Origin of the sequence: Streptomyces sp. NPDC051976, from assembly GCF_040680795.1 — a bacterium.
Taxonomy (GTDB): domain Bacteria; phylum Actinomycetota; class Actinomycetes; order Streptomycetales; family Streptomycetaceae; genus Actinacidiphila.
Genome location: NZ_JBFAXL010000009.1, coordinates 1 through 114,498, shown reverse-complemented (window position 1 = coordinate 114,498; position 114,498 = coordinate 1). Strand labels below are relative to the sequence as shown.

The window sequence follows — 114,498 nt, the reverse complement described above, 5'->3', positions numbered from 1 at the left end:
CTGGTCTACCGCCCCGACGGCTCCCCGGTGAAGGGCCTCAACCCGCGCAACCAGTGGGTCCGCGTCGGGTCGCCGGTCGCGGGCGGCGAGCGGGTCGACCTGCACATCGAGGCGGCCTCCAACCCCGTCGTCCTGGACTACCACCCCTTCGTGCCCACCGAGTTGGGCGACCGCGAGACCGCGGGCAGCGAGCCGCAGTACAAGCTGACCCGGATGGACCTGGTGGTCTTCGAGCAGACGGTGTGGGACCTCGTCATCGACCTCGAAGTGCTCGGCGAGCTGATGCACGAACTGCCCGAGGACTCCGCCCGGCGGTACGAGATCCTGCGCGCGATCGACCGCGCGCTGGACGCCGTCGACCTGCAGGACGTGGCCGGTACGGCGGACGCGGCGCGCAAGCGGCTCGCGGACGTGCTGGCCGTACCTGCGCAGCCCTCCGCGCACCGGCTCAGCGCCGTCGGGCACGCCCATATCGACTCCGCGTGGCTGTGGCCGCTGCGCGAGACCGTCCGCAAGGTCGCCAGGACCACCGCGAACATGACCGCGCTGCTGGAGGACGAGCCGGAGTTCGTCTACACCATGTCGCAGGCGCAGCAGTTCGCCTGGATCAAGGAGCACCGGCCCGAGGTGTACGCGAAGGTGAAGGCCGCGGTGGCCGAGGGGCGGTTCGTGCCCGCGGGCGGGATGTGGGTCGAGTCCGACACCAACATGCCCGGCTCCGAGGCGATGGCCCGTCAGTTCGTGCACGGCAAGCGGTTCTTCCTGGAGGAGTTCGGCGTCGAGAACGACGAGGCGTGGCTGCCGGACACCTTCGGCTTCGCCGCGGGCCTGCCGCAGATCATCAAGGCCGCCGGGTCCAAGTGGCTGCTCACCCAGAAGATCTCCTGGAGCCAGATCAACAAGTTCCCGCACCACACCTTCTCCTGGGAGGGCATCGACGGCACCCGGATCTTCACCCACTTCCCGCCCGTCGACACCTACAACTGCTCGATGCAGGGCCGGGAGATCGCGCACGCCGCCCGCAACTTCAAGGACAAGGGCCGGGCGACCCACTCGCTGGCGCCCACCGGCTGGGGCGACGGCGGTGGCGGCACCACCCGGGAGATGATCGCCAAGGCCGCCCGGCTGCGCAGCCTGGAGGGCTCGGCGACGGTGGAGTGGGAGACCCCGGCGGAGTTCTTCGCCAAGGCGGAGGCGGAGTACCCGCAGCCGCCGGTGTGGGTGGGGGAGCTGTACCTCGAACTCCACCGGGCCACCCTCACCAGCCAGGCCAAGACCAAGCAGGGCAACCGCGCCAGCGAACACCTGCTGTACCAGGCGGAGTTGTGGGCGGCGACAGCGGCGGTACGCACAGGGGCCGGCTACCCGTACGCGCAGTTGGACCGGCTGTGGAAGACGGTGCTGCTGCACCAGTTCCACGACATCCTGCCGGGCTCCTCGATCGCCTGGGTGCACCGCGAGGCGGAGGCGACCTACGCGGCGGTCGCGGCGGAGTTGAACGCGATCATCGACGGGGCGCAGCGGGCGCTGGCGGGAGCCGCAGAGTCGTCCGGCACGGTGGTCTTCAACGCCGCCCCGCACGCCCGTGGCGGGGTCCCCGCGGGCGGTGGCAGCGCCGCCGTCCCGGCCGAGGGACGCACCACGGTCAGCAGCCGCGCGGACGGCGGCCACGTCCTCGACAACGGCCTGCTCCGGGTGGAGGTCGACGGCCGCGGCCTGGTCGTCTCGGTCGTGGACCTCGCCGCCGGACGGGAGACCGTCGCCCCCGGCCAGGCCGCCAACCTGCTGCAGATCCATCCCGACTTCCCCAACATGTGGGACGCGTGGGACGTCGACGCCTTCTACCGCAACGTCGTCACCGACCTCACCGACGCCGACGAGATCACCGTCGACGGCCACGGCCCGGCCACCGCGTCCGTGCGGGTGGTCCGCTCGTTCGGCGCGTCCCGGGTGACGCAGGTCCTCACCCTGGCCGCGGGCGCCAAGCGCCTCGACATCGACACCGAGGTCGACTGGCACGAGACGGAGAAGTTCCTCAAGGCCGCCTTCCCGCTCGACATCCACGCCGGGCGCTACGCCGCCGAGACCCAGTTCGGGCATCTGCACCGCCCCACCCACACCAACACCAGCTGGGAGGCGGCCAAGTTCGAGGCGTGCAACCACCGCTTCGTCCACCTCGACGAGCCGGGCTGGGGCGTCGCCCTCGTGACGGCCTCCACGTACGGCCACGACGTCACCCGTACGGTCAGGCCCGAGGACCACGGCACCACCACCACGGTCCGGGTGTCGCTGCTGCGGGCCCCGCGCTTCCCCGACCCGCGCACCGACCAGGGCCTGCACCGCTTCCGGCACGCCCTGGTGCCCGGCGCGACGATCGGCGACGCGGTCCGCGAGGGGTACGCGGTCAACCTCCCCGAGCGCCGGGTCCCCGGCGGCACCGCGGTCACCCCGCTCGTCGCGGTGGACAACGACGCCTTCGTGGTGACCGCCGTCAAGCTCGCCGACGACGCGAGCGGTGACGTGGTGGTCCGCGGCTACGAGTCGCACGGCGGCCGCGCCACCACCCGGCTGACCACCGGCTTCCCCCTCGCCGCGGCTGTCTCCTGCGACCTGCTGGAACGCCCGCTGGCCGACGCCGCCCCGATCCCGGTCGCGGCCGACGCCCTCACCCTCACCCTGCGCCCCTTCGAACTCCTCACCCTGCGCCTGACGCGCGGCACCGACTGACGCGGGTCGGCGAGGCGCGCGGAGAAATGTTCGGTCTTGGGGGTTGACTCAGGGAGCGGCGTGCAGTTTCCTCCCATTAAACAACGTTGGATGTTGTTGAGGTCCGATCTTTTCTGTTGATTTCGGCTACCTCTCAGCGACGAGTTCAGAGGACCCGCGCCATGACGGACATCGGCTCCCCGCAGCAGCGAAGCTCCACCGCGCTCATCGAGCGCGAGCGCGAGATCCGTGAAGTCCGCGCGGCCAGCGCTCTGCGCGCCCAGCAGCCGCCGTGGCGGTGGGTGGTCACCATCCCCACCGCCACGGCAGACGGCCTCGGCGGCTGCCAGTTCTTCGTCGTCACCGCGGAGAGCGAGAAGGACGCCCTGCGGGCCGCCCGGTTCGCGGCCCTCAGTGACTGCGCGGCCCGCCGCCGCCGTTACGCGGGCATCTCGTTGCGCGAGGCCAGCGCGGTGATCCACTCCTCCACCTGAGCGCGCCGCCACGCGGCAGGTCCACGGATGGCCGCGGCCCGCGGTTCCACGATCCATGACATCCCATTCCATTGAGTGTCATTGCGGGCGCGCCGCGGGCGGCGGCGTGGCGGCGGGCGAGACGGTTGCGGTGTTCGATCCATGCGGGCGCTTCGGGCGTCCGCTGTGAGAGGAGATCGCTATGCGTGTTTCCCGCTTCGCCGCTGCGCTGGGCGTGGCAGTGGCCGTGGTGCTGGGTGGTGCCGCCGCCGCGAGCGCGGCCACCCCGGCCGCCGCCACCTCCTACGCCTCGCATCACGACGGTGGCCGGGCGATGGACCACGACCACGGCCGCCACGACGGCGACCGGCGCGGTCACGACCGCGACCACGGCCGCGACCGTGACCGTGACCGTGACCACGGCCGTGACCACGACCGCGGCCGCCACCACCACCGCTCGCACGGCCACCACTCGCACGGCCACCACCACCACCACCGCCACGGCCGCTGACGGGAGCCTGAACTCCTGAGCTGACACCGGACAGACGGGCGCCCTCCCGGACGCGGGAGGGCGCCCGCGCGCGTGCCGATACGTACCGGTACGGGCCCGGACGTCAGTGCCCTGCCACGGTGATGTCCCGGCCCTGTCACGCCGGATCGCCGAGCCCCCCGACGGGGTCGGCGCGTTGCTACGTTTCCCGTCATCCAGTCAGCAGCGGGTGGCCAGGGGCCGCGCCGCGTATCGGGGGGAAGCACCAGATGAACGTCACAGCGCGCAGATCCGCGGCCGTCCTCACCGCCGTCGTCCTGGGCTCCGCGGCCCTCACCGCCTGCGGCCCCGAGGACAGTTCGGCGGACACCGGCGCGGCCAAGCCCACGGCGACGGTCTCGCACCCGCCGGCCGCGCCCAGCGCCCACCCCACGACGCCCGCCCCGGCGACCGGCACCGCGGCGCCCGTGCGCACCGGCGTCACCCCGGCCGCCAAGGTCAAGCTGCCGTCCATCCCGGTCAAGCCGGGCTGCAGCAACAAGCGCCCCACCCCCGAGCAGGTCGACCCGCACACCTTCGCGGTCTACCGCTACGAGACCATCCCCGGCGACTCGCACATCAACCTGGTGCTGGAGCACGGCCGTTGGGGCTGCCCCAGCGCCGACGCCGACGGCCTTCCGTACGTCACGACCGGCGAGCAGGCGCGCTGGGCGATGGACCAGGCCACGTACATCACCGCGACCACGCCGATCACCGACAGCCCGGTGAACAAGCGCATCGGCGTGCAGGAGTTCCTCAACTGGGTCAAGGCCCACCCGGACTCGGGCCTCGTCTTCCGCTACGAGACCGGTGACGACGGCGCCATCCACCGCCTCGACGAGGTCTACGCCCCCTGAGTGCGGGGCGCCGGGGGAGCCGGGTTCGTCATATTGACCGTCCAGGTTAGGTATGCCTAACCTAAGGCGCCCGCTCCCCTGACGTCCCCCTGAGGGTGGTCCGCCATGCCGTTTTCCGCTCATCCGCCCCATCTCGTGCCCCTCTCCGCGGCGGCGCCCTCCACCCCGCTCGGCCCCTTCGAGGACAGCGCCGTCGCGTGGACCACCTGGGTCACCCTCATGGGCTTCGTCGGCCTGGCCGCCCTGGCGCTGATCGCGGTCGGCCCCGTGGCCCGCGCGATCGGCTCCGACACCCTCGCCGCCGTGACGACCCGGCTCACCCGCGCCGCCGTCGTCCTCGGCGTGCTCGCCGTACCTGCCGTCCTCACCGACCTCGCCCACGACGCCTCGGAGAGCGGCGGCTACGACTACGGAGCCGCCTGGAACTCGCTCTACGACGGCAGCAACTCCGGCCGCCTGTCGGGCCTCGAAGTCACCCTGATCCTCGTCGGCGCCGCGCTGCTCGCCCCGCTGACCGTACGTACCCTGGCCGCGGGCCCCGCCCGTACCTGGCTGCTGGCGACCGGACTCGGAGCGGGCGCGGTCGCGCTCGGCACCACCAAGTTCCCCGACAAGGCGCCGGACGACTGGGGCCGCGGCACCTTCGACACCCTCATGTGGATGCTGCACCTGCTCGGCGGCGCCGTCTGGCTCGGCGGACTCGCCGGCCTGCTGCTGCTCGCCCTCCCCGGCGCCCTGGACCCGGCCGCCCGCGGCGCCTTCTGGGCCCGCTCGATCCGCCGCTTCTCCACCGCCGCCATGAGCTGCGTCGCCGCGATCTCGCTCTCCGGGCTCTTCCTGTACTGGGAGCACGTGGACGGCCTCGGCCAGCTCACCTCCACGATGTACGGCCGCGTCCTCGGCGTGAAGATCCTGATCTTCGGCGCCCTGCTCGCCCTCGGCATGTTCAACCAGTTCTGGCTGCACCCCCGGATCGAGGCGCTGCGGGCCGCGGGCGACGAGCGGCCGCTGCGTACGATCCTGGTCCGGCGGTTCCCGGCCACCGTCGCCGCCGAGGTCGTCCTCGCCATGACGGTGGTGTTCGTCGCGCCCTTCCTGCACGGTTCGGCCCGCAACCAGGCGTTCCAGGCCGCCGCGGCCGAGCACTCGGCGGTGCCGCTCGACCACCTCCCCAAGCTCCCCACCAAGCACGTCAGCGCGTCGACCTGGGTGTGGGGCACCGGCGAGACCCTGCTCGTGCTGGCCCTGATGATCGGCGCCTACCTGGCCTCCGGCACGCTCGCCCGCCGCCGTACCGCCGCCGCCACCCCGGCCGCCGTCACCACTACGGACCAGCTCGTCGAGGCCTGAAACCGCCCATCGGCCCTACGCTGGGCCGATGGCACGATACTTCGACGTACACCCCGCGAACCCCCAGCCGCGCATCATCAGCGGCGTGGCGGACAGCATCCGGTCGGGCGCGCTCATCGCCTACCCGACGGACTCCTGCTACGCCCTGGGCTGCCGGCTGGGCAACCGCGACGGCATCGAGCGCATCCGGACGATCCGGAACCTCGACGACCGCCACCACTTCACCCTGATCTGCCAGAACTTCGCGCAGCTCGGGCAGTTCGTCCAGATCGACAACGACGTCTTCCGGGCGATCAAGGCGGCCACCCCCGGCAGCTACACCTTCATCCTCCCCGCCACCCGCGAAGTACCGCGCCAGCTCCTGCACCCCAAGAAGAAGACGGTCGGCGTCCGCATCCCCGACCATGTGGTCACCCAGGCGCTGCTGGCCGAACTCGGCGAACCGCTGGTCTCCAGCACCCTCCTGCTCCCCGACGAGGCCGAGCCGCTGACCCAGGGCTGGGAGATCAAGGAGCGGCTCGACCACGTGGTGGACGCCGTCCTCGACTCCGGCGACTGCGGCACCGAGCCCACCACGGTCGTCGACTTCTCCGACGGCGCCGCCGAGATCCTGCGCCGCGGCGCGGGCGACCTCAGCCGCTTCGAGTAGCCCACGCGCGGGGGACGGGCCCGGTCAACTCGGCACGCGCGGAACCGAATTGACAACCTTAGGTATGCCTAACCTAGGCTCCGCCTGTGCAGATGTACCTGCTGGCCCTGAACCCGACGGACTCGGTCACCGACGGCTTCCTGCCCGCGGCGCTCCGCCTCGGCCTGACCGTCACCGTCCTCACCGACCAGCCCGCGGCGCACCGCGCGGTCGTGCCCGAGGGTGTCGAGGTCAGGCAGTGCCCGGTGCGGGACTTCCGTGCGGTCGTGGCCGCGATATCGGCCCACCGGGCACCCGGCTCGATCTTCAGCAACAGCGACCACCTCCAGGTCCAGACGGCCCTGGCCGCCGCGTACTTCGGTCTCCCGGGCAAGGACTGGCGCGTCGCGCTGCGGACCAAGGACAAGGCCGAGATGCGCCGGTGGCTGGCGGCGGCGCCCGGTCTCCCGGCCACGGCGGCGGTACGGGCCGCCGAACTGCCCGCGGGCCGCGACCTGGAGGACCTGCCGGACCTCGACGGCATCCCCTACCCCTGTGTGCTGAAACCCGCCGAGGGCGTGGCCAGCGAGGACGTGGTGCTCGTCAGGGACCGGGCCGAACTCGCCTCCCGCTGCGCGGAGATCCGCACCCGCCGCCCCGGCGCCGCCCTGGTGGCCGAGGAGTTCCTGCCGGGCGAGCTGCGCACCCTGGAGACGCTCGGCGACGGCCGCACCCGCCGCGTCCTGGGCGGCTTCCGCACCCGGCTCTCCCCGCCCCCGTACTTCATCGAGGAGCGGCTCACCTGGGACCCCGACCGGCCGCCGGCCGTCGAGGCGCAGGTGCTGGCCCAACTCGACGCCCTGGGCGTGGGGTTCGGCGCCTGCCACACCGAGTACGTGGTGGAGTCCGGCCGGGCCCGGGTCGTCGAGGTCAACTACCGTGCCATCGGCGACCAGTGCGATCTGCTGCTGGCCGAACTGCTCGGGGTGCCGCTGTTCGAGCTGGTCCTGCGCGTCCACCAGGGCGAGCCGCTGCCGCCCGCCCCGTGGCCCCAGCCGGGCGCCGCCGCCTGCCTCGCCTACCCGTACGCCCGGACCGCGGGCACCCTCACCGCCGCCCCCGGCCCCGAGGACCTCGACCTGGACGACGGAGTACGGCTCGCCTACCGCCCGCTGCGTGCCGTCGGCAGCCACCAGCCGGTGCACCACACCAACCGCGACCTGCTGGGCGTGGTCCGGGCCATCGGCCCCGACCTCCCGGCCGTCGACCGCGCCGCGGACGCGTATGTGGCGGCCAGGACCTGGGAGATCACCCCGTGACGCCGGACGGCGACGACCACCAGGTGGAACACGCCCTGCTGACACGGGTGCTGAGCACGCTGCTGCGCGAGGACGTCTGCGGGCTGCGCACCCGCACCACCGCGGAGGACCACCCCGACGGGCGCTGGCTCCGCCTCCCCGGCTCCGCCGCGACCGGGCAGGACGACCTCCTGCTGCCGGTCACGGACGACGGCTTCCAGTGCGAGTACGCCGCCCGGCTGCCGCTGCTGCGGACCGGGTCGGCGGCCGGCACCGTCGGCGAGATCACCGGCGGAGAGGAGATCCTGGCCGCGCTCGCCCGGTTCGCCGCGCCCGAGGACGCGGGCGGATTCACGGCGTTCGCCGCCGAGTACCGCAACGCGCTGGCCGTGTTGCGGCTCCAGGGCGCCACGCGTGAGCGGACGATGGCGGAGCTGGCCGCCCGCCACGGCCCCGATCCGGTGTCCTGGCGGGGCCTGCCCGGCTCCCTCGCCTTCGACACCCTCGCCGCCCGCCACGGGCACCCGCTCTACCCGACCTCCGCCGCCAGAACCGCGCTGTCGGCCGCACAAGTCCTGCCGTACGCACCGGAGTTCGCGACCTCCTTCGCCCTGCGCTGGCTTGCCGTGCCGCGATCCGCGCTCACCACGAGCGGCGTGCCGCAGGGCGACCCCCTCACCGCCTTCTGGCCCACGCCCTCCGACCTCGGGCTGACCGGACTCGACGGCAGCCATGTGGCCCTGCCCGTCCACCCGTTGACCGCCGGGCGCCCGCTGGAGGTGGCGCTGCGGGTGACCGGCCTGGACGCTACGGCACAGCTCGCCGAGGACCCGTATCTGACCGTGCGGCCCACCCTGTCGACCCGTACGGTGGCGCCCGTGGCGTACCCGGACGTCCACCTCAAACTGCCCCTGCCCACCGCCACGCTGGGCCTGCTCAACCGCCGCACCATCAAGCCCGGCACGCTCGTGGACGGGGCCGCCGCCCAGCGGCTGCTGGCCGAGGTGACCGCCCGCGAGCCGCGGTTCCAGGGCCGTGTGCTCCACTGCGACGAGACCCGTTGGGCGCACGCCGGGCACGAGTCGCTGGCGGTGCTGGTACGACGCCACCCCGCGGGTCTCGACGGCCGCACCGTCCTGCCGCTGGCGGCGCTGCCCGCCACCGCGCCCGACGGCCGCCTCGTCGCCGACCACCTCGCCGACCGGTGGACGGGCGGGGACCCGGTGGCGCTGCTGGACGCCGTCCTCACCCCGCTGCTCGACTGGCAGACCACCCTGTTCGGCTACGGCATCGCCCTGGAGTCCCACCAGCAGAACATCTCGCTGGTGCTGGACGATCCGGGGGACGTAGACCGCGGTGCCGGTGCCCCGCTCGTCCGGCTGCTCTTCCGGGACGACGACGGCCTGCGCGTCCACCGGGGCCGGCTCGCCGCGGCACTCGGGACGACCACCCCGGGACCGGCCGACTTCGCCGACCCGCGGATCTTCGTGGACGACGACGGCCCGCTGGTGGACCTCTTCACCACCATCACCGTCCACCTGTGCGCGGGGGCGCTCGCCTTCGCGCTGTCCGGCCCCGGACGCGTTCCGGCGCCGGTGTTGCTGCGGCTGGTGCGTGACCGCCTGGCCCAGGCGGTGGCACGGCTCGACGGCGCCCCCGCGGCACCGGGGGCGGTGCTGCGGGCCGCGGTGCTCGACGCCGACCGGCTCCCGGTCAAGGCGATGGTGACCGCGGGCACGCTGCTGACCAAGCGCCGTTCAGGCGCCGCCGACATCAACAAGCACTACACGACCGGCCCCAACTACCTCCCGCGCGAGCACCCATGACCTCGACCCCCACCTCGACGCCCCGGTCGCACTCCACCTCGGCCTCGGCACCCGCCTCGACGCCCCCGTCGACCTCGACCTCCGCCTCGACATCCCGGTCGAACTCCGACTCAGGCTCGGCACCCGCCTCCACCTCCGCCTCGACGCCCCCGTCGACCTGCACCTCCGCCTCGACCTCCACCTCGGCGCCGACCCCGACCGCTACCCCGTCGGCGGCCACGGCCTCGACCACCGGCGCTGCCACCACCGGCGCTGCCTCCACCGGCGCACCCGCCGCTACCGGCGCCGTCCCGACCGGCGCCCCCGCGCTGCCCACGGCCGACGACGCGGTGGCCCACACCCTGCTCAACTGCCTGCTGCGTGAGATGACCGGCCTGCGGGACGCGGCCGTACGGATCCGCGGGCACCTGGTGATACGGCTGCCGCACGACGGGGTCCGGCTGCGGGTGGCGACCCGCCGCACCTCCGCCCTCGGCGCGCACCGCTTCACCGGCCCCGTCACGCGGTACGCGGACGGCCGGTGGTCGCCGATCGGCTGGCGGCAGCTCGCCGAGCACATCGGTGCCGAACTGGCCGCGCGCACCGGCCAGTCGAACGACGAGTTCGTCCCCCAGGTCGCCGCGAGCCACCAGGGCGTCACCGCCGCGCTCGCCCATCCCCGCCCGCGGCGCGGCGCCGACCCGCTCTCCTTCTACCTGGCCTCCGAGCGCTCCCTGACCTTCGGGCACCGCTTCCACCCCGCGCCCAAGGCCCGCGACACCCACCCCTCCGCCTGGCGGTCCTACGCCCCCGAGGCCGGCGCCGTCTTCCCCGTCCGCCTGCTCGCCGTACGGGACGGCCTCGTCGCCGAGGAACGCGCCGAGCCGGGCGCCGCCGCGCCGCTCGACCGGCTGGGGCAGGCGCCCACCGGGTACCGGCTGCTGCCCGTCCACCCCTGGCAGTACGACCTGCTGCGCCGCCACCCCGCGCTGGAGGCGGCCCTGCGCCGGGGCGACGTCCGCGACCTCGGGCCCGGCGGCCCCCGCTTCGCCGCCACCGCGTCGGTGCGCACCCTCTACGACGGTGAGACGTTCCTGAAGTTCAGCCTGAACGTACGGATCACCAACTGCCTGCGGAAGAACGCCCGTTACGAACTGTCCGGTGCGGTGGCCCTGACCCGGCTGCTCGCCCCGGCCGCCGCCGATCTCGCCGCGCGGTTCCCCGGCAGCGGTGTCCTGAGCGAACCCGCGTACCGCAGCCTGGCGTTGCCCGGCCCCGACGGGGAACCCGACGTCGACCTGCTGGAGGGCTTCGGGGTGATCGTCCGCGAGGGCCTGGCGGGGCGCGTGGCCCCGGGCGCCACCGCGCTGCTGGCCGCCGCCGTCGCCGACGAGTACCCGACCGGACCCGCGCACCTCACCCACCTGCTGCCGGAAGGCGCCGGGCCCGCGGCGGTCCTGCGCTGGTGGGAGAGGTATCTCGCGCTGCTCGTGCCGCCCGTCCTGGCCGCGTATCTGGACCACGGCGTCGTCCTCGAACCCCATCTGCAGAACGTGCTGGTGTGCGTCGGCGACGACGACGGGCTGCCCCGGCAGATCCTCTTCCGGGACCTGGAGGGCACCAAGCTGCTCCCCGCGCACCACGCCGCCACCCTGGCCACCCTCCCTCCCCACGTCGCGGGCCCGCTCACCTACGGCGCCGACCAGGGCTGGGACCGGCTCGTCTACTGCCTGTTCGTCAACAACATCGGTGACATGCTGGCCGCTCTCGCCGATGTGTGCCCGGGCGAGGAGGCGGCCCTGTGGTCCGCCGTCCGCCGCGTCCTGACCGGGTACGCCGCCCGGCACGGCGACCACCCCCGACTGGCCGCCCTGCTCGGCGGCGACCCGCTGCCCGCCAAGGCCAACCTCCTCGCCCGCTGGGCCCGCACCGCCGACCGGCAGGCAACCTACGTCCGGCTCCCGTCCCCGCTCGGCCCCCGACAGAACGCGGGCGGCGACCCGGGCCGCGCCGCGGAGCGCGCCACCACGACGCGGCCGCCGGGCGGGGCGCCGCGATGAGCGACTCGGCATTCGGCGGCGGACAGCCCGCCCCGGCACCCGGCGTCGCAGCGAGCGGCCCGCACTCGCCTGACGTGGCGACCGCCCCGGCACCCGGCGTCGCAGCGAGCGGCCCGCACTCGCCTGACGCGCTGGCTGACCCGGCGCCCGGACGCGCGGCGAGCGCCCTGCCCGCCCGGGTACGCGATCTCGCGCTGTCGCTGCCGACGGCCCAACTGCCCGCGTACGTCTACGATCTCGGCGCGCTGTCGGCCCACGCCGCCGCCGTGCGGGGGACGCTGCCGCCCCGCATCGAGCTGTACTACGCGGCCAAGGCCAACCCCGAGCCGCGGATTCTGGCGGCCCTGGCGCCGTACACCGATGGCTTCGAGGTGTCCTCCGGGGGCGAACTCGCGCATGTGGCCGAGGCGGTGCCCGGGCGTCCGCTCGCGTTCGGGGGGCCGGGCAAGACGCCCGCAGAGATCGTCGCGGCGCTCGACCGCGGGGTGCGGCGCTTCCACGTGGAGAGCACGCATGAACTCCGCGTCCTGGCCCACCTCGCCGGACAGCGCCCCGGCGCCGGGCGCGCTCCGGTGGCCGTGCTGCTGCGCGTCAACCTCGCTGTTCCGGGTGGGCTGTTGGCGTCCGGCGCGCTGGCGATGGGCGGCCGTCCGACACCGTTCGGTCTCGACCCGTCGGATGTCCCCGCCGCGTTGCGGATGCTCACCGACGGCTCCTGTCCCGGCGTGGAACTCACCGGTGTCCACGCCCATCTCGCCAGCGGTCTGGCCGCACCCGAACTGGCCGCCGTGGCGGGCTCGGTCGCCGACTGGGCGGACGGCCTCGCCCGGCGCCACGGAGTGCGGCTGCGCGAACTGAACCTCGGCGGCGGCATGGTGGTCGACTACACCCGTCCCGACACGCGCTTCGACTGGGCCGGATACGCGACGGCGCTGGCCCGTATCGCCGCGGCCCACCCCGAGTGGGTGCTGCGCGTCGAACCCGGCCGGGCGATGACCGCGTACTGCGGCTGGTACGTCACCGATGTGCTCGACGTGAAGCGCAGCCACGGCGAGGACTTCGCCGTCGTTCGCGGCGGCACCCACCACCTGCGGACCCCCGCCGCGCGCGGCCACGACCAGCCGTGCACCGTACTGCCCGTCGCCGACTGGCCCCACCCGTGGCCCCGGCCCACCGCCACCGCTCCCGGGCCCGTGACCTTCGCCGGTCAACTCTGCACGCCCAAAGACGTGTTGGCCCGCGCCGTCCCGACCGCCCAGCCCCTCCGCGCGGGCGACCGCGTCCTGTTCGGGCTGGCGGGCGCGTACGCCTGGAACATCTCCCACCACGACTTCCTGATGCACCCGCACCCGACCACCCACGTCCTCCCCGGATGACGAACCGCCTTACGGCTCGGGCGTGATGCCCAGGAGACCGAGGAAGGCGGCCGCCGCGGGGGAGCTTCCACCGCGGCTCCACGCGATGTGCTCCACGCGGGTGGGCGCGTCGGCGACGTCGAGGGTGGTCACCCCGGTGAGCTGCGGGACGAAGCGGGAGGGGAACAGCGCCACGCCCAGGCCCTGGCCCACCAGCCGGGCGATGAAGTCGGCGTTGGTGACCTCGTAGGCGACCTCCCGCGTGAGACCGGCGGCCGCGAACGCCTGGTCCGTCTGCGCCCGCCCGGCCGTCCTGGCGGGCAGGTCCACGAACACCTCCGCGGACAGCTCGCGCAGGCTGACGGACTCCCGCCGTGCGAGCGGATGACCGGGCGCCACCACCGCGACCAGCCGGTCGCGGGCCAGCTCACGGGAGTCGACACCCTGCGGCCGCGCCGAGTTGGGCAGCCCGAGCAGCGCGATGTCGAGTACCTCCTGCCTGACCTGCTCGACCAGTTCGTCGCTCGCGCCCACCCGCAGGCTGATCCGCACGTGCGGGTACCGCTCGTGGAACTCCCGTAGCGCACCCGGCACATCGACGGCCGCGACGGTCGGGATCACCCCCACGGCCAGCCGCCCCCGGATCACCCCGACGGTCGCGGCGGCCTCGGCGGCGGCGCGTTCCGCCGCCTCCAGGCACTGCCGGGCGCCGGGCAGGAACGCCGCACCGGCCGGGGTGATCCGCACCCGGCGGCTGGTGCGCTCGAAGAGCCGTACGTCCAACTCCTTCTCCAGCCGGGCGATCTGGTGGCTGAGCGCGGACTGCACCACCAGGCAGCGCTCGGCGGCCCGGGTGAAGCTGTGCGTCTCGGCGACGGCCACGACGTAGCGCAACTGCTGGAGCTCCATCGATCCATCGTAAATCGCGATAGATGCGATGACAAACATGTGTTGGACTCATTGATCGGCACCGACTGAGAATTCCCGGGTGAACGCATCCGTCGAAAACCCGAGCTCCACCCCACCCTCCACCCTGCGGCCCTGGCTGGGCGTGGCCGTCATCACCGCCAGCCTCTTCACCTTCGTCACCACCGAACTGATGCCGGTCGGTCTTCTCACCCCGATCAGCGGCAGCCTCGGCATCCCGGTCGGCATCGCCGGGCTGATGGTGACGCTTTACGGTGTCTCCGCCGGTCTGGGCGTGCCGTTCATCGTGGCCTGGACCCGGCGCGTGAACCGCCGCACCCTGCTCGGCGCCCTGCTGGCGGTGCTCGCGCTCGGCAACCTCGTCACGGCCATCGCCCCCAACTACGCGCTGGTGCTCACCGCGCGCCTCGTCATGGGCTTCGCCAACGGCGTCTTCTGGGCCATCGGCGTCAGCATGGCGATGCGCCTGGTCCCGCCAACGCACGCCAACAAGGCCGCCGCTGTCGCCCTGTCAGGGATCTCCATCGCCACCGTCGTCGGCATTCCCCTGGGCACCTTCCTGGGCAGCCTCACCAGTTGGCGCACCACGTTCCTGATCTGGAGCGGCCTCAGCGCCACCGTGCTCGTCGCGGTCGTCGCCACGATTCCCGCGCTGGCCTCGGAGAACACGGTCACCGTCCGCGAGGTGTTCGCCCTCCCCGTCAGGAACGCCGCCCTGCGGCTGATCATGCTCACCGTGGTCCTCTACGTACTCGGCCACTTCGCCGCGTACACCTTCGTCCGCCCCTTCATGGAGCAACGCACCTCCGCCGGCGCCACGTTCATCGCCGGACTGCTGATCATCTACGGAACCGGGGGAGCGATCGGCAACTTCGTCGCGGGCTACACCGTCACCCGCAACCTCACCGCCACCTTCCTCACCGCCCGCGCCGGAATCGCCGCCGCCCTCCTCCTGCTCCTCACCACGGGCCACTCGAAGCCCGGCGCGATCGCCGCCCTCGCCCTCTGGGGCCTCTCCTTCGGCGCCGCCAACCTCTGCCAGGTCAACATGACCCTCGCCGCCGCCCCCGACACCTTCGAAGCCGCCATGTCCCTCAACACCCTCGCCTACAACACCTCCATCGCCCTGGGCGCCCTGGCCGGCGGCCTCCTCGCCGACGCCAGCGGCATCACCAGCACCGTCCTCCTCGGCCTCTCCCTGACCACCGCCTCCCTCCTCCCCGCCCTGGCCTCCACCCGCCGCCGCCCCGCGCCGACCACGGCGTCAGCCTCGGACTCGGCCTCGGCTTCGGTGGTGGAGCAGAAGACGCCCTGACGCGGCACCGGAGCCGGTGCGGCTCAGATCTTGATGACCGTCGCGCGCGACGCGCAGAGCGTGGTGAGGTCGTCCGGATCGGACGTGAGGACGGTGACGGGCCCTGGCGCGGCGAGGGCGGTCGCGCTCAGCATGGCGTCGATCGCGTACTTGTGTCCGTGCAGACCGGCATCGGCCAGGAGGGCAGCGGCGTGCCGGGCGATCGGTTCGGTGACGGGTTCCACGACGAGGCGAGAAAGGGTCCATTCCAGCGCGGGGCGGTTTATCCGCGGGTGGACCACTTCCACCAAGGTGGCCGCGGACGTGATCACCCGCAGGTCGTCAGCGCGCGCGAGGGCGAGCCAGGCGGTGACCGTGCGGTCACGCAGTACGGCTTTGGCCAGCCCTTCGCTGTCGAGTACGAGCGTGCCACCGGGGGTGGCCGCGGACGGCGTCACGCCGCGCTCTTCCCGCCGTCGGCCTGCCGCACACGCGCCTGGTGCAGCTGCTCCCGCAGGGCCTGCACGTCATCCTCGGTGATCGGGCCGTGCTCCGCCTCCGCGACCTGGATGAGTTCGTTGAGGTTGTCCCGCTCGATCTGCCGGGCGACGGCGGCGGCGACATAGGCGGACAGCCCGGAGGGTCCGCTGCGGGCTCGGGCGGCGTCAGCGATGTCTCGCGGCATCGTGATCGAGTACTTCTGGGTAGGCTCGCTCATGCCCCTTATGCTACCGCTCATGCCACCACAGTGGAGCCCGCGCCGGAGTGGTCGAGTGACGGAGTGGGGGAGCGCGTCAGAGAGGGCGGATCAGTTCGGTCGCGAAGTCGGCGGGGGAGAGGTCGCGGATGCCGGGGGCGGTCCAGGTCCAGCCCTTGTTGATGTCGTAGGCGAGTTCCACGGGGGTCTGTGCCGGGTCGATCAGGACGGCGGGGCCGAGGGCGGCGGTGGTGTGGGTGGGCAGGGGGACCGGGAGGGTGGCGAAGAGGAGGGCCACAGCCGGGAGCGGGGTGATGAGGTCGATGTGCTTGCCGTAGAGGGGGAAGGCGCAGACGGGGGCGATGCCGGAGGCCAGCGAGACGGACTGGGCGAGGCCGCAGGTGAACGGGGTGGTCGTGGTGTTGCGCACCGCGATGGTCCCGGCGTAGCCCTGGGAGGGGTCGACGCTCGTCACCGCGTTCGGGCCGACGTCCAGGGTCTGCCCGGCGCGGACGGGCTTCGCGTCCACGCCGCCGGGCGGAGGCGGCCCGGAGCCGGGCGGGGCCGTGGTGGCGTACGCGTACTGCTGTTCCGTCCACTCGATCGAGGTGTTCGTCGAGTACTGCCCGGTGGACGCCCAGGGGACGGGGAAACCGCCGGTCAGGCTGGACCGTACGGCCTTGTACACGTACAGCCGGAAGCCGCCCCGCGCGAGGGGGACCAGGGACTGCTCGCCGAGGCGGACGACCACCGTCGACGGGCTCATCCCAGCCACCCGGCGGGCGCGCGCAGCGCCTCGGGCGGGGCCTCCCGCAGCTTCTCGAAGGCGTGCGCGACGCTGGGCGCCGGCGCGGGCACACAGCGGACCTGCCACATGCGCGGCCGGTGGCAGCAGTCCAGGTAGGTCGCGAGATACCTCCCGCCCTCGACCGGCGGAAGGCCGCCGGGCCCGAAGGGGGCGGCCGAGGTGAGGCGGCGGTACCCCTCGGTGCCGGCCGCGCCGCTCGCCACCAGATCGCCCGGCGCCCAGGGGTCGTGCGGTGCCGCCGTCCACAGGGCGAGGCTGGTGACCGGGTCGTCGCAGGCCCCCGCCGGGTCGGAGCGGCGGACGAGGGCCTCGGCGAAGGACCCGGCGGGCAGCCACGAGGCCGCGTCGCCGTCCCAGGACCAGCCGCCGTCGAGTGCGTACGCCAGCTCCGCGAACCGGCCGCGGGTGAGGTCCACCAGTACGACCGGCCCGTGCACGGGCCCGGGCACCGCACCCACCCGGGCCGGTGTGGTGGAGAACGCGAGCGCCACCTCCTGCAGCGGTGTGATCACGTCGACGTTCTGCCCGTGCAGGGGGAGCGCGCAGACCGGCGCCGGTCCGCACCCCAGCGGACTCGGCTGGGCGAGGCCGCAGGTCAGCGCGCGGCGGGTGGCGTTGCGCAGCACGATACGGCCCGGCTCGCCCTGGTCGTCCGCGCCCGCCAGATGCTCGCCCTGACCGACCGTCAGCACCTCGCCCAACTCCACCGGCCGGGTCGCCTCCTCCAGGAAGCACGACTCCGCCGTGATCGGCCGCCCCGTGGCGAACGCCCTATAGTCCTCACGCCAGTTCAGGCTGACCGTCCGCTCGAAGCGGCTGCCCGACGCCCAGACGAGGGGGCTGCCGCCGCCCTGGTCGCAGGCGACGGCCTTGTACGCGTAGAGCCGGAAGCCGCCGCGCCGCAGCCCGTCGGCGGTGGCGCCGCCCAGGCGGATGTCGATCGTGTAGCGGCTGCCCTGCTGGTTGAGGTGGAAGCCGTCCATGGCCCTTCCCCTCCTTCCCGGTGGGTCGCGGTGCGGCGGTTGGGCGGTGCGCTGCGATGCGCTGGGGCGCGCTGCGGTGGGGTGCGCCGCCCGGCGGGACGGCGCACCGTCTGGACCCGATGCCTCAGAGCCGGCTGATCTTGTCGAACTTCAGGTAACCGCCGTCAGGCGCCCCGAGCTCCCCGATGCTCGTGCACTTCACCTTCCACTTCGACTCGCCCATCTCGTCGTTCCGCATCCGGATCTCGTAGGTGGACCCGACCACCAGGGGCACTCCGTGGACCGCGTACCTGAACGGCCCCTCGATGGTGGTGTTGGTCTCGGAGCCTCCGCCGACACCCGAGATCAGCTCCGCGACCTTGTCCTTGGGGAAGGTGTCCTTGTAGACGGCCGCCGAGAAGATGTCGCCCAGCGCCGCGACCGGGCGACTGATCAGGGCGGGAATGAACTCGTTGCTCCGGAGGATCGTGGCGGCGTTGCCCGACCACCCCCAGCCGCTGTTGAGTTCGTAGGTCAGGTTCATGAACGTGGTCCCCGTCAGGTCGACGAGCAGGCACTGCCCGAACGCCTGCTCCACGACCGAGCCGGTGGCCAGCGGCTGGGACGCGAACATCAGCGCCACCTTCTGCAGCGGCGTGATCACGTCGGTGTTGTGCCCGTACAGCGGGAAAGCGCACACCGGCGACGGCCCGGCGCCCAGCGGACTGGGCTGGGCAAGGCCGCAACTGAACTGGTGCGACGTGGTGTTGTGGACGCAGACCGAGCCGTCGATGCCGACATGGGGATCGACCGTGCCGATGGCGTTCGCGGACACCATCAGGGTCTGGCCGAGATCGATCTGCTTGGTGTCGCTGGCACCGAACGTCACGCCGTTCTGGACCTCCTTGGTCGAGGCGTACGCGTAGTAGTTCTCGACCCAGTCGATCGTGGTGTTCGTGGAGTACTTCGCCGTCGAGGCCCACACCGTCGGCCGACCGCCGCCGACCGCCGAACTCACCGCCTTGAAGGCGTAGAGGCTGAACCTGCCGCTGTTGAGCCCGTTGACGGTGGCCTCGTCCATCTTGATGGAGATCGAGTACGGCGTGCCGGCCATGTTCGGCCGCCAGCCGTCCGGTTCGTCGCCGTAGGTGCCGAGAGGAGGCTCACCCTGGCCGGTGGGCCACACGCTGCTGTTCATCGCTCACTCCCTCTGCCGATCGGGGCCGGGGCCTCCGACGAACGGGGCCCGGCCGCTGGGCCCTTGTCCGGGCCGCGCACTGACTCCAGTGGGCAGATTTCGCGCCTCCCGGCTCGGGCACGTGGCCGGGCCGCCTCGGGTGGGCACGGCCAACCGAGGCGGCCCACGCCGCCCGCCAGGGCGGATCCGCCTCACGGCCAGCCGCCGAGCCGGGCCAGGAGAGGGGCCGCGAACGGGGACAGCCGGCGGCACAGCCCGGCGCTGAAACACTCGTGCCCGAGCGCCGTCTCCGCCTCCCGGGACAGCGCAGGCGGCAGGTCCTCCGCGATCCAGCGCCGTACGCAACTCTGCGTCCAGGCGCGCAGCACGATCGCCTCGGGCGCACCGGCCGCCGCTATCGGCCCCAGGTCGGCCGGCTGGGCGTTCACCAGCAGCGCGCGTCCCATCATCACCGGCCGCACCTCCCCGTACGGGGCCAGCGCGCGGGCCAGCGCCAGCCGCTCGGCGTACGAGGGCAGCCTGCCGTTACGGTGCGTGAAGTCCTCCACGCCCGCCAAGTAGCCGCGCCGCGCCCTGCGCTGACCACGCGTCAGCACGTCGTCCGCCCGCGCGGCCGTGCTGTACGCGCCCCGTAGATGGGCCTTGACCAGCGCGGGCCACACCGCGTACCGGTTCCAGTCCAGCAGTTGGACCGCCTTGAACACCTCCCAGGCGACCTCGCTGCGCAGCCCGTCGCGGTCCGAGCCGGGCGGCAGACCGGCGGCCATCCGGTCCGCCGTGCGGACGATCCATGGCCAGATCTCGTCGAGCAGATCGCTGCGCAGCCGCTCCGGATCCGCGCCACCGCGCGCCCGACGGGCGTACCCGGCGAGCCGCAGGTCGACCCAGTCCCGGTCGAACGGGCTGGCCGCGGGGCGTGCGGCCGTATACGTGCTCATCTTCGTGCTCCACCTCTGCCCCCGGTGGATGTACGTCGCGCCGGTCGTGCGCGAGAGCCAGTAGCGTCTTTCCCGCCACCACGCGCCCCCACAGGCCCGCGTACTGGGCTTTCACCTGCTCCCGGCGACGGGAGTGACTGAAGTGACTGCTGGGTGTGAAGCGGTGCACGGGTCCTGAGTGCATACGACCGCGCCCTGCCCACCTGAGGGGGCGGAGCAAGTGCTCCGTGCCACGGGCATGTTCCCCGTCGCCGTGCCACCCGCTGACGCCCCCGGGGCGGGTGGCCCCGCCGGGGACCGCCCGTATGCGGAGCCCGGATTCCCCACGGAGAGTGATCTTTGGTAGTAAGCAGTTACAAAGTGGGCTGAATGGCAGGTTTCACGTGTGTGAATGCAACTGAGGAGCGCGGGAGCGCCGAGTCGCTGGACTCCCGGTGGTACGCGGCGCTGTTCGACAGGTCGTGGCTGCCGATGGCGCGGCTCGACCTGACGGGCCGAATCCTCGACAGCAACCCGGCGTTCAGCATGCTGACCGGCTGGCCGTCGCGTGAACTGCGCGGCCTGGCCGGCGGCGAGCTGCTGATCCCGGGGGAGAGCGGCGCGCGCTCCGACTCCTGGGCCGAGCTCTTCGCGGCCCGCCGCTCCCGCCACCAGGGCCGCGTCCTGGTCGTCCGCAAGGACCGCCGCCTGCTGTACGCCGAGGCCAACGCCTGGCTCGTACGCGACGGCCAGCACCCGCCCACCGAAGCGATCTGCTCCCTGCGGCCCGTACTGGCCGCAGAGGAGGCCGAGTTCCTGTCCTCCGCCGCCCCTCTCCACCTCTCGGTCCTCGAAGCGAGAACCCTCGAGGGCCTGGCCGAGGGCATGACCAACTCCGCCCTGGGCCGTGCCCTCTCCCTCAGCCGCCAGGGCCTCGACTACCACCTCGCCCAGCTCCGCCGGAAACTCCAGGCCCGCAGCCGCTGCGCCCTCGTCGCCCGCGCCTACGCCCTCGGCGTCGTCACCCCGGGCGTCTGGCCGCCCCGCGTCGACCCCTCGGCCGTCGACCACCCCCGTATCCCGCATCGCCGCCGCGGGCCGACGCCCTGAGGGCCGGCGGGGGAGGGGGCTCGCACGGTGGGCGGGGCACAGGGTAGCGGCGCGAGCGCGGTCCGGCAGCGGATGCTGATCCGGGCCGGTCGTGCTTCTCTGGAGGAGATTGCCGCGCTTCCAGCGGTGGGGCGCCCGCTGTCCGGCCGTCTACGCGGCCCTGGGGCCCATCCGCCACCGTCTCAGCCACACTCGCCGTACCACTTCCCCGTACCGCTTCCCCGTACCGCTTCCCGGTACCACTCTCCGTACCACTCTCGGCCGCCGTCGCGGAGCCCCGGAGCGGGCCCGGCCGACGCGTCAACGCCTCCCCCTTCCCTCGTACCGCCACGAGAGGAGCACCGCCATGCCCAAAAGCAACCGCTTCCGCCGTCTGATGACGGCCTCGACCGTCCTCGTCGCCGCGGGCGCCCTGCTCTGGCCCGATGCCGCGGCCGCGCGGTCGGGCACCCACAACGCCCCCGCGATCGCCTCGGGGGACTACCAACTCGTCAACGTGCAGACCGGCAAGTGCGCGACGGTCGCGGGCGGTGTCTCCACGGACAACAACGTCCCGCTCGTGCAGTTCACCTGCGACAGCCATCCCTCCCGCCACTGGTTCATTGCCGCCAACCCCGGCAGCGGCAGGCACTTCATCAACGGCGAGACCGACAAGTGCGCGACGGTCGCTGGCGGTGTCTCCACCGACAACAACGTGCCCCTCGTCCAGTTCACCTGCGACACCGACCTCTCCCGCCGCTGGTTCGTCACCAACTGGAACGGCAGCTCCTACCAGCTCCTCAACTCCGGTACCCGCAAGTGCATGACCGTCGCCGGCGGTCGCTCCACCGCGAACAACGTCCCGCTCGTCCAGTTCACCTGCGACACGGACCCCTCCCGCCGCTGGATCCTCCGCCGCGTCGGCGTCCCCATCGACTGAGCGGGACCTACTGAGCGGGACTACTGAGCGGGACCTACTGTGCGGGACCTACTGGGCGGGTGCCTCGGCCAGCGAAATGCTGTTCCCGTCGGGGTCCAGCACCACCACATGGCGCACCCCGTTGCCGTACGTCTCGACCGGCCCGTACCCGACCCCGCCCGCGGCGAGCCGCCCCAGGATCACGTCGAGGTCCGTCACCCCCAACGTGACCATGGCCCCGCCCACCCGCTCAGCCCGCACCTCCCGATCGTCCACCACCACCCACGCGTTCTCACCCACCCGCCACAACAACTCCTCCCCCACCACCTCATCCGCAGGCCGCCCAAAAAACACCTCGAACCACCCCCGCGCCCGCTCCCGATCCCGCACACCCATCACGCAGTACAGATCCACTCGTCCTACTCCTCACCGTCGCCCCAGACCGCAGACCACCTTCCCGCCTACAGGCGCGCAGCGACAGGCGGCACACCGCGACTTGAGGGCTGCCTCGTCCCGCCGGGGTGACTCTTCTCGGTTGCCGGGCACCGGAGTTGATGTCTGCCATGCTGGAGCGATGGTGAGTGAGGGCGACGCGGCCGCACGTGCGATACCGAGGGCTTTCAACCCGCTGTGGATAATTTCGCTGTTTCTCGGCCTGTCCGAGACGACAGTGGGCATCGTCGCCGCGTTGGCCAGCGGTTGGGTGCAGGGAGTGCTCGCAGTATTCGCGGTCACCTTTCCCGTCCTCGTGTCCGGGGCGTTCTTCGCTACCCTCTGGCGCAAGCCGGAAGTGCTTTATGCGCCAGGGGACTTTCCCACCCATGTTTCTGTCGGCACCTACGTCGACGGCATGCGGCGGGGATCGAGAGGGCAGGTCGAACTGCTTGAGGAAGTACTCCGAGACACCCTGGAGTCCGTACTGCCTTCGTTTCTCTCCAGCGCGGCCACGCCCGCACAGGTGACTCAACTGGTGAGCGAAGCCGTCGCCAGGGCGCACGAGGGCATCGCGAGCCGTGTCCTGACTGTCGACCTCAGCTCGGTGGACCCGTCCGTGGCGGACTTCCAGATGCAGTTTCCCCTGTTTGACGAGGCGACAGTCGCTGATTTCCTGGACCGGGTCTGGGTCATGCTTCGGGACTACGTCCAACCCTTCACATACGGCACGCGATGGATACTGGTCGACCGTAGGGCGGGCCGCACGTTCGCGGATATCGGCACCCGGTGGGCCAAGGTCAACCTTGGACTCGATGAAGACTGCCGACTGCTCAAAGATGTCGGGATCCACGCGAATTTGGATCTCGCGGCACGGATTCTGCGGTAGCCGTGGTTTTCTCCGCTGAACGTTCCTGAAAGAAGCAGTGCGCGGACCTGGAACGCCAACGGGCCCCCAGTACAGCGTCGGCGACGCCACTTACGCCCGCAGTAAGTTCGCGACCGGAGAGCACGGCGATCCGTGCCCGCCGCAGTTGGCTTCACCGCCCCGCGCTGCCCGCGCGGAGGACGTGGCGGCGGCTGTGAAGTGGCTGGAGCGTGCGTCGCTGCCGGTCGGGGAGCTGAACGAGCTGGCTCGTGTCCACGACCTGGTCGACGCTCTCGGGCGCACGTTGGACGGCAAACCTGCTGCCACGCAGACGTACCGGTGTCGCCGTGCGACCGTCTGCAACGCGTTGGAGTACGCGGTGCAACCCTCGGCAAGCCAATCCGTTGACGCGTGTCCAACGAAAGCGGGGCTAGCGGGGGTTTGCAGGAGGTCGACCGGCGCGGCCAGGGTCAATCCGCGGCGGGCACGCGAACTGCTGACCGCGGTCACGTACGTCGGCCGCTTCGGCCGTGCCAGAGGTCTCCGCCTTCGAGAATGCGAGTGAGGGTGACGGTTTCGATGCCCCATACTCCGCCCGTGTGCATATCCGATGGTGGACAGAACCTGGATCCGCAGTGGACCGATCTCAACAACAACCTTTGCGGTGTGGTGCAAGGCTGCCAGGACACTTCTACGGTCGCCGCTGCCTTCGTCCGCGCCGGCTGGTCGTCGCGCTCGTCGTCTTGGTACGGCTACGAGGTGGAGACCGTCTGGGGACAGATCGAGCTGGACCCGATCGAGGGTCGAGAGGTCCTGTTGAACGGCGTTGTCGACCCTCAGCGTATCGACGACCTCGCCGGTCTGCTCAGCCGCTTCGGCCTCCGGTTCAACCTGGAGCTGTACAGCAACACCGGCGAATTGGTGCGAGAGATACGAGCCTGAGCACCAAGGCGGGCGCGCGGCCCCTGGATCCGTCCGGGGGCCTTCGTCTGCGCATCAAGTGGCATACGCCCGCGCACATGCAAAGACCCCGCGCTCAGCGTCTGGGCTGATGGCGGGGTCTTTCGGCACCTCGTGCGAGGTGCCCCCGGCAGGATTCGAACCTGCGCACACGGCTCCGGAGGCCGTTGCTCTATCCCCTGAGCTACGGGGGCGTGTCGGCCGCTGTCGCGGTGACGGGTAGAACACTATCAGCTTGGAGAGGGTGGACGTGTACAGGGTTTTTGGGGGTCCGGGCGGGGTCGGGGCGGGGGGTGGGGTCACCCTTGGCGGGGAAGAAATGGGCAAAACGCGGACGCATCGAGAGGGGCGCGCCTACGCTTCGGGGTGTGGCGGGTGCGTCCGGCCGGGTGCTTGTTGTGGACGACAACAAGGTGATCCGGCAACTGATCAGGGTCAACCTGGAGCTGGAGGGCTTCGAGGTCGTGACCGCGGCTGATGGTGCCGAGTGCCTGGAGATCGTGCACAGCGTGCGGCCCGATGTGGTGACGCTGGATGTGGTGATGCCGCGGCTGGACGGGGTGCGGACGGCGGCGCGGTTGCGGGCGGATCCGCGGACGCGGCAGGTGCGGATCGTGATGGTCACCGCGGGGTCGCTGCCCGAGGCGGCGTGTGGGGTGGACGCGTATGTCGGCAAGCCGTTCGAGCCCGCGGATCTGGTGATGACGGTACGGGCGCTCATCGGCCGGGGCATGATCCCCGAGCAGGAGGGGTCGCCCCAGTCCGCCGACGCGCCGGAGGCCGAGCCGGAGCCCGAGCCCGAGCCCGAGGGGCAGACCACCGTCTCCCCGGGGTGACCGTCTTCCCCCGGGCCCGGCCCCTCGGGGCCTAGCGGGCCGGAAAACCCGGTCGCGGTCCCACCCCCGCTCTCGCCTACGCTTTGTGCGTGACCCCTGCTGAGCTGTCCCGCACCGTGCTGAGTACGGTGCGCCGTGCCGTCGCGGCGCAGGAGCTGCTGGTGGCGGTGCCGGAGCGGGTGGTGGTGCAGCGGCCGCCGCGGCCGGGGTGCGGGGACTACGCGACGAACGTCGCGCTGCAGCTCGCCGGGCCCGCCGGGTGCACACCGCGGCAGGTGGCCGAGATCCTGAGCCGCCGGCTGAGCGGTGAGCCGGGGATCGCACAGGTGGAGATCGCCGGACCCGGATTCCTGAACATCACGCTGGACGCGCGGGCGTACGGCGACGTGGTGCGCCAGGTGCGGTCGCAGGGCGCGGAGTACGGCCGGGGGGACGGGCTCGCGGGCGAGCCCGCGCGGGTCGTCGCCGACGAGGGCGCGGTACGCGGCCAGGTGGTCGCCGAGGTGGTGAACCGGCTGCTGCGCGCGACCGGCGCCGACCCGGGACCGCCCGAGGCACCCGAAGCGCCCCCCGAGGCGCCCTCCGGGGCACCACCCGCGGTACCACCCGAAAGAGTGGTCGTCGAGGAGGTCCCCGAGGAGTTCCGCGGCGCGCCCGAGCGGCTCTTCCGGCTGCTGGGGGCAGACGCCGCCCGCTGGGCCCTGCTGCGCCCACCCGCCGAGGACGTACCTCGCACCGACCCCGGCCCGCTCCTCGCCCAGCGCGAGAGCAACCCGCTGTTCCGTATCCGCTACGCCCACGCCCGCACCCGGGCCCTCCTCCGTAACGCCCACGACCTGGGCGTCGACGTCGAGACCGCGCACACCAGCGCCGCGCCCACCGGCGCCGCGCACTACGAGCCCGCACCCGCCGGCGCCGCGCCCACCCACCCCACCCCCCGCGCCCCCTACCACCACCCCGCCGAGACCGAACTCCTCGGGCTGATCGCCGACTTCCCCCGGGTCGTCGAGACGGCGGCCCGGCGGCGGGCGCCGGATCGGGTGGCGCGGCATCTGGAGCGGCTGGCCGACGCGTTCTCGCGGTTCCACGACGAGTGCCCGCCGCTGCCGAAGGGCGAGGAGAAACCCTCGGCCGTCCACGCCGCGCGTATCCGGCTCGCCGACGCGACGGGGATCGTGCTCGCGGACGGCCTGCACCTGCTGGGCATCAGCGCCCCCGACCGCCTCTGAGGCGCTCATGGCAACCCGGCGCGCCCACCCCATACACCTGACGACGTACGTACGCACGCAGAAAGAGACGACACCGTGAGCCGTTCCGCACACCCCGCCGGGCCCCGCCACGCCGATGTGCTGCCCGAGGGCCACTACGCCGCCCCGCCCGCCGACCTCAACCGGCTCGACCCGCGCGTCTGGTCGCGCACCGTCACCCGTAACGCGGACGGCGCCGCCGAGGTCGGCGGGCGGGACGTACGGGCGCTGGCCGAGGAGTTCGGCACGCCCGCGTACATCCTGGACGAGGAGGACTTCCGGGCCCGCTGCCGGGCGTGGCGGGCCGCGTTCGGGCACGGGGCGGACGTCTTCTACGCGGGCAAGGCGTTCCTGTCGCGTGCCGTGGTGCGCTGGCTGCACGAGGAGGGGCTCAACCTCGACGTCTGCTCGGGGACCGAGCTGGCGGTGGCGCTGGACGCGGGGATGCCCGCCGAGCGGATCGCGATGCACGGCAACAACAAGAGCGCCGCCGAGATCGAGCGGGCGGTGGCGGCCGGGGTCGGCCGGATCGTGCTGGACTCGTACCAGGAGATCGTGCGGGTCGCCGACATCGCGGCGAAGGCGGGCGTACGGCAGCGGGTGCAGATCCGGGTGACGGTCGGCGTGGAGGCGCACACCCACGAGTTCATCGCGACCGCGCACGAGGACCAGAAGTTCGGGCTGGCGCTGGCCGGGGGACAGGCGGCCGAGGCGGTCCGCCGGGTGCTGATGCTGGAGAGCCTCGAACTGGTCGGCATCCACAGCCACATCGGCTCGCAGATCTTCGACATGGCGGGCTTCGAGGTGGCCGCCCGCCGTGTGGTGTCGCTGCTGGCGGAGGTACGGGACGAGCACGGCGTGGAGCTGCCGGAGATCGACCTCGGCGGCGGCCTGGGCATCGCCTACACCTCCGACGACGACCCGCGCGAGCCGCAGGAGATCGCCAAGGCGCTCGGCGACATCGTCACCCGGGAGTGCGAGGCCGCGCGGCTCGCGGTGCCGCGGCTGTCGGTGGAGCCGGGCCGGGCGATCGTCGGGCCGACGGCGTTCACCCTGTACGAGGTGGGCACCGTCAAGCCGCTGGAGGGCCTGCGGACGTACGTCAGCGTGGACGGCGGGATGTCGGACAACATCCGTACCGCGCTCTACGACGCCGAGTACACGGTCGCGCTGGTCTCCCGGAAGAGTGACGCCGAGCCGATGCTGAGCCGGGTGGTCGGCAAGCACTGCGAGAGTGGTGACATCGTGGTGAAGGACGCGTTCCTGCCCGCCGACCTGGCACCGGGCGATCTGCTCGCGGTCCCCGCCACCGGCGCGTACTGCCGTGCCATGGCCAGCAACTACAACCACGCGCTGCGCCCGCCGGTGGTCGCGGTCGGCGACGGCGAGGCCCGGGTCATCGTCCGTCGTGAGACGGAGGAGGATCTCCTGCGGCTCGACATCGGGTGAGGCGATTTCACCCGGTGAGCGTCCGGTGACACACATCTCACCGGCCGTACCCGGCCGCCGACGGGAAATATCACCGGCGGAACAGCTGGTCTCGCGATCCGGACAGCACGTGGCATCTCCCGTCCGGTGAGTGAGACTGGTTCCCATCCAAGAGCGGCCGAGGGCCGCGGGGAGAAACGAGGTCGGATGATGCGTACGCGTCCGCTGAAGGTGGCGCTGCTGGGCTGTGGAGTGGTCGGCTCAGAGGTCACGCGCATCATCACGACGCAGGGGCAGGACCTCGCGGCCCGGATCGGCGCGCCGATCGAGCTGGCCGGGATCGCGGTGCGCCGCCCCAACCGGGTCCGCGAAGGCGTCCCGGCCGAGCTGCTCACCACGGACGCCACCGCCCTGGTCAAACGCGGCGACCTCGATGTCGTCATCGAGGTCATCGGCGGCATCGAGCCGGTCCGCACCCTCATCACCACCGCTTTCGAGCACGGCGCGTCCGTGGTCTCGGCGAACAAGGCGCTGCTCGCCGCCGACGGCGCGAACCTGCACGCCAAGGCCGTCGAGCACGGCGTCGACCTGTACTACGAGGCCGCCGTCGCCGGAGCGATCCCGCTGATCAGGCCGCTGCGCGAGTCGCTGGCCGGGGACAAGGTCAACCGGGTGCTGGGCATCGTCAACGGCACCACGAACTTCATCCTCGACAAGATGGACTCCAGCGGCGCCGGGTACAGCGAGGCCCTCGACGAGGCGACCGCGCTCGGTTACGCCGAGGCCGACCCGACCGCGGACGTCGAGGGCTTCGACGCGGCGGCGAAGGCCGCGATCCTGGCCGGGATCGCCTTCCACACCCGCGTCACCATGGACGACGTGCACCGCGAGGGCCTGACCGAGGTGACCGCCGCGGACATCGCCTCCGCGCGCAAGATGGGCTGCACCGTCAAGATGCTGGCCATCTGCGAGCGCAGCGCCGACGGCCGCTCGGTCACCGCCCGCGTCCACCCGGCGATGCTGCCGCTCACCCACCCGCTGGCCTCGGTGCGCGAGGCGTACAACGCGGTCTTCGTCGAGGCGGAGGCGGCCGGGCGGCTGATGTTCTACGGTCCTGGTGCGGGCGGTGCACCCACCGCCTCCGCCGTTCTCGGCGACCTGGTGGCCGCCTGCCGCAACAAGCTGGCGGAGACCACCGGCGCCGGCGAGTCCGCGTACACGCAACTGCCGGTGAGCCCGATGGGCGATGTGGTCACCCGCTACCACATCAGCCTGGACGTGGCGGACAAACCGGGCGTCCTCGCACAGGTCGCCACGGTGTTCGCCGAGCACGACGTGTCGATCGACACCGTGCGCCAGCAGGGCAAGGACGGTGAGGCGTCGCTCGTCGTCGTCACCCACCGCGCGCCGGACGCCGCGCTCTCGGCGACCGTGTCCAGCCTGCGGAAACTCGACACCGTACGCGGCGTCGCCAGCATCATGCGTGTGGAAGGGGAGTAGACCCGCTATGAACGGAACCATCGACCAGCCCCGAATGTCCGGCACCCACCAGTGGCGCGGCATCATCGAGGAGTACCGCGACCGGCTGCCGGTCGCCCCGGACTCCCCGGTGGTCACGCTGCTGGAGGGTGGCACTCCGCTGGTCCCGGCGCAGCTGCTGTCCGAGCGGACCGGCTGTGACGTCTACCTGAAGGTCGAGGGCGCCAACCCGACCGGGTCGTTCAAGGACCGCGGCATGACGATGGCCATCTCGAAGGCCAAGGAGGCGGGCGCCCAGGCCGTCATCTGCGCCTCGACCGGCAACACCTCGGCGTCGGCGGCGGCCTACGCCGTACGCGCCGGGATGGTCTGCGCGGTGCTGGTGCCGCAGGGCAAGATCGCGCTGGGCAAGATGGGGCAGGCGCTGGTGCACGGCAGCCGCATCCTCCAGGTCGACGGCAACTTCGACGACTGCCTCGACCTCGCGCGCGGCCTGAGCGAGAAGTACCCGGTGGCGCTGGTCAATTCGGTCAATCCGGCGCGGATCGAGGGCCAGAAGACGGCCGCCTTCGAGATCGTGGACGCGCTCGGCGACGCGCCCGACATCCATGTGCTCCCGGTGGGCAACGCGGGCAACATCACGGCCTACTGGAAGGGCTATCGCGAGTACGCCGCCGACGGTGTCGCCACCCGGCGGCCGCGGATGTGGGGCTTCCAGGCGTCCGGCTCTGCGCCGATCGTCAACGGCGCGCCGGTCCGTCAGCCGCAGACGATCGCCACCGCGATCCGGATCGGCAACCCGGCGTCCTGGCAGCAGGCCGAGGAGGCGCGGGACGACTCCGGCGGCCTCATCGAAGCGGTGACCGACCGTCAGATCCTGTCCGCCTACCGGCTGCTGGCCGCCAAGGAGGGCGTCTTCGTGGAGCCCGCCTCCGCCGCGTCGGTCGCCGGGCTGCTCAAGGCGGCCGAGGAGGGGCGGGTCGACCCCGGTCAGCGGATCGTCTGCACCGTCACCGGCAACGGCCTCAAGGACCCCGACTGGGCCGTCGCGGGAGCCCCGCAGCCGGTCACCGTACCGGTGGACGCCGACACCGCCGCCCGGAGCCTGGGTCTGGTCTGACCTGACCCGATCCCCCTGGTCAGAGGTGGGGGCGCACACACCGCGAGCGACACGCATCCTGCGCGGTGTGTGCGCCCTATGTCGCAGGAGAACCTTCCTTCGATAGGCTTACCTCAGTGGCACCGCGGTGCGCTCATCCATGAGTTCCGCAGTGTGCTCGGCATCCCGGGGATGCCAAACCGCCACTCCCGCTCAGCCGCGTCGGCAACGAAGCCGCGCCCGCAGGGCGAACCGCACAAGGAGATTCGTCGAACGATGGCCGGTCCCGCGTTCCGCGCTGCCGCAGTACGAGTGCGCGTCCCCGCGACCAGCGCCAATCTGGGCCCCGGTTTCGACGCCTTCGGCCTGGCGCTGGGGCTGTACGACGACGTGGTGGTCCGCGTCGCCGACTCCGGGCTGCACATCGACATCGCGGGCGAAGGCGCCGACACGCTGGCCCGGGACGAGAAACACCTGGTCGTACGCTCGCTGCGGACCGCCTTCGACCTGCTGGGCGGGCAGCCGCGCGGCCTCGAGGTGGTGTGCGCCAACCGCATCCCGCACGGCCGCGGCCTCGGCTCCTCCTCCGCCGCCATCTGCGCGGGCATCATCGCCGCCCGCGCGGTGACGATAGGCGGCCCGGCGGTGCTGGACGACACCGCGCTGCTGGAACTGGCCACCGAGATCGAGGGCCACCCCGACAACGTCGCCGCCTGTCTGCTCGGCGGCTTCACCCTGGCCTGGACCGAGGGCGGCGCCGCCCGCGCCATCCGGCTGGACCCGGCGCGCTCGCTGGCGCCCGTGGTGTTCGTGCCCGGCACCCCGGTGCTCACCGAGACCGCCCGCGGGCTGCTGCCGCGTACCGTCCCGCATGTGGACGCCGCGGCCAACGCGGGCCGGGCCGCACTGCTCGTGGAGGCGCTCACCCGCCGTCCCGACCTGCTGCTGCCCGCCACCGAGGACCGGCTGCACCAGGACTACCGGGCGCCCGCCATGCCCGAAAGCGTGGCGCTGGTGAACCGCCTGCGCTCCGACGGCGTCCCTGCAGTCATCTCCGGTGCGGGGCCGACGGTTCTGGCCCTCACGGAGGAAGGCGCCGCCGACAAGGTCTCCCGGCTGGCGGGCGAGGGCTGGGCCGCCCACCGCCTGGTGCTGGACACGGCCGGGGCCAGTGTGCTGCCGCTCGCCGGGGGGCAGTGACACGATTGCCGGGCATTGAGAGGGGGAATGTTTGTTGGATCCGGTAGTGTTAACCTCAAGCCTGCATTCGACGCCCATTGGGTGTCATGCACTGTGTCCCTTCCGTGGGACCGCTTATCTTCCGGGAGCCTCCCACACCGCATAGGCCATCAGCCTGCGCAGTGTCGAGCCCGCTCCGGAGTCGGTACGAGTTCTCACCGTACCGAGACCAGATATGTATTTCTGCCGCCATCAGGCGGACCACCGCCCCGGTTCACCAGCGGAAACGCCCAGAACCGGACAGCACGACCGGTCGCCGAGCCAGACAGGCCGACGTCCGCTCCAGGGAAGGACCCTTCGTGAGCGACACCACCGATCTGATGGGCGTGCGCGCAGACAACTCTGTTGCCGCGTCCGACGCCGACGCGCCTGCTGGCGGTGCTGCCACGGCCAGTACCTCACGGCGACGCCGGTCCGGGACCGGCCTGGACGGCATGGTCCTGGCCGAGTTGCAGCAGCTGGCCTCCGGCCTCGGTATCAAGGGCACCGCGCGGATGCGCAAGAGCCAGTTGATCGAGACCATCAAGGAGAAGCAGGCCGGCGGCGGGACCACCGCACCGCAGGCCGCCGGCGCCGCCGCCGACGCGCCCGCCGAGAAGCCCAAGCGCCGTGCGACCTCCCGGGCCCGCCTCGCGGAGGCCGGTGCCGAAGCGGAGAGCGAGGCTCCGGCCGCCGCCGCGAAGGCGACCGCCCCGTCGGAGCCCCAGCAGATCGAGATTCCCGGCCAGCCCGCCGGCGAGCAGGCCAAGGCCGCTCCCGCCACCCGGGGCGCCCGGGCCGGCCGCGCGGCCGAGGCCGCAGCCGACACCGCCGAGGGCAAGGCCGAGACCCGTACCGACGCCAAGGGCGACGGCCGGCAGCAGCAGGCCGGCGAGGACCGCCAGCGCGGCCAGCGCGGCGACCGCCGCGAGCGGCAGCGCGACCGCCGCAACCGCGAGGACGGCGGCGGCGAGGGCGGCGGCCAGCGTGACGGCGGCAACCGCCAGAACCGCGACCGCGGCAACCAGCAGGGCGGCGGTCAGGGCCAGCAGCAGGGCGGCGGCCAGGGCGCCGGAAGCCAGCAGGACGACGACGAGTTCGGCGACGGCCGCGGCCGGCGCCGCGGGCGCTACCGCGACCGCCGCGGGCGGGGCAACCGCCGCGACGAGTTCGCGGGCGCCGGCGAGGTCCAGGTCTCCGACGACGACGTCCTGATCCCCGTCGCGGGCATCCTCGACATCCTCGACAACTACGCGTTCATCCGTACCTCCGGCTACCTCCCGGGGCCGAACGACGTCTACGTCTCGCTCGCCCAGGTCCGTAAGAACGGCCTGCGCAAGGGTGACCACGTCACCGGCGCCGTGCGGCAGCCCAAGGACGGCGAGCGGCGCGAGAAGTTCAACGCGCTGGTGCGGCTGGACTCCGCGAACGGCATGGGGGCCGACTCCGGCCGCGGCCGCCCGGAGTTCAACAAGCTCACCCCGCTGTACCCGCAGGACCGGCTCCGCCTGGAGACCGACCCGGGCGTGCTGACCACCCGGATCATCGACCTGGTGGCGCCGATCGGCAAGGGCCAGCGTGGTCTGATCGTCTCGCCGCCGAAGGCCGGTAAGACGATGATCATGCAGTCGATCGCCAACGCGATCACCACGAACAACCCCGAGTGCCACCTGATGGTCGTCCTGGTCGACGAGCGTCCGGAAGAGGTCACCGACATGCAGCGGTCGGTCAAGGGCGAGGTCATCTCCTCGACCTTCGACCGTCCCGCCGAGGACCACACCACCGTCGCGGAACTCGCCATCGAGCGCGCCAAGCGGCTGGTGGAGCTGGGCCACGACGTCGTGGTGCTGCTGGACTCCATCACCCGCCTGGGCCGCGCGTACAACCTCGCGGCGCCCGCCTCCGGCCGCATCCTGTCCGGTGGTGTCGACTCGACCGCGCTCTACCCGCCGAAGCGCTTCTTCGGTGCGGCGCGCAACATCGAGGACGGCGGCTCGCTGACCATCCTGGCCACCGCGCTGGTCGAGACCGGCTCGCGGATGGACGAGGTGATCTTCGAGGAGTTCAAGGGCACCGGCAACATGGAGCTCAAGCTCGACCGCAAGCTCGCCGACAAGCGGATCTTCCCCGCGGTGGACGTCGACCCGTCCGGTACCCGCAAGGAGGAGATCCTGCTCGACCGCGACGAGCTGGCGATCGTCTGGAAGCTCCGCCGGGTGCTGCACGCGCTGGACTCGCAGCAGGCGATCGAGCTGCTGCTGGACAAGATGAAGCAGACCAAGTCCAACGCCGAGTTCCTCATGCAGATCGCGAAGACGACCCCCGGTCAGAACAACGACTGACCGTCGCTCTTAGCGCAATTCGGCCCCGTTCGCCGGTTTATCCGGCGGGCGGGGCCGTTTTCTTTGCCCAAAGATATGGCGCTGGAAACCTGTGAGTCAGCTAGGGCCGGGCCCCGTAGTCATATGATCGGGCAATCGCAGGTGGGGGGGACCATCTTCGAACCCCTGACCAGGGCGGCGATGACGCCTGCCCGGCGCCTGTCGACGCTCAGACGGCCGAGGTTCGATCCCTGGTTCGGCTCGCTCCTGTGTGCATCTTCCGTGCCGTCGCTGCCCGTTCGAGCCGGCGGCACTCCCTACGACAGGAGTTCTGAGTGTTCTCTGCCCACGAGGGCCGGGGGCGCAGACGGCGTCGCCGTCTCACGATCCCCGTGGCCGTGGTCGCCACTGGCGCAGGCGTGGCGAGCGCCGTGCTGCTGATGTCCCCGGCGCACGCCGGAAACACCTCGCAGCCGCCCGCCTTCCACACGGCCGCACAACCGTCCGCACCGGCCGCGTCGGTGCTGACCTTCCGCGTCTCGGGCGCACTGACGGCGGACAAGAACCCGTCGCGTACGACGCTGTCCGCCAGCCCGCAGGGGACGGCGCACACCGTCGACCCGAAGATCATCGGTGGCACGACCACAACGATCTCCGCGGCGCCGTGGATGGCCCAGCTCTGGTACTTCGACGACCGGAACACGGCCACCACCACGGACGACATCGGCTTCTTCTGCGGCGGCACCGTGGTGTCCCCGACGAAGATCCTCACGGCCTCGCACTGCGTCAAGGGCTACGACTGGTTCAACCACGGCACCGTCATCACCGGGACCGACCAGCTCCCCACCCAGGCCACCGGCCAGCCCGTGGACTACCACGGCGGCACCCCGCAGGGCGTCGCCCGCCAGTGGAACCACCCGTCGTACAACGCCGACACGATCGACAACGACGTGGCCGTGCTGACGCTGGACATCCCGGTGACCGCCAAGCCGCTGCCGATCACCTCGTCGACGGACAGCGCATCGTACGTGGCCGGTACGACGGCGACCGTCTACGGCTGGGGGCGTACCACCTCCACCACCGACGACATCTCGCAGACGCTGAAGAAGGCGTCGCTGCCGATCAACTCCAACTCCACCTGCACCACGGAGTTCGGATCCGGCTTCATCGCGGGCCACATGGTCTGCGCGGGCACCCCGGCCACCGGCTCCGACGCGGGCACCATCACCGCCTGCAACGGCGACTCGGGCGGTCCGCTGGTCGTCAATGGCAAGATCATCGGCGTGGTCTCCTGGGGCGTCCAGGACTGCGTGGAGAAGGGCGCCTACAGCGTCTTCAGCCGCACCAGCACCTACGCGGGGGCGATCGACCCGCGGCTGGACGACGCCAACATGACCGGTGACGACAAGGCCGACCTGTTCGCCAGGACCCCGGCCGGCGCGGCGTACGAGTACCGGTCCACCGGTACGGCGCTGGCCGCGCGCGAGTCGCTCGGCGACTTCAGCGGGCTCAACCTGGTCCGGCAGAACGACCTGAACCTGGACGGCCTCGACGACCTCGTCGTGCGCACCACCGGCGGTCAGCTGTACTGGCTGAGCGGCGACGGCAGCCAGCCGGTCCTGGTCGGCGGCGGCTGGAACGTGATGAGTTCGATCGTCACCCCCGGTGACATCACCGGTGACGGCCTGCCCGACCTGGTCGGCACCGACACCAGCGGCGCTTCGTGGACCTACCCCGGCAACGGCAAGGGCACCTTCGGCACCCGCGTCAAGATAGGCACCGGCTGGAACACCTACAGCGGCCAGATCTACGGCAAGGGCGACCTCTCCGGCGACGGCAGGCCCGACCTGGTGGCCCGGGACTCCGCAGGCTCCCTGTGGCTCTACAAGGGCACCGGCTCGGCCTCCGCCCCCTGGGCGCCCCGCACCCGGATCGGCGGCGGCTGGTCGTACAACGCGTACGCGGCCATCGGCGACATGACCGGTGACGGCCACGCCGACCTGCTCGCCCGGGACTCCGCGGGCACCCTGTGGCTCTACAAGGGCACCGGGTCCGCCTCGGCCCCCTACGCCGCCCGCGTCAAGATCGGCGGCGGCTGGCAGATCTACAACATCCTCGGCTGACCGGGAGGCTCGGCTGATCCGGGGCATTCTCCCGGACGGCTGAGACTCCCGCCACACCAAAGATGCGGCGAAAAAACGCCCGCGTATCCCCTGACCTGGGGATACGCGGGCGTCCGCGTTTTCCCCCGGATGCCGGAACGGCCGATCCGAGCGCACGATGGAAGCTCCGAACGGATTCGGACGCATGTGCCGGACCTGATCAGCGCCGCTGGGGGTAGCCGAAGAGAAGACCTGAACCCGGACAGGAAGCCGAGGGGCCGCATGTCGGACGACGAGCCGCGGGCGGGCGCGAGCGCCGCCACGGAGGGCAAGGACAGCAGACGCGAGCAGCGTGACAGACGCCGCCGCGTTCTGCGTATCGTCGCGTGGGTCTCCGCGGGACTGGTGCTGCTGGCGGGCGCGGGGGCCGGGTACCTCTACTTCAAGCTCAACGGCAACATCAAGAGCGTCAACATCGACGCCCAGCTCGGCACCGACCGGCCGCTGGCGCTGGACAACGGGTCCATGGACATCCTGGTGCTCGGCTCCGACTCGCGGTCGGGCAAGAACAGCGAGTACGGGCACGACGGCGGCAACGCCAGGTCGGACACCGCGATGATCGTGCACCTGGACAAGGGGCGCAAAAGCGCCAGCGTGGTGAGCATTCCGCGCGACACCCTGGTGAACCGCCCGGCGTGCGGCACGCCCAAGGGCGGGACGGCGCCCGCCGAGCGGCGGGCCATGTTCAACACCGCGTACGAGGTCGGCGGACCCGCGTGCGCGGTGAAGACGGTGGAGACCATGACCGGGCTGCGCATGGACCACTACATCGAGGTCGACTTCACCGGCTTCAAGAACCTGGTGAACGCGCTGGACGGGGTGCCGGTCACCACCTCGACGGCGATCCACGACACCAAGAGCCATCTGAACCTCGCCGCGGGCACCCACACCCTCAACGGCGAGCAGGCGCTCGGCCTGGTGCGCACCCGGCACGGGGTCGCCGACGGCAGCGACCTCGGCCGAATACAGCTCCAGCAGGCGTTCATGAAGGCGCTGATGGACCGGGTGAGCGGGCTCGGGCTGCTGTCCAGCCCGACGAAGCTCTTCAGCGTCGCCGACACCGCCACCAGCGCCATCACCACCGACTCGGGGCTGGCCTCGGTCACCAAGCTCATGAGCCTGGCGGAGAGCGTGCGCGGCCTGAAGTCGGGCGATGTCCACATGGTGACCCTCCCCGTCCAGTACTCGGTCAGCGACCCGAACCGGGTGGAGCCGATCGACCGGCAGGCCACCATGGTGTGGGCCGCGCTCCGGGCCGACCGGCCGATACCGGCCGCCGCCACCAAGGGCTCGGTGGCCGACGAGGTGGACGCCAGGAAGGTGGTCGGGGCTAGCCCGCGGCCCAGCAACAGCGGCAGTACGACCCCCTCCCCGTCGGCACCGCGCTGACCTGCGGGGATCCCCGGGGAATACTCAGGGCCCACCCCTCGTTTTGGGAGATACGGCCAGTCCTGGCAGACTGGTCCGCTGGCCCCGGTTCACGTACCGCAAACCCGTGGTGCGACCCGGCGCCCTCCCGAACCTAGGAGCATCCTTGAAGCGCGACATCCACCCCGAGTACGTCGAGACCCAGGTCACCTGTACCTGTGGCGCCTCGTTCACCACCCGGAGCACCGACACCAGCGGCCAGATCCGCGCTGAGGTCTGCTCCGCTTGCCACCCGTTCTACACGGGCAAGCAGAAGATCCTCGACACCGGTGGCCGTGTGGCCCGCTTCGAGGCCCGCTTCGGCAAGGCCGCAGGCTCCGCCAAGAAGTAGCGACCAGCAAGCGCCGGTTCCCGGTCGCCCAGTCCTGGGTGACCGGACCGGCGCTTTGTCGTCCCGGGCCAGCCAGGCCAGGCAGCCACTTCACCAGCGAGGGAACCCGAAGATGTTCGAGGCGGTCGAGGATCTGATCGGCGAGCACGCCGACCTCGAAAAGCAGCTTGCCGACCCCGCGGTCCACGCGGACCAGGCCAACGCCCGCAAGCTGAACAAGCGCTACGCGGAGCTGACCCCCATCGTCGGCACCTACCGCTCCTGGCGGCAGACGGGCGACGACATCGAGACCGCCAGGGAACTCGCCGCCGACGACCCGGACTTCGCCGCCGAGGTGAAGGACCTGGAGCGGGAGCGCGAGGAGCTGACCGAACGCCTCCGGCTGCTGCTGGTGCCGCGGGACCCCAACGACGACAAGGACGTCATCCTCGAGGTCAAGGCGGGCGAGGGCGGCGAGGAGTCCGCGCTGTTCGCCGGCGACCTGCTGCGGATGTACCTGCGGTACGCCGAGCGGATCGGCTGGAAGACCGAGATCCTCGACGCCAACGAGTCCGACCTCGGCGGCTACAAGGACGTCCAGGTCGCGGTGAAGGCCAAGGCGTCCCACGAGGCCGGCCAGGGCGTGTGGGCCCGGATGAAGTACGAGGGCGGTGTGCACCGCGTGCAGCGGGTGCCCGCCACCGAGTCGCAGGGCCGTATCCACACCTCCGCGGCCGGTGTGCTGGTCACGCCCGAGGCCGAGGAGGTCGAGGTCGAGATCGGCCCCAACGACCTGCGGATCGACGTCTACCGCTCGTCCGGCCCCGGAGGCCAGTCGGTCAACACCACCGACTCCGCGGTCCGCATCACCCACCTGCCCACCGGGCTGGTGGTGTCCTGCCAGAACGAGAAGAGCCAGCTCCAGAACAAGGAGTCGGCGATGCGCATCCTGCGCTCCCGGCTGCTGGCCGCCGCGCAGGAGGCCGCCGAGCAGGAGGCGTCCGACGCCCGCCGCAGCCAGGTCCGTACCGTGGACCGGTCGGAGCGGATCAGGACGTACAACTTCCCCGAGAACCGCATCTCCGACCACCGGGTCGGGTTCAAGGCGTACAACCTTGACCAGGTGCTGGACGGGGATCTGGACGCCATGATCCAGGCGTGTGTGGACGCCGACTCGGCCGCCAAGCTGGCCGCGGCCGGCGACGGCAGCTGAGAGGGGAGCGGAGTGAACCTGCTGCTCGCCGAGGTCGCCCAGGCGGCCCAGCGACTTGCCGACGCGGGCGTGCCGTCACCGCGCTTCGACGCCGAGGAACTGGCCGCGTACATCCACGGGGTCAAGCGCGGTGAGCTGCACGGCGTCGCCGACGCGGAGTTCGACGCGCGCTACTGGGAGGCGGTCGCCCGCCGCGAGGCCCGCGAACCGCTCCAGCACATCACCGGCCGTGCCTTCTTCCGCTACCTCGAACTCCAGGTGGGACCGGGGGTGTTCGTGCCCCGCCCGGAGACCGAGTCGGTCGTCGGCTGGGCCATAGACGCCGTGCGCGCCATGGATGTCGCCGAGCCGCTGATCGTCGACCTGTGCACCGGCTCCGGCGCCATCGCGCTGGCGCTGGCCCAGGAGGTGCCGCGCTCACGGGTGCACGCCGTGGAGCTGTCCGAGGACGCCCTGGCGTGGGCCCGCAAGAACGTCGAGGGCAGCAAGGTCGACCTGCGGCAGGGCAACGCGCTCACCGCGTTCCCCGACCTCAACGGCCATGTCGACCTGGTCATCTCCAACCCGCCGTACATTCCGCTCACCGAATGGGAGTACGTGGCGCCCGAAGCGCGTGACCACGACCCCGAACTGGCCCTCTTCTCCGGTGAGGACGGACTCGACACCATCCGCGGTATCGAACGCACCGCCCACCGCCTGCTCCGCCCCGGCGGCGTCGTCGTCATCGAGCACGCCGACTCCCAGGGCGGCCAGGTGCCGTGGATCTTCAAGGAGGACGCGGGCTGGGCGGACGCGGCCGACCACCCGGATCTCAACAACCGCCCGCGGTTCACCACTGCGCGCAAGGCGACGCCGTGACGACGCCGGGCGCCCGAGCAACGGCACGCGCCGCCGCGACACCGGCTGCGCGGCATCTTCTGGAGGTCAGCTAATGGCACGGCGATACGACTGCTCCGAAGCAACCGACCGGGCAACCGGCCTGCGCGAGGCCGCCTCGGCGGTCAAGCGCGGCGAACTCGTGGTGCTGCCCACCGACACCGTGTACGGCATCGGCGCGGACGCCTTCGACGCCGAGGCCGTCGGCGACCTGCTGGAGGCCAAGGGCCGCGGCCGCAACATGCCCTCGCCGGTGCTGGTCGGCTCGCCGAACACCCTGCACGGCATCGTCACCGACTTCTCCGAGCAGGCGTGGGAACTCGTCGACGCCTTCTGGCCCGGTGCGCTCACCCTCGTCACCAAGCACCAGCCGTCGCTCAACTGGGACCTCGGCGACGCCCGCGGCACCGTGGCGGTGCGGATGCCGCTGCACCCGGTCGCGATCGAGCTGCTCACCGAGACCGGCCCGATGGCCGTCTCCAGCGCCAACCTCACCGGACACCGGTCGCCGCAGGACTGCGACGCCGCCCAGGAGATGCTGGGCGACTCCGTCGCGGTCTACCTGGACGCCGGACCGACCCCCTCCGCCGTGGCGTCCTCGATCGTCGACGTCACCGGCCGCGTCCCGGTGCTGCTGCGGGCCGGGGCGATCAGCGCGGAGGAGCTGCGCAAGGTGGTACCCGACCTGGAGGAGCGCAGTTGACTGCGCCCGACGGGCGTGGCATACCGGGCCGCACCGGCCTGCCGGGAGTGATCCTCCCCGGACACGGCGGTGACGCCTTCCGCATCCTCCACGTCTGCACCGGCAACGTCTGCCGCTCGCCGATGGCCGAGCGGCTGACCCGCCATGGGCTGGCGCGGCGGCTCGGCGACGGCGCCAACGGCATCGTCGTGGAGTCCGCGGGCACCTGGGGCCACGAGGGCGCGCCGATGGAGGCGCACGCCGCCGCCGTACTGGCCGAACACGGGGCCGACGTGTCCGGGTTCACCGGCCGGGAGCTCCTCGACGACCATGTGATCGACGCCGACCTCGTCCTCACCGCGACCCGCGACCACCGCGCGCAGGTCATCTCCATGGGCCACGACGCGGGCCTGCGCACCTTCACGCTCAAGGAGTTCACCCGGCTGGTCCGGGCCATAGACCCCACCACCCTTCCCGACGGCACCGTCGCCGAGCGGGCCCGCGCCCTGGTCAGGGCCGCGGCGGCGCTGCGCGGCTGGCTGCTGGCGCCCAGCCTGGAGGCCGACGAGGTGCACGACCCGTACGGCGCCCCCATCGGGTACTTCCGCAGCATCGGCGACGAGATCCACACCGCGATCGACCCGGTGGTGACCGCGCTCACCGGGATCCCCGCCGCCGTCTGACCCTTCCGCCGCCGCTGGCCGGGCGGTCCGCGGTTCCCGCCCCTACAGTGGAAGCGAGATCTCCACGCCCCGCCGGGAGCCCCGCCATGCCGGTCGCCGGAAGAAGCGCTGCCGTCGCAGCCGCAGACGCGCACCACACATTCGTCGCGGCCGCCCGTGTGCAGGCCGCCGCCGAGGACCCCGCGCAGCCGGCCGAGGCCCCGGCCGACCCCGTATCCGCCACCTGGGCACCGGACTTCGGCGCGCTGCGCCGCGAGGACCCGGAGCTGGCCGGGGTGATCCTCGCCGAGATCGACCGGCAGAGCAGCCGCCTGCAGCTCATGGCGGGGGAGAACTTCACCTCGCGCGCGGTGCTCGCCGCGCTCGGCTCACCGCTGGCCAACAAGTACGCCGAGGGCTACCCGGGCCACCGCCACCACGCCGGGTGCGAGCTGGTCGACCTCGCCGAGCGGCTCGCCGTCGAACGCGCCACCGGGCTGTTCGGCGCCGAACACGCCAATGTGCAGCCGTACTCGGGCTCCTCCGCGGTGCTCGCCGCCTACGCCGCGCTGCTCGTCCCGGGCGACACGGTGCTCGCCACCGCGCTGCCGCACGGCGGGCATCTCACCCACGGCTCCCGGTCGAACTTCTCCGGCCGCTGGTTCCACTTCGTCGGCTACGGGGTGCGCCGTGACACCGGTCTCATCGACTACGACCAGGTCCGCGACCTGGCCCGCGAGCACCGCCCCAAGGCGATCGTCTGCGGTGACATCGCCCACCCCCGGCACCTGGACTACGCCGCCTTCCGGGAGATCGCCGACGAGGTCGACGCCTATCTGATCGCCGACGCCGCGCACACCCTCGGCCTGGTGGCGGGCGGTGCGGCGCCCAGCCCCGTGCCGTACGCGGATGTGGTGTGCGCCACCACCCACAAGACGCTGCGGGGACCGCGCGGCGGGCTGATCCTGTGCGGCGAGCACTTGGCGGAGCGCGTCGACCGGGCGGTCTTCCCGTTCTCGCAGGGCGGCCCGCACATGCACGCGGTGGCCGCCAAGGCCGCGGCCTTCGCGGAGGCCGCCACCCCGGCCTTCGCCGCCTACGCCCACCAGGTCGTCGGCAACGCGGCCCGGCTGGCCGCCGCACTGGCCACCGAGGGTGTCGACGTCCTCACCGGCGGTACCGACACCCATATGATCACCGCGGACGTCTCGCCGCTGGGCGTCACGGGTCTGCGGGCCCGCGGCCGGTGCGCGGCCGCCGGGATCGTCGTCGACAAGTACGCCCTGCCGTACGACCCCCAGCCCGCCGAGGAGTGCTCGGGGCTGCGGCTGGGCACCGCGGCGGTCACCACCCAGGGCATGGGGGAGACGCAGATGTCGCAGGTCGCGGCGCTGCTCGGGCGGGCGCTGCGCGAGGAACGCGGCACCGCGGCGCTCGTCGGCGAGCTGGTGCGCGGCTTCCCGCCGTACCCGCGGCAGCCCGCCGGATAACCCCGACACCTTCCCCTCCCGGCGGCTGTGCAACCGCGAACGCTCCCTGTGAGTCTTGAGAGGTGTTCGCCGTCTCGGCCCGGCCACCACTAGGGTGTGACGCTGTGAGGATCCCCCGGACGTGTGCGCAGCGGTGCTACGCCCCCGAATGTGTCGGAGGCCGCTCGTGCGCGAGTATCTGCTGACCCTGTGCGTCGCCGCTGCCGTCACGTACCTGCTGACCGGCCCGGTGCGGAAGTTCGCCATCGCCGCGGGGGCCATGCCGCCGATCCGGGACCGCGACGTGCACCGCGAGCCGACTCCGCGGCTCGGCGGTATCGCCATGTTCGGCGGACTGTGCGCGGGCCTGCTGGTCGCCGCGCACCTGAGCAACATCGGGGACGTCTTCTCGCAGTCCAACGAGCCCCGGGCGCTGCTGTCCGGCGCCGGCCTGATCTGGCTGCTCGGCGTACTGGACGACAAGTGGGGCGTCGACGCGCTGGTCAAGCTCGGCGTGCAGATGATCGCCGCGGGCGTGATGGTCATGCAGGGCCTCACCATCTTGTGGCTGCCGGTGCCCGGCGTCGGCCCGGTCGCCCTCACCCCGATCCAGTCGACGCTGCTGACCGTCGCGCTGGTCGTCATCACCATCAACGCGGTCAACTTCGTGGACGGCCTGGACGGCCTCGCCGCCGGTGTGGTCTGCATCGCGGCCATCGCGTTCTTCATGTACGCCTACCGCATGTGGTACGGCTACGGCGTCGAAGCGGCCGCACCCGCCACGCTGTTCAGCGCGATCCTCATCGGGATGTGCCTGGGCTTCCTGCCGCACAACCTGCACCCGGCGCGGATCTTCATGGGCGACTCGGGCTCGATGCTCATCGGCCTGGTGCTCGCCTCGTCCGCGATCTCCATCACCGGGCAGGTCGACCCGGACGCGATCACCGACTTCACCGGATCCACCCGCGAGACCGTGCACTTCATGGTGCCGGTCTACATGCCGCTGCTGCTGCCGCTGACCATGATCGCCCTCCCCGCCGCCGACCTGGTGCTCGCCGTGGTCCGCAGGACCTGGAAGGGACAGTCGCCGTTCGCCGCCGACCGCGGCCATCTGCACCACCGGCTGCTGGAGATCGGGCACTCGCACAGCCGGGCGGTGCTGATCATGTACTTCTGGTCGGCGCTGTTCGCCTTCGCCGCCGTCGCGTTCTCCGTCAACTCCTCCAGCCTGTGGATCGTGCTGGTGATCGTCTCGCTCAGCGCGCTCGGCCTCGTCGTGCTGCTGCTGCCGCGGTTCCGGCCGCGGGCGCCGCGCTGGGCCGAGTCGTTCGTGCCGCCGCGGTACCGGCGCCGCCGCCGTCGGCTGGCCGCCGCCGCTGCCGCGGCCGAGCGGGAGATGCGTTCCGCGGACCGGCCCGCGCTGCACGGATCGACGGCGATCGGCGACCGTGCGCGACTGCCCGAACGCCGTCCCGTCGACAGCCGCCGCTGACGAACTCCTGCAAACCGGACGGCGTGTCGTCTGCACACTCGTGTGACAGGCAGCACACTCGCATGGTAAAGGCCGCATCAAATACTTTGTGATACCGTTCACGAAGACAGAGGAAACGCCGAAAGACCAAGGAGAGCGGTCTTCCGGCGCGAGGTCACACCCTCGGTCTCTGACTACGCTCGTCTCCGACGACATCCGCTTTGCCCCAACTCCCGCCGGAGGAGCCGTCCCTATGCAGCCCAACGACGCCCGAATCCTCAGGGGTGCCGCGATCGTCGCCGCCCCCGTAGGAGTTGTCGCAACCGTTGTCAGTGCCCTCGTCGCAGGCGAAAAGGGCCTGATCGGTGGCCTGGTGGCCGTAGCCGTGGTGGCGGTCTTCTTCGGTCTCGGGTCCTACGCGCTGATGCGCATCACCGAGGACAAGCCCCAAGTGGCCATGGCCGCCGGGATGCTGGTCTACGCGGTGCAGATCCTGATGATCGGCGTGTTCATCGTCGCGTTCAACAACACCACCGCCTTCAACGCCCGTGCGTTCGGTCTCACCCTGCTGGTGACCGCGCTGTCGTGGGTCGGCGGGCAGGTCAAGCAGAGCCTCACCGCGCGGATGCTGTACGTGGACCCGGTTCCCTCCGTCCCTCCGGCCGAATGATGTGCGCTGCCAAGGGGCGGGTAAAGAGGCAGCAATTCCATCTGCTATCGTCCGGAATCGCATCTGGACGTGGAGGCCCCTCGTGTATGAGGAAGGTGCTGCCCCCGCGCCCATCGGTGTACTCGGATCCAGGGCCGCGGACGCGGCACGGAGCACGGGTTCCCGGTCTTCGATGCGGGCTCCCAGCGGACAGTGGTGACTTCGCCACGCCTCGTCCGCAGTGCCGACCAGCGGCCCCACCAGCCGCGCTGACACACAAGGTTGCCGTTACTTATGCGTCACGACGAAGGAGTCACGGGTGAGTGCCCACACGCTGCTCGCTGAGGCTGGATGCCACATCCAGCACGACTGCGCATTCCCCGCTCCGGGCCTCAACTCGTTCGACTTCAAGCCGATCTTCAGCATCGGCAGTTTCGACTTCACCAAGCCGATGTTGCTGGCGCTCATCTGCATGCTGCTGGTGGTGGGCTTCTTCTGGGCGGCGTTCAGCAAGCCCAAGCTCGTCCCCACCAAGCTGCAGCTCGTCGGTGAGATCGGCTACACGTTCGTGGCCCGCAGCATCGCCCGCGAGGTGATCGGCAAGAAGGGCGACAAGTTCGTCCCCTTCCTCACGTCGATCTTCTTCTTCGTGTGGATCATGAACGTGATGTCGGTCATCCCGCTCGCGCAGTTCCCGGCCACCTCGCGCTTCGCGTACCCGGTCGGACTCGCCGCGCTGGTCTACATCACGTACATGTACCTCACGTTCAAGACGCACGGTTTCCGCGGCGGCATGAAGAACCTGACCTGGATCGACGGTCTGCCCAAGCCGCTGGTGCCGCTGATCGTCGTTCTCGAGTTCTTCTCGAACGTGATCCTGCGCCCCTTCACCCTCGCGGTGCGGCTCTGGGCGAACATGTTCGCCGGGCACCTGCTGATCGTCATGTTCAGCATCGCGAGCTGGTACCTGCTGACCCCGTCGTTCCTCAGCGCGGTGGCCGGCGGATCCTTCGTGCTGACGATCGCCATGACCACCCTGGAAGTGCTGGTCCAGTTCCTCCAGGCGTACATCTTCACGCTGCTCGCCTCGATCTACATCCAGGGAGCGCTGGAAGAGGGTCACTGACCCGCCGCCGCCCCACCCGTACACCTCCCCCATCAGGCTTCCGCTGGGACCCCCCAACGGACCGCATCACACAGGAAGACAGGGAAATGTCTGCCGAGCTCGTTAACCTCGCCGCCACCACCACCGTTGCGGGCCGTCTTGGCGCCATTGCCTACGGTCTCGCCGCCATCGGCCCCGGCGTGGGTATCGGTCTGGTCTTCGGCCACTCCATCGAGGCCATGGCGCGTCAGCCCGAAGCCATGCCGATCATCCGCACCAACATGTTCCTCGGCTTCGCCCTTTGTGAGGTGCTCGCGCTCCTCGGCCTGGTCGTGCCGTTCATCTTCAAGGCCTGACCAGCACGGCCGGTAGCCACACTCGAAGAAAGGTTCAGACATGATGCTCTTCCTTGCGGAGGAGGGGGCGCAGAACCCGCTCATCCCCGACACCGCGGAACTGATTGTCGGCCTGCTCTGCTTCTTCATCGTCTTCGGCTTCCTCGGAAAGAAGCTCCTGCCGAACATCCAGAAGACCCTGGAGGAGCGGCACGACGCCATCGAGGGTGGCCTGGAGAGGGCGGCGGAAGCTCAGGCCGAAGCCACCCGGACGCTTGAGGAGTACAAGGCCCAGCTCGCCGAGGCGCGTCACGAGGCCGCCCGGATCACCGAGCAGGCCCGCGAGCAGGGTGCGGTGATCATCAAGGAGATGCGCGAGGAGGGCCAGCGTCAGCGCGAGGCCATCATCGCCGCCGGTCACGCGCAGATCGAGGCCGACCGCCGTCAGGTGACGGTCACCCTGCGCCAGGAGGTCGGCCGCATCGCCACCGACCTGGCGGGCAAGCTCGTCGGCGAGTCCCTCGAGGACAACGCCCGGCAGAGCCGCACCATCGACCGCTTCCTCGACGGCCTCGACGAGTCCGCCGCGACCGCCGAGGCGGCCCGGTGAACGGCGCAAGCCGCGAAGCACTGGCCGCAGCCCGTGAGCGACTCGACGCGCTGACCGACAACACGTCGGTCGACGCGGTGAAGCTCGGCGCGGAGCTGGCCTCCGTCACGGCGCTCCTCGACCGCGAGGGCACGCTGCGACGGGCCGTGACCGACCCGGCGAAGACCGGCGAGGCCAAGGCCGGACTGGTGACGGGACTGCTCGGCAGCCAGCTCGGCGGCGACAGCCTCGACCTGATCACCGGCATGGTCCGGTCCCGCTGGTCGCAGTCGCGCGACCTGGTGGACGCCCTGGAGGAGCTGGCCGACAGCGCCGACCTGATCGCCGCCCAGCGCGACGGCGGTCTGGACGACGTCGAGGACGAGCTGTTCCGCTTCGGCCGGATCGCGGAGAGCAGCAGCGAGCTGCGCGCCGCGCTCAGGGACCGCGTCGCCAGCGGCGAGGCCAAGGCCGGACTGCTGCACACGCTGCTCGGCGGGCGCGCCAATCCGGTCACGGAACGGCTGGTCACCCGGCTGGTCACCGCGCCGCGAGGACGTAGCCTGGAGAACGGGATCGAGTCCCTGTCCAAGCTGGCCGCCGCGCGCCGCGACCGCATGGTCGCGGAAGTGGTGTCGGCGACTCCGCTCAGTGACCAGCAGAAGGAGCGCCTCGGCGCTGCGCTGGCCAAGATCTACGGTCGTCGTGTGCACCTCAACCTGGACGTGGACCCCGCCATCCTCGGCGGTGTCCGGGTACGCGTCGGCGACGAGGTCATCAACGGCTCGATCGCGGACCGTCTCGACGAGGCGGCACGGCGGATGGCCGGCTGACGGCGTCAGCAACCACCAACTCAACAAGCACTGACGGCCCGAGTTGGGCCGACGAGTGACCTGGGGGCCCGCAGCGGGAGCTGCAACGGGCCACAGCCCCAGACCCCCAAGAAGACTTCGGGCCCAACAAGGAGAGCAGGGAACCCAGATGGCGGAGCTTACGATCCGGCCGGAGGAGATCCGGGACGCGCTGGAGACCTTTGTCCAGTCGTACAAGCCGGACGCCGCCTCGCGCGAGGAGGTCGGCACGGTCAGCGTTGCCGGAGACGGCATCGCGAAGGTCGAGGGCCTGCCCTCGGCCATGGCGAACGAGCTGCTGAGGTTCGAGGACGGCACCCTGGGTCTCGCCCTCAACCTTGAGGAGCGCGAGATCGGTGCGATCATCCTCGGCGAGTTCAGCGGCATCGAGGAGGGCCAGCCGGTGCAGCGCACCGGTGAGGTGCTCTCCGTCGCGGTCGGCGAGGGCTACCTGGGCCGGGTCGTCGACCCGCTCGGCCAGCCGATCGACGGCCTCGGCGAGATCGAGACCGACGGCCGCCGCGCCCTTGAGCTGCAGGCCCCCACGGTCATGCAGCGCAAGTCGGTGCACGAGCCGATGCAGACCGGCCTGAAGGCCGTCGACGCGATGACCCCGATCGGCCGCGGTCAGCGCCAGCTCATCATCGGCGACCGCCAGACCGGCAAGAGCGCGCTGGCGATCGACACGATCATCAACCAGCGTGACAACTGGCGCTCGGGCGACCCGAAGAAGCAGGTCCGCTGCATCTACGTCGCCATCGGCCAGAAGGGCTCCACCATCGCGGGCGTACGCGCCTCGCTGGAGGAGGCCGGCGCGCTGGAGTACACGACCATCGTCGCCGCCCCGGCGTCCGACCCGGCCGGCTTCAAGTACCTGGCGCCGTACACCGGCTCGGCCATCGGCCAGCACTGGATGTACCAGGGCAAGCACGTCCTGATCGTCTTCGACGACCTGAGCAAGCAGGCCGACGCCTACCGCGCGGTCTCCCTGCTGCTGCGCCGCCCGCCGGGCCGCGAGGCGTACCCCGGTGACGTCTTCTACCTGCACTCCCGTCTGCTGGAGCGCTGCGCGAAGCTCTCCGACGACCTGGGCGCCGGTTCGATGACGGGTCTGCCGATCGTCGAGACCAAGGCGAACGACGTGTCGGCGTTCATCCCGACCAACGTCATCTCCATCACCGACGGCCAGTGCTTCCTGGAGTCGGACCTCTTCAACGCCGGTCAGCGCCCCGCGCTGAACGTCGGTATCTCGGTCTCCCGAGTCGGTGGCTCGGCGCAGATCAAGGCCATGAAGGGTGTCGCCGGACGGCTCCGCGTGGACCTCGCCCAGTTCCGCGAGCTGGAGGCGTTCGCCGCCTTCGGTTCCGACCTGGACGCGGCCTCCAAGGCGCAGCTCGAGCGCGGCCAGCGCATGGTCGAGCTGCTCAAGCAGGGCCAGTACGCGCCGTACGCGATCGAGGACCAGGTCGTCTCCATCTGGGCCGGCACCACCGGCAAGCTGGACGACGTACCCGTCGAGGACGTGCGCCGCTTCGAGCGCGAGCTGCTCGACTACCTGCACCGCCAGCACAAGTCGCTGCTCACCGCGATCGTCGAGACCGGCAAGCTGCCGGACGAGACCGTCGAGGTGCTCACCGACGCCGTGGCCGCCTTCAAGAAGCAGTTCGAGACGTCCTCGGGCGCGCTGCTGGTCGAGGGCTGATCGCATGGGTGCTCAGATTCGGGTTTACAAGCGCCGGATCAAGACCATCACCGCCACCAAGAAGATCACCAAGGCGATGGAGATGATCGCCGCCTCGCGCATCGTCAAGGCACAGCGCCAGGTGGCAGCGTCCTCCCCGTACGCCAACGAACTGACCCGTGCGGTGACGGCGGTGGCGACCGGCTCCAACGCCAAGCACGCCCTGACCACCGAGGCCGACAACCCGACCCGCGCCGCGGTCCTGCTCATCACGAGCGACCGCGGTCTCGCGGGCGGCTACTCGTCCAACGCGATCAAGGCGGCGGACCGGCTCACCGAGCGGCTGCGCGCGGAGGGCAAGGAGGTCGACAGCTACCTGGTCGGCCGCAAGTCCGTCGCGTACTACCGCTTCCGTGAGCGCGCGGTCACCGGTTCGTGGACCGGTTTCAGCGACAGCCCCAGCTACGGCGACGCCAAGGAGGTCGCTGCCCCGCTCATCGAGGCGGTGCAGCGGGAGACCGCCGAGGGCGGCGTGGACGAGCTGCACATCGTCTTCACCGAGTTCAAGTCGATGATGACGCAGGTGCCGGTCGACAGCAGGCTGCTGCCGCTGACCCTGGACGCCTCGGACCAGTCCGGGGAGCCCGAGGCCAAGACCGAGGCGCGTCCGCTGTTCGAGTTCGAGCCTTCCGCGGAGGGCGTGCTCGACGCGCTCCTCCCGCGGTACGTCGAGAGCCGTATCTACAACGCCATGCTGCAGGCCGCCGCCTCCGAGCACGCGGCCCGCCGCCGGGCGATGAAGTCGGCCACCGACAACGCGGAAGACCTCATCAAGTCGCTCACGCGGCTTGCCAATGCGGCCCGACAGGCCGACATCACCCAGGAAATCAGCGAGATCGTCGGCGGCTCCAGCGCCCTGGCCGACGCGAACGCGGGGAGTGACTGACCACTATGACCACCACTGTTGAAACCACCACCGCCACCGGGCGTGTGGCCAGGGTCATCGGCCCGGTCGTCGACGTGGAGTTCCCCGTCGACGCCATGCCGGAGATCTACAACGCGCTGCACGTCGACGTCGCCGACCCGACCCAGGAGGGGCAGACCAAGACGCTGACCCTCGAGGTCGCGCAGCACCTCGGTGACGGCATCGTCCGTGCCATCTCCATGCAGCCCACCGACGGTCTGGTCCGCCAGTCCCCGGTCACCGACACCGGCAAGGGCATCACCGTGCCCGTCGGCGATGTCACCAAGGGCCGCGTGTTCAACACCCTCGGCCAGATCCTCAACGAGCCGGAGGCCGAGTCCGAGGTCACCGACCGCTGGGCGATCCACCGCAAGGCCCCGGCCTTCGACCAGCTCGAGTCCAAGACCGAGATGTTCGAGACCGGCCTGAAGGTCGTCGACCTGCTGACCCCGTACGTCAAGGGCGGCAAGATCGGTCTGTTCGGCGGCGCGGGTGTCGGCAAGACCGTCCTCATCCAGGAAATGATCATGCGTGTGGCCAAGCTGCACGAGGGCGTTTCCGTGTTCGCCGGTGTCGGCGAGCGCACCCGTGAGGGCAACGACCTGATCGCGGAGATGGCCGAGTCCGGCGTTCTCCCGCAGACCGCGCTGGTCTTCGGTCAGATGGACGAGCCCCCGGGCACCCGTCTCCGGGTCGCGCTGGCCGGTCTGACCATGGCGGAGTACTTCCGTGACGTGGCGAAGCAGGACGTGCTGTTCTTCATCGACAACATCTTCCGCTTCACCCAGGCCGGTTCCGAGGTCTCCACGCTGCTCGGCCGGATGCCCTCCGCGGTGGGTTACCAGCCGAACCTGGCGGACGAGATGGGTCTGCTCCAGGAGCGGATCACCTCGACCCGTGGTCACTCGATCACCTCGATGCAGGCGATCTACGTCCCCGCGGACGACCTGACCGACCCCGCCCCGGCGACCACCTTCGCCCACCTCGACGCGACGACCGTGCTTTCGCGGCCGATCTCGGAGAAGGGCATCTACCCCGCGGTGGACCCGCTGGACTCCACGTCCCGCATCCTGGACCCGCGCTACATCACGCAGGAGCACTACGACTGCGCCTCGCGCGTCAAGGGAATCCTGCAGAAGTACAAGGACCTCCAGGACATCATCTCCATCCTCGGCATCGACGAGCTGGGCGAGGAGGACAAGCTCACCGTCTTCCGTGCCCGTCGTATCGAGCGCTTCCTGTCGCAGAACACCCACGCGGCGAAGCAGTTCACCGGTGTCGACGGCTCGGACGTGTCGCTGGACGAGTCCATCTCGGCGTTCAACGCGATCGCCGACGGTGAGTACGACCACTTCCCGGAGCAGGCGTTCTTCATGTGCGGTGGCCTTGAGGACCTGAAGGCCAACGCCGCCAAGCTCGGCGTCAACTGACGCAGGGGCCTTGCGCACGCGGCAGGGGCGGTGAGGTTCCCCCGGGCACAGCCCCGGGGAACCCGCCCCCCTGTCGCACCCCTTATTCTTTGTCTTACGCATCCTCCGCAGACGGTGGGTGCCGACCCGAGGAGCCGTCTTGGCCGATCTTCACGTCGAGCTGGTCGCCGCGGACCGTAACGTCTGGTCCGGCGAGGCCACCATGGTCATCGCCCGTACCGCGTCGGGCGACATCGGCATCATGGCCGGACACCAGCCGCTGCTCGGTGTGCTGCAGTCCGGACCGGTGACGATCCGCACCAGTGACGGTGGCACCGTGGTCGCCGCCGTGCACGGCGGATTCATCTCGTTCGCGCGCAACGAACTGTCGATCCTCGCGGAGATCGCCGAGCTCGCCGACGAGATCGACGTCGCGCGCGCGGAGCGGGCACTGGAGCGGTCCAAGTCCGAGACCGACGCGGGCGCCGAGCGCCGCGCCGAGGTCCGGCTGGCTGCCGCGACCGGTGCACACTGAGCGGACCAATTTGATACACCAGGCGTAACCGAAGGACCATGGTGCCGCGGACTGCCCCTCGGGGCGGTCCGCGGCACCGGCACAGCAAGGGCGGCACCCATTCCCAGGCGAGGAGGTGGTGGACATGATCCTCGCCATTGAGGTGGGTGGCGCGGTCGTCGCTGCGCTGCTGCTCGGTCTCTTCGTCTTCGGGCTGCGCCGCCGGTTGATCCAGCGTCCCGGCGGCACCTTCGACTGCAGCCTGCGTCCGGCACCGCCCGAGGGCGCCGAGCCGGGGGGCAAGGGCTGGGTCTACGGGGTCGCCCGCTACAACAACGACCGTGTCGAGTGGTTCCGTGTCTTCTCGTACGCGCCCCGGCCGCGCCGGGTGCTGGAACGCCCCGCCATCGAGGTCCTCGGCCGGCGCGCCCCGCACGGCGACGAGGAGCTGGCGCTGCTCTCCGACGCGGTCGTGCTGCTCTGCTCCCACCGTGACGTACGCCTGGAACTGGCGATGAGCGACGACGCCCTGACCGGCTTCCTGGCCTGGCTGGAGGCCGCGCCCCCCGGCCAGCGGGTCAACGTGGCGTGAGGCGTGACGCCTCACGCGTGACACCTAGCGCGTGACACGTCACGCGTGACGCGGGACCGGAGGCCGACGGGCGGCGGTGTCGGCCCCCGGTCGTATGGGGGGATGCGTCTATGAGGCGCCCTGAGCGTAGAAAGGTCTGGACCACCGGTCAAGAGGTCTGGACCACATCCCTCGGCGCCCGCCGTCTCAGCGGTTCTCGCCGGGCACCCACAGCACGTCGCCGCGCTCCTTGTTGGCGGTCCTCGCCAGGATGAAGAGCAGGTCGGACAGCCGGTTCAGATAGGTGGCCGTCAGCGGGTTCATGGTGTCGCCGTGCTCCTCCAGCGCCGCCCAGGTGGAGCGCTCCGCGCGGCGGACGACCGTGCACGCCTGGTGCAGCAGCGCGGCGCCCGGGGTGCCGCCGGGCAGGATGAAACTGCGCAGCTTCTCCAGGTCGGCGAGGAAGCGGTCGCACTCCGCCTCCAGTCGGTCCACGTACCCCTGTTCGACGCGCAGCGGCGGGTACTTGGGGTCCGGCGCCACCGGTGTGGCCAGGTCGGCGCCCACGTCGAACAGGTCGTTCTGCACGCGGACCAGCACGGTCGCGACCTCCTCGGGCAGCTCGCCGAGCGCGAGCGCCACTCCGAGGACCGCGTTGGCCTCGTTGGCGTCGGCGTACGCCGAGATCCTGGAGTCGGTCTTGGCGGTACGGCTCATGTCGCCCAGCGCCGTCGTGCCGTCGTCGCCGGTGCGGGTGTAGATACGGGTGAGGTTGACCATGACGCCGAGCCTATTGCCTGTCCGGTCCGCGTCATGCGACCAAGGACACACGGTGACGCGGCTTACTTCTTGCTGCGCCCGCACCTGAACGAGCGTTAGTGTCCGGCCAGATACCCCAATGGAGAGGTGTGTGCCGTGGCGAAGAAGCTCGCCGTCGTGGGAGCCGGACTGATGGGTGCGGGCATCGCGCAGGTGTCGGCCCAGGCGGGCTACGAGGTGATCCTGCGAGACGTCACGGACGCGGCGCTCACGCGCGGCGTGGACGGGATCCGGGCGTCCTACGACAAGTTCGTCGCCAAGGGCAAGATGGCGGCCGACGACGCGGAGGCCGCGCTCGCCAGGATCAGCACCACCACCGACCTGGAGGCCGCCGCCGACGCGGACCTGGTGGTCGAGGCGGTCTTCGAGAAGATCGAGGTCAAGCAGGAGATCTTCAGCACCCTCGACGCGATCGTGCGCGACGACACCATCCTGGCCTCCAACACCTCGGCGATCCCGATCACCAAGATCGCGGCGGCCACCAAGCGCCCCGAACGCGTCGTCGGCACGCACTTCTTCTCGCCGGTGCCGCTGATGCAGCTGTGCGAACTCGTCCGCGGCTACAAGACCAGTGACGAAACGCTGGCGCGCGCCCGGGAGTTCGCCGAGGAGATCGGCAAGACCTGCATCGTCGTCAACCGCGACGTGGCGGGCTTCGTCACCACCCGGCTGATCTCGGCGCTGGTCGTCGAGGCGGTCAAGCTCTACGAGTCCGGGGTCGCCTCGGCCGAGGACATCGACGTCGCCTGCAAGTTGGGCTTCGGGCACGCGATGGGCCCGCTCGCCACCACCGACATGACCGGCGTGGACATCCTGCTGCACGCCACCGGCAACATCTACACCGAGTCGCAGGACGAGAAGTTCGCGCCGCCGGAGATCATGCGCCGCATGGTCGACGCGGGCGACCTCGGCCGCAAGAGCGGCAAGGGCTTCTACACGTACTAGCGGCGCCAGGGGCCCAACCGGCTTCACTCGCAGGAGTGAATTCGGTATCGGTTCGCTCACAGACGGCAACTTCTCCATGCGACGGGCCGTCAGTTGTGTGAAGACATACGGATGAACCGTGCCGTACGACGGCAGACATGCAGCACTCCCCGGGGAGCGACTATGCACATCAGGGGCGACCACGCCGAGCTGGTCGTCGGGGGCCGCCTCGACGTCCGGAGCGCGGCGGACGCCCGTACGGCCCTGCACACCGCGGTCGACTCGGGCCGCGGTGATCTCGTGCTCGATCTCACGGAGCTGGACTCGTGGGACGCCACCGGTCTCGGAGTCATCATGGGGGCGCACCGCAGGGCGGGCCGGGCCAACCGGCGGCTCGTGCTGCGCGGGGTGCCGCCGCAGATGCAGCGGCTGCTGGTCGCCACCCGGCTGCACCGAATCCTCGCGATCGAGGCCGAAAGGTGACGTAAGGGCAGGGTGGCGCCCCCGCACTTCATGGATACTGTGCGAGCCTTTAGAGTTTGGCTCAGCTTGTCAGCAGGCGTGCCACCCCGTACGCCGGGAAAAGGGGAACGGGCCGGTCCGGCAGCGGACACCACGGTCCGAGCAGGCCCCCGCACGTGACGCACCTGGGGGGCGTACGACATGGAACACCTCACCGGCGAACCGGGCGAGCGCCCGATACCGGAGTCCGACCCGACTGACGGGCTCGACCTGCCCGGCGCCGACGCGACCGACGGCACCGTCGCGCTGCCCCGCAGCGCCCGCCCGGCACGCGACCCGCTGGCACCCGACCTCAGCGGCGGCTCCAGCGGCGGCAGCGCCCGGGTGCTGCGCGTGGTCACCGCCGACTACCTGCTGACCGTCAACCCGGTCGACGGCACCGAGGTCACCGGCTGCCCGCCCGCCGAGCGGCCGGTGCCGCGGCGGCGCACCCGCGAGGAGCGCGTCGCGCACCTGGCCACCCGCCGCCCCTCCCCGCCGCCGGGCCCGCCCGCCCCCGAGCTGCCGCTGCTGGAGCGCGACGAGGAGCGCGAGCGGCTGATCCGGCTGCTCGCCCGCGGCCGTTCGATCCGCGTCACCGGCCCCTCCGGCGCGGGCCGCACCGCCCTGCTGGAGAGTGTCGCCAACGCCTGCGCCGACCTCGCGCCCGACGGTGTGCTGTGGATGTCGGGCTACCGGCGCACGGCCGCCGACCTGCTCCAGGACCTTTTCGCCACCGTCTACGAGGCCGACGGCTACCGGCCCGGCCGCGACGAGCTGCCGGGGCTGCTGCACGACACCGGCGCGGTCGTCGTCATCGACGACCTGGAGATCGGCGGCGCCGCGCTGGAGGAGCTGCTCGCGGCGGCCCCCGAGTGCGCCTTCCTGATGTCCGCGACCCCCGATGTGACCGCCCCGGCGGCCGACTCGATGGTCGAGGAGGTCTTCCTGTCAGGACTCACCCGCGTCGCCTGCGTCGACCTGCTGCAACTCGTCACCTCCCGGCCGCTGGCCGAGGACGAGACCGCGTGGGCGGCCGACCTGTGGTTCGAGTCCGAGGGCCTTCCGCTGCGCTTCGTCCAGGCCGGGGCACTGCTGCGGCAGCGCGACGCGCTGCGCCAGCCGCTCGAGCCGGACTGGGACGACTCGGTCTGGGAGAACGGCACGCCGACCTCTCCCGCCGACGCGATACCGCTGCCCGACCTCACCGGCTTCGAGACGACGACGGTGTCCTCCGCGCTCGACCTGCCCGGCGCGCGCGACGACCGGGAGGCGCTCGACGCGGCGCTCGGCGAGGAGCCGGTCGACGTCGTACCGCTGGAGATACCCGCGTCCGCGCCCGTGCTGCGCGGCGCCCCTGTCGAGGTGCCGCTGCCGTCGCTGGCGGAGAGCGCCGCCCCCGCGCACCTGCTCGCCTCGCGGCTGAGCGAGTCCGCCCGGGAGGCCCTCGCCTTCGCCGTCGCGCTGGACGGCGAGTGCCCGCACCCCTCGCACCTGCCCGCGCTGGTCGGCGACACCCATGGTGACGCGGCGCTCGGCGAACTCACCTCCGTCGGCCTGGCCGTACCGGTCTCGGCGCACTACCGGCTCGCCGCCGGCGTCGTCCAGCAGCTCGCCCCCGATCTCGCGTCGGACGGCGAACTCTCCGACATCCAGGCGCACACCGCCGCCCTGCACTACGCCTGGTGGACCGGCCACCCCTCCGTGACGCCGGAGCGGGCCGCCAGTGAGTCCGAGGCGATCCTCGCCGCCATGACGGCCTGCCGGGACGGCGGCCACCCCAGCGCGGCCGTGCTGCTGGCCCGTACCGTGGCCCCCTCCTTCGCCGCCGCCCTGCACTGGGGTGCGTGGGAGCGTGCGCTGCGGATCGGCCAGGAGGCCGCGCGAATGTCCGGTGAGGTCGCCGAAGAGGCGTACTTCCACCACGAGTTGGGCGTCCTCGCGCTCAGCAACGGCAACACCGACCGGGCCCGAGCCGAGCTGGAGGCGTCCATCGCCCTGCGCGGCGCCCTCGCGGACCGCCAGGGCACCGTCGTCGGCCGCCGTACGCTCGCCCTCGTCAACGACCGTGACGGCGGCGGGGCGCCCTCCGGGCTGGAACTGACGGCCGCGACGACGCCGCTGGCCCTCCCGCCGGGCGAGCAGCCGCCGGTCACCGTCATCAGCAAGCGCCTGGCGGCCACCCCGCCGCCGCACCACCACGGAGCCCGCCGCCTCGCCATCGTCGGCACCCGCCGCAACCTCGTCGCGGTCGCCACCGGCGTCGTCCTCGCCGCCGTCCTCGGCACCATCGTCACCCTGGGCGCCACCTCGGGCGCCAGCGACGACAACAGCACCCCCAACCAGGTCAAGCCCATAGAGTCCGCCCAACAGGACGATCCCTCTACGGACACCCCGACCGACGACGGCCCGTCCAACCCGACCCCGGGCACGACCACCCCCTCGGCATCGGGCACCACCTCCCCGACCCCGACCGCCCCCTTCTCGACGGCCCCGGGCGGCACCACGACCACGGCCCCGGGGGGCAGCACGACGACGGTCCCGGTGGAGACGTCTCAGCCTGGCGGAGGCCCGCACAGCACACCGCCGTCGCACCACCCGACGACGAAGCCGCCCACGACGCCGCCGACCACGCCGCCTACGACACCTCCGACCACGCCGCCTACGACGCCGCCGACAACTCCGCCCACCGGACCCACGTCCGCTCAGGCGACGCTCCCGGGCGGCGGCTCGTCCCCGACGAACACGGGCACCACCTCCGCGGACACGACGACCCCCTAGCCGGGTGCGGCGGGCCCGCCAGGGGCCCGACTTCCGTCAGAAAAGGCGCAGCTTGTCGTCTTCGATGCCGCGCATCGCGTCGTAGTCGAGCACGACGCAGTCGATCCCTCGGTCGTTGGCGAGGACGCGCGCCTGGGGCTTGATCTCCTGGGCGGCGAAGATGCCCTTGACCGGGGCGAGGTGGGGGTCGCGGTTGAGGAGTTCGAGGTAGCGGGTGAGCTGCTCGACGCCGTCGATGTCGCCGCGCCGCTTGAGCTCGACGGCGACCGTGGCGCCGGAGGCGTCGCGGCAGAGGATGTCGACCGGGCCGATGGCGGTGGGGTACTCGCGGCGGATCAGGGTCCAGCCCTCGCCGAGGACCTCCATGCGGTCGGCGAGGAGTTCCTGGAGGTGCGCCTCGACGCCGTCCTTGATCAGGCCCGGGTCGACACCGAGCTCGTGCGAGGAGTCGTGCAGTATCTCCTCGATGCTGATGATGAGTTGCTCACCGGCTTTGTTGACGACCGTCCAGACACCGTCGTCGCCCTCCTTGAGCGTGCACGGCGGCGACATCCAGTTCAGCGGCTTGTAGGCGCGGTCGTCGGCGTGCACCGACAGACTTCCGTCCGCCTTGATGAGCAGCAGCCGGGTGGCGGAGGGGAGATGGGCGGAGAGCCGGCCCGCGTAGTCCACGGAGCAGCGGGCGATGACGAGGCGCATGGTGCGCAACGCTACTGGACGGCCGGGCCCCCGCGCGATTCGCCCCCGTGCGTACGACTCCTGGCCGACTCGGAAACTTGGCCGGTTAAGGGCGCTACCTCCTGGTGGGTTCGCACGGCTGACCCTACGGTTGACGCGGAAGCCGACGTGCGGGAACCGCTGGTACGGCTTCCGCAACCCGTCCGTCTGGCTCCGTGGGACCACGGGGCCACGAGAGGAGTACCCATGTCGCTCGACGTCTCACCGGCCCTCCTCGAACAGGCCGAGCGAGGCGAGGTCGACGAAGCTGAATTCGTCGACTGCGTCCGGACCTCCCTTCCCTACGCGTGGGAGATGATCAGTTCGCTGGTGGCACAGCTCAAGGTCGACGGTGGCAGCTTCGCCGACAACCAGGTGCCGCCGCCGAGCGAGAGGGAACGCGGCCAGTTGCTCCGTGCGCTGGCGAGCGATGCGATACGCGGCGCGCTGCAGCGGCACTTCGGGGTGCGGCTCGCCTTCCAGAACTGCCACCGCGTGGCGGTCTTCCCCCTGGACCCGGCAGTGGAGGAGAGCTACGGCAAGTTCACCTCCATCCGGTCCCAAGTGCTCAACCAGTCACCGGAGTTCAGGGACTGCTGACGTACCGTTCACCGGGCGGACGCACAATGCGGCGTGCCCCCGCGACCGGCCCCTCGCACGTGATCAGGCCAGTTCCGGGAGTACGTCGCCGCCCAGCCGGGCGACATTCTCCAAGGTCGCGGCGAGGTCGCCGGAGCCCTCGACGAGGAGCGCGAAGCGGGTGATGCCGGTCGCCGCCGCGGTGGCGGCGAGCCGGTCGGCGCACAACCGCGGCGGGCCCACCGGATGCAGGGCGCAGAGCAGTTCGGTGTAGGCGTGCGGATCGCGCATCGTCCGCACGCTGCCGTCCACCGTGCGGTGCGCGCCCAGGCCCCGCTGCAGCCAGCCGGGCATCGCCTTGAGCAGGATCTCGGCGGCGTCGGCGGCCGTGTCGGCGATCTGCGCGACGCCCGCGGACACATGGGCCGCCGTCGCGACCGTCTCGGACGGGTGACCCGCCGCGCGCGCGGTGGACCTCCAGAGCGCCACCATGGCGGCCTTCTCGGCGTCGTCGCTGTGCATGCCCAGCAGCATCGGCAGTCCGCGCTCGGCGGCCAGCCGTACGGTGGCGGGGGAGGTGCAGGCGACCACCACGGGCGGGCCCGTGTCCGGCGCGTCCAACTCGTCGGGGCGCGGCACCACGGGCACCTCGCGGAAGGCGTACCGCGGGCCGTCGGCGCCGACGGCGGGCTCACGCAGCCAGCGCAGCAGCAGGTCGAGCGACTCGGGGAAGCCCTCCTCGAAGGCGGGCAGGCCCGCGCCGAAGACCTCCAGATCCACCCAGGGGCCGCCGCGGCCCACGCCGAGCGTGAAGCGGCCGCCGGAGGCCAGGTGCAGCAGCGCGGCCTGCTCGCCGAGCGCCACCGGGTGCGCGGTCGGCAGCACGCTCACCGCGGTGCCGACCCCGATCCGTTCGGTACGCCCCAGCAGCAGCCCCGCGAGGGTCACGGCCGACGGGCAGACGCCGTACGGCACGAAATGGTGTTCCGCCAGCCACACGGCGTCCAGCCCGGCCCGCTCCGCGGCCTCGGCGGACCGTATCGCCCGGTGCAGCGCCTCCCCATGCCCCTGGCCCGGGAACTGAGCCGCGAGAACGAAGGTCCCCACTCGCATCGTCCACTCCCTCCTCCACCGGTTCTAACGCTTGGCACGTGCCAAAGGCACGGCTTTGGGAGGCGTTTTCATGATTTTCGGCAGTCGTACCGCAGATGCGCTGTTCGGCTGCCCGCATGCCGGACTTGTACGCTGGAGAACAGGTCCGCGAGGACCGGCCCTGACCCCTGCGGAGTGCGAGGTGTGCCGTGTCGCCGCGACGAAACCGCCCGCCGGGCGCCGAGCGTTCAGCCGACCGTACCGAGGAGACCGGCTCGGGGCTGGGCTACGGAATGACCGAGGAATGGCAGGGCGAGGAGTGGGTGGTCCGCCCGATCGCGGGCAGCGCCTCCGCCAAGCACTACCGCTGCCCCGGCTGCGACCAGGAGATCCCGCCGGGCGTCGGCCATGTGGTGGCCTGGCGGGAGTACGACGGCGTGGACGACCGGCGGCACTGGCACCGCGCCTGCTGGAACGCCAGGGACCGCCGCACCAGCAGGGTGCAGCGGTCCCGTAACGCGCCCCGCTACTGAGCGGGAAGCCCTGTGCCTACACGTCGCGCGAGTTGAGCACCGCGTACGCCACGCCGAGCACCACGGCGGTCACCCCGGCGAGCAGCAGGAGCTGCGGGACGCCGTTCTGGTCGCCCTCGCCGATCATCGGGAAGTGGTAGAGCGAGGCGAGGGCGTTGGGGCAGGAGTACTTCACCAGCTTCTCGCGGGTCGACTCCAGGCTGCTGGGCAGGAAGAGCGCGACCAGCAGCGGCAGCAGGACGGCGCCCATCATGCCGGTGATCGCCCCGGCGGAGTGCCGCAGCAGCGCGCCGACGGCCAGCGCCAGCAGACCGAGCAGCGCCACGTAGAGCCCCACGCCGACGGTGGCGCCGAGCCACTCGGTGCCGCTGGCCGCGGTGACGCCGTCCTTGACGACGACGCCCGGGTGCACCTCGTCCCCGCCGGAGAGCGACTGGCCGTCCATGGCGCTCCAGCTGATCAGCGCGGTCATGGTGCAGGCGACCGTGGTGATGACGAAGGAGAGCAGGAAGAAGACGATCGCCTTCGCGGTGAGCACCCGCGAGCGCTGCGGGCAGGCGGTGAAGGTGGTGCGGATCATGCCGGTGCCGTACTCCGAGGTGATCACCAGCACGCCGAGCGTGATGATCGCCAACTGCCCGAGCAGCAGCCCGAAGACGCCGGGGGCGAGCACCGGGATGGTGGTGTCGTGGCTGTTGGAGATCGGGATGATCACCAGCAGGTTGATGCCGATCACCAGCAGCAGCATCACGCCGAGCGTCCACACCGTGGACCGCACGGTACGGATCTTCGTCCACTCCGAGCGCAGCGCGTGCGCCAGCGTGGTCCGCTCCACCGGCACCTGCGAGGCGAACGACGGCTGCTGCTGCTGGTAGCCGCCGTAGGGGGCGGAGGCCGGGAACTGTGCCGGGGCGGTCATCGGGCGTCCTCGCTGTCGGACTTGGTCAGGCTGGGGGCGGCGGGTGCGGCCGGCGCCGCGGGGGCGGCCACGGGGGCCGCCGGGGGAGTGGCGGGCGCGGACGGGGCCGCCGGGGGAGCGGGCACGGGCGCGTAGGGCTGCTGCGGGGCGCCGTATCCCGGCTGACCCGGCTGGCCCGGCTGTCCCCACGCCTGCTGGTACTGCGGCGGCTGGCCCCAACCCTGCTGCGGCGGCTGCCCGTACGGCTGCGGGTAGCCGAACGGCTGCGGCTGCTGGAGGCCCTGCCGCGGGTCCTGCGTCGAGCGGTAGTCGACCGCGCCGCTCGTCAGGCGCATGTACGCCTCCTCCAGCGACGCCTGGTGCGGCGACAGCTCCCAGAGCCTGACCTCCGCGTCGTAGGCGATGTCGCTGATCCTGGGCAGCTCCAGACCGGTGACCCGCAGCGCCCCGTCGTCCTCCTGCCGTACGCTCGCGCCCGCCTCGGTGAGCGCCTTGCCGAGCTTGTCGCGGTCCCCGCCCTCGGTGGGCGTGCGCACCAGCGCGTACCCCGTCGAGTGGTGCGCGATGAAGTCCTTCACGCTCATGTCGGCCAGCAACTGGCCGCGGCCGATGACGATCAGATGGTCGGCGGTCAGCGCCATCTCGCTCATCAGGTGGCTGGAGACGAAGACGGTACGGCCCTCGGCGGCGAGCTTGCGCATCAGGTTGCGCACCCAGTGGATGCCCTCGGGGTCGAGGCCGTTGACCGGCTCGTCGAAGAGCAGCACCTCGGGGTCGCCGAGCAGCGCGCCCGCGATACCGAGCCGCTGCCCCATACCGAGCGAGAAGCCCTTGGAGCGGCGGCCCGCCACGTCCTGCAGACCCACCACACCGAGCACCTCGTCGACCCGGCGGGCCGGGATGCCGGACAGCTGCGCGATGCACAGCAGGTGCTGGCGGGCGCTGCGCCCGCCGTGCACGGCCTTGGCGTCCAGCAGCGCGCCCACCCGGCGCGGGGCGTTGGGGAGCTGGCGGTACGGCAGCCCGCCGATGGTCACCTGCCCGGCCGTCGGAGCGTCCAGGCCCAGGATCATCCGCATCGTGGTGGACTTGCCGGAACCGTTCGGGCCGAGGAAGCCGGTGACGCTACCGGGCCGTACCTGGAACGACAGGTTGTACACGGCTGTCTTCGCGCCGTACTGCTTGGTCAGGCCGACTGCCTGGATCATGCTCCGCCCCTCGCACTCCTCACGGGGCACGTACCCCGTGAGGGAGGAGGATAGCGGCAAGGGGGAAAGGCTCAGGCGTCGCGCTTCTTGAGCACCACGTAGCCGCCGATCAGCGCGACCACGACCCACACCGCCATGATGGCCAGACCGGCCCAGGGGCCGTACGGGGTCTGGTTGTCCGAGGTCTGGACGGTCTCCATGATCTTGCGGCCCGCCTGGTCGGGGAAGTAGCGCGCCACCGTCTTCACCTTCGGCACCGCCGACAGGATCGGCGAGATCAGGAAGAAGAACGGCATCAGGATGCCCAGGCCCAGCATCGGGCTGCGCAGCATCGCGGCGGCGCCCACGCACAGCAGCACCAGCAGCGTCATGTACAGCCCGGCGCCCACCACCGCGCGCATCACGCCGGGGTCGCCGATCGACGCCTTGTGCGAGCCGAGCAGCGCGTTGCCGAGGAAGAAGGTGATGAAGCTGGTGGCCATGGCGACCACCAGCGCCAGGGCGCCGGCCACCGCGACCTTCGCGGTGTAGAAGGTGGCGCGCTGCGGTACGGCGGCCAGCGAGGTGCGGATCATCCCGGTGCTGTACTCGCTGGAGATCACCAGCACACCGAAGACGATCAGCGCGAGCTGGCCGAGCGTCATGCTGAAGAACGCGGCCTGCGTCGGGTCGAAGGTCGCCTGGTCCGACTGCGACTGGTTGTCGAAGGTGGCGTTGATCGTCGCGCAGATTACCGCGGAGAGCCCGACGGTCACCAGGAACGCCAGCGCCAGCGTCCAGATCGTGGACCGTACCGACCTGATCTTCGTCCACTCGGACTCGAGGACTGCGGATACCGATGTCATGTCAGTTCTTCTTCCCGGTGCCGGAGTTGCGCCACTGCTCGCCCCACTGCGGAGCCGGTGCCGCGGCCGGTGGCGGCGGCGCACCGCCTTCCAGGCCGGGCGGCGGACCGAGCACACCGCCCGCGTGGTACTCCACCGATTCGGCGGTGAGCTGCATGAACGCTTCTTCGAGGGATGCCCGCTGCTGGCTCAGCTCGTGCAGCACCAGCTGGTGCTGGGCGGCCAGCTCGCCGAGCCGGGCCGGGTCGCCGTCCTGGATCTCGAAGGCGCCGTCGCCGGTGCTCACCGGGGTGTACCCGGCGGTGGTCAGCACATCCTTGAAGCGCTCTTGCTGCGGGGTGCGGATCCGCACGAAGGACCGGGAGTTCTTCTCGATGAAGTCGGCCATCGAGGTGTCGGCGAGCAGCCGCCCCCGGCCGATGACGATCAGATGCTCGGCGGTCAGCGCCATCTCGCTCATCAGATGGCTGGAGACGAAGACGGTGCGTCCCTGCGAGGCCAGCCCCTTCATCAGGTTCCGGATCCAGTGGATGCCCTCGGGGTCGAGGCCGTTCACCGGCTCGTCGAACATCAGGATCTCGGGGTCGCCGAGCAGCGCGGCCGCGATGCCCAGGCGCTGGCCCATACCGAGCGAGAAGCCCTTGGAGCGCTTCTTCGCCACCGCGGTCAGCCCCACGATCTCCAGCACCTCGTCCACCCGGTGCCGGGGGATGCGGTTGGACTGGGCGAGGCAGAGCAGATGGTTGTACGCGGTCCGCCCGCCGTGGATCGCCTTGGCGTCCAGCAGCGCGCCGATGTACTTCAGCGGTTCGCTGAGCTGCGCGTAGTGCTTCCCGTCGATGTGCACATCGCCACCGGTCGGATTGTCCAACCCGAGCACCATGCGCATCGTCGTGGACTTGCCCGCGCCGTTGGGCCCGAGGAAGCCGGTCACCACGCCGGGGCGCACGGTGAAGGTCAGTTGGTCGACGGCGGTCTTGTCCCCGTACCGCTTGGTGAGCCCCTGCAACTCAATCATGGCAGCGAGGCTAGCAAGCATGGCGGAACCCCCGCCCGAGGAGGGACGGGGGTTCCGGAAATCCGGTGAAAACAGCGGGTGCCGGATCGGGCCCCGCGGGAGGGTCAGCGGGACTGCTGCGCCGGGACGCCGCGGGAGATCGGCTCGTCGTCGGCGGGGGCGCCCGCGGCGGCCACCGCGGCACCGGTCAGCGTGGCCAGCATCTCGCGGACGTTGGTCAGCTGGGCGTTGATGCTGTCGCGGCGGTTGGTGAGCGCCGCCAGCTCGCGCTCGGACTCGCTGCGGATCCGGTCGGCCTTGGCGTTCGCGTCGGCGACGATGTCCTCGGACTGGCGCTGCGCGGTCTCCACCGTCTGGCGGGCCCGGCGCTCCGCGTCCGTGCGCAGCTTCTCGGCCTCGAGACGCAGCTGCTCGGCGCGGTGCTCGATCTCCGCCAGCCGCTTCTCGGCCTTGGCCTGACGGCTCGCCAGGTCACGCTCGGACTGCTCGCGGCGCTTGGCCAGGTTGGTCTCGAAGTCCGCGGCGGCCTGGGCGGCCTTGGCGCGGGTCTCCTCGAAGAGGGCGTCCGCCTCCTCGCGCTTGTTCTGCGCGTCCTTGGTGGCGTCGGCGCGGAGCTGGGTGGCGTCGCCCTTCGCCTTCTCGACGATCCGCGCGCCCTCGTCCTCGGCCTTGGCCTTGCGGTCGGCCGCGAAGCTCTCCGCGTCACTGCGCACCTGGTTGGCGGCCGACTCGGCCAGCTCGCGGTGCTGCTCGGCGGCGCGGCGGGCCTCCTCGCGCAGGTCCTTCGCCTCCTCCTCGGCGAGGCGGAGGATCTTCTCGACACGGGCACCGAGACCCGCGTACGACGGCTCGGAGTCGTTCACCTGAGCCTGGGCGTTCTGGGTTTCGAGGTGCAGTTCCTCGATGCGCTTCTCCAGCGCGGTGATTCGGGTCAGTGCGCTGTCACGGTCGGCGACGAGCTTCGTGATGCGGTCGTCCACCTGTCCGCGGTCGTATCCGCGCCGCACGAGCTCGAAGCCGAAGGGGGAGGAAGTGTCGCTCATGGGGTTCCTGTCGATTCAGACCGGTGAGGTGATAGAGGGAATCCTAGGGGCCAGGACGGCGTGTCAACGAGCCAATGCCGTATAGGTATGGAGAATGTCCGCTCAATCGAGTGGCGCATCGTCGATACGCTTGCCACTCGTTCGGGTGGATCCCGCGCCGGCGCCCGCGGTGACCGGGTTCATCGGGTTCTTCGACCCGCCGCCGACGCCGGGCGCCTCGAACGACTCCAGTGCCTCCAGCACGTCCTGGACGCGGGAGATCTCCGCGTTGATGTCCTCGCGGCGGCGTACCAGGATCTCCAGCTCTCGCTTGCCCTCGGTCACGATGCGCTCCGCCTCGGCCCGCGCCTCGCTCGTGACGCGCTCCGCCTCGCGGTCGGCCGCGGCCTTCTTCAGGTCGGCCTCCTTGAGCAGGCCCTCGACCTTCTTCACCGCGGCGATACGGACCTTACTCGCTTCCGAGGTGGCCGTGGACTTGATCTCGGCGGCCTTCGCCTCCGCCTCGGCGAGCTGCTCGGTGGCGGCGGCGACCAGCTTGTCGACCCGCTCGCCGACGGTCTTCATCGCCTCGGCGGCCTCCTTGCGGGCCCGCTCGTGCAACTCCTCGACCTCGGACTCGACGCGCTGGCGCAGCTCCTCGGTGCGCTCCCTTATCGCGGTGGCGTCCCGCCGGGCCTCGCCGAGCAGGGTGTCGGCGTCGGTACGCGACCGCTCCACGATCCCGTTGCCCTCGGCGGTGGCTTCGTTGACCAGCCGCTCGGCCTCGCCGCGGGCCGCGCCGACCATGGTGTCGGCCTGCTCCTCGGCGGCGGCCGCGGTCTTGACCGCCTCCGCCTGCGCCTTGCCGATCAACTCGTCGGCCTGCTCGGCCGCTTCGCTGCGCCGCTTGTTGGCCGCCTCGCGGGCGTCGTCGAGTACGCGCTGCGACTGGGTGCGCGCCTCCTCGGCCTCCCGCTCCGCGGTGTCCAGCGCCTCCTTGGCGAGCGCGCCCAGCCGTTCGGCCTCCTCGCGTGCCTTGCTGACCAGCTGGTCGGCCTGGCCCGCGGCGTCGGCCCGCATCCGGTTGGCGTCCTCGCGGGCCTCGGTGCGCAGCCGGTCGGACTCCTCGATCGCCTCGCTGACCGTACGGTCGGCGAGCTGGCGGGCGGCCTCGGCCTCCTCCTGGCTCTCCCGGCGGATCCTGGCCGAGTCCTCCCCGGCACGCTCCCGCTCGGAGTTGGCGTCCGCGTGCAGCCGGTCGGCCTCGCCCTGCGCTTCGCCGCGCAGCCGCTCCGCGGCGTGCTCGGCCGCCGACCGCAGCCCGGCGATCTCCTCCTCGGCCTCCTGGTGCAGATGCGCGACCGCGTCCCGTACCTGCTGCGCGTGGGACTCCGCGGCCGCCACCATCTCGGTGGCCCGCTGGTCGGCCTCGGCGCCGAGCCGGTCGGCCTCCGCGGCCGCGTCCTCGACCCGCTTGCGGGCGGCGGCGAGCAGCTCGTCGCTCTCCCGGCGGGCCTGCGCCCGCTCCTGCTCGGCCTCGCCGCGGGCGGACGCCAGCAGCTCCTCGGCCTCGCGGCGGCGGCGGGCCGCCTCCTCCTGGGCGGCGGCCAGCGCCTCGGCGGCCTCCACCCCGAGCCGCTCGGCGGCCGTCGCGGCCTCCGCGCGCACCCGGTCGGCGCCTTCCTGCGCCTCCGCGCGCCGCTGCTCGGCCTCCGCCGCCGCGTCCGCCTGCAGCCGCAGGGCCACCGACTCGCCCTCGGCACGGCTCTGCGCCGCGTCCGCCGCGGCCTCGTCGCGCAGCCGTACGGCCTCGGCCTCGGCCTGCTCGTGCAGCGTACGGATCCGCTCGGCGGTCTCCTGCCGCAGCCGCTCGGCCTCCTCGCCCGCCTCCCGGCGCAGCCGGTCGGCCTCGGCGTTGGCGTCCCGCAGCGCCTGCTCGGCGGCGGCGACCCGGGTCTCGGCCTCCTCGCGGAGCCTGACCAGGTCGGCCTCGGCCTCCTCGCGCAGCCGGGCCACCACGGTGGCCGCCTCCGCGCGCTGCTCCTGCGCGGCCCGCTCGGCCTCGTCCTTGACCGCGGCGGCCTGCCGCTCCGCCTCGGCCCGCAGCTCCTCGGCCTCGGCGCGGGCCCGCTGCAGGGCCTCCTCGGCCTTGCCGTTCAGCGACGAGGCGCGCTCGACGGACTCGGTGCGCATCCGGTCGGCCTCGGCCGCGGCGCTCTGCCGTACCTCGTCGCCGCCCGCCTTGGCCTTCGCCAGCAGCTCCTCGGCCTTGCTGGCGGCCTCCTCGATCTGCTGGACGGCCTCACGGCGGGCCTCGCCGCGGATCCGCTCGCCCTCGGCGACCGCGTCGGCCCGCAGCTGCTCGGCCTCGCCGCGCAGCCGCCTGGCCTCCTCCTGCAGCTCGACCGTCCTGGCCCGGTACTCCTCGGTGTCGTCCTGTGCGGCGCCCCGCAGCTCCTGCGCGGACGCCTCGGCCTCGGTGCGCAGCCGCTCGGCCTCCGCCTCGGCCTCGCGGCGGATCCGCTCGGCCTCCTCGCCCGCGCTCTTCGTGGTGGAGCGGGCGTCCTCGGACGCCTTGGTGAGGATCTCCTCGGCGGATCTGGCGGCCTGGGCGAGCTGGGCGGCGGCGTCCTCGGACGCGGCGGCCCGGGCCGTCTCCTGGGCCTCGACCCGGATCCGCTCGGCCTCGGCGGTGGCGTCGGCGACCGTCTGCTCGGCCTCCGCCTGCGCGGTCTCGGTCTGCTTGGTCGCCTCCCCGACCAACCGCGCGATCTCCGCGCGGGCGGTACGGGTGCGCTGTTCGTTCTCCGTCTCGGCGGCCGCCAGCCGCTTCGCGGCGCCTGCGGCGGCCTCCTCGCGCAGCCGCTCGGCCTCGGCGCGGGCGGTACGCAGCGTCTCGTCCGCCTCCCGGATCCGCTCCTCGGCCAGCCGGGACAGCTCGATCGCCCGGGACCTGGCCTCGTCGGACTCGCCGCGGGTGGTGGTCCTGAGCTGCTCGGCCTCGCTGGTGGCCTCCTGGGCCTGCGCGGAGGCGGCGGTCAGCAGCCGCTCGGCGTCGGTACGGGCCCTGCGCAGCAGCTGCTCGGCCTCGGTGCGGGCGGCCTGGGCGTCGGCCGTCAGCCGCTCACGGGTCTGCTCGGCGACCCGGGTGGCCTCGGCGCGGGCGGCGGCCAGCGCCGCCTCGGACTCCGCCCGGGTCTCCTCCAGCAGCCGCCGGGCCTGCGACTCGCTGCGGGCCCGCAGCTGCTCGGCCCACGCCACGTTCTCGTTGACATGGGTCTCGACGGTGGCGCGGCGCTCGCCGAGCTCCTCGTCGAGCTGGCGGCGCCTGGCGATCGCCTCGGCGTGCCACTCGGCCTCGAACCGGGACTGGTGCTCGGCCTGCTCCTGGAGCAGCCGCTGGGTCTGCGCGCGGGCCTCGCGCAGCTCGCGCTCGGCGTCGGCGCGGAGCTGGTCGGCCTGGATCTGGGCGTTGCGCAGGAGCTGGTCGGCCTGGTGGCCGATGTTGTCGTAGGCAGGGCGGGACGCGAGATTGCGGCGCGCCTCGTGCAGCTTGGCGCGCAGCACCTCGACCTGGTATCCGAGGTCGTCGGCGTGGTCGACGGCCTTGCCCCGCTCGGTACGAAGCCGCTCCATCTCGGCTTCGAGCTGAGAGAGGTGGTCGTCAGCCTGGTAGCTGTCGTTGCCCCGCACTCCGCGGTCCCATCGGTCTCCTGGCGTCCTCACCCGCCAACCGGGTGAGATTCCTCTTCACTCCGTTCGCAGACGGAGCTGTACGAGGAATGGTGTCAGATCAACGTCGCGGAGCGGGAGCGTACCCAGTTGCCCACCCCGGTAGACCCGGTCACTCTACCGGGCAGGGCGGGCCTTGGGTCAGTGGTCGTGGGAGCCCTCGGCCGAGGTGACCAGCTCCGTGAGCACCCCGTGACAGTCCTTGGGGTGCAGGAACGTGATCCTGGAGCCCATCGTGCCGATCCGCGGCTCGTCGTACAGGACCCGTACGCCCTTGTCCCTGATGTCGGCGGAGACGCCGTCCACATCCGCGGTGCCGAAGGCGATGTGGTGCACGCCCTCGCCGTTCTTGGCGAGCCACTTGCCGACGGCGGAGTCCTCACGGGTGGGCTCCAGCAGTTGCAGGTAGCTGGCGCCGCCGTCGGAGGTGCCGTTCACCCTGAGCATCGCCTCGCGTACGCCCTGCTCCTCGTTCACCTCGCTGTGCGCCACTTCGAAGCCGTAGGTGGCACGGTAGAACTCGACGGTGGCGTCGAGGTCGAAGCAGGCGATACCGATGTGGTCGATCCGCGTGAGCCCTGAAGTCATGGACACAGTGGAGCGCACGCTCATGTGGTCACGCAACGTGCGCGCCATCACACGGTTCGCCGGGTGACCAGGCGGCTACCCCTCAGTACATTGACGGTAACCCTCGTTAACTCCTCTCTTCAGCCGAAGGGGCCGCACCATGACCAGCCAGGCACGTACCTCCGTGATCGTCGCAGGTGCCCGAACCCCGATGGGCCGGCTGCTCGGCAGCCTGCGCACCTTCTCCGGGGCCGACCTCGGCGGGTTCGCGATCAAGGCAGCGCTCGACCGGGCCGGGATCGGCGGCGACCAGGTGCAGTACGTGATCATGGGCCAGGTGCTGACCGCCGGCGCCGGCCAGATCCCCGCCCGCCAGGCCGCCGTCAAGGCGGGCATCCCGATGGGCGTGCCCGCACTCACCGTCAACAAGGTCTGCCTCTCCGGCCTCGACGCCATCGCGCTGGCCGACCAGCTCATCCGCGCCGGGGAGTTCGACATCGTGGTCGCCGGCGGCCAGGAGTCGATGACCAACGCCCCGCACCTGCTGCCCAAGTCCCGTGAGGGCCACAAGTACGGCGCGATCGAGATGCTCGACGCGATGGCGCACGACGGCCTCACCGACCCGTTCGAGCACATCGCGATGGGCGAGTCCACCGAGGCGCACAACACCAGGCTGGGCATCGAGCGGGGCGCGCAGGACGAGATCGGCGCGCTGTCCCACCAGCGGGCCGCCGCCGCGCAGAAGAACGGGCTGTTCAAGGCCGAGATCACCCCGGTGGAGATCCCGCAGCGCAAGGGCGACCCGGTGGTCTTCAGCAAGGACGAGGGCATCCGCGCCGAGACCACCGTCGACACGCTCGGCAAGCTCCGCCCGGCCTTCGGCAAGGAGGGCACCATCACCGCGGGCACCGCCTCGCAGATCTCCGACGGCGCCGCCGCGGTCGTCGTCATGAGCAAGGCGAAGGCGCAGGAGCTGGGCCTGGAGTGGATCGCCGAGATCGGCGCCCACGGCAATGTCGCGGGCCCGGACAACTCGCTGCAGTCGCAGCCGTCCAACGCGATCAACCACGCGCTGGGCAAGGAGGGCCTGACCGTCGACGACCTCGACCTCATCGAGATCAACGAGGCGTTCGCGGCCGTCGCCGTCCAGTCGATGAAGGACCTGGGCGTGACCCCGGACAAGGTCAACGTCAACGGCGGCGCGATCGCCCTGGGCCACCCGATCGGCATGTCCGGGGCCCGTATCGTGCTGCACCTGGCGCTGGAGCTGAAGCGCCGCGGCGGCGGCACCGGCGCCGCGGCCCTGTGCGGCGGCGGCGGTCAGGGCGACGCGCTGATCATCCACGTCCCGGGTAACTGAACCCCGCGGGGCGGTACGGCAAGGGGGCCGGACGGCCCCGGATGACTCATGCCGAGGCGAGCGGGTCTCACACAGGAGGAAACACGGTGGACGTCTCCACATTGGTCGAGCAGGCGCGGCAGGGCAGGCCGCGGGCCGTGGCCCGGCTGATCTCGCTCGTGGAGGGGGCGTCCCCGCAGCTGCGTGAGGTGATGGCCGCGCTCGCCCCGCTGACCGGCGGGGCGTACGTGGTCGGTCTGACCGGCTCGCCCGGCGTGGGCAAGTCGACGTCCACCTCGGCGCTGGTCACCGCCTACCGCAAGGCGGGCCGCCGGGTCGGGGTGCTCGCCGTCGACCCGTCCTCGCCGTTCTCCGGCGGGGCGCTGCTGGGCGACCGGGTACGGATGTCGGAGCACGCCTCCGACCCGGGCGTCTACATCCGCTCGATGGCCACCCGCGGCCACCTCGGCGGTCTGGCCTGGGCCGCTCCGCAGGCGATCCGGGTGCTGGACGCCGCGGGCTGCGAGGTGATCCTGGTGGAGACCGTCGGCGTCGGCCAGTCCGAGGTGGAGATCGCCGCCCAGGCCGACACCTCGGTGGTGCTGCTCGCGCCCGGCATGGGCGACGGCATCCAGGCGGCGAAGGCCGGAATCCTGGAGATCGGCGACGTCTACGTGGTCAACAAGGCCGACCGGGACGGCGCCGACGCCACCGCCCGCGAGCTGAACCACATGCTGGGCCTGGGCGAGTCCCGGGCGGCGGGCGACTGGCGGCCGCCGATCGTCAAGACGGTCGCCGCGCGGAGCGAGGGCATCGACGAGGTCGTCGAGGCGCTGGAGAAGCACCGTGCCTGGATGGAGGAGCACGGCGTGCTCGACGTCCGGCGCCGGGCCCGCGCCGCGGGCGAGGTGGAGAACATCGCCCTCACCACGCTGCGCGGCCGGATCGGCGACCTCCGCGGCGACCAGCACCTCGACGCCCTGGCCGAGCGGGTCGCCACCGGCACCCTGGACGCCTACGCGGCCGCGGACGAACTGATCGCGGGCCTGACGTCGTCGTGACGCGCGAACGCCGCCGGGGCGCGGACACCCCGGCGGCGGCCGGACGCGGTGCGGCTACCGGCCGCGCTGCGCCCGCAGATGGTCGGCGACCGGGGTCAGCGCCTTGTGGTAGGCGGTCAGGTCGTCGTCCGGGATGAGGTCGATGAAGTGGGCGCGCACCGAGGCGACATGGCGCGGCGCGACCTCGCGCATGGTGTCCCAGCCCTGCTCGGTGAGGACCGCGTACAGGCCGCGCCGGTCGGACTCGCAGTTCTCCCGCCGGACCAGGCCCGCACTCTCCATCCGGGTGATCTGGTGCGACAGCCTGCTCTTGGACTGGAGCGTCGACTTCGCCAGGTCGCTCATCCGCAGCCGGTGGTCATCGGCCTCGGAGAGGTTGACGAGGATCTCGTAGTCGTTGTTCGTCAGGCCGAAGGGCTGCAGATCGCGTTCCAGCTGGTACATGAGCAGACGGCTGACGTCCAGGTGAATGCGCCAGGCCCGCTGCTGCTCGTCGGTGAGCCAGTTTGCGGTGCCTTCAGCGGTCTCGGTCTCCATACCCGGAATTCTACCGGCTGTTGAATCCCGGATGATCGCGAGGGTAGCCATCCGGTCACCGTCCGAAGCGGCGCAGGTCCGGACCCTGGCCGGGCACCCCGGGGCCGGCGCTCGCCGGCACCCCGCCGGTGGCCTGCTCGGCCATCAGCGTCTCGGTGGACTGCAGCAGCACCTGCCCGGCGCCGACGAACTCGAACTGGTGCTCCTCGCCGGACGCACCGCCTATCCCGGTCATCGCCCTGATGCCGCCCAGCACCCCGCGCAGGTAGGCGTGGTCGTAGTGGTGGCAGGGGGAGGGGCAGTCCGCCCAGCCGACCAGCGCCTGCGGGTCGACCCGGATCGGCGGCTCCACGAAGTGCACCGCGCCGTTGGAGGCGGCCACGAACTTCCCGGTGCCGATCAGCGTCAGGAAGCCCGGGATGATCGACTGCTTGAGCGCCAGACCCGGCTCGAAGGCCAGCAGGTTTCCCGACCTGATCGTCAGGTTGCCGTCGTCGAGGTCGTAGGAGTTGATGTCGTACGACCGGTCGGCGAGCAGCATCTTGCCGCGGCCCTGGGCGACCACCCAGTCGGCGGCGTGCAGCGGGGAGTGGAAGTTGGCGGCCACCAGCCGGTCCAGCGGGCCGTGGCCGATGGCGAGGAAGTCGACCTGCCCGTAGTAGGCGATCATCTTCCCCTTCTGCAGGAACCACTGGCCGTCCAGCTCGACGGAGAAGGCGTACGGATTGACGTTGTCGTTGACCGGCAGCGTGTAGGGGTCGAAGATCACCGGGCCGCCGTCGCCACTCGTGCCGGTCACAGCTTCTCCTCCGACGCCTGTACGTAGACCATGCCCTGGCCCGACAGTTCGAGCTGGAACGCCTCGCCCGAGCCGCGGCCCACCATCTCGCGCCAGCCGAGCGCGGCGGACAGCTTGTTGCGTACGTCGCCGCGGTGGGCGACATACGCCTGCGGGTCGACATGGATCGGGCGCTGCGGGGTGATGGGGAGTTCGATGACGCCGCCGTGGGCCATCACCGCGACCGAGCCCTTGCCCTGGAGCGTGGTGGTGAACAGCCCCTGCCCGGTGACCTGACCGCGTATCACGCCCATGACGCCGCCCTGCGAGCCCATGAACATGGTGCCCTGCTGCAGTGAGCCGTCGAAGGCCAGCAGCCGGTCGGCCTCCACGTACAGCGTCTCGCCCGCGAGGTCGACGCAGTGGATGTGGTGGCCGCCGTGCCCGAACATCACCGAGCCGTCGCCCTCGACGGTCATCAGCGGGGTCGCCTCGTTCGCCACCCGGCGGCCGATCATCGACATCACGCCGCCCTGGCCGCCGGTGATGCTCGGGGTGAACGCCACCGCGCCGCGGTAGGCCAGCATCGCGCCGCGCTGGCTGAACATCCGCTGCCCGGGGACGATCCGGGCCTCCACCATCTTGGAGTTGATCCTGGTGAACGGCATCAGAGCTGCCCCCCGATCGTGGTGCGCTCGCTGGGCTGCACATAGACCAGCCCGTCGCCCTCGAAGCGGATCTGGAAGCTCTCGCCCGAGCCCTCACCGATCAGGGTGCGCCAGCCGACCGCCGTCTGGAGCTGCTGGCGCAGGTTCCCGGTGTGCGCGATGTACGCGCCGGGGTCGACGGTCAGCGGGTAGGCGCCGGACACCCGCAGCACGATCGCCGGGCCGTCGGACATGATCGCCGCCTGGCCCACTCCCTCGACGGTGGTGGTGAACAGCCCGTTGCCCTGCGAGGCGCCGCGCAGCCCGGTGAAGGTGGTGCCGGTGCGCAGCGCGGTGTCGGTGGCCAGCAGGTTGCTGGCCTCGACGTACAGCTTCTCGCCGCCGAGGCGCACCAGGTTGATCTCGGTCGCCCGGTCCGCGAAGTAGCAGGTGCCGTGGCCCTTGACCTCCATCACGGCCATCGACTCGCCGGTGATCCGGCGGGTCACCAGGCCGCGCAGGCCCTCGCCGCCGCCGGTCATCTTCTTGAAGGTCATCTCGCCGTCGTAGGCGACCATCGCACCGTTCTTGGCCTTGACCGCGTCACCGGCGAGGTCGACGGCGAGCACCCTGCTGCCCTGCAGCCGGAACTGTGCCACGGCCGTCAGCCGTTGTCCGCCGCGGACCGCGAACGTACCGGCAGCGGCGGGTGGGTCTCGCCCGCCGCCTCCTCGACCTCCAGCAGCGAGGTGCCGCGCCGCTCCGCCTCGAAGGCCGCCGCGCCGCCGCGCAGCCCGAACAGCCGCTTGGCCAGCATGATCCACAGCACCGCGAGGACGTTGAGGGTGAGGGTGGCGATCTTGAACCAGCTCACCTTCTCCGTCAGTTCGTACACCTCGAGCGGCAGGAACGCGGCCGTCGCCACCACCGTCAGATACTCCGCCCAACGTTTGCCCCACCACAGGCCGAAGCCCTCGATGATCTCGATCAGCGCGTACGCCAGCAGCAGCGCCGCCACGATCTGCAGCGTGGAGTGCTTGTAGTCGAAGGTCTTGCGGATGGAGTCGACGACCGGGGAGTGGTCCAGGTCGTAGTGGAAGTGCGTGGCGACCGGCTTGAGCGCCGTGAGGTCCTTCTCGAACAGGTCGTGCACCGCGTTCTGCGAGTTGCTGAACTTGTAGACCGCCCACGCGGCCACCGCGATCAGGATCCCGCGCAGCAGCCGCTCCACGGCCAGGAAACGCAGGATGAACAGGTCGCGCAGCGCCCGGCCGCGCGGCACCACCGGCGCCTGGTCGGCGGGCCCCGAGCCGTGCGGCTCACCCAGGACGAAGTCCCCGCAGCGCAGACAGCGCCACGCCGTGCCGACCGCGGTGCTGGTGTGCAGCTTGCGGTGCAGGCCGGGTTCGTCCGGCGCGTACGTGATGTGGCCCTTGCGGGCGCAGTGCCGGCGGTCCCAGTCGAAGCTCATCGGTGTTCGTTCCCCGTGGTGGTCGGCGTGCGGTACGTGGAAGGGGACGCTACCGCTCAACGGGCGGTTGCCGACCCCCGGGGCGGGCCATCGATACGGTCCGGTGATAATGGGAAGGCACCTTGTGATCACGTTCACAAGATGATCACCGCCAGCGATCACCACCCGTGATCGCCGTCCGTCGACAGTGAGGCCGAAGTTCCCGTGGACCTGAAGACCGCGAACGCCCTGCGCAGGCTCCGCCTGATCTCCGCCCCCGAGGCGGTCTCCTTCCTTCTCCTGCTGGTCTGCTCGGTCCTGAAGCGCACCACCGACTTCAACGCCGTCCCCGTCATGGGCATGATCCACGGCGTGCTCTTCCTCCTCTACGTGCTCTTCTGGGCCCTCGCCTGGCGCGGTGCCCGCTGGCCGCTGGGCCGCGGTGCCCTGTTCTTCGTGCTGTCCGTCCTGCCCACCGGCGGCTTCTTCGCCGAGCGGATGCTGCGCCGGGAGTCCGAGGAGAGCGTCGTGGCGGCCCGCGCCGCCGCCGAGCAGGCGGTGGGCGCGTGATCGTCGCCTTCTCGGTCACCCCGCTCGGCGTCGGCGAGGACGTGGGGGAGTACGTGGCCGACGCGGTCCGCGTGGTCCGCGAGTCCGGGCTGCCGAACCGTACCGACGCGATGTTCACCTCGATCGAGGGCGAGTGGGACGAGGTGATGGACGTCGTGCGGCGGGCCGTCGCCGCCGTCGAGGAGCGCTCCCCGCGGGTCTCCCTGGTACTCAAGGCCGACATCCGCCCCGGCGTCACGGACGGGCTGACCTCGAAGGTCGACACCGTCGAGCGGTATCTCGCCCCGCCGAAGGACGCGTAGGGCAGAGGTCCGCGGGACAGCCCTAGAGCAGCCCGCCCGCGGTGAGCGCCACCCCCAGCGGGGTGCGCTCGTAGATCACCTGGTGGCCGTAGCGCCGGGAGGCCAGCAGCCCGGCGTCGCGCAGCACGGCCAGATGCGCGGAGACCGACGACAGGGCCAGCGCGTGCCGGTGGGCCAGCGCGGTGGTGGTGGCGGGGGCGTCGAGGCCGGTGAGTATCGCCGCCCGGTTGGCGCCGAGCAGCCGCACCATCGCGTCCGACGCGGTGGGCCCCGACTCGCCCCACAGGCCGCCGATGCCGCGGGCCGGATAGACCACGATCGGCCGCCCCGGCGGGTCGAAGGCGCTGCCCGCCTCGGGCCAGAAGAAGACGCTGGGGACCAGCACCAGACCCTGGCCCGCGGGCTCGGGGTACACCCCCGAGGAACCCGTCGCGGTGAGCGCGCCCTCGGACCACGTCAGTTTGGGGTGCAGGCCGGTGAACAGCCGCTGCATCCCGCCGTCGGCCAGCCGCCGTGCGTGGAAGGCGACATCGGCCTCCAGCACCGCCCGCAGCCGCGGCCAGTGCGGGGCCAGCAGATCGCGCCACACATGTTCGTACAAACCGGCCAGTTCCCGTACGGTTCCGGCCGGATCCGCGAGCATCGCGCGGCCGCGGCGATTGCGTTGCGCGCCGGGAGTCTGCGCCAGTGCCTGGGCGAGCTGCGCCCTGGCCTCCTCGGGCGGTGTGGCGCGGATGAGGTCCAGTTCCTCCTCCAGCGTGGCCAGCGGAGTGTGCGGCACTGGGTGCAGGAAATCCGGGCTGTAGCCGTTGTCCGGCGACAGCAGCCACATGGGCGCCAGGTCGAGCCGGGCCGCGGCGCCTCTGACCTGGCGCAACCACGGCAGATGGTAGCCATGGCGGTCCGGCCGGGACAGCGTGCGGATGGCACCCTGTGTCTCCCGCAGCGGCGAGATGGCGAAGCGGCACCGTAGCAGCTCCTCTGCACCGAACCGCATGCGAAACGACATCACTGCCCCCAAGATTCGGCTGTGCCCGAAACACTACGATGTGCGGTGCTCATGCCACCAGGGTGATGTCATGACAACGGACAGCGAGCCCCCTCCACTTGGCGAAAACGCCGAGTCGCCGGCCGGATCCGCGCAGCACGCTCCCACCACCTCCGGGAGCGAAGAGGACACCACCACCGGTTACGGTGCCGTCTTCTCGGTCCGGGAGTACCGCCCCATCTTCGTCGCGCACGTGCTGTCCGTGCTCGGCAGCGTCTTCGCCGACGTCGCGCTCGCCGTTCTCGTGTTCCGGCAGACCGGGTCGGCGCTGCTGACCGCTCTCGTCTTCGCCTTCGGGATGCTGCCCTACGCCCTCAGCGGCGTCCTGCTCTCCGGGATCGCCGACCGCTACCCCGCGCGCCGCATCCTGTGCGTCTGCGACCTGCTGTGCGCCGCGTTCGTGGCGGTGATGGTGATCCCCGGGACCCCGATCGCGGTGCTGTTCATGATGCGGGTGTGCGTGGCCCTGGCCACACCGCTGTTCACCGGCACCCGCGCCGCCAGCCTGGTCGACATCCTCCAGGGCGACCTGTACGTGCTCGGCCGCTCGCTGGTGCGGATCGTGTCCCAGGGCGCGCAGATCGTCGGCAGCGGCATCGGCGGCCTGGTGCTGGTGTGGCTGTCGCCGCGCACCGCGCTGTGCCTGACGGTGGGCACCTTCCTCACGTCGGCGGCGCTGCTGCGCCTGGGCACCGTCAGCCGCCCGGCCCGGGTCTCCGGCGGCGGCGCCATGATGCGGCAGTCGATCGTGTCGGCGGGCCAGCTGCTGGGCAATCCGCGCACCCGCGCGCTGCTGCTGATGTGGTGGGTGCCGCCGATGTTCTTCGTCGCCGCCGAGGGGGTCGGCGCGCCCTTCGCCGCCGCCGCGGGGGCCGGGCCCGTCGGCTTCGGGCTCTTCCTGGCGGCGATGCCCGCGGGCACCGTGGCGGGCGAGGTCCTGGCGGGCACCCTGTTCAGCCCGCTCACCCGGGACAAGATCGCGCTGCCGCTGGCCGCGGTGTCGCTGCTGCCGATGGCCGCGTTCGTGGTGCATCCGGCGCTGCCGGTGGCCATCGCCCTGCTCCTGTTCACCGGCCTGTGCGCCGCCTACACCCTCGGCATGGACAAGTGGTTCGTCGACGAGGTGCCCGAGGACATGCGCGGCCGCGCCATGTCCCTCCTCGGCGCGGGCATCATGACCCTCCAGGGCCTCGGCGCGGCCGCCGGGGGCGCCATCGCCGAATGGGTCCCCCCCTACGTGGTCCTCTGCGGCGCCGGCACCCTGGGCACCTTCATGGTCCTCGGCGTCCTCCGCTCAGTCCACCGCACCCGCCCCCGCGTCATCACCGCCGCCTGACGCCCTCACGCTACGCGCGAAGCACCGCCGCTGCCGCTGGGGCTTGTCGTAAACGCGGCTCGGCCCCGGGCAGGGGTATCCGCACTGCGTGCGGCGGCTTGGCGGCGCTGGCTAGGGGCCCGGTTCCGGTCCTGCGCCGGGTGCGGCGGCTCCGCGCCGGGCTTCGCTGCCGCGGGCTTGTCGTGCGGGCGGCGCCTGCGGGCGCCGGGCAGGGCGCTTTTGCGGCGGCTTGGCGTCGGTCGCGCGCTTGGGTGACGGTCCCGCGCTGGGCGCGGCGGCTCACGGGGGCCTGCTGCCGCCGGGCAGGGGGTTTTCGCACTGCGTGCGGGGGCTTGGCGGCGCTGGCTAGGGACCCGGTGCCGGTTCCGCGCCGGGTGCGGCGGCTCCGCGCCGGGCTCCGCCGCCGCGGGCTCGGCTCAGCGCCGCCTGCTGTCGGCGGGCGCCGGGCAGGGGCTTTCGCGCCGCGCGGGGCGGCTTGGTGCCGGTGGCTACGGTCCCGCGCCGGTCCCGCGCCGGGCTTCGCTGCCGCGGGCTTGTCGTGTGGGCGGCTCACGGGCGGCTGCTGGTGCCGGGCAGGGCGCCTCCGCGCCGGAGGCGGTTAGCGGTGGGTGAGGTAGGCGTGCATGGCGCGGTGGAGGGTTTTGTTGACGGCGCCGTGGAGGGGGAGTTCCCATTCGCCGAGGGTTTCCACGGCGTCGCCGCCGGTGCCGAGCTTCCAGCGGAGCAGGCCGTGGGCGCGGGCGGCGGGGTCGAGGTCGTCGGTCACGCCGCGCATGTCGTAGACGGCGGCGCCCATGGATTGGGCGTCGCACAGCATCCGCCACTGCAGGGCGTTGCTCGGCCGCACCTCGCGGCGGTGGTCGGCGCTGGCACCGGTCTGGTACCAGACGCGGTTGCCGTCGGGCGCCGTGAGCAGGGTGTGCGCGGCCAGCATCTCGCCCTCGTGGCGGGCGGTGTACAGCCGCATCCGGCCCGGCGCCTCGGCGTTCAGCTCCGCGTACTGCCGCTGGTAGTACTCCAGCGAGCGGCCGAGGTCGAAGCCGTCGCGCCGCTCGGTGATCCGCAGCAGATTGTGGAAGGCGGGCAGCGCCTCCGGGCCCTCGATCCGGGTGTACACCCGGGACTTGGCGGCCTTCTTGATGTTGCGCCGCCACTCCTGGTTGAGGCCGGTCCACAGGTCGTCCAGGCTCCGCCCGGCCAGCGGCACCTCGAAGACCAGCCGCGGCTGCGCGTCCCCGCCCTGGCCGTCCTCGCCGCAACGCCGCCAGCCCGCGTCGCGCAGCCGGTCGGAGACCGCGGCGCCCAGCGGCTCCACCAGATCGGGCAGCACGTCGGCGACCCGGCGGCCCGGCCCCGCCGCGTCCTTCAGGGTCCGCGCGGTCCACCGCCGGTAGGCCAGCGGCGGCCCCATCCGTACCGCGAACGCCCCCGTACCGCGCAGGTGGTCGAGGAGCGGCTCCAGCCAGCGGTCGAGCTGCGGGTCGGCCCAGTCCACCAGCGGGCCCTCCGGCAGATAGGCGAACGAGCGGCGTACGCCCGGCAGTTGCCGGAAGAGCACCAGCGCGGAGCCCACCAGCCGCTCCCGCGCGTCCACCCAGCCCAGGCTCTGCGCCTGCCAGCCGGCCTTCACCCGCGCCCAGGCCGGGGTCTGCAGGAAACTCGCGGTGTACGGGCCCGGCGCGCGCAGCAGCGCCGCGTGCACCTCGGCGGGGAGGACGCGCAGCCGCAGGGCGCTCGGCCCGGTTCGCGTGGTGTGCTCCGAACGCTGGTGAGTGGTCATCGTCAAGGCGTCGTCCTCCGCGCTGCGGGGCGGGCCTGAGTGCCCGCTCACCTGTGACACGCCTGAGAGGGCCGTCGTGTGACAGAGACTTTTCCGACACCCCCCAGCAGGCTTTTTCACTTCCGTCCCGCGAGGGCGGCGCGGCAGACTGCGCGTCTGCGCACTTCACGGCGCCACGGCGCGCCAGCGCGCGGCAGGAGCACGACCAGGGGGAAGAACGGGTGAGTTCAGCAGTGGGCGGTGGCCACGCGGTCCGCAAGGGACGCCGGGCGCACGCCCGGCAGCGCTCCACCTCGCTGCGGCGCAGCGGCGGCCTGATGATGGCCGGTTCGCTGGTGTCGCGGGCCACCGGCTTCCTGCGGCTGGCGATGATCACCGCGGCGCTCGGCACCGCCACCTACGGCGACGCGTTCGGCGTCGCCAACACCGTGCCCAACATCATCTACGCGCTGATGATCGGCGGCGCCCTCCAGTCCGTCTTCGTACCGGAACTGGTCCGCGCCGCCCGTGAACACCCCGACGGCGGCCAGGCGTACACCGACCGGCTGCTCACGCTGTGCGCGGTCGCGCTGCTGGCCATCACCGCGGTCGCCGTACTGGCCGCACCCCTGCTGGTGAGCGCCTACGCGCCCGGCTTCACCGGCGCCCAGCGCGAGCTGACCGTGGCGCTGGCCCGCTACTGCCTGCCGCAGATCCTCTTCTACGGGCTGTTCACGCTGCTCGGCCAAGTGCTGGGCGCCCGCGACAGGTTCGGCGCCATGATGTGGACCCCGGTGCTCAACAACCTCGTGGTCATCGCGGTGTTCGGGCTCTACCTGGCGGTCGCGCACGGCGCCGCGGGCCGCGGCGGGATCGGGCACGGTGACGCGCTGCTGCTCGGCCTGGGCAGCACCGCGGGGATCGCCGTCCAGGCCCTGGGCCTGGTGCCCGCGCTGCGCGGCGCGGGCTTCCGCTGGCACCCGCGCTTCGACTGGCGCGGCGCCGGGCTGACCCAGCCGATGCGGGCCGCGGTGTGGACGCTGCTGCTGGTGCTGGTCAACCAGGTCGCGTACTGGGTCGTCACCCGGCTGTCGACCTCCGCGGGCCTGCACGCCCTGCGCGGCGGCCACACCACCGGCGCGGGCTATGCCGCGTACAGCAACGCGTACAGCCTGTGGGTGGTCCCGCAGGGCATCGTCACCGTCTCGCTGGCCACCGCGCTGCTGCCGCGGATGAGCCGGGCGGCGGCCGACGGCAACCGCGCCGCGATCGGTGCCGACCTCTCCCACGGCCTGAAGGTCTCCGGCACCGCGATCGTGCCCGCCGTGCTGGCCTTCCTGGTCCTCGCCCCGCAGATCACCGGCGTCGTCTTCCAGCACGGCGCCACCACGAACGCGGACGCGGGCGCCATCGCCTGGATGCTGGTCGCCTTCGCGCTGGGACTGCCCGCCTTCGCGGGCCAGTATCTGCTGGCCCGCGGCTTCTACGCGCTCGGCGACACCCGGACGCCGTTCTTCCTCAACGTGCTGATCGCCGCGGTCAACGCGAGCGCGGCCGTGGTGAGTTACCTCACCCTCCCGGCCCGCTGGGCGGTGACCGGCATGGCGGCCGGGTACGCGCTCGCGTGCAGCGTGGGCCTGCTGACCACCGCCCGGCTGCTGCGGCGCAGGCTGCGTTGGCGGCCCCGGGTCCTCGGCCACCACCTGCGGCTGGCGGCCGCCCTCCTGCCGGGCGCCGCCCTCGCCTTGGTGGCGGCGCGGCTGAGCACGAGCCACCTCGGCACCGGCCTGGCGGGCGATCTGACCGGTCTGCTGCTGGGCATCGCGGCCCTGGTGCTCCCGGCGGTGGCGCTGGCCAGGCCGCTGGGCCTGGCCGGGCTGCTGCCGGGCCGATGAGCGGATCGGGAGGGGCCGACTCGGGAGAGGCCGACCCAGGAGGGGCCGACCAAGATTCTTCGCGGTTTTACGCATTCACCTGTCACATCCCGCCGCCCCGGCGCGTGTACCTGTTCAGGGAGGGACGAACCACATGACCGCACAGCCAGCGCCGGCTGCGGACTTCGACCAGTTCTACGCTGCCACGGCCAGGCGGATGGTGGCCGTGGTCTACGCGGTCACCGGGGATCTCGGTGAGGCGGAGGACGCGGTGCAGGAGGCGTATGCCCGGGCGTGGCAGCGGTGGGACCGGCTCACCGAGGAGGGCGACCCCGCTCCTTGGGTGCGTACGGTCGCGCTGCGGCTGGCGGTCAGCACCTGGCGGAAGGCGCGCAACAGGATGCGCGCGCACTTCCGGCACGGTCCGCCGCCGGACGCCCCGGCGCTCGCGCCGGACCGGGTCGCGCTGGTCGCCGCGCTGCGCGCGCTCGGCGACGACCAGCGGACCGCTGTGGTGATGCACCATCTCCTCGACCTGCCGGTGGAGGAGATCGCCCGTGAGACAGGAGTGTCCAGCGCAGCAGTTCGGACCCGGCTGAGCCGGGGAAGGCGTGCGCTGGGAGCCTTGTTGAAGGACGACCCCGGCGAAAGCGACGAACCCCCCGACCGCGCAACAAGCACCGAGGAGGTGCCCCTTCATGGCTGACCCGTTCGGCCGCCCCGCCGATCCGGACGCGCCGCAGGACCGCGATCCGATCGACGAGCGCTTGCGGGGACTCGCCCGCGACACCGAGTCGCTGGTGGTCCTGGCCGGACCCGCCGCCGCGCGCAGACTCGGCGAGCGGCGCAGCGCCCGCAGCAGAACCGCGGTGCTGTCGGCCGCCGTGGCGCTGGCGCTCGCCGTCGGCTCCTGGCAGTTGCTGCCGCGGCTCGGCGCGGACCCGCCCGCCACCCCGGCGAGCGGCGGCGTCAGCCCCTCGGGAACCGCGAAGACCCTCGCCGCGAAGCTGGACGCCGAACTGCTGCCCGCCAGCGCCCTCCCGCTGTATCCGAAGTGGCCCTGGCAGGTGATCCCGGCCGACAGCGCGCCGAAGATCCGCGACCTGTGCCCGGTGGCCCCTCCCGGCGGGACGACCGCCACCGCCACCCGCGCCTATGTCACCAACACCGGCGTGAGCGCGGTCTACGACCTGTACGCGTTCGACAGCTCCGTCAGCGCCTATTCGGCCATGATGAAGATGGCCGAGAACCTGAAGGCGAAGTGCGAGCTGGTGCTGACCTCGGGCACCGACGCCAAGGACCCGGCGAGCCCCGGAAGCTTCCGCGGCCAGCGCGCGGGAGCCACCGCGCAGGTCTGGCTGGACCGCCAGGGCACCTACCTCGGCGTACTCTTCCTCTTCGGTCCCGGGAACCTTCCGGGCGATAAAAGCGACCTTGTGTACGGGACCGCCGGTCCGGAACAGTGCATCACCGGGTCGCTGAACCGGCTCGCGGCCGGTGCCGGCCCCCTCGGCCGGACCGCGACCGCGGACCCGGTCTCCGTCCCCCCCACGACTCCGACCCCGCCCGGGTCGTCCGGCTCCGGGGGGACGGCCGACTCCTTCGCCCCCGGCTCCTCGGTCACCATGACCCCGTCCCCGAACCCGTCCCGATGCTGACAAGGAATTCGACTGCCGTGTACCGCATACGTATCTCCCGACCGCGGGCGCTCGCCGTGCCCGCCGTGCTGCTGGCCGTCGCGATGGGTGCCACCGCGTGCGGCGGCCACGACTCCAAGTCCTCCGGCTCCGACAACGGCAAGGGCGGCGCGGGCAAGCCCGGTTCCGCCTCCTCCGCCTCGCAGATCAGCGTCACGCCCGGCAACAGCAAGTCGGGCGTCGACCCGGCCTCCCCGGTGAAGGTGACCCTGGCCGACGGCACCCTGGGGTCCGTGACCGTCACCGCGGCGGGCAAGTCGGCGGACGGGGTGACCCCGGTCGAGGTGACCGGCGCGCTGGACGCGGCCAAGCACACCTGGACCTCGAACCGCACGATGACGCCCGGCACCGGCTACACGGTGAAGGCCACCGGCACCGACTCCTCGGGCAAGCCGACCCAGGCCACCAGCACCTTCACGACGCTGACCCTGACCGCGGCCAAGGTCAACGGCGTCACCCCGACCCCGCTGAACAACGCGGTCGTCGGCGTCGGCCTCCCGGTCTCGCTGCAGTTCGACAAGCCGGTCACCAACAAGGCGGCCGTCGAGAAGGCGCTCAGCATCACCACCACCCCCGCGGTGAAGGGCAGCTGGGGCTGGGTGCGCACCGAGACCGGCTACGACCGGGTCGACTGGCGCCCGGACGAGTACTGGAAGCCGAACACCAAGATCACCCTGACCGCGAAGCTCTCCGGTATCGACACCGGTGACGGCCGCTACCTGCGCCGGGACGTCAACGACACCTTCAGCGTCGGCCCCTCCCGGATCAGCTACGTCGACCTCAAGGCGCACACCATGCGCGTCACCGAGAACGGCGCCACCGTGAAGACCTTCAAGATCTCCGGGGGCAAGCCGTCCTTCCCGACCTGGAACGGCCAGATGGTCGTGATCAGCAAGCAGTCGACGATCCGGATGACCTCGTCGTCGGTGGGCATCGCCACCTCCAAGGACTCCTCGGACTTCTACGACAAGGACGTCCACTGGGCGGTGAACATCACCCTTTCCGGCACGTTCACCCACGCCGCCCCGTGGAACGCGGCGAAGATGGGCGTGGAGAACGCCAGCCACGGCTGCATCGGCATGAACACCGACGACGCCAAGTGGTTCTTCGACCGGGCGGTCCGCGGCGACCTGGTGATCACCTCGGGCTCCACCCGGGCAACCGTCGACAAGGGCAACGGCTACGGCGACTGGAACCTCACCGCGGACCAGTGGCACGCGCTGAGCGCTCTCGCCTGACGAGACGCATGGGCCCAGTATGTGACCGACGGGTAGGCTCAGGCGCGTGCCAAAGCCCCTGAGCCTGCCCTTCGACCCGATCGCCCGAGCCGACGAACTCTGGACCCGGCACTGGGGCGGCGTCCCGTCGATGGGCGCCATCACCTCGATCATGCGTGCCCAGCAGATCCTGCTCAGCCAGGTGGACGCGGTGGTCAGACCGTACGGCCTGACCTTCGCGCGGTACGAGGCGCTGGTGCTGCTCACCTTCTCCAAGGCCGGTGAGCTGCCGATGTCCAAGATCGGCGAGCGGCTGATGGTGCACCCCACCTCGGTCACCAACACCGTCGACCGGCTGGTGTCGGCCGGGCTGGTGGACAAGCGCCCCAACCCCAACGACGGCCGCGGCACCCTCGCCTCGATCACCGACAAGGGCCGCGAGATCGTCGAGGCCGCCACCCGCGACCTGGTCGCCATGGACTTCGGCCTGGGCGTGTACGACGACGAGGAGTGCGCGGAGATCTTCGCGCTGCTCAGGCCGCTGCGCATAGCGGCGGGCGACTTCGAGGAGAGCTGACCCCCGGGCCCGGCCCGCGGCGGCGCCGGGCGGTCCCCGAGGCGGTCCCCGGGGCGGAATTCTGGGCCCGAATCGCACCGGTTAGGCTCTTCGCATGAAATCCAGCGTGCTGACCCGCTACCGGGTGATGGCCTATGTGACGGGTGTGCTGCTGATCGCGCTCACCCTCGGCGTGATCGCCAAATACGTGCTCGACGTCAACGGCGCGGGCTCCTTCACCACGGCCGTCGGCTTCGCGCACGGCTGGCTCTACGTGGTCTACCTGGTCTTCGCCTTCGACCTCAGCTCCAAGGCGAAGTGGCCGCTGGGCAAGATGGCCTGGGTGCTGCTGGCCGGGACCGTGCCGACCGCCGCGTTCTTCGTCGAGCGCCGCGTCACCCGCGAGCTGGCGCCCAAGGTGATCACCCCGGAGAGCCCCGAGGCCGTCAAGGCCTGAGCCTGGTGGCGCCGCTCACCCCCGCGGTGAGCCGCGTCGCATCGACATTTACTTGGACGTCCTAGTAAATTCGTAGGTATGGACTCCCAAGGCATCGAGACAGGCCGCCAGCGCTGGCAGGCACGCTACGACTCCGCCCGCAAGCGGGAGGCCGACTTCAGCACGCTCTCGGGCGATCAGGTCGACCCCGTGTACGGGCCCCCGGCCGGCGCGGACGTGCCCGGCTTCGAGCGGATCGGCTGGCCCGGTGAGTACCCCTTCACCCGCGGGCTGCACCCGACCGGGTACCGGGGCCGCACCTGGACGATCCGGCAGTTCGCCGGGTTCGGCAACGCGGAGCAGACCAACGAGCGCTACAAGATGATCCTGGCCGCCGGCGGCGGCGGTCTCTCGGTCGCGTTCGACATGCCGACCCTGATGGGCCGCGACTCCGACGACGGCCGCTCGCTGGGCGAGGTCGGCCACTGCGGAGTCGCCATCGACTCGGCCGCCGACATGGAGGTCCTGTTCAAGGACATCCCGCTCGGCGACGTCACCACCTCCATGACGATCTCCGGCCCCGCCGTCCCGGTCTTCTGCATGTACCTGGTCGCCGCCGAGCGCCAGGGCGTCGACCCGGGCGTGCTCAACGGCACGCTGCAGACCGACATCTTCAAGGAGTACATCGCGCAGAAGGAGTGGCTCTTCGAGCCCGCCCCGCACCTGCGCCTGATCGGCGACCTGATGGAGCACTGCGCCGCGAACATCCCGGCGTACAAGCCGCTCTCGGTCTCCGGCTACCACATCCGCGAGGCCGGGGCGACGGCCGCGCAGGAGCTGGCGTACACCCTCGCCGACGGCTTCGGCTACGTGGAGCTGGGCCTGTCCCGCGGCCTGGACGTCAACGCCTTCGCACCCGGCCTGTCCTTCTTCTTCGACGCGCACCTGGACTTCTTCGAGGAGATCGCCAAGTTCCGCGCCGCCCGCCGGATCTGGGCCCGCTGGATGCGCGACGTCTACGGCGCCACGTCCGACAAGGCCCAGTGGCTGCGCTTCCACACCCAGACCGCCGGGGTGTCGCTGACCGCGCAGCAGCCGTACAACAACGTGGTGCGCACCGCCGTGGAGGCGCTGTCCGCGGTGCTCGGCGGCACCAACTCGCTGCACACCAACGCCCTGGACGAGACCCTGGCGCTGCCCAGCGAGCAGGCCGCGGAGATCGCGCTGCGCACCCAGCAGGTGCTGATGGAGGAGACCGGCGTCGCCAACGTGGCCGACCCTCTGGGCGGCTCCTGGTACGTGGAGGCGCTCACCGACCGGATCGAGGCGGACGCCGAGCGGATCTTCGACCGGATCAAGGCGCTGGGCGCCAAGGCCGTGCCCAGCGGCGAGCACCCGATCGGCCCGATGACCTCCGGCATCCTGCGCGGTATCGAGGACGGCTACTTCACCGGCGAGATCGCCGAGTCCGCCTTCCAGTACCAGCGCTCCCTGGAGAAGGGCGACAAGCGGGTCGTCGGCGTCAACTGCCACCACGGCTCGGTCACCGGCGACCTGGAGATCCTGCGGGTCAGCCACGAGGTCGAGCGCGAGCAGGTGCGCGACCTCGGGCACCGCAAGGCGGGCCGGGACGACGCCGCGGTGCGCGCCGGGCTGGACGCCATGCTCGCCGCCGCCCGGGCGGGCACCAACATGATCGCGCCGATGCTGGACGCGGTACGGGCCGAGGCCACCCTCGGCGAGATCTGCGACGCGCTGCGCGCCGAGTGGGGGACGTACACCGAGCCCGCCAGGTTCTGATCTTCCACCCCCTGCCGGGCTCGGTAGCCTCTACCCACCCAACCGGCCCTCCAGGGGAGGACGTTCGTGTCCCTCGAAGCGACCGTCGGCGACGACGGTTTGATCTACATCCGTGAGACGGAGCAGCCGGAGATCGTGGCCGTGACCACCCCCGCCAAGTGGGAGGCGTTCGTGAAGGGCGTCAAGGCGGGGGAGTTCGACCACTTCGTCGCCGGGGTGGAGGCGGGCGCGGACAACCCGTAGGACTCCCCGGGAATCCCCAGGGCTCCCTACGGCCGCGCGCCGCCCAGGCCCACCACGAGGAGCAGCGCGAACCGGTCCGCCCACTCCCGGTCCACCGGCGCCGCGCTGACCATCACCCGGTGCACCACCGAGCCCGCGATCACATCGAAGATCAGGTCGGTGTCGTGCGCGGCGTCGGCGGTGTCCACGGGGTCGGGCGGGATCTCACCGCGCTCCTGGGCGCGCGCCCGGCCCAGCAGCACCAGGTGCTTCTGCCGGTCGACGATCGCCTCCCTGATCCGCAGCCGCAGCGCGTCGTCGTGGGTGGCCTCGGCGACCACCGCCATCAGACCGGTCCTGATCGCCGGGCGCTCCAGCAGCTCGGCGAAGCGCAGCACCACGCCCTGGATGTCGGCCTGCAGGCTGCCGAGGTCGGGCAGTTCGAGCTGCTCCTCGAAGAGCGCCGCTATGGCGTCGACGACCAGTTCGTTCTTCCCCGCCCAGCGCCGGTAGAGGGTGGTCTTGGCGACTCCCGCGCGGGCCGCCACGTCGACCATCGTCAGGCCGCCCCAGCCCAGTTCCACCAGTGCGGTGCGGGTCGCGTCGAGGATGGCGCGGTCGGCGTCGGCACTTCTCGGGCGTCCGGTGCGTTTGTGAGAGGCGGGGAGGTGCATAAGGCGGACCATACCGGCCGGTAGGTTACGTGACGAGTGATCGGTATCACAGCGTGTGGTGGGGCGGCCGGGCAGTCCGCCAAGTTACGCTACGACCCGTAGCGAAAGCCCGTGAACCTCCGGGCCGAACGCGACAACCACATGTACGGATGGGGATCCGTACCACCAGGACTTCAGCGCACCGCGGTGCGCGCACAGGGTGCGTGACCGGCCGACGGGCCCCGCGATCCGGCGGGGATCCCGGGTCTGTGCACGCTTTGGCCGACGAGGGGGGAGGATTGGCCTCATGCAGCCACGGAACATGTCCATGAGCGGCGTGGTCGACCTCGCCGCCCTGAAGGCGGCCGGAGAGGCCAAGGCGAAGGCCGAGCAGGCCAGGGCCCGGCGACAGGACCCGGAAAACGCCGACGCCCCCGCCGCCTCCCCGCTCGTCATCGAGGTGACCGAGGAGACCTTCGAGAGCGATGTCATCCAGCGCTCCGCCGAGGTCCCCGTCGTCATCACCTTCTGGGCCGACCAGGCCGAGCAGAGCAAGCAGCTCAACGCGGTGCTGGAGCGGCTGGCGGCCGAGTACCGGGGGCGCTTCGTCCTCGCCACCGCCGAGGTCTACGCCAACCAGATGCTCTTCCAGCAGTTCGGCGTCCAGGGCGTGCCCGCGGTCTTCGCCGTGGTGGCGGGCCAGGCCATGCCGCTCTTCCAGGGGATGGCGCCCGAGGACCAGGTCACCGAGGTGCTCGACCAGCTCATCGCGGTCGCCGAGCAGCGCTTCGGCATCGTCGGCCCCGAGGTCGACGCCGACGCGGCCGCCGTCCAGGCCCCCGTCGCCCCGCCGCGGCCCGCGACCCCGCAGGAGCTGGCCCTGTCCGCCGCGCACGACGCGCTGGACGCCGGTGACCTGGGCGGCGCCATCCAGGCGTACCGCAACGTCCTGGCCGACGAACCCGCCAACGCCGAGGCCAAGCTGGGCCTGGCCCAGGCCGAACTGCTGCGCCGGGTGGCCGAGGCCGACCAGGCGAGCGTGCGGCAGGCCGCCGCGAACGCGCCGGACGACGTGCAGGCGCAGCTCGCCGCCGCCGATCTGGACCTCGTGGGCGGTCATGTCGAGGACGCCTTCGGCCGGTTGGTCGACGCCGTGCGGCGTACCGCCGGTGACGACCGCGACACCGTACGGCTGCGGCTCCTGGAGCTGTTCGAGGTGATCGGTCCCGACGATCCGCGGGTGGCGGCCGCGCGTACCGCGCTGGCCAGGGTGCTGTTCTGACCTGACTCCGGAGTCACCTCCGAGCCTCGCCACTCAGAGATTTAGCGACATGGCGGCCGCACTTTATCAAACCGTGATAATGGGCGGCCGCTGTCACGTCCGGTGAGGATTCGTCACCAGTTCGGTAGGCGATGTTCACCTTTGCCGGATTTTCATCCCGGCCTCTCAACTACCCAGTGTGAGATTACTCCGCGTGGCGATCATGCCTGCGACACCCATCCGTTACTCGCTAGTAATGATGCCCCTTGTGCCCGGCCCCGGAATGGACCACGATCGGCCAAGCTCGGTCCGTTGCCACAGCCCGACCGCCAGTCGGCGCCACGGTGTACGGGTCCCCGCCGAGTGGGGGTGCGCGGCACCATGCCGCCGCCTCGGGACAGGGGGGTCTTCGCCTACCGGTGGAGCCTGTCCAGCAGGTTGCGCGAGAGCGTGGCCAGTGGTTGTCGCTCGGGGGTGATCGCCGAAGACTCGGACGCCGCCGTCCGCAATTCCCCCCAGGGGAGGACGGTTTCCCCGATCACGGCGCTCTCCTTCCCGAGGACGTAGCACTTCTCCCATCCCAGGCCCGGACCCGAACACCCCGGCCGGAGATGTACGTCCGAGAAGGAGGAAAGTCATGGAGTCGCTCGTTCGTGGCGGTACCAGATGGAGGCGGTTCGCCGTCGTCATGGTGCCGAGTGTCGCGGCTACGGCCGCGATAGGTGTCGCGCTCGCCCAGGGTGCGCTCGCCGCGTCCTTCAGCGTGTCCGGCCAGGAGTTCAAGGTCAGCGCGGAGACCCTGCACGGTGAGGGTTTCGTGCAGTACGGCGCGATCGACATTCAGCACGGCGGCAAGCCGATCCCGGTCGCGGTCTCGGCGTTCACCGACGCCACGATCACCGGCCTGTGCCAGTCCGTGGTCGTCCCGACGCCGATCGGTGACGTCACGCTGAAGCTGACCGCCGGCAACGGCGGCAAGAAGGTCACCGCGCACAACCTGTACATCGACCTCGATCAGCTGGACGCCGACGCGACGTTCAACGAGATCAACATCGGTGTCGCGGCCGGAGACAGCACCAAGGGTCCTGGAGTCAAGGACCTGGACAAGACCGACCCGGGTTCGTTCGCGCAGGAGGCCAAGTCGGCCGACCTGACGGGCGTGAAGCAGACCGCCTGGGCCACCAGCGCGGGCACCTTCAAGCTCGCGGGCCTGAGCCTCGGTGTGCACAAGGGCTCCGGCTCTGGGGTGGAGTGCTACTAAGCACCGCCTGAGTGGTCCGGGTGAGCCGCGCGGGACGCGGCTCACCCGGGGCCACGGATTTTCTCTCAGCAAAAAGCCAGTCCCAGGGAGCTGTTTTCTATGAGCGCCGAGTCAACAGGACTGCGTGCCCCGATCCGTCACTGGCGTCTGTCGTTCCGCCACTGGCGATGGGGACGGCCTTTCTGGGCGGGTCTGCTGACCCTCCTGGCGGGGCTGCCGATCGCGTACTTCCCGTACGCGAATCTCACGCTCGGCCAACTGACCGTCCGGATGGCGACGACCGCGGGCTCCGGCTCGCTGATCATCGGCGTCCTGCTGTTCGTGCTCGGCCTGACCATGTGGTTCCAGAACGCGGTACGGATCTTCGCCGGTGTTGCGACGATCCTGCTCGCGCTGGTCTCGCTCGTGGTCTCCAACTTCGGCGGCTTCCTGATCGGCTTCCTGCTGGCACTGCTCGGCGGCGCGCTCGCCGTGGCCTGGGCGCCCGGCGTCCCGGCGACGGACACCCCGGAGGAGAAGGCGGAGCTGCCCGACGGCGCCCCGCACTCCGACGGTGGCGAGGCCCTGCCCACCGTGCCCGCGCAGTCGTACGACCCGATGGAGCCGTACGGCCTGCCCGAGCCGGTCCACGCGGGCGGACAGCCCGACGAAGAGACCACCGAGGAGAACGGGAGGCACCGTGCTGGGTGACGAGGCTCAGCCGGCCGAGAGCGACGGGTCCCGTAACAGGGCGACCTCCGGACCGCGCCACGCGGCCCCGCGGAAGTCGCTGCTGACCAAACTGCACGTGCCTGCCGGGAAGGCGGTGGCTCTGGCCGCCATGCCCACGGCCGTGCTGATGGGTATGGGCTTCACCCCGCACCTCGCGCAGGCCGACGAGATGCCCAAGAACCCGTTCAAAGCCGGTCCCTGTGTGAGCCAGTCGGACACCCCGACGCCGTCCTCGACGGACAAGGCGACCACGGGCAAGTCCGCGGACAAGCCGGCGGACACGTCCGGCACGTCGACCGGGAAGACGGCGTCGCCCAAACCGACCGCCAGCCCGAGCCCTTCGGGGAGCACGGACACGCCGAAGCCGGACCCCAGCACCACCACGGCGCCGCAGCCGGACCCCAAGTCCGCGCCCACCACGGCTCCCAGCGCCACGCCCAGCCCCACCGCGAGCCCGAAGAAGAGCGTCAACCCGCTGGACCCGCTGGGTCTCGGCGACGTGCTCAAGGGTCTGCTGGGCGGCAACACCTCGACGCCCACCACCAAGGCGCCGGACCCGGCTCCGAGCACCGCGACGCCGAAGCCCAGTGCCTCGCCGTCCGCCGGCACGACCGCCAAGGCCCCGGCCGCCGATCCGCTGAGCACGGCGGGCAAGACGGTCAAGGACACCGTGGACGGCGTCACAGGAGCCGCCAAGAAGGCCGTCAAGGGCGCCCAGGACGCCACGGGAAGCACCGTGGCACCCAAGGCGACCACCACGGCCCCCAGCGGCTCCAGCGGCCCGCAGGCGTATCCGTGCCCGAGCTACGACGCGAAGGCGCTCGCCGCCGCGAAGACCGAGTCCGGTATCCCGCTGCTGCCCGACGCGCCCTGGACGCTGAAGAGTTCGATGCTCACGCTGCACGGCCTGGCGTACGACGGCATCGTCCAGGTCCGCACCTGGAACGGCACCGTGAAGGACGTCCTGAAGTTCACCGCCAGCGGCGTCGACATCAAGGACCTCTTCCAGAGCGTGGAGGGCCCGCAGGGCGGCCACACCTTCGTCAAGGCCCGCTCGGGATCGACCTCGACCATCCGCAACGGCACGGTGACCATGTACACCGAGTCGCTCAGCGGCAATCTGCTCGGCCTGATCCCGATCACCTTCACGCCGAAGGCGCCGCCGCCGCTGACGCTGCCCGAGCTGTTCTTCACCAACGTCACGGTGATCCAGGCCGGACAGTTCGGCGGGGACCTGCACGTGCCCGGGATGCAGGTGCTGCCCAACCAGCCCTGACCGGCACGGAACACGTACCAACGCCGCGCGGCCCGCGCCCCTTGAAGAAGGGGGACGGGCCGCGCGGCGTTTCAGGTCCTGGCGTCAGTTGCCCAGGTGGTGGACCCGGACCATGTTGGTGGTGCCGGGGATGCCGGGGGGCGAACCGGCGGTGATGATCACCGTGTCGCCCTTGCCGTACTCGGTGAGCTTGAGCATCTCGCGGTCCACCAGCTCGACCATGGCGTCGGTGTTGTCCACGTGCTCCACCACGAAGGATTCCACGCCCCAGGTCAGCGCGAGCTGGTTGCGGGTCGAGGGGTCGGTGGTGAAGGCCAGCACCGGCGCCGGGACGCGGTAGCGGGCCAGCCGGCGGGCGGTGTCACCGGACTTGGTGAACGCCACCAGCGCCTTGCCGTCGAGGAAGTCGCCCAGCTCGGCCGCGGCGCGGGCCACGGCGCCGCCCTGGGTACGCGGCTTCTTGCCGGGGGCCAGCGGCTGCAGGCCGCGGCAGAGCAGCTCCTCCTCGGCGGCCTCGACGATCTTCGACATCGTCTTGACCGTCTCGATCGGGTACTTGCCGACCGAGGACTCGGCGGACAGCATGACCGCGTCCGCGCCGTCCAGGATCGCGTTGGCCACGTCGGACGCCTCGGCGCGGGTCGGCCGGGAGTTGGTGATCATCGACTCCATCATCTGGGTCGCCACGATCACCGGCTTCGCGTTACGGCGGCACATCTCGACCAGCCGCTTCTGCACGACCGGCACCTTCTCCAGCGGGTACTCCACGGCGAGGTCGCCGCGGGCCACCATCACCGCGTCGAACGCCATGACGACGCTCTCCATGTTGTCGACCGCCTGCGGCTTCTCCACCTTGGCGATGACCGGGACGCGCACGCCCTCCTCGTCCATGACGCGGTGCACGTCGCGGACGTCCTTGGCGTCGCGCACGAAGGACAGCGCCACCATGTCGACACCCAGGTGCAGGGCGAACCTGAGGTCCTCGATGTCCTTCTCGGACAGCGCGGGCACGTTCACCGCGGCGCCCGGCAGGTTGATGCCCTTGTGGTCGGAGATGACCCCGCCCTCGACGACCAGCGAGCGGACCCGCGGGCCCTCGACCTCGATGACGCGCAGCGCCACGTTGCCGTCGTTGATCAGGATCGGGTCGCCCTTGGAGACGTCACCGGGCAGGCCCTTGTACGTGGTGCCGCAGATCGACTTGTCGCCCGGCACGTCCTCGGTGGTGATGGTGAACTCGTCGCCCGCCACCAGCTCGACCGGCCCGTCGGCGAACTTGGCGAGGCGGATCTTGGGGCCCTGGAGGTCGGCCAGCACGCCGATCGCCCGTCCGGTCTCGGCGGCGATCTTGCGGACGCGCTGGTAGCGCTCCTCGTGGTCGGCGTGGCTGCCGTGGCTGAAGTTCAGGCGTGCCACGTTCATGCCCGCCTCGACCAGTGACTTGAGCTGGTCATAGGAGTCGACGGCGGGACCCAGGGTACAGACGATCTTGGCTCGGCGCATGGGCGCTATCCTATCGGTTTGTTCCGCTCCGGAATATTCCAGGGGCGTCGTGGCTGTGGGACGGTCAACCGCGAGCCAGTGAGTAAGTATCGCGGGCAATCTCCAGCTCTTCGTCGGTGGGGACCACCGCGACGGCCACTCGGGACGAATCCGCCGAGATCAACCGTGCGCCAGAGCCCCGTACGGCATTGCGAACCGAGTCCATCCTGACACCCAGATTGTCCAGACCCAACAAAGCCGCTTCGCGAACAGCCGCCGAATTCTCGCCCACGCCCGCCGTGAAGGCGATCGCGTCCACCCGGCCCAGCACCGCCATGAAGGCGCCGATGTAGCGGCGCAGCCGGTGCGTGTAGACGTCGAAGGCGAGTTGGGCGGCACTGTCGCCCTCCGCCATCCGGCGGCCGATCTCCCGCATGTCGTTGTCGCCGCACAGCCCGAGCAGCCCGCTGCGCTTGTTCAGCAGGGTGTCGATCTCGTCGGTGCCCATGCCGCCGACCCGCTCCAGATGGAAGACCACCGCCGGGTCGACGTCGCCGGAGCGGGTGCCCATGACCAGGCCCTCCAGCGGGGTCAGCCCCATCGAGGTGTCCACGCACACCCCGCCGCGCACCGCCGACGCCGAGGCGCCGTTGCCCAGGTGCAGCACGATCACGTTGGTGTCGGCCGGTGTGCGGCCGAGCAGCGCGGCGGTCGCCCGGGAGACATAGGCGTGCGAGGTGCCGTGGAAGCCGTAGCGGCGGATGCCGTAGCGGTCGGCGGTCGCCAGGTCGATCGCGTACCGGGCCGCCGCCTCCGGGAGGGTGGCGTGGAAGGCGGTGTCGAAGACCGCCACCTGCGGCAGATCGGGCCGCAGTTCACGGGCCACCCGGATGCCGGTGATGTTCGCCGGATTGTGCAGAGGTGCCAGTGGCACCAGGTCCTCGATGGCGGCGACCACCTCGTCGGTGATCAGCGTCGGCGCCGTGAAGCGGGTGCCGCCGTGCACCACCCGGTGCCCCACCGCGGCCAGCCGCGGGGAGTCCAGGCCGAGACCCCGCCCGGCCAGCTCGCGGGAGACCTCGTCCAGGGCCGCCGTGTGGTCCGCCGCCCCGCCCGGCTCGCCGATCCGCTCCACCACACCGGACGCCAGGCGGGACCGGTCGGTCATGTCCAGGAGCTGGTACTTGACCGACGAGGAGCCGGAGTTGAGCACCAGCACCCAGGTGGCCGTGGCGTCCCCGCCTCGGGTGTCGGTGCCGGTCACGCGTGCTCCCCCTGGGCCTGGATCGCCGTGATGGCGACGGTGTTGACGATGTCCTGGACCAGCGCCCCGCGCGACAGGTCGTTGACCGGCTTGCGCAGGCCCTGCAGGACCGGGCCGACCGCGACGGCGCCCGCCGAGCGCTGGACCGCCTTGTAGGTGTTGTTGCCGGTGTTCAGATCGGGGAAGACCAGCACGGTCGCCTGCCCCGCCACCGCCGAGCCCGGCATCTTCGTGGCCGCCACCGACGGCGCCACGGCCGCGTCGTACTGGATCGGGCCCTCCACCAGCAGGTCGGGGCGGCGCTCGCGGACCAGGTCGGTCGCGGCCCGCACCTTGTCGACGTCCGCGCCCGAGCCCGAGGTGCCGGTGGAGTACGACAGCATGGCGATCCGCGGCCGCACGTCGAAGCGGGCCGCGGTGCCCGCCGCCTGGATCGCGATGTCGGCGAGCTGCTCGGCGTCCGGGTCCGGGTTGACCGCGCAGTCGCCGTAGACGAGCACCTTGTCGGCCAGGCACATGAAGAACACCGACGAGACGATCGCCGCGTCTGCGCGGGTCTTGATGATCTCGAACGCCGGGCGGATCGTCGCGGCCGTGGAGTGCACCGCGCCCGACACCATGCCGTCCGCGAGCCCCTCCTGGACCATCAGGGTGCCGAAGTACGACACGTCGGCGACCACGTCGTACGCCAGTTCGTAGCTGACGCCCTTGTGGGCGCGCAGCTTCGCGTACAGCTCGGCGAAGCGCTCGCGCAGCGGCGAGGTCTGCGGGTCGATGACGGTCACGCCCTCGTGGTCGAGGCTGATGCCGAGGTCGGCCGCCTTCTTGCGGATCGCGTCCTCCTCGCCGAGCAGCGTCAGATCGCAGACACCGCGGCGCAGCAGCACCTCGGCGGCCCGCAGGATCCGCTCCTCGCCGCCCTCCGGCAGCACGATCCGCCGCCGCACCGCCCGCGCCCGCTCCAGCAGCGCGTGCTCGAACATCATCGGGGTGACCCGCTCGGACCTGGCCACCGACAGCCGCTCGGTCAGCTCGGCGGTGTCCACATGGGTCTCGAACAGGCCGAGCGCGGTCTCCGCCTTGCGCGGGGTGCCCGCGCCCAGCTTGCCGTCCAGCGCGAAGAGCCCGGCGGCGGTCGGGAAGGAGCCGGTGGGCACCGCGAGCACCGGGGTGCCCGGGGCCAGCCGCCCGGCCAGCGCCAGGATGTCGGGGCCGGGGCGCTCGTCCAGCGTCAGCAGCAGCCCGGCGATCGGTGGCGAGCCCGCCGAGTGCGCGGCCAGCGCGCCGATGATCAGATCGGCCCGGTCGCCCGGGGTCACCACCACACAGCCGGTGGTCAGCTTCGGCAGGAACGTCGGCAGCATCGCCCCGCCGAAGACAAAGTCCAGCGCGTCCCTGGCCAGCCCCGCCTCGTCGCCCAGCAGCACCTCGGCGCCGAGCGTCTCCACGATCTGCGCCACCGTCGGCGCGGACAGCGCGGGCTCGTCGGGCAGCACGTACACCGGTACGTCCGGGGTGCGGACCAGCCGCTGCGCCGCCTCGGTGACCTCGGCCGGGTCCACCCGGTTGGCGATCATCGCGATCACGTCGCAGCCCAGGTTGGTGTACGCGTGGTGGGCGTTGCGCACCTCGGCCACCACGGACTCCGCCGACTGCTCCCGGCCGCCTATCACCGCGATGACGCCGGCTCCGCACTCGTTGGCCAGCCGCGCGTTCACCCCGAGCTCCGCCGGGAGGTTGGTGCCCGCGAAGTCCGAACCGAGGATCAGTACGGTGTCGTACTCCTCGGCGACCCGCAGATAGCCCTCCACCAGGCGGGCGGTCAGCGCCTCCTGGCCCTCGTCCGCCTGCAGCTCGGCGGCCTCCTCGTACCCCATCCCGTACACGCTCGCCGCGTCCTGCGTCAGGCGGTACCGGCTGCGCAGCAGCTCGAAAATACGGTCCGGTGTGTCATGGACCAGCGGCCGGTACACCCCCACGCGGTCGACCTGGCGGGTCAGCAGCTCCATGACCCCCAGCTCCACGACCTGGCGGCCGTCGCCGCGGCCGATCCCCGTCACATAGACGCTGCGCGTCACCCGCGTCCTCCCTTCAACCGTCCTCCCCAGACGCTAACGCCCTCCCGGCGGGTCTGCGCGGGGTGCCCCCGCGGAAGTCCAGGCACCGGAGGTGCCCCGTAGGGGCGCGGGGAACTGCGCGACCAGCCGTCGCGTGGCTGCAGGTCACCACCGGCCCCAATGGGGCAGACGCGTTGTCTTCGGGCCACCGGCCGGTGGGGGCGGGCCGCGCAGTTCCCCGCGCCCCTTCGGGGCACTCCGGTCGCGCCCCGAAGCGAAACCGCGCCCTGACGGGGCACCGTCGTCCGTGGGGGCGCCGTCGTAACCCGCGCCGGAGGCGGCGTGCACGTAGAGTGAGGGGGGACGACGGAGGAGGCTCGGGACGTGGAGATCCTGGCGACCGGGGTGCAGCGCGACGAGCGCCCCCTGCTGGAAGCAGCCTTTGCCGGGAGGCACGAGATCCGGTGCCTGGAGACGTTCCTGACGCCGGACACGCTGCCGCTGGCAGCAGGGTACGAAGCCGTGTCGACCAGCGTGAACGCAGTGCTGGACGCACCCGTGCTGGAAGCACTCGTGCGAGGCGGGACGAAACTGATCTCGCAGCGGTCGACGGGTTACAACAACATCGACCTGGCCCACGCGGAGCGCCTCGGGATGACGGTGGCGCGCGTCGCCCACTACTCACCGTATGCGGTGGCCGAGTTCGCCTGGACGCTGGCGATGGCGCTGAACCGCAGGATCGTGCGGGCGGCGAGCCGTACGAGGGACTTCGACTTCCGGCTGGACGGACTGCTGGGCCGGGACTTCCACGGCCGTACCGTCGGCGTGGTCGGCACCGGCCGCATCGGCACCGCGTTCACCGCGATCGCGGGCGGCTTCGGCATGCGGATGCTCGGCTGGGACATCAACCCCAACCCGGCCTGCGTCGAACTGGGCATGGAGTACGTGGAGTTGGACCGGCTGTTCCGCGAGGCCGACCTGATCAGCCTGCACGTGCCGCTGATGCCCTCCACCCACCACCTCATCGGCGAGCGCCGGCTGGCGCTGATGAAGGACGACGTGATCCTGGTCAACTCCAGCCGCGGCGGCCTGATCGACTCGGCCGCGCTGGTCGAGACGCTGCGCGAGGGCCGGCTCGGCGGGGTGGGCCTTGACGTGTACGAGGAGGAGGCCGGGGTCTTCTTCTACGACAAGTCGCTGGAGGTGATGACGGACGACACCCTCGCCCGGCTGCTGACCTTCACCAATGTGCTGATCACCTCCCACCAGGCGTACTTCACCGTCGACGCGCTCGACGAGATCATCGCGGCGACCGTGCGCAACGTCGACGACTACGTGGCGGGCCGGATCACCGAGTGCACGCTGATTCCCCGGCCCTGACCCCTTACGGAGACACACGCCCATGCGCATCGGAGTCCTCACCGCCGGCGGCGACTGCCCCGGGCTGAACGCCGTGATCCGGTCGGTCGTGCACCGGGCGCTCACCGGCTACGGCGACGAGGTCATCGGCTTCGAGGACGGCTTCCTCGGGCTGCTCGAAGGGCGCTTCCGGCCGCTGGACCTCAACTCGGTCAGCGGCATCCTGGCCCGCGGCGGCACCATCCTCGGCTCTGCCCGGCTGGAACGCGCCCGGCTGCGGGAGGCGGCGTACAACGCCGACGAGATGTGCGCCCGGTACGGCATCGACGTGCTGATCCCGATCGGCGGCGAGGGGACGCTGACCGCCGCCCGGATGCTGTCCGAGGCCGGGATGCCGGTGGTGGGCGTCCCCAAGACCATCGACAACGACATCAACGGCACCGACCGCACCTTCGGGTTCGACACCGCCGTCACCGTCGCCACCGAGGCGATCGACCGGCTCAAGACCACCGCGGAATCCCACCAGCGCGTCATGGTGGTGGAGGTGATGGGCCGTCACGCCGGGTGGATCGCGCTGGAGGCGGGCATGGCGGGCGGCGCGCACGGCATCTGCGTCCCCGAACGCCCCTTCGAGCCCGAGGACTTGGTGGCGATGGTCGGCAAACGCTTCTCGCGCGGCAAGAAGTTCGCCGTCGTCTGCGTCGCCGAGGGCGCGCACCCGGCCAAGGGCAGCATGGACTACGGCGTCGGCGAGATCGACAAGTTCGGTCACGAGCGGTTCACCGGCATCGGCACCACGCTCGCCGAGGAGCTGGAGGCGCGGCTCGGCAAGGAGGCCCGGCCGGTCATCCTCGGTCATGTCCAGCGCGGTGGTGTCCCGACCGCGTACGACAGGGTGCTGGCCACCCGCTTCGGCTGGCACGCGGTGGAGGCGGCCCACAAGGGAGAGTTCGGGCAGATGACCGCGCTGATCGGCACCACGGTCTCGATGGTGCCGCTGGCCGACGCGGTCACCCATCTCAAGACGGTGCCGGAGCACCGGATGGAGGAGGCCGAGTCGGTCTTCTGACCCCGGGCCGCGGGGCGTTGGGGCTGGAGCGCCCCCGGACCGGCTGCTCGCGGGACCGGTCCGGGGGCGGTGGGTGGGGCGGGCGCCTGGCGGGGCGCCGCTGCCGAGGTCAGCCGGTGTAGGCGGCCAGGGCCTTGGTGAAGTCGTACGTGTTCTGCGAGATGCCGCTGCAGGTGTCGCCCGCGGACTCGCCGGAACCGCACTTGCGGTCGCGGTTGACCGCCCAGAAGCTGACCCGGGCCAGGTGGTGGCTCGCGGCGTAGGACACGATCGACTTGAAGTTCGACAGTGAGACCGTCTCGCCGGAGCTGTCGGTCTTTCCGTTCATCGAGGACAGCCCGACCTTGCGGTAGGCGGCGTCCGAGGACAGCCCGTACGCACTGGCCACGGCGTTCTTCAGGCCGTCCACCGCGGACTTGGTGGTGGCCAGCATGTCGGTGGTGCCGCCCTGGTCGTAGTCGAACGGCATGACCGCCCAGGCGTCGATGTTCAGCCCGGCCGCGGCGCCCTTCTTGATCAGGTCCTTGCCCGCCGAGTCGGGGCCGGTGGGCGTGGTGCCGAAGGTGACGTAGATCTTCAGCCCGCTGTTGTTGGCGCGCACCGTCTTGAGCGCGTCGACCACCCGCTGCCGTACCGTCGAGCTGCTGAACTCGCCCGCCTCGATGTCGATGTCGATCGACTTGAGCGAGTAGGCGTTGATCACCTTCTGGTACGCACCGGCGAGCGCCGAGGCCGAACTGCACTTCTGGCCCAGCTTGTTGCCGCTGTAGCCGCCGAAGGAGACCGTGACGTCGCCGCCCGCGTTGCGTATCGCGTTGATCGTCGACTGGTCGGTGCCGCCGGTGAGCGCGCGGGTGCCGTCCCACTTGGGGTTGCAGCCGCCGTCGGACAGGACGAAGGCCATCGTGAACTGCTTGATGCCGGTCGCGGACATCACCGAGGTGGCCGACGGCGGGTTGCCCCAGCCGAGGTAGAGGTACGGGGCGGCGGCGCCGCTGGGCAGCGCGGTGGCGGCCGCGTGCGCGGAACCCGCGGTGGAGGTGACGCCGAGCGCGACCGCGGCGGCCAGCCCCGCGGCGGCGGCGACGGCGATCCTGCGGGTACGGGAGTCGAGGGAGGAACCGAGGGGACGGGACATGGGGGGAGTCCTTGCCGTGAGCGGGGGAGTGGTGCTCCAAGGGCGTTGCGGGAACGCTAGTGCGGCGGCGTGTCCCGGACAAGGACTTTGGTTAGGAAAGTTTCCTGTTCTGAAAAATCGGCCCCGGCGCCGGAGTTGGGGCCGGCTACCGCGGGGCGTCCCGCAGCGCCGCCCAGAAGCGTTCCACCACACCGTCGAGGAAGTCCCGGCCCTCGGCACCGTCCGACGCGCTCGCCCCGGGCGAACCCCAGTTGAGCGTGGCCACCATCAGCGACTGGTACTCCGCGTGCATCTGCCGCAGCGCGGCCGTCACCCGCTCACGGGGGACCGGCACCAGCGCCCCCACCGGGCGGACGTACGCCTGCCAGCGGGTGCCGAGCGCCTCGCGCAGCAGCTCGGCCAGCCGTGGCTCCTTGCCGGTGACCGTGAGCAGGGCCGGTGCGGTGAGCCCGAGGGCGACGGCGAGGGCCGCGGTCTGCCGGGCGTTGCCCGACCACTCGGCGCGCGCCTCCATCCGCTCGTAGTCGGCGCCGCTCATGCCGATCGCCCGCGCCAGGTCGCTCGGCGCCATACCGCGGGCCAGCCGGTGCTCCAGCAGGGTCCGCGGCACCGTCATCAGCTCGGCGGGGGAGCACCACAGCGCCCCGGCCAGCGCCCCGAGCTCTGCCCCGGTCGGCACCGCCTCACCACGCTCCCAGGCCGCGACCGTCTCCGGCCGCACCGGCAGTCCGTACGACACGCGCATGGCATGGGCGACATGGCCGTGGGCCATGCCGAGCTGGGCTCGCAGCCGCCGGATCGCCGTGCCGTCGAACGGCAGCGGGGGCGGCTGCCCTGAGGAGGGTCTTCGCACCAGCCCAGGCTAGGAGCGACCGCGGCCCGCCTCGTATGGTGCGGTCCGACGAAGCCGCGGCGCTCCGGGCATACGAACCTACGACGGCCGCAACCAGAGGGTCGCCAGGGGCGGCAGGGTCAGCGAGACACTGTGCGAGCGGCCGTGCGCCGCCACCGGCTCGCTCTTCACCGGTTCCGCCGCCACCACCCCGCTGCCCCCGTACCGTGCGTCGTCGGTGTTCAGCACCGGCCGCCACACGACGTCGGGGGAGCCCAGCCGGTAGTTCTCCCGGACCACCGGGGAGAAGTTGCTGACGCACAGCAGCGGGGAGCCGTCGGCGTCGAAGCGCAGGAAGGAGAAGGTGTTGTCCTCCGCCGCGCCGCCGTCGATCCAGGCGAAGCCGCCCGGGTCGGTGTCGCGCTGCCACAGCGCGGGCGTGTCCCGGTAGACCGCGTTCAGGTCGCGGACCAGGTCGCGCACCCCGCGGTGGTCGGCCGCCGCCGGATACGCCTCGTCCAGCAGCCACCAGTCCGGGCCGTGCTCGTGCGACCACTCGGCGCCCTGCGCGAACTCCTGCCCCATGAAGAGCAGTTGCTTGCCGGGGTGGGCCCACATGAAGCCCAGGTACGCCCGTTCGGTGGCGCGCTGCTGCCACCAGTCGCCGGGCATCTTGCTCACCAGCGCGCCCTTGCCGTGCACCACCTCGTCGTGCGAGATGGGCAGCACGTAGTTCTCGCTGTACGCGTACACCATCGAGAACGTCATCTCGTGGTGGTGGTACTTGCGGTGCACCGGCTCGTGCGCCGCGTAGCCCAGCGAGTCGTGCATCCAGCCCATGTTCCACTTCAGGCCGAAGCCGAGGCCGCCGAAGCCGGTGGGGCCCACGTGGTGGGTGGCGCGGGTGACGCCGTCCCAGGCGGTGGACTCCTCGGCGATCGTCACCACGCCCGGGCAGCGCCGGTAGACGGTGGCGTTCATCTCCTGCAGGAACGCCACCGCGTCCAGGTTCTCCCGGCCGCCGTGGATGTTGGGGGTCCACTCGCCGCCCTCGCGGGAGTAGTCGAGGTAGAGCATCGAGGCGACCGCGTCGACCCGCAGGCCGTCGATGTGGAACTCCTCGCACCAGTACACGGCGTTGGCCACCAGGAAGTTGCGCACCTCGGTACGGCCGAAGTCGAACTCCAGGGTGCCCCAGTCCGGGTGCTCGGCACGGTTGGGGTCCGCGTGCTCGTACAGCGGCGCCCCGTCGAAGCGGGCCAGCGCCCAGTCGTCCTTCGGGAAGTGCGCGGGCACCCAGTCCATGATCACGCCGATGCCCGCGCGGTGCAGCGCGTCCACCAGGAAGCGGAAGTCGTCCGGCGAGCCGAGGCGGGAGGTCGGCGCGTAGTACGAGGTGACCTGGTAGCCCCAGGAGCCGCCGAAGGGGTGCTCGGCGACCGGCATCAACTCCACGTGCGTGAAGCCGAGTTCCTTCACGTACGCGGGAAGCTGCTCGGCCAGCTCGCGGTAGGACAGCCCCGGGCGCCAGGAGGCGAGGTGCACCTCGTAGACGGAGAAGGGCGCGCGGTGCACCGGGGTCGCGCCGCGGCGCGCCAGCCACTCCTGGTCGGTCCATGTGTAGTGCGAGTCGGTGACGACGGAGGCGGTGGCCGGGGGGATCTCGGTGGCGCGGGCCATCGGGTCGGCCTTCATGCCGCGCGAGCCGTCGCCGCGGGTGATCTCGTACTTGTACGTGGTGCCCTCGGCGACGCCCGGCACGAACAGCTCCCACACGCCGGAGGAGCCCAGCGAGCGCATCGGGAAGCCGGTGCCGTCCCAGTAGTTGAAGTCACCGGCGATCCGCACCCCGCGGGCGTTGGGCGCCCACACCGCGAACCGGGTGCCGGTCACCCCGCCGTGCGTCATCGGGCGCGACCCGAGGGCCTTCCACAGCTCCTCGTGCCGGCCCTCGCCGATCAGGTGCAGGTCGAGTTCGCCGAGCGACGGCAGGAGGCGGTAGGGGTCGTCGACCGTGTGCTCGCCGTCGTCGTACGTCACCGCCAGCCGGTACGCCGGGATCTCCGTCAGCGGCAGCACCGCCGAGAAGAGGCCGTCGGCCTCGTCCTTCAACTCCGCCCGCAGGCCGTTCGCGACCACCGCGACCGCCGTCGCGTACGGGCGCAGCGCGGTGAAGCGGATGCCTCCCGGCTCGGGGTGCGCGCCCAGCAGGCTGTGCGGGTCATGGTGCGCGCCGTTCAGCAACCGCCACCTCTCGTCCGCCCCGAGGTGCCCCTTCGGGGCGGAGGACGACCGCCCCGAAGGGGCGCGGGGAACTGCGCGCTCGGCCACAGCGGCGGGTTGCTCGGGGACGGGCCCCGAGTGGCTCTCTCTGCCGGTGGTGGACGAAGGGGCCGCGGGGGCGCCGCGCCCGGGGGCTTCCGCCCCCAAGGGGGCGCTGGTGTTGTCGCCGGACCGTGCGGCGGTCGTGGGTTGCTCGCGCAGTTCCCCGCGCCCCTTCGGGGCACTCCCGGCTGGGGCGGGGGGTGCGACGTGCCCCGGGGCCGCACCTGCGGGGGCCTCTTCCCCGCGCCCCTTCGGGGCACTTACGGGGTGCCCGGGGGCGGTGGGGGAGGCAGAAGGGTGCGGGGTTGCGGCGTCGTAGCCGCGGGCGGCCGCTTCGGGGAGGGTGCCCGCCGGGGGGAGGGTGCCCGCGGGGGGACGGGGGGTCGGGTCGTCGGGGGGTGTCACGGAGTGATCTCCTCAGGGCGCGGGCGGAGCGGCGGTGGCGAGGCGGGCGAGGGCGGAGAGCGGGATGGGGAGCCAGGCAGGGCGGTGACGGGCTTCGTACCGCGCCTCGTACACCGCCTTGTCGGTCTCGAAAGCCCGTATCAGGACCGGTTGTTGCCGCGGGTCGATCCCGGCGACCTCCGCGTACCCGGAGCAGTACGCGTCGCGGTGCCGGGCCGCCCAGGGCCCGTTGCCGCTGTGGTGGGCCGCGTAGTCGAACGACCGCAGCATCCCGGCGACGTCCTGCACCGGTGGCGCGGGGCGCCGCCGGTCGGCCAGCGGCCGGGCCGGCTCCCCCTCGAAGTCGATCAGCACCCACTCCCCGTCGGGGCCGCGCAGCGCCTGCCCCAGGTGCAGGTCGCCGTGGATCCGCTGGGCGGTCACCGGCCCCGCCGTACCGCCGCCGGCGCCGAGCCGGGCCAGGTCGTCGAAGGCCGAGCGCAGCGCCCCGGCGTACGGCCGTACCGACGGCACCTCGGCCGCCGTCTCGTCCAGCCGTCGCGTCATCGCCGCGGCGATACGTTCCAGCGCGGGGCCGTCCAGCCGCTCCACGGGCAGCGCGTCCGCCAGCGCGGCGTGCACCTCGGCCGTGGCGCGGCCCAGCGCGGCCGCCTCGGCGCGGAAGTCGCCGTCCTCGGCCACCGAGGCCAGCGCCAGCGCCCAGCCGTCGGACGAGCCCGGCAGGAAGCGCTGGAGCACGCCGAGCGTGACCGGCTCGGCCGGGCCGTCCGCCGTCCCCTCCGCGTCCGCGGGCAGCGCGGGCAGCCCCTCGAACCAGGCCACCGGTTCCGCGACCCGCCGTGACCTCTTCCTGGCCAGCGCGAGCGACAGCTCCAGGTCCGGGTTGGTGCCCGGCGACACCCGGCGGAACAGCTTCAGGATGAACGCGTCGCCGTACACCACCGAGGTGTTGGACTGCTCGGCGGTGGAGACCCGCGGGGCGAGACCCGGCGGGAAGGACACCTCCGGCTCCGCGGTGAAGCGCAGCCGCCCGATCCGGCCCGGCAGCCGCAGCCGTTCCAGCAGCAGCGCGGCCAGCCGCGGGTCGTGCGGCGCGTCATAGAGCGTCAGCCCGTCGTACGGCCCGCCGACCGCGGGGCCGAGCGCGGCCCGCACCAGGGCGGAGGGCAGCAGCGGATGGGCGCCCAGCAGCAGTTGGTAGCAGTCCGCGGGCCTGCCCGGCTGTTCCACGTCGATCAGTACGTGCACCAGGCCGAGCGGGCCGAGCCGCCCGCCGGGCGGCACCAGCTCGGTGGCGGCGGCCAGCCGGAAGCCGCCGATCGGCAGGCCCTTCCCGGCGAACCAGCGCTGGCGTGGCAACCAGCCGCGCAGCAGCGGGTCGAGGGAGCGCAGCAGTCCGGGCGCGAGTTCGCGCCCGGCGGCGGTGTCCGCGGCCGACGCCACGGGTGGTGGCGCGGCCGAGCGCACCACCGTCACGGGCGGCGTGTCCGGCGGCGTGACGGGCACGGAAGGGACACGGGTCCAGGAGCGGTCCGACATGACGTCCTTTCCCCGGGGAGTCGCGCACCCTGCCGCTACGAGCGAGCGGCGGGGGCGCCAGCCTCCCGGATGTCGGGTTCGGGCTGTCCGGCGACACGGGGAGCCTGCCCCAGGCGGGTGACAGGAAACCGCCGTACGGGTCCGCCCGCGTGACGTTCGGGTGTCAAGACGCCGACTCCGCCCGGGGCGACGCTGCGACGGGGGGCGGTGCCATTCCGCTGGGTCCTTCCGGATACTGCCAGGGGCCGGCCGAACCCGCTACCGGAGAACGCCACTGGTGGTGCGGGGGCTGGGGGGCCGGACACGACGGCCCCCCGGCCGTCACGACGGGTCGCGGCGCAGCCGGAACCAGTAGAAGCCGTGGCCCGCAAGGGTGAGCAGGTACGGCAGTTGCCCGATCGCCGGGAAACGCACCCCGCCGATCAGCTCCACCGGGTGCCGCCCGGCGAAGGCCCGCAGGTCCAGCTCGGTGGGCTGGGCGAACCGCGAGAAGTTGTTCACGCACAGCACGAGGTCGTCGCCCGACTCCCGCAGGAACGCGAGCACCGCCGGGTTGCTGGACGGCAACTCGGTGAACGAGCCCAGGCCGAAGGCGTGGTTCTGCTTGCGGATCTCGATCATCCGCCGGGTCCAGTGCAGCAGCGAGCTGGGCGAGCTCATCTGCGCCTCGACATTGGTGACCTGGTAGCCGAAGACCGGGTCCATGATCGTCGGCAGGAACAGCCGCCCGGGGTCGGAGGAGGAGAACCCGGCGTTGCGGTCCGGGGTCCACTGCATGGGGGTGCGCACGCCGTCCCGGTCACCGAGCCAGATGTTGTCGCCCATGCCGATCTCGTCGCCGTAGTACAGCACCGGCGAGCCCGGCAGCGACAGCAGCAGAGCGGTGAACAGCTCGATCTGGTTGCGGTCGTTGTCCAGCAGCGGGGCGAGCCGGCGGCGGATGCCGATGTTGGCGCGCATCCGCGGGTCCTTGGCGTACTCCGCGTACATGTAGTCGCGTTCCTCGTCGGTCACCATTTCGAGGGTCAGCTCGTCGTGGTTCCGCAGGAAGATGCCCCACTGGCAGCCGGCCGGGATCGCCGGGGTCTTGGCCAGCACTTCGGAGACCGGGTAGCGCGACTCCCGCCGCACCGCCATGAAGATCCGGGGCATGACGGGGAAGTGGAACGCCATGTGGCACTCGTCGCCGCCCTTGCGGAAGTCGCCGAAGTAGTCGACGACGTCCTCCGGCCACTGGTTCGCCTCGGCCAGCAGCACGGTGTCCGGGTACTGGGTGTCGATCTCGGTACGGACCCGCTTGAGGAAGTCATGGGTGCGCGGCAGGTTCTCGCAGTTGGTGCCCTCCTCCTGGAACAGGTACGGCACCGCGTCCAGCCGGAAGCCGTCGATGCCCAGGTCCAGCCAGAAGCGCAGCGCCGCCAGGATCTCCTCCTGGACGCGCGGGTTCTCGTAGTTGAGGTCCGGCTGGTGGGAGAAGAAGCGGTGCCAGTAGTACTGCTTGCGCACCGGGTCGAACGTCCAGTTCGACGTCTCGGTGTCGACGAAGATGATCCGGGCGTCGCTGAACGCCTTGTCGTCGTCGGCCCAGGTGTAGAAGTCCCCGTACGGCCCCTCGGGGTCGCTGCGGGACGCCTGGAACCACGGGTGCTGGTCGCTCGTGTGGTTCATGACGAAGTCGATGATCACGCGCATGCCGCGCTGGTGCGCGGCGTCCACGAACTCCACGAAGTCGGCGAGGTCGCCGAACTCCGGCAGCACCGCCGTGTAGTCCGCCACGTCGTACCCGCCGTCCCGCAGCGGGGAGGCGAAGAACGGCGGCAGCCACAGGCAGTCCACGCCGAGCCATTGCAGATAGTCGAGTTTGGCGGTGATACCTTTCAGGTCGCCTACACCGTCGCCGTTGCTGTCCTGGAAGGACCGCACGAGGACTTCGTAGAACACCGCCCGTTTGAACCAGTCGGGATCACGGTCCTTGGCCGGTGTGTCCTCGAAGGTGTCAGGGACGGGTTCGTTGACGATCAACTGAGTGACCCTCCGATCGAAGGAGACGGTCGCAGCGACAGGACGTGCGCGGGCGCGTGGCCCGGCTCAAGGCGCACATAGTTGTCCCTGCCCCAGTGGTAGGTGGCCCCGGTGAGCTCGTCGCGCACCGGGAAGGACTCGTGCCAGGAGAGGCCGAGTGCTGTCATGTTCAACGACACGGTCGCCTCCTGGGTGTGGAACGGGTCCAGGTTGACGACCACCAGTACGACATCGTCGCCGCGGCGCTTGGAGTAGACGAGCACCGAATCGTTGTCCACCGGGTGAAAGGTGATGTCCCGCAACTGCTGGAGCGCCGGATGACGGCGGCGCAGCCGGTTGAGCGTGGTGATCAGCGGGGCCAGCGAGCGTCCACCGGCCTCCGCGGCGGCCCAGTCGCGCGGCCGAAGTTCGTACTTCTCCGAGTGCAGGTACTCCTCGCTGCCCGGCTTGGCCGGGGTGGCCTCGCACAGCTCGAAACCCGCGTAGACACCCCACGTCGGCGAGAGCGTGGCGGCGAGGACGGCCCGTACCTCGAAGGCCGGACGGCCGCCGTCCTGCAGATACCCCGGCAGGATGTCGGGGGTGTTCACAAAGAAGTTCGGCCGCATCCAGGAAGCCTTCTCACCGCTCAACTCCCGCATGTAGTCGGCCAGTTCATTCTTATCATTACGCCAGGTGAAGTACGTGTACGACTGCTGGAATCCGATCTGCCCGAGGGTGCTCATCATGGCCGGGCGGGTGAACGCCTCGGCCAGGAAGAGCACGTCGGGGTCGGTGCGGTTGATGTCCGCGATGACCTTCTCCCAGAACACCACCGGCTTGGTGTGCGGGTTGTCGACCCGGAAGATCCGCACCCCGTGGGCCATCCAGTGCCGCAGCACCCGCAGGGTCTCCCGGACGATGCCCGGGAAGTCCTCGTCGAAGGCGATCGGGTAGATGTCCTGGTACTTCTTCGGCGGGTTCTCGGCGTAGGCGATCGTGCCGTCCGGGCGGTGCGCGAACCACTCCGGGTGCTTGGCCACCCATGGATGGTCCGGCGAGCACTGCAACGCGAAGTCCAGCGCCACCTCCATCCGCAGCTCGCGGGCGCGCTCCACGAAGTGGTCGAAGTCCTCCAGGGTGCCCAGGTCCGGGTGGACCGCGTCGTGGCCGCCCGCCGGGGAGCCGATCGCCCACGGCGAGCCGACGTCGTCCGGGCCCGCCGACAGGCTGTTGTTGCGGCCCTTGCGGAACGCGGTGCCGATCGGGTGGATCGGCGGCAGGTACACCACGTCGAAGCCCATCGCGGCCACCGCGGGCAGCCGCTCGGCCGCCGTACGGAAGGTGCCCGAGCGCGGCGGCGCGCCGTCCTCCAGCACCGCCCCCTCCGAGCGCGGGAACAGCTCGTACCAGGACCCGAACAGCGCCCGCTCGCGCTCCACGTGCAGCGGCAGCGGCCGTACCGCGCTCACCAGCTCGCGCAGCGGATACCGGTCGAGCACCGCCACCACCTCGGGGGCCAGCGCCGCCGCGTGCCGGGCGGCGGGCTGCCGGTTCTTGTCGAGCAGCGCGTCCACCGCGGCCAGGACGACCGCCCGCCCGTCGTTCTTCGGTACCCCGGCCGCCGCGCGTTCGTGCAGCTGGGCGCCCTCGGCCAGCACCAGGTCGGTGTCGATCCCGGCCGGGATCTTGATGCCGGCGTGGTGCCGCCAGGTCGCGACCGGGTCCGACCACGCCTCCACCGTGTAGGTCCAGCGCCCTTCGGCCGTCGGGGTGATGTGCGCCCCCCAGCGGTCGGTGCCGGGTTCCAGCTCCCGCATCGGAGTCCACGGCCCCGACCGGCCCGCCGGATCGCGCAGCACCACATTGGCGGCGACGGCGTCGTGTCCCTCGCGGAACACCGTCGCCGTCACCTCGAACGTCTCGCCCACGACCGCCTTCGCGGGGCGGCGGCCGCAGTCGACGAGCGGACGGACATCGAGAACGGGAATGCGACCGATCATTGCCTCACCTGACAGCGCTGGATACGGGACGGACGGGGAGGTGCTGCCGGAGGAGCGCAGGCGGCGCCGAGCAGCCTCCCGCCGCCCGGCTTCCTCCCCGGCTCTTTGTAACTGTTCCCGGCGTTGCGGGCTTGCCTGCATGGCCGCTCCAGTCCGCGTTCACTCTTGTGGAGGTGTGTGGGGGGAGGGACGCCGTGTAGGGGTGTGAGGTGCAGTCTCGTGGCGCGAACGGGACCGCGCAATCGGGAGCCTGCCCAGGGGCCGCGCGGTGAAAGCTCCTTGTGGCCAGGGTTTCGGGAGTTCCGGGAGCGCGTCACGAACGCTCACACGCGCACCCCGCGCCCCAACAGGGGGCGGCTTCATGACGAAACCGGCCACGCGCCCTGATGTGCGCCCCCGCGCACGCCCCCAGGGCACGGGACGCCGCGGACGAGCCCGCGCGGGCCGCCGCCCGGCCGTACTGGGAGGCGGACGCGCCAGCGCCCGTCCCGGGGTCACGGTCGCCTCCGTGAGCCGCCGTTCGAGCGTTTGAACCACCGGATCGTGGAGAGCCCTCACGAGGCCACCGCCGTCCGGGCTACGGTCGAATACGTGAAGGCAATCCGTCGATTCACCGTGCGCACCGTCCTGCCGGAACCTCTGCGCCCGCTCGGGGAGCTGGCCCAGAACCTACGCTGGTCATGGCATCCGGAGACCCGGGAGCTGTTCCAGAGCGTCGACCCCGAGGGTTGGCGGGCCGCCGGGGGTGATCCCGTGCGGCTGCTCGGCGCCGTCTCCAAGGAACGCCTGGCCGCGCTCGCCGCGGACAGACGCTTCCGCCGCCGACTCGCGGCGGCCGCGGAGGACCTCGCCGACTACCTCGGCAACCCCCGCTGGTACCAGGAACAGAGCGACCTGCCCGCCGCCATCGCCTACTTCTCACCCGAGTTCGGCATCACCGCCGCCCTGCCGCAGTACAGCGGCGGCCTCGGCATCCTCGCCGGAGACCACCTCAAGGCCGCCAGCGACCTGGGCGCGCCGATAATCGGCGTCGGCCTGCTCTACCGGCACGGCTACTTCCGCCAGAGCCTGTCCCGCGAGGGCTGGCAGCAGGAGCACTACCCGGTGCTCGACCCCAACGAGCTGCCGGTCACGCTGCTGCGCGAGGAGGACGGCGGCGCCGCCGAGATCACCCTGGTGCTGCCCGGCGGCCGCTCCCTGCACGCCCGGATCTGGAAGGCCCAGGTCGGGCGGGTCCCGCTGCTGCTGCTCGACTCCGACGTGGAGGCCAACCAGCCCGCCGAACGCGACGTCACCGACCGGCTCTACGGCGGCGGCAGCGAGCACCGGCTGCTCCAGGAGATGCTGCTGGGCATCGGCGGGGTGCGGGCGGTCCGCGCCTACTGCCGTATCACCGGCCATCCCGACCCCGAGGTCTTCCACACCAACGAGGGCCACGCCGGCTTCCTCGGCCTGGAGCGCATCCGCGAACTCGCCCTCGAAGGGCTCGACTTCGACGCAGCCCTGGAAGCCGTACGCGCCGGGACGGTGTTCACCACCCACACGCCCGTCCCCGCCGGGATCGACCGCTTCGACCGCGAGCTGGTCGGCCGCCATCTGGGCGACGGCGGCGAGCTGCCGGGCGTCGACATAGGAGCCATCCTCGAACTGGGCATGGAGACCTACCGCGGCGGCGACCCCAACCTGTTCAACATGGCCGTCATGGGCCTGCGGCTCGCCCAGCGGGCCAACGGCGTCTCCACCCTGCACGGCGCCGTCAGCCGCGGGATGTTCGCCGGGCTGTGGCCGGGCTTCGACCCCGAGGACGTGCCGATCACGTCCATCACCAACGGGGTGCACGCCCCCACCTGGGTGGCGCCCGAGGTGCTGCGTCTCGGCGCCCGGCAGATCGGCGCCCAGCGCGCCGAGGACGCCCTCATGGTCGGCGGCGCCGACCGCTGGGAGGCGCTCGGCGAGATCCCCGACACCGCCGTCTGGGAGCTCCGCCGCGAACTGCGCGAACAGCTCGTCGACGACGTACGCCGCCGGGTGCGCGCCTCCTGGCGGCAGCGCGGCGCGGGCGAGGCGGAACTCGGCTGGACCGACAGCGTCCTCGACCCCGACGTCCTCACCATCGGCTTCGCCCGCCGGGTCCCGTCGTACAAGCGGCTCACCCTGATGCTGCGCGACCAGGACCGGCTGATGGAGCTGCTGCTGCACCCCGAGCGGCCGATCCAGATCGTGGTGGCGGGCAAGGCCCACCCGGCCGACGACAGCGGCAAGAAGCTGGTCCAGGAACTGGTCCGCTTCACCGACGACCCGCGGGTGCGGCACCGCATCGTCTTCCTGCCCGACTACGACATGCGGATGGCGCGGCTGCTCTACCCCGGCTGCGACGTCTGGCTGAACAACCCGCTGCGCCCGCTGGAGGCGTGCGGCACCTCGGGCATGAAGGCGGCGCTCAACGGCTGCCTCAACCTGTCGGTGCTCGACGGCTGGTGGGACGAGTGGTTCGACGGCGACAACGGCTGGGCGATCCCCACCGCCGACGGCGTCGTCGACGAGGACCGCCGCGACGAACTGGAGGCGGCCGCGCTGTACGACCTGCTGGAGAAGCAGGTCGCGCCGCGGTTCTACGACCAGGGCGCCCAGGGCGTACCCGAGCGCTGGATCGAGATGGTCCGCCACACCCTGGTCACCCTCGGCCCCAAGGTGCTGGCCGGACGGATGGTCAGGGACTACGTCCGCCTGCTGTACGCGCCCGCCGCCCGCTCGCACCGCGCCATACACGGTGCGGCGGCCGGGGAGCTGGCCGAGTGGAAGCGGAAGGTACGGCAGCGGTGGCCGCAGGTCTCCGTCGAGCACGTGGAGACCAGTTCGGTCGCGGGCACCGCGGAGCTGGGGTCCACCCTCACGCTGCGGGTGCAGGTCGCGCTCGGCGGTCTGGAGGCGGCCGACGTCGACGTCCAGCTGCTGTCCGGCCGGGTCGACTCCTCCGACCGGCTGGCCGAACCCACGGTGACCTCGCTCAAGCCGACGGCCCACCCGGATCTGTCCGGGCGCCACCAGTACGAGGGCCCGCTCACCCTGGACCGCACCGGCCCCTTCGGCTACACCATCCGCGTCCTCCCCGCCCACCCCCTCCTCGCCACCCCGGCCGAACTGGGCCTGGTGGCGGTCCCCCCGGAAACGGAAGGAATGACAGCGGGCGTCCTCCGCTGACGGCTCGCCGCGGGGAGCTTCGCCGCAGGGCCTGAACACACGACGGCGCCCCGTCGGACCGGAGTCCGACGGGG

At 71.7% G+C, this 114,498-nt stretch carries 102 protein-coding genes and 1 tRNA gene (1 of these 103 only partly in view); 66 read left to right on the top strand and 37 right to left on the bottom strand.

What is annotated here, in order from left to right:
* The 10 genes from AB0M29_RS12910 to AB0M29_RS12865 form a co-directional block, all read left to right on the top strand.
* A protein-coding gene (locus tag AB0M29_RS12910; RefSeq protein WP_365382267.1) for a glycoside hydrolase family 38 C-terminal domain-containing protein crosses the window boundary here: on the top strand, positions 1–2,727 show its 3' portion. Its footprint begins 315 nt before the window's first position; the window shows 2,727 of its 3,042 coding nt (coding positions 316–3,042); its start codon lies off the left edge, out of view; the stop codon is at positions 2,725–2,727.
* A gap of 161 nt (positions 2,728–2,888) precedes the next feature.
* Complete coding sequence (locus AB0M29_RS12905) at positions 2,889–3,200, top strand: hypothetical protein (RefSeq protein WP_365382266.1); 312 nt, start codon at positions 2,889–2,891, stop codon at positions 3,198–3,200.
* Positions 3,201–3,381: 181 nt separating this feature from the next.
* Complete coding sequence (locus AB0M29_RS12900; protein ID WP_365382265.1) at positions 3,382–3,690, top strand: hypothetical protein; 309 nt, start codon at positions 3,382–3,384, stop codon at positions 3,688–3,690.
* 248 nt (positions 3,691–3,938) lie between these two features.
* The gene (locus tag AB0M29_RS12895) at positions 3,939–4,565 is read left to right on the top strand and encodes a hypothetical protein (protein WP_365382264.1); all 627 of its coding nucleotides are present in this window, start codon (positions 3,939–3,941) and stop codon (positions 4,563–4,565) included.
* Positions 4,566–4,670: 105 nt separating this feature from the next.
* Positions 4,671–5,915 (top strand): CopD family protein, encoded by a 1,245-nt coding sequence (locus AB0M29_RS12890; RefSeq protein ID WP_365382263.1) that lies wholly within the window; start codon positions 4,671–4,673, stop codon positions 5,913–5,915.
* A 28-nt stretch (positions 5,916–5,943) separates the two neighbouring features.
* On the top strand, positions 5,944–6,564 hold the full coding sequence (locus AB0M29_RS12885; protein WP_365382262.1) for an L-threonylcarbamoyladenylate synthase: 621 nt from the start codon (positions 5,944–5,946) through the stop codon (positions 6,562–6,564).
* An 86-nt stretch (positions 6,565–6,650) separates the two neighbouring features.
* Positions 6,651–7,862 carry a siderophore biosynthesis protein gene (locus tag AB0M29_RS12880; protein WP_365382261.1) on the top strand — a complete coding sequence of 404 codons (1,212 nt, stop codon included), beginning with the start codon at positions 6,651–6,653 and terminating at the stop codon, positions 7,860–7,862.
* Positions 7,859–9,667 (top strand): IucA/IucC family protein, encoded by a 1,809-nt coding sequence (locus AB0M29_RS12875; protein WP_365382260.1) that lies wholly within the window; start codon positions 7,859–7,861, stop codon positions 9,665–9,667. Before AB0M29_RS12880 ends, AB0M29_RS12875 begins: the two co-directional genes overlap by 4 nt.
* Positions 9,664–11,706, top strand: a complete 2,043-nt coding sequence (locus AB0M29_RS12870) for an IucA/IucC family protein (protein WP_365382259.1) — start codon at positions 9,664–9,666, stop codon at positions 11,704–11,706. Before AB0M29_RS12875 ends, AB0M29_RS12870 begins: the two co-directional genes overlap by 4 nt.
* Positions 11,703–13,082, top strand: coding sequence for a type III PLP-dependent enzyme (locus tag AB0M29_RS12865; RefSeq protein WP_365382258.1), 1,380 nt, complete (start codon positions 11,703–11,705; stop codon positions 13,080–13,082). The genes AB0M29_RS12870 and AB0M29_RS12865 overlap by 4 nt, the downstream gene beginning before the upstream one ends.
* Positions 13,083–13,091: 9 nt before the next feature.
* Here AB0M29_RS12865 and AB0M29_RS12860 read toward each other — a convergent pair whose 3' ends face one another.
* Positions 13,092–13,970 (bottom strand): LysR family transcriptional regulator, encoded by an 879-nt coding sequence (locus AB0M29_RS12860; RefSeq protein WP_365382257.1) that lies wholly within the window; start codon positions 13,968–13,970, stop codon positions 13,092–13,094.
* A gap of 79 nt (positions 13,971–14,049) precedes the next feature.
* Between AB0M29_RS12860 and AB0M29_RS12855 the strand changes: the two genes are divergently transcribed.
* Complete coding sequence (locus AB0M29_RS12855; RefSeq protein ID WP_365382256.1) at positions 14,050–15,303, top strand: MFS transporter; 1,254 nt, start codon at positions 14,050–14,052, stop codon at positions 15,301–15,303.
* 23 nt (positions 15,304–15,326) lie between these two features.
* Here the strand turns inward: AB0M29_RS12855 and AB0M29_RS12850 are convergent, their stop codons facing one another.
* From AB0M29_RS12850 to AB0M29_RS12825, 6 genes are all read right to left on the bottom strand, one after another.
* A complete protein-coding gene (locus tag AB0M29_RS12850; protein WP_365382255.1) occupies positions 15,327–15,740 on the bottom strand; it encodes a PIN domain-containing protein in 414 nt (137 codons plus the stop codon).
* Positions 15,737–16,000: a CopG family transcriptional regulator gene (locus AB0M29_RS12845; protein ID WP_365382254.1), complete on the bottom strand. Its 264-nt coding sequence runs from the start codon at positions 15,998–16,000 to the stop codon at positions 15,737–15,739. The genes AB0M29_RS12850 and AB0M29_RS12845 overlap by 4 nt, the downstream gene beginning before the upstream one ends.
* Before the next feature lie 76 nt (positions 16,001–16,076).
* Positions 16,077–16,745: a hypothetical protein gene (locus AB0M29_RS12840; RefSeq protein WP_365382253.1), complete on the bottom strand. Its 669-nt coding sequence runs from the start codon at positions 16,743–16,745 to the stop codon at positions 16,077–16,079.
* A complete protein-coding gene (locus tag AB0M29_RS12835) occupies positions 16,742–17,770 on the bottom strand; it encodes a hypothetical protein (protein ID WP_365382252.1) in 1,029 nt (342 codons plus the stop codon). The genes AB0M29_RS12840 and AB0M29_RS12835 overlap by 4 nt, the downstream gene beginning before the upstream one ends.
* Positions 17,771–17,894: 124 nt before the next feature.
* The gene (locus tag AB0M29_RS12830; RefSeq protein WP_365382251.1) at positions 17,895–18,947 is read right to left on the bottom strand and encodes a hypothetical protein; all 1,053 of its coding nucleotides are present in this window, start codon (positions 18,945–18,947) and stop codon (positions 17,895–17,897) included.
* Between the two features lie 191 nt (positions 18,948–19,138).
* Positions 19,139–19,885 (bottom strand): hypothetical protein, encoded by a 747-nt coding sequence (locus AB0M29_RS12825; RefSeq protein WP_365382250.1) that lies wholly within the window; start codon positions 19,883–19,885, stop codon positions 19,139–19,141.
* A 387-nt stretch (positions 19,886–20,272) separates the two neighbouring features.
* On the opposite strand from AB0M29_RS12825, the gene AB0M29_RS12820 reads away from it, so the two are divergent.
* Both AB0M29_RS12820 and AB0M29_RS12815 read left to right on the top strand, forming a co-directional pair.
* On the top strand, positions 20,273–20,974 hold the full coding sequence (locus AB0M29_RS12820; RefSeq protein ID WP_365382249.1) for a PAS domain S-box protein: 702 nt from the start codon (positions 20,273–20,275) through the stop codon (positions 20,972–20,974).
* Between the two features lie 346 nt (positions 20,975–21,320).
* A complete protein-coding gene (locus tag AB0M29_RS12815; RefSeq protein WP_365382248.1) occupies positions 21,321–21,893 on the top strand; it encodes an RICIN domain-containing protein in 573 nt (190 codons plus the stop codon).
* Between the two features lie 48 nt (positions 21,894–21,941).
* On the opposite strand, the gene AB0M29_RS12810 is transcribed toward AB0M29_RS12815, so the two are convergent.
* The gene (locus AB0M29_RS12810; RefSeq protein ID WP_365382247.1) at positions 21,942–22,172 is read right to left on the bottom strand and encodes a hypothetical protein; all 231 of its coding nucleotides are present in this window, start codon (positions 22,170–22,172) and stop codon (positions 21,942–21,944) included.
* Positions 22,173–22,446: 274 nt separating this feature from the next.
* Here AB0M29_RS12810 and AB0M29_RS12805 point away from each other — a divergent pair, with 274 nt between their 5' ends.
* Positions 22,447–23,193 (top strand): hypothetical protein, encoded by a 747-nt coding sequence (locus tag AB0M29_RS12805; protein ID WP_365382246.1) that lies wholly within the window; start codon positions 22,447–22,449, stop codon positions 23,191–23,193.
* Between the two features lie 576 nt (positions 23,194–23,769).
* A complete protein-coding gene (locus AB0M29_RS12800) occupies positions 23,770–24,114 on the top strand; it encodes a hypothetical protein (RefSeq protein WP_365382245.1) in 345 nt (114 codons plus the stop codon).
* A 140-nt stretch (positions 24,115–24,254) separates the two neighbouring features.
* Here the strand turns inward: AB0M29_RS12800 and AB0M29_RS12795 are convergent.
* A tRNA-Arg gene (locus AB0M29_RS12795) sits at positions 24,255–24,326 on the bottom strand.
* 174 nt (positions 24,327–24,500) lie between these two features.
* Here AB0M29_RS12795 and AB0M29_RS12790 point away from each other — a divergent pair.
* The 26 genes from AB0M29_RS12790 (at position 24,501) to AB0M29_RS12665 (ending at position 52,722) form a co-directional block, all read left to right on the top strand.
* On the top strand, positions 24,501–24,968 hold the full coding sequence (locus AB0M29_RS12790; protein ID WP_365382244.1) for a response regulator: 468 nt from the start codon (positions 24,501–24,503) through the stop codon (positions 24,966–24,968).
* Positions 24,969–25,057: 89 nt separating this feature from the next.
* The gene (gene nrtL, locus AB0M29_RS12785) at positions 25,058–26,197 is read left to right on the top strand and encodes an ArgS-related anticodon-binding protein NrtL (RefSeq protein ID WP_365382243.1); all 1,140 of its coding nucleotides are present in this window, start codon (positions 25,058–25,060) and stop codon (positions 26,195–26,197) included.
* A gap of 75 nt (positions 26,198–26,272) precedes the next feature.
* On the top strand, positions 26,273–27,664 hold the full coding sequence (gene lysA, locus AB0M29_RS12780; RefSeq protein ID WP_365382242.1) for a diaminopimelate decarboxylase: 1,392 nt from the start codon (positions 26,273–26,275) through the stop codon (positions 27,662–27,664).
* A 186-nt stretch (positions 27,665–27,850) separates the two neighbouring features.
* Positions 27,851–29,143, top strand: coding sequence for a homoserine dehydrogenase (locus AB0M29_RS12775; protein ID WP_365382241.1), 1,293 nt, complete (start codon positions 27,851–27,853; stop codon positions 29,141–29,143).
* A gap of 7 nt (positions 29,144–29,150) precedes the next feature.
* Entirely contained in the window at positions 29,151–30,242 is a 1,092-nt protein-coding gene (gene thrC / locus AB0M29_RS12770) for a threonine synthase (RefSeq protein ID WP_365382240.1), read from the top strand.
* 255 nt (positions 30,243–30,497) lie between these two features.
* The gene (gene thrB, locus AB0M29_RS12765; protein WP_365382239.1) at positions 30,498–31,421 is read left to right on the top strand and encodes a homoserine kinase; all 924 of its coding nucleotides are present in this window, start codon (positions 30,498–30,500) and stop codon (positions 31,419–31,421) included.
* Positions 31,422–31,759: 338 nt separating this feature from the next.
* Complete coding sequence (gene rho, locus AB0M29_RS12760; protein ID WP_365382238.1) at positions 31,760–33,781, top strand: transcription termination factor Rho; 2,022 nt, start codon at positions 31,760–31,762, stop codon at positions 33,779–33,781.
* A gap of 377 nt (positions 33,782–34,158) precedes the next feature.
* The gene (locus tag AB0M29_RS12755; RefSeq protein WP_365382237.1) at positions 34,159–35,883 is read left to right on the top strand and encodes a trypsin-like serine protease; all 1,725 of its coding nucleotides are present in this window, start codon (positions 34,159–34,161) and stop codon (positions 35,881–35,883) included.
* Positions 35,884–36,144: 261 nt separating this feature from the next.
* Entirely contained in the window at positions 36,145–37,311 is a 1,167-nt protein-coding gene (locus AB0M29_RS12750) for an LCP family protein (protein ID WP_365382236.1), read from the top strand.
* A gap of 145 nt (positions 37,312–37,456) precedes the next feature.
* Positions 37,457–37,681, top strand: a complete 225-nt coding sequence (rpmE, locus tag AB0M29_RS12745; RefSeq protein ID WP_365382235.1) for a 50S ribosomal protein L31 — start codon at positions 37,457–37,459, stop codon at positions 37,679–37,681.
* A 112-nt stretch (positions 37,682–37,793) separates the two neighbouring features.
* A complete protein-coding gene (gene prfA / locus AB0M29_RS12740; RefSeq protein ID WP_365382234.1) occupies positions 37,794–38,873 on the top strand; it encodes a peptide chain release factor 1 in 1,080 nt (359 codons plus the stop codon).
* Positions 38,874–38,885: 12 nt separating this feature from the next.
* Positions 38,886–39,731, top strand: a complete 846-nt coding sequence (gene prmC / locus AB0M29_RS12735; protein WP_365382233.1) for a peptide chain release factor N(5)-glutamine methyltransferase — start codon at positions 38,886–38,888, stop codon at positions 39,729–39,731.
* 73 nt (positions 39,732–39,804) lie between these two features.
* A complete protein-coding gene (locus tag AB0M29_RS12730) occupies positions 39,805–40,452 on the top strand; it encodes an L-threonylcarbamoyladenylate synthase (RefSeq protein ID WP_365382232.1) in 648 nt (215 codons plus the stop codon).
* A gap of 38 nt (positions 40,453–40,490) precedes the next feature.
* Complete coding sequence (locus tag AB0M29_RS12725) at positions 40,491–41,114, top strand: protein-tyrosine-phosphatase (RefSeq protein WP_365382372.1); 624 nt, start codon at positions 40,491–40,493, stop codon at positions 41,112–41,114.
* 86 nt (positions 41,115–41,200) lie between these two features.
* The gene (glyA, locus tag AB0M29_RS12720) at positions 41,201–42,583 is read left to right on the top strand and encodes a serine hydroxymethyltransferase (protein WP_365382231.1); all 1,383 of its coding nucleotides are present in this window, start codon (positions 41,201–41,203) and stop codon (positions 42,581–42,583) included.
* 166 nt (positions 42,584–42,749) lie between these two features.
* Positions 42,750–44,054, top strand: coding sequence for an MraY family glycosyltransferase (locus AB0M29_RS12715; protein WP_365382230.1), 1,305 nt, complete (start codon positions 42,750–42,752; stop codon positions 44,052–44,054).
* Between the two features lie 232 nt (positions 44,055–44,286).
* Entirely contained in the window at positions 44,287–44,703 is a 417-nt protein-coding gene (locus AB0M29_RS12710; protein WP_365382229.1) for a hypothetical protein, read from the top strand.
* Between the two features lie 298 nt (positions 44,704–45,001).
* The gene (gene atpB / locus AB0M29_RS12705; protein ID WP_365382228.1) at positions 45,002–45,808 is read left to right on the top strand and encodes a F0F1 ATP synthase subunit A; all 807 of its coding nucleotides are present in this window, start codon (positions 45,002–45,004) and stop codon (positions 45,806–45,808) included.
* Positions 45,809–45,894: 86 nt separating this feature from the next.
* Positions 45,895–46,143 carry an ATP synthase F0 subunit C gene (gene atpE, locus AB0M29_RS12700; protein WP_365382227.1) on the top strand — a complete coding sequence of 83 codons (249 nt, stop codon included), beginning with the start codon at positions 45,895–45,897 and terminating at the stop codon, positions 46,141–46,143.
* A 40-nt stretch (positions 46,144–46,183) separates the two neighbouring features.
* On the top strand, positions 46,184–46,732 hold the full coding sequence (locus tag AB0M29_RS12695; RefSeq protein WP_365382226.1) for a F0F1 ATP synthase subunit B: 549 nt from the start codon (positions 46,184–46,186) through the stop codon (positions 46,730–46,732).
* Positions 46,729–47,544, top strand: a complete 816-nt coding sequence (locus AB0M29_RS12690; protein WP_365382225.1) for a F0F1 ATP synthase subunit delta — start codon at positions 46,729–46,731, stop codon at positions 47,542–47,544. Before AB0M29_RS12695 ends, AB0M29_RS12690 begins: the two co-directional genes overlap by 4 nt.
* A 148-nt stretch (positions 47,545–47,692) precedes the next feature.
* Complete coding sequence (atpA, locus tag AB0M29_RS12685) at positions 47,693–49,264, top strand: F0F1 ATP synthase subunit alpha (protein WP_365382224.1); 1,572 nt, start codon at positions 47,693–47,695, stop codon at positions 49,262–49,264.
* Positions 49,265–49,268: 4 nt separating this feature from the next.
* Positions 49,269–50,189 carry a F0F1 ATP synthase subunit gamma gene (locus AB0M29_RS12680; RefSeq protein ID WP_365382223.1) on the top strand — a complete coding sequence of 307 codons (921 nt, stop codon included), beginning with the start codon at positions 49,269–49,271 and terminating at the stop codon, positions 50,187–50,189.
* A 5-nt stretch (positions 50,190–50,194) separates the two neighbouring features.
* Positions 50,195–51,637, top strand: coding sequence for a F0F1 ATP synthase subunit beta (gene atpD, locus AB0M29_RS12675; protein WP_365382222.1), 1,443 nt, complete (start codon positions 50,195–50,197; stop codon positions 51,635–51,637).
* Between the two features lie 139 nt (positions 51,638–51,776).
* Positions 51,777–52,151: a F0F1 ATP synthase subunit epsilon gene (locus tag AB0M29_RS12670; protein WP_365382221.1), complete on the top strand. Its 375-nt coding sequence runs from the start codon at positions 51,777–51,779 to the stop codon at positions 52,149–52,151.
* A gap of 124 nt (positions 52,152–52,275) precedes the next feature.
* Positions 52,276–52,722, top strand: coding sequence for a DUF2550 domain-containing protein (locus AB0M29_RS12665; RefSeq protein ID WP_365382220.1), 447 nt, complete (start codon positions 52,276–52,278; stop codon positions 52,720–52,722).
* A 186-nt stretch (positions 52,723–52,908) separates the two neighbouring features.
* On the opposite strand, the gene AB0M29_RS12660 is transcribed toward AB0M29_RS12665, so the two are convergent.
* Positions 52,909–53,481: a cob(I)yrinic acid a,c-diamide adenosyltransferase gene (locus tag AB0M29_RS12660; RefSeq protein ID WP_365382219.1), complete on the bottom strand. Its 573-nt coding sequence runs from the start codon at positions 53,479–53,481 to the stop codon at positions 52,909–52,911.
* A 135-nt stretch (positions 53,482–53,616) separates the two neighbouring features.
* On the opposite strand from AB0M29_RS12660, the gene AB0M29_RS12655 reads away from it, so the two are divergent.
* From AB0M29_RS12655 to AB0M29_RS12645, 3 genes are all read left to right on the top strand, one after another.
* Entirely contained in the window at positions 53,617–54,465 is an 849-nt protein-coding gene (locus AB0M29_RS12655; RefSeq protein ID WP_365382218.1) for a 3-hydroxyacyl-CoA dehydrogenase family protein, read from the top strand.
* Positions 54,466–54,627: 162 nt separating this feature from the next.
* Positions 54,628–54,927 carry an STAS domain-containing protein gene (locus AB0M29_RS12650; protein ID WP_365382217.1) on the top strand — a complete coding sequence of 100 codons (300 nt, stop codon included), beginning with the start codon at positions 54,628–54,630 and terminating at the stop codon, positions 54,925–54,927.
* Between the two features lie 180 nt (positions 54,928–55,107).
* Complete coding sequence (locus AB0M29_RS12645; protein ID WP_365382216.1) at positions 55,108–57,726, top strand: ATP-binding protein; 2,619 nt, start codon at positions 55,108–55,110, stop codon at positions 57,724–57,726.
* Between the two features lie 36 nt (positions 57,727–57,762).
* Here AB0M29_RS12645 and nucS read toward each other — a convergent pair whose 3' ends face one another.
* A complete protein-coding gene (gene nucS / locus AB0M29_RS12640) occupies positions 57,763–58,425 on the bottom strand; it encodes an endonuclease NucS (protein ID WP_365382215.1) in 663 nt (220 codons plus the stop codon).
* Positions 58,426–58,650: 225 nt separating this feature from the next.
* Between nucS and AB0M29_RS12635 the strand changes: the two genes are divergently transcribed.
* Positions 58,651–59,043 (top strand): SCO5389 family protein, encoded by a 393-nt coding sequence (locus tag AB0M29_RS12635; RefSeq protein ID WP_365382214.1) that lies wholly within the window; start codon positions 58,651–58,653, stop codon positions 59,041–59,043.
* 63 nt (positions 59,044–59,106) lie between these two features.
* On the opposite strand, the gene AB0M29_RS12630 is transcribed toward AB0M29_RS12635, so the two are convergent.
* Positions 59,107–60,135 (bottom strand): LLM class flavin-dependent oxidoreductase, encoded by a 1,029-nt coding sequence (locus AB0M29_RS12630; RefSeq protein ID WP_365382213.1) that lies wholly within the window; start codon positions 60,133–60,135, stop codon positions 59,107–59,109.
* A gap of 188 nt (positions 60,136–60,323) precedes the next feature.
* On the opposite strand from AB0M29_RS12630, the gene AB0M29_RS12625 reads away from it, so the two are divergent.
* Positions 60,324–60,647, top strand: coding sequence for an ATP/GTP-binding protein (locus AB0M29_RS12625; protein WP_365382212.1), 324 nt, complete (start codon positions 60,324–60,326; stop codon positions 60,645–60,647).
* A 16-nt stretch (positions 60,648–60,663) separates the two neighbouring features.
* Here AB0M29_RS12625 and AB0M29_RS12620 read toward each other — a convergent pair whose 3' ends face one another.
* From AB0M29_RS12620 to mce, 7 genes are all read right to left on the bottom strand, one after another.
* Positions 60,664–61,566 (bottom strand): ABC transporter permease, encoded by a 903-nt coding sequence (locus AB0M29_RS12620; RefSeq protein ID WP_365382211.1) that lies wholly within the window; start codon positions 61,564–61,566, stop codon positions 60,664–60,666.
* Positions 61,563–62,774, bottom strand: a complete 1,212-nt coding sequence (locus tag AB0M29_RS12615; RefSeq protein ID WP_365382210.1) for an ABC transporter ATP-binding protein — start codon at positions 62,772–62,774, stop codon at positions 61,563–61,565. The genes AB0M29_RS12620 and AB0M29_RS12615 overlap by 4 nt, the downstream gene beginning before the upstream one ends.
* 71 nt (positions 62,775–62,845) lie before the next feature.
* Positions 62,846–63,619 (bottom strand): ABC transporter permease, encoded by a 774-nt coding sequence (locus tag AB0M29_RS12610; RefSeq protein WP_365382209.1) that lies wholly within the window; start codon positions 63,617–63,619, stop codon positions 62,846–62,848.
* A 1-nt stretch (position 63,620) separates the two neighbouring features.
* On the bottom strand, positions 63,621–64,637 hold the full coding sequence (locus AB0M29_RS12605) for an ATP-binding cassette domain-containing protein (RefSeq protein WP_365382208.1): 1,017 nt from the start codon (positions 64,635–64,637) through the stop codon (positions 63,621–63,623).
* A 104-nt stretch (positions 64,638–64,741) separates the two neighbouring features.
* Positions 64,742–65,680, bottom strand: a complete 939-nt coding sequence (locus AB0M29_RS12600; protein WP_365382207.1) for a cellulose-binding protein — start codon at positions 65,678–65,680, stop codon at positions 64,742–64,744.
* 102 nt (positions 65,681–65,782) lie between these two features.
* Complete coding sequence (scy, locus tag AB0M29_RS12595) at positions 65,783–69,295, bottom strand: polarized growth protein Scy (RefSeq protein ID WP_365382371.1); 3,513 nt, start codon at positions 69,293–69,295, stop codon at positions 65,783–65,785.
* 237 nt (positions 69,296–69,532) lie between these two features.
* Complete coding sequence (mce, locus tag AB0M29_RS12590) at positions 69,533–69,979, bottom strand: methylmalonyl-CoA epimerase (protein ID WP_365382206.1); 447 nt, start codon at positions 69,977–69,979, stop codon at positions 69,533–69,535.
* 163 nt (positions 69,980–70,142) lie between these two features.
* Between mce and AB0M29_RS12585 the strand changes: the two genes are divergently transcribed.
* The gene (locus AB0M29_RS12585; RefSeq protein WP_365382370.1) at positions 70,143–71,318 is read left to right on the top strand and encodes an acetyl-CoA C-acetyltransferase; all 1,176 of its coding nucleotides are present in this window, start codon (positions 70,143–70,145) and stop codon (positions 71,316–71,318) included.
* A 41-nt stretch (positions 71,319–71,359) separates the two neighbouring features.
* Complete coding sequence (meaB, locus tag AB0M29_RS12580; RefSeq protein ID WP_365382205.1) at positions 71,360–72,358, top strand: methylmalonyl Co-A mutase-associated GTPase MeaB; 999 nt, start codon at positions 71,360–71,362, stop codon at positions 72,356–72,358.
* A gap of 54 nt (positions 72,359–72,412) precedes the next feature.
* Here meaB and AB0M29_RS12575 read toward each other — a convergent pair whose 3' ends face one another.
* From AB0M29_RS12575 to AB0M29_RS12555, 5 genes are read right to left on the bottom strand one after another with little or no spacing between them, the layout of a single operon-like run.
* A complete protein-coding gene (locus AB0M29_RS12575) occupies positions 72,413–72,895 on the bottom strand; it encodes a MarR family transcriptional regulator (RefSeq protein WP_365382204.1) in 483 nt (160 codons plus the stop codon).
* Between the two features lie 55 nt (positions 72,896–72,950).
* Complete coding sequence (locus AB0M29_RS12570) at positions 72,951–73,694, bottom strand: AIM24 family protein (RefSeq protein WP_365382203.1); 744 nt, start codon at positions 73,692–73,694, stop codon at positions 72,951–72,953.
* Positions 73,691–74,341 carry an AIM24 family protein gene (locus tag AB0M29_RS12565; protein WP_365382202.1) on the bottom strand — a complete coding sequence of 217 codons (651 nt, stop codon included), beginning with the start codon at positions 74,339–74,341 and terminating at the stop codon, positions 73,691–73,693. The genes AB0M29_RS12570 and AB0M29_RS12565 overlap by 4 nt, the downstream gene beginning before the upstream one ends.
* Positions 74,341–74,979 (bottom strand): AIM24 family protein, encoded by a 639-nt coding sequence (locus AB0M29_RS12560; protein WP_365382201.1) that lies wholly within the window; start codon positions 74,977–74,979, stop codon positions 74,341–74,343. The genes AB0M29_RS12565 and AB0M29_RS12560 overlap by 1 nt, the downstream gene beginning before the upstream one ends.
* A 5-nt stretch (positions 74,980–74,984) precedes the next feature.
* Positions 74,985–75,791, bottom strand: a complete 807-nt coding sequence (locus AB0M29_RS12555; RefSeq protein WP_365382200.1) for a DUF2127 domain-containing protein — start codon at positions 75,789–75,791, stop codon at positions 74,985–74,987.
* A 204-nt stretch (positions 75,792–75,995) separates the two neighbouring features.
* On the opposite strand from AB0M29_RS12555, the gene AB0M29_RS12550 reads away from it, so the two are divergent.
* Positions 75,996–76,340, top strand: a complete 345-nt coding sequence (locus AB0M29_RS12550; RefSeq protein WP_365382199.1) for a DUF3817 domain-containing protein — start codon at positions 75,996–75,998, stop codon at positions 76,338–76,340.
* A complete protein-coding gene (locus AB0M29_RS12545) occupies positions 76,337–76,642 on the top strand; it encodes an MTH1187 family thiamine-binding protein (RefSeq protein ID WP_365382198.1) in 306 nt (101 codons plus the stop codon). The genes AB0M29_RS12550 and AB0M29_RS12545 overlap by 4 nt, the downstream gene beginning before the upstream one ends.
* A 22-nt stretch (positions 76,643–76,664) precedes the next feature.
* Here AB0M29_RS12545 and AB0M29_RS12540 read toward each other — a convergent pair whose 3' ends face one another.
* On the bottom strand, positions 76,665–77,651 hold the full coding sequence (locus tag AB0M29_RS12540) for a DUF5937 family protein (RefSeq protein ID WP_365382197.1): 987 nt from the start codon (positions 77,649–77,651) through the stop codon (positions 76,665–76,667).
* 70 nt (positions 77,652–77,721) lie between these two features.
* Here AB0M29_RS12540 and AB0M29_RS12535 point away from each other — a divergent pair, with 70 nt between their 5' ends.
* Complete coding sequence (locus AB0M29_RS12535) at positions 77,722–79,026, top strand: MFS transporter (protein ID WP_365382196.1); 1,305 nt, start codon at positions 77,722–77,724, stop codon at positions 79,024–79,026.
* Positions 79,027–79,624: 598 nt separating this feature from the next.
* On the opposite strand, the gene AB0M29_RS12530 is transcribed toward AB0M29_RS12535, so the two are convergent.
* On the bottom strand, positions 79,625–80,806 hold the full coding sequence (locus AB0M29_RS12530; protein WP_365382369.1) for a peptidoglycan bridge formation glycyltransferase FemA/FemB family protein: 1,182 nt from the start codon (positions 80,804–80,806) through the stop codon (positions 79,625–79,627).
* A gap of 233 nt (positions 80,807–81,039) precedes the next feature.
* Here AB0M29_RS12530 and murJ point away from each other — a divergent pair, with 233 nt between their 5' ends.
* The 8 genes from murJ to AB0M29_RS12490 all read left to right on the top strand — a co-directional run bounded on the left by murJ (position 81,040) and on the right by AB0M29_RS12490 (position 88,608).
* Positions 81,040–82,680 carry a murein biosynthesis integral membrane protein MurJ gene (gene murJ, locus AB0M29_RS12525; RefSeq protein ID WP_365382368.1) on the top strand — a complete coding sequence of 547 codons (1,641 nt, stop codon included), beginning with the start codon at positions 81,040–81,042 and terminating at the stop codon, positions 82,678–82,680.
* Between the two features lie 133 nt (positions 82,681–82,813).
* Entirely contained in the window at positions 82,814–83,365 is a 552-nt protein-coding gene (locus AB0M29_RS12520; protein WP_365382195.1) for a SigE family RNA polymerase sigma factor, read from the top strand.
* Entirely contained in the window at positions 83,358–84,317 is a 960-nt protein-coding gene (locus AB0M29_RS12515) for a hypothetical protein (protein ID WP_365382194.1), read from the top strand. The genes AB0M29_RS12520 and AB0M29_RS12515 overlap by 8 nt, the downstream gene beginning before the upstream one ends.
* Positions 84,318–84,334: 17 nt before the next feature.
* Positions 84,335–85,594, top strand: coding sequence for an Ig-like domain-containing protein (locus AB0M29_RS12510; protein WP_365382193.1), 1,260 nt, complete (start codon positions 84,335–84,337; stop codon positions 85,592–85,594).
* 46 nt (positions 85,595–85,640) lie between these two features.
* Positions 85,641–86,150, top strand: a complete 510-nt coding sequence (locus AB0M29_RS12505) for a MarR family transcriptional regulator (RefSeq protein WP_365382192.1) — start codon at positions 85,641–85,643, stop codon at positions 86,148–86,150.
* 94 nt (positions 86,151–86,244) lie between these two features.
* Positions 86,245–86,586, top strand: coding sequence for a DUF3817 domain-containing protein (locus AB0M29_RS12500; RefSeq protein WP_365382191.1), 342 nt, complete (start codon positions 86,245–86,247; stop codon positions 86,584–86,586).
* Between the two features lie 78 nt (positions 86,587–86,664).
* The gene (locus tag AB0M29_RS12495) at positions 86,665–88,365 is read left to right on the top strand and encodes a methylmalonyl-CoA mutase family protein (protein ID WP_365382190.1); all 1,701 of its coding nucleotides are present in this window, start codon (positions 86,665–86,667) and stop codon (positions 88,363–88,365) included.
* A gap of 66 nt (positions 88,366–88,431) precedes the next feature.
* Positions 88,432–88,608 (top strand): DUF397 domain-containing protein, encoded by a 177-nt coding sequence (locus AB0M29_RS12490; RefSeq protein ID WP_365382189.1) that lies wholly within the window; start codon positions 88,432–88,434, stop codon positions 88,606–88,608.
* A gap of 26 nt (positions 88,609–88,634) precedes the next feature.
* On the opposite strand, the gene AB0M29_RS12485 is transcribed toward AB0M29_RS12490, so the two are convergent.
* Positions 88,635–89,261, bottom strand: a complete 627-nt coding sequence (locus AB0M29_RS12485) for a TetR/AcrR family transcriptional regulator (RefSeq protein WP_365382188.1) — start codon at positions 89,259–89,261, stop codon at positions 88,635–88,637.
* A 286-nt stretch (positions 89,262–89,547) separates the two neighbouring features.
* Between AB0M29_RS12485 and AB0M29_RS12480 the strand changes: the two genes are divergently transcribed.
* Positions 89,548–90,522 (top strand): tetratricopeptide repeat protein, encoded by a 975-nt coding sequence (locus AB0M29_RS12480; protein WP_365382187.1) that lies wholly within the window; start codon positions 89,548–89,550, stop codon positions 90,520–90,522.
* A gap of 392 nt (positions 90,523–90,914) precedes the next feature.
* On the opposite strand, the gene AB0M29_RS12475 is transcribed toward AB0M29_RS12480, so the two are convergent.
* Positions 90,915–91,043, bottom strand: a complete 129-nt coding sequence (locus AB0M29_RS12475; protein WP_365382186.1) for a hypothetical protein — start codon at positions 91,041–91,043, stop codon at positions 90,915–90,917.
* A gap of 95 nt (positions 91,044–91,138) precedes the next feature.
* Here AB0M29_RS12475 and AB0M29_RS12470 point away from each other — a divergent pair, with 95 nt between their 5' ends.
* The 3 genes from AB0M29_RS12470 to AB0M29_RS12460 all read left to right on the top strand — a co-directional run bounded on the left by AB0M29_RS12470 (position 91,139) and on the right by AB0M29_RS12460 (position 93,749).
* Positions 91,139–91,762, top strand: coding sequence for a DUF6230 family protein (locus AB0M29_RS12470; protein WP_365382185.1), 624 nt, complete (start codon positions 91,139–91,141; stop codon positions 91,760–91,762).
* 99 nt (positions 91,763–91,861) lie between these two features.
* Positions 91,862–92,452 (top strand): DUF6114 domain-containing protein, encoded by a 591-nt coding sequence (locus tag AB0M29_RS12465; protein ID WP_365382184.1) that lies wholly within the window; start codon positions 91,862–91,864, stop codon positions 92,450–92,452.
* On the top strand, positions 92,442–93,749 hold the full coding sequence (locus AB0M29_RS12460; RefSeq protein ID WP_365382183.1) for a hydrogenase expression protein HypF: 1,308 nt from the start codon (positions 92,442–92,444) through the stop codon (positions 93,747–93,749). The genes AB0M29_RS12465 and AB0M29_RS12460 overlap by 11 nt, the downstream gene beginning before the upstream one ends.
* 84 nt (positions 93,750–93,833) lie before the next feature.
* On the opposite strand, the gene pyk is transcribed toward AB0M29_RS12460, so the two are convergent.
* The 3 genes from pyk to pta all read right to left on the bottom strand — a co-directional run bounded on the left by pyk (position 93,834) and on the right by pta (position 98,573).
* Positions 93,834–95,252 carry a pyruvate kinase gene (pyk, locus tag AB0M29_RS12455; RefSeq protein WP_365382182.1) on the bottom strand — a complete coding sequence of 473 codons (1,419 nt, stop codon included), beginning with the start codon at positions 95,250–95,252 and terminating at the stop codon, positions 93,834–93,836.
* Between the two features lie 64 nt (positions 95,253–95,316).
* A complete protein-coding gene (locus AB0M29_RS12450) occupies positions 95,317–96,495 on the bottom strand; it encodes an acetate kinase (protein WP_365382181.1) in 1,179 nt (392 codons plus the stop codon).
* Positions 96,492–98,573, bottom strand: a complete 2,082-nt coding sequence (gene pta, locus AB0M29_RS12445) for a phosphate acetyltransferase (RefSeq protein ID WP_365382180.1) — start codon at positions 98,571–98,573, stop codon at positions 96,492–96,494. The genes AB0M29_RS12450 and pta overlap by 4 nt, the downstream gene beginning before the upstream one ends.
* A 363-nt stretch (positions 98,574–98,936) precedes the next feature.
* Here pta and AB0M29_RS12440 point away from each other — a divergent pair, with 363 nt between their 5' ends.
* Entirely contained in the window at positions 98,937–99,932 is a 996-nt protein-coding gene (locus AB0M29_RS12440) for a 2-hydroxyacid dehydrogenase (protein ID WP_365382179.1), read from the top strand.
* A 22-nt stretch (positions 99,933–99,954) separates the two neighbouring features.
* Positions 99,955–100,980: an ATP-dependent 6-phosphofructokinase gene (locus tag AB0M29_RS12435; protein WP_365382178.1), complete on the top strand. Its 1,026-nt coding sequence runs from the start codon at positions 99,955–99,957 to the stop codon at positions 100,978–100,980.
* Positions 100,981–101,089: 109 nt separating this feature from the next.
* Here AB0M29_RS12435 and AB0M29_RS12430 read toward each other — a convergent pair whose 3' ends face one another.
* From AB0M29_RS12430 to AB0M29_RS12405, 6 genes are all read right to left on the bottom strand, one after another.
* Complete coding sequence (locus tag AB0M29_RS12430) at positions 101,090–102,118, bottom strand: chitinase (RefSeq protein ID WP_365382177.1); 1,029 nt, start codon at positions 102,116–102,118, stop codon at positions 101,090–101,092.
* Between the two features lie 145 nt (positions 102,119–102,263).
* On the bottom strand, positions 102,264–102,971 hold the full coding sequence (locus tag AB0M29_RS12425; RefSeq protein ID WP_365382176.1) for a helix-turn-helix transcriptional regulator: 708 nt from the start codon (positions 102,969–102,971) through the stop codon (positions 102,264–102,266).
* A 78-nt stretch (positions 102,972–103,049) separates the two neighbouring features.
* Positions 103,050–105,194, bottom strand: a complete 2,145-nt coding sequence (glgB, locus tag AB0M29_RS12420; protein WP_365382175.1) for a 1,4-alpha-glucan branching enzyme — start codon at positions 105,192–105,194, stop codon at positions 103,050–103,052.
* A 498-nt stretch (positions 105,195–105,692) separates the two neighbouring features.
* The gene (locus tag AB0M29_RS12415) at positions 105,693–107,219 is read right to left on the bottom strand and encodes a maltokinase (protein WP_365382174.1); all 1,527 of its coding nucleotides are present in this window, start codon (positions 107,217–107,219) and stop codon (positions 105,693–105,695) included.
* A 321-nt stretch (positions 107,220–107,540) separates the two neighbouring features.
* Positions 107,541–109,241, bottom strand: a complete 1,701-nt coding sequence (gene treS / locus AB0M29_RS12410; RefSeq protein ID WP_365382173.1) for a maltose alpha-D-glucosyltransferase — start codon at positions 109,239–109,241, stop codon at positions 107,541–107,543.
* Positions 109,238–111,223: an alpha-1,4-glucan--maltose-1-phosphate maltosyltransferase gene (locus tag AB0M29_RS12405; RefSeq protein WP_365382172.1), complete on the bottom strand. Its 1,986-nt coding sequence runs from the start codon at positions 111,221–111,223 to the stop codon at positions 109,238–109,240. The genes treS and AB0M29_RS12405 overlap by 4 nt, the downstream gene beginning before the upstream one ends.
* 591 nt (positions 111,224–111,814) lie before the next feature.
* Here AB0M29_RS12405 and glgP point away from each other — a divergent pair.
* Positions 111,815–114,424 (top strand): alpha-glucan family phosphorylase, encoded by a 2,610-nt coding sequence (gene glgP / locus AB0M29_RS12400; protein WP_365382171.1) that lies wholly within the window; start codon positions 111,815–111,817, stop codon positions 114,422–114,424.
* Positions 114,425–114,498: the final 74 nt, after the last annotated feature.

Excerpts from the sequence above, each read along its gene's own strand:
- AB0M29_RS12905 (WP_365382266.1), top strand. The coding sequence starts at position 2,889 with ATGACGGACATCGGCTCCCCGCAGCAGCGAAGCTCCACCGCGCTCATC.
- AB0M29_RS12900 (WP_365382265.1), top strand. The coding sequence starts at position 3,382 with ATGCGTGTTTCCCGCTTCGCCGCTGCGCTGGGCGTGGCAGTGGCCGTG.
- AB0M29_RS12895 (WP_365382264.1), top strand. The coding sequence starts at position 3,939 with ATGAACGTCACAGCGCGCAGATCCGCGGCCGTCCTCACCGCCGTCGTC.
- AB0M29_RS12890 (WP_365382263.1), top strand. The coding sequence starts at position 4,671 with ATGCCGTTTTCCGCTCATCCGCCCCATCTCGTGCCCCTCTCCGCGGCG.
- AB0M29_RS12885 (WP_365382262.1), top strand. The coding sequence starts at position 5,944 with ATGGCACGATACTTCGACGTACACCCCGCGAACCCCCAGCCGCGCATC.
- AB0M29_RS12870 (WP_365382259.1), top strand. The coding sequence starts at position 9,664 with ATGACCTCGACCCCCACCTCGACGCCCCGGTCGCACTCCACCTCGGCC.
- AB0M29_RS12865 (WP_365382258.1), top strand. The coding sequence starts at position 11,703 with ATGAGCGACTCGGCATTCGGCGGCGGACAGCCCGCCCCGGCACCCGGC.
- AB0M29_RS12860 (WP_365382257.1), bottom strand. The coding sequence starts at position 13,970 with ATGGAGCTCCAGCAGTTGCGCTACGTCGTGGCCGTCGCCGAGACGCAC.
- AB0M29_RS12845 (WP_365382254.1), bottom strand. The coding sequence starts at position 16,000 with ATGAGCGAGCCTACCCAGAAGTACTCGATCACGATGCCGCGAGACATC.
- AB0M29_RS12840 (WP_365382253.1), bottom strand. The coding sequence starts at position 16,745 with ATGAGCCCGTCGACGGTGGTCGTCCGCCTCGGCGAGCAGTCCCTGGTC.
- AB0M29_RS12835 (WP_365382252.1), bottom strand. The coding sequence starts at position 17,770 with ATGGACGGCTTCCACCTCAACCAGCAGGGCAGCCGCTACACGATCGAC.
- AB0M29_RS12830 (WP_365382251.1), bottom strand. The coding sequence starts at position 18,947 with ATGAACAGCAGCGTGTGGCCCACCGGCCAGGGTGAGCCTCCTCTCGGC.
- AB0M29_RS12825 (WP_365382250.1), bottom strand. The coding sequence starts at position 19,885 with ATGAGCACGTATACGGCCGCACGCCCCGCGGCCAGCCCGTTCGACCGG.
- AB0M29_RS12815 (WP_365382248.1), top strand. The coding sequence starts at position 21,321 with ATGCCCAAAAGCAACCGCTTCCGCCGTCTGATGACGGCCTCGACCGTC.
- AB0M29_RS12805 (WP_365382246.1), top strand. The coding sequence starts at position 22,447 with ATGGTGAGTGAGGGCGACGCGGCCGCACGTGCGATACCGAGGGCTTTC.
- AB0M29_RS12775 (WP_365382241.1), top strand. The coding sequence starts at position 27,851 with ATGATGCGTACGCGTCCGCTGAAGGTGGCGCTGCTGGGCTGTGGAGTG.
- thrC (WP_365382240.1), top strand. The coding sequence starts at position 29,151 with ATGAACGGAACCATCGACCAGCCCCGAATGTCCGGCACCCACCAGTGG.
- thrB (WP_365382239.1), top strand. The coding sequence starts at position 30,498 with ATGGCCGGTCCCGCGTTCCGCGCTGCCGCAGTACGAGTGCGCGTCCCC.
- AB0M29_RS12750 (WP_365382236.1), top strand. The coding sequence starts at position 36,145 with ATGTCGGACGACGAGCCGCGGGCGGGCGCGAGCGCCGCCACGGAGGGC.
- prfA (WP_365382234.1), top strand. The coding sequence starts at position 37,794 with ATGTTCGAGGCGGTCGAGGATCTGATCGGCGAGCACGCCGACCTCGAA.
- AB0M29_RS12730 (WP_365382232.1), top strand. The coding sequence starts at position 39,805 with ATGGCACGGCGATACGACTGCTCCGAAGCAACCGACCGGGCAACCGGC.
- glyA (WP_365382231.1), top strand. The coding sequence starts at position 41,201 with ATGCCGGTCGCCGGAAGAAGCGCTGCCGTCGCAGCCGCAGACGCGCAC.
- AB0M29_RS12710 (WP_365382229.1), top strand. The coding sequence starts at position 44,287 with ATGCAGCCCAACGACGCCCGAATCCTCAGGGGTGCCGCGATCGTCGCC.
- atpE (WP_365382227.1), top strand. The coding sequence starts at position 45,895 with ATGTCTGCCGAGCTCGTTAACCTCGCCGCCACCACCACCGTTGCGGGC.
- AB0M29_RS12695 (WP_365382226.1), top strand. The coding sequence starts at position 46,184 with ATGATGCTCTTCCTTGCGGAGGAGGGGGCGCAGAACCCGCTCATCCCC.
- atpA (WP_365382224.1), top strand. The coding sequence starts at position 47,693 with ATGGCGGAGCTTACGATCCGGCCGGAGGAGATCCGGGACGCGCTGGAG.
- AB0M29_RS12680 (WP_365382223.1), top strand. The coding sequence starts at position 49,269 with ATGGGTGCTCAGATTCGGGTTTACAAGCGCCGGATCAAGACCATCACC.
- atpD (WP_365382222.1), top strand. The coding sequence starts at position 50,195 with ATGACCACCACTGTTGAAACCACCACCGCCACCGGGCGTGTGGCCAGG.
- AB0M29_RS12665 (WP_365382220.1), top strand. The coding sequence starts at position 52,276 with ATGATCCTCGCCATTGAGGTGGGTGGCGCGGTCGTCGCTGCGCTGCTG.
- AB0M29_RS12660 (WP_365382219.1), bottom strand. The coding sequence starts at position 53,481 with ATGGTCAACCTCACCCGTATCTACACCCGCACCGGCGACGACGGCACG.
- AB0M29_RS12650 (WP_365382217.1), top strand. The coding sequence starts at position 54,628 with ATGCACATCAGGGGCGACCACGCCGAGCTGGTCGTCGGGGGCCGCCTC.
- AB0M29_RS12645 (WP_365382216.1), top strand. The coding sequence starts at position 55,108 with ATGGAACACCTCACCGGCGAACCGGGCGAGCGCCCGATACCGGAGTCC.
- nucS (WP_365382215.1), bottom strand. The coding sequence starts at position 58,425 with ATGCGCCTCGTCATCGCCCGCTGCTCCGTGGACTACGCGGGCCGGCTC.
- AB0M29_RS12635 (WP_365382214.1), top strand. The coding sequence starts at position 58,651 with ATGTCGCTCGACGTCTCACCGGCCCTCCTCGAACAGGCCGAGCGAGGC.
- AB0M29_RS12630 (WP_365382213.1), bottom strand. The coding sequence starts at position 60,135 with ATGCGAGTGGGGACCTTCGTTCTCGCGGCTCAGTTCCCGGGCCAGGGG.
- AB0M29_RS12620 (WP_365382211.1), bottom strand. The coding sequence starts at position 61,566 with ATGACCGCCCCGGCACAGTTCCCGGCCTCCGCCCCCTACGGCGGCTAC.
- AB0M29_RS12615 (WP_365382210.1), bottom strand. The coding sequence starts at position 62,774 with ATGATCCAGGCAGTCGGCCTGACCAAGCAGTACGGCGCGAAGACAGCC.
- AB0M29_RS12610 (WP_365382209.1), bottom strand. The coding sequence starts at position 63,619 with ATGACATCGGTATCCGCAGTCCTCGAGTCCGAGTGGACGAAGATCAGG.
- AB0M29_RS12605 (WP_365382208.1), bottom strand. The coding sequence starts at position 64,637 with ATGATTGAGTTGCAGGGGCTCACCAAGCGGTACGGGGACAAGACCGCC.
- AB0M29_RS12600 (WP_365382207.1), bottom strand. The coding sequence starts at position 65,680 with ATGAGCGACACTTCCTCCCCCTTCGGCTTCGAGCTCGTGCGGCGCGGA.
- scy (WP_365382371.1), bottom strand. The coding sequence starts at position 69,295 with ATGGAGCGGCTTCGTACCGAGCGGGGCAAGGCCGTCGACCACGCCGAC.
- mce (WP_365382206.1), bottom strand. The coding sequence starts at position 69,979 with ATGACTTCAGGGCTCACGCGGATCGACCACATCGGTATCGCCTGCTTC.
- meaB (WP_365382205.1), top strand. The coding sequence starts at position 71,360 with ATGACTCATGCCGAGGCGAGCGGGTCTCACACAGGAGGAAACACGGTG.
- AB0M29_RS12575 (WP_365382204.1), bottom strand. The coding sequence starts at position 72,895 with ATGGAGACCGAGACCGCTGAAGGCACCGCAAACTGGCTCACCGACGAG.
- AB0M29_RS12565 (WP_365382202.1), bottom strand. The coding sequence starts at position 74,341 with ATGCCGTTCACCAGGATCAACTCCAAGATGGTGGAGGCCCGGATCGTC.
- AB0M29_RS12555 (WP_365382200.1), bottom strand. The coding sequence starts at position 75,791 with ATGAGCTTCGACTGGGACCGCCGGCACTGCGCCCGCAAGGGCCACATC.
- AB0M29_RS12540 (WP_365382197.1), bottom strand. The coding sequence starts at position 77,651 with ATGTCGTTTCGCATGCGGTTCGGTGCAGAGGAGCTGCTACGGTGCCGC.
- AB0M29_RS12535 (WP_365382196.1), top strand. The coding sequence starts at position 77,722 with ATGACAACGGACAGCGAGCCCCCTCCACTTGGCGAAAACGCCGAGTCG.
- AB0M29_RS12530 (WP_365382369.1), bottom strand. The coding sequence starts at position 80,806 with ATGACCACTCACCAGCGTTCGGAGCACACCACGCGAACCGGGCCGAGC.
- AB0M29_RS12520 (WP_365382195.1), top strand. The coding sequence starts at position 82,814 with ATGACCGCACAGCCAGCGCCGGCTGCGGACTTCGACCAGTTCTACGCT.
- AB0M29_RS12515 (WP_365382194.1), top strand. The coding sequence starts at position 83,358 with ATGGCTGACCCGTTCGGCCGCCCCGCCGATCCGGACGCGCCGCAGGAC.
- AB0M29_RS12500 (WP_365382191.1), top strand. The coding sequence starts at position 86,245 with ATGAAATCCAGCGTGCTGACCCGCTACCGGGTGATGGCCTATGTGACG.
- AB0M29_RS12495 (WP_365382190.1), top strand. The coding sequence starts at position 86,665 with ATGGACTCCCAAGGCATCGAGACAGGCCGCCAGCGCTGGCAGGCACGC.
- AB0M29_RS12485 (WP_365382188.1), bottom strand. The coding sequence starts at position 89,261 with ATGCACCTCCCCGCCTCTCACAAACGCACCGGACGCCCGAGAAGTGCC.
- AB0M29_RS12480 (WP_365382187.1), top strand. The coding sequence starts at position 89,548 with ATGCAGCCACGGAACATGTCCATGAGCGGCGTGGTCGACCTCGCCGCC.
- AB0M29_RS12470 (WP_365382185.1), top strand. The coding sequence starts at position 91,139 with ATGGAGTCGCTCGTTCGTGGCGGTACCAGATGGAGGCGGTTCGCCGTC.
- AB0M29_RS12465 (WP_365382184.1), top strand. The coding sequence starts at position 91,862 with ATGAGCGCCGAGTCAACAGGACTGCGTGCCCCGATCCGTCACTGGCGT.
- pyk (WP_365382182.1), bottom strand. The coding sequence starts at position 95,252 with ATGCGCCGAGCCAAGATCGTCTGTACCCTGGGTCCCGCCGTCGACTCC.
- AB0M29_RS12435 (WP_365382178.1), top strand. The coding sequence starts at position 99,955 with ATGCGCATCGGAGTCCTCACCGCCGGCGGCGACTGCCCCGGGCTGAAC.
- AB0M29_RS12430 (WP_365382177.1), bottom strand. The coding sequence starts at position 102,118 with ATGTCCCGTCCCCTCGGTTCCTCCCTCGACTCCCGTACCCGCAGGATC.
- AB0M29_RS12415 (WP_365382174.1), bottom strand. The coding sequence starts at position 107,219 with ATGTCGGACCGCTCCTGGACCCGTGTCCCTTCCGTGCCCGTCACGCCG.
- AB0M29_RS12405 (WP_365382172.1), bottom strand. The coding sequence starts at position 111,223 with ATGATCGGTCGCATTCCCGTTCTCGATGTCCGTCCGCTCGTCGACTGC.